The organism is Pseudomonas sp. Z5-35 (assembly GCF_051131945.1).
GTDB classification, from domain to species: Bacteria; Pseudomonadota; Gammaproteobacteria; order Pseudomonadales; family Pseudomonadaceae; genus Aquipseudomonas; species Aquipseudomonas marvdashtae.
The window spans coordinates 56,095-171,437 of record NZ_CP071640.1 but is presented as its reverse complement, the minus strand read 5'-3'; the positions used below and the strand labels follow the sequence as shown (position 1 = coordinate 171,437).

The window sequence follows — 115,343 nt, the reverse complement described above, 5'->3', positions numbered from 1 at the left end:
CAAAGCCGTAGGCAGCGTCCTTGAAGGCGATGGCGAAGGCAGGCTCCGGATAAGTGCCGGAATGGCTGGTGATGCGCTGGTTCTTCACGGTGAAATGCCGGGCGACCTTGCCGTCCTGGGTTTGCAGCTGGAACACCAGTTCCTTGTCACCCAACTGCTGCTGGAACGCCGGATTGGTCCGACTGGCCTTGCCCATCAACAACCCCAGCATCCACAGCAGAAAACGAAATTTCATCGGCACAGCCTCGTGAGAAAAATGAACGGCTGGCGCAGTTTAGCGATTCTTCGGCGGAACGCCATCATCGAATCTGTTTTGCGGAAGATCGCCAACTTTTTACGCATGATGACCGCTAAGTCACGTTTACCAGAGGCTTAATTATGCCTTCAGGTTCCTCGGACATTTCCTTCAAGACGCCGGGCTGTCCATGAACTAGGCAGCGCTTCGAAGCACGGCTAACCTCTGTTCGTCATCGCAAAAAACGGTGACACGGACGTGCAAGTCCGATCTCAGGTGCATTCGGTTATGGCTATTCGTCGAGCATTTTTCTATGCTCGCCGATCGTTATGGCGGCTGCGCGTGGGAGACCTTCGGGTCTGCCGGGTACCTGAGACCGGTCTTGCACACCTACGTACAGCCGCCACCTTTTTTCGAAGTGCAATCGAAGGGGGTCGGCTCCATCTCGAGCCAAGACCATCGCGAGCAGGCTCGCGCAGGGGGTTGGTTGAACACCTGAGGCTTGTGCCAAGCCCAATCCTTGCTCGCGATAGCCGGGTTCCAGTAGAAATTGATGCTACCGGCCCCAACGCGTTCGCGAGCCTCATCCCGCCAACGCAACAGCTCACTTGCTAACTTACTTGGGTGCCGACTTGAAAACAAAACTGACCCGCAACGTAGGGCAGATCCTGCTGGGGGAACTGGCGCGGTGAAGAATACATCCAGGAAATATGACGATACGCCCTGGCAAAGGAGCCACCGACTTTATAATTTCCCCTTCCTCACCGTAAAACAATAGCTCGGCGCCCCAATCCTGCTGCCAGTCGTCATGGGCAAAATAGATTGAAGAAAAATTGTCCTCTCGATTACTATCCGTGTGCGAATACCCCTCCGTGCCGTAAGTATGTCCATTGGCGTAAGCTCTGAGCAATTTTTGCGGCGACCCAATTGTCGCCTCGATCTCTAGCCACAGGGCACTAACCGACTGCAAACCTTGCCTGTCGGATAAAACAGCCGCACTGTCCGTCTCGCTACTGGTATCACCACCGGCAAAGTGTGAATGCCAGAAAAAATAATTATCGTTTTGAACATTAGAACGCCATCCGTATTGCCAGATCGGTTTTTTGGCCAATGAGCTCAACTGAGCGCCTAACGTTGTCGATATTATTCCATCATAAATTTTTATGTCCTCGGCACCGAAACCCATTTTTTTACCTCCTATCCAATCCACACGACATACTCAATATGAGGCGTGTCATGCACTTTAGTGCATGGACGCTCGTAACCATGACTGGAAAAACTGGAAAGTCCTGCATCAGCGGCAATAACACTCAGTTGCTGGGCCACGAACCCGGCGCTTAACCAGTTCATACGTCTATCGGTGTCCGCTGAAGGTTGAGACGTAAACAAAAATAGCAACGAATGCCTGCCGATTTCGACTTCCTCTATCAGCGACTCCTGTAATGCATGAAACACCTCGTCTTCCGACGGCACCTGGACAACGTCCATACCAGGACTACAGAAATTATCTAAGAGCGTCACGCAACGGTGTCTCACTTCATCCAAACGCCAACGACTCTCGTTACTGCCCAACCCACTACGTGAGGTTTGGCGTTGCAGCCAGACATCGCTACGAACACCGGCCATCCGCTGAGTCAACTGTACAAACCCCAGATCGTTCAATATTCGCTCATTTCGCCAGCAACTGTAGATAACTGAATACAATGGCATCTCAAACTTAACAAATCCAAGCGTCGCCTCATCCAGCTTCATCAGCGAGTACATGAACGCTCCTTATAGCGTGATTAAGACTATGGACGAACTAAATTCATCCATAACTCCGTTGAAGCCGGTTACCTTCAGCGATGTCGGAGTGATGTGCCTGACCTGCAACGCATGAAATAATGCGGCTATCGCATGACCTGCTTCAATATAAAGCGCACTGAGACTCCGCACGTCTCGGTAGCGCTCAGTCAGCCGTTCGAAGTCACACTGAACAACTAATGTATCTGGTTGTTTGCGGACCGTAGCGGCATCCCCCACAACAAAAAACTGATCACGATATGAATCGTATAGAAAGGCATCGCCGTGGGTATCTGTATAAAGACACTCCAACGAGTGAACTGCGCCATTAGAGGGATAAACACGCCGTACACCCGGTCCCAAGCCATTGATCGCCCACGGCGTGATCGCTATGTTCCTGAAGGCAAATCTAATAGCCTGGAATACATCATCCTTAACGATCTGGGTACCGGCCTTTTCCAGAGAGGACGTGCAACGGGGTCGAGGGTGGCCGAACAAAACCGAATGGCTTCGCATTCGTTGATTGATGGCGGTTTTCCCTACGCCTGTGTACTGGGTTCTGGAGCGCTCACTTTCATAAATAGCACTGACCACCCGATTGGCTTCCAGCTCCGTGCAATCAAGCCCTTCAGCAGATAACCTATCCCACAAACTTTCACTCTGTGAGAACAGCAACCGCCCAGTGTGAGTGTCATACCTGTACAGCGATTTTTTTGATTCAAACAAGGCATCTATTATCATTCATAAAAATCCTTTTTCTATACAAGTGATGCATCAGCAACACCCTCACTATGTAACTAATTCCAACAAAATGGATAATAGACTCCGAGCCAATACGCCCAAAATAAATGAGCGCACTCAAAGGCACAAAGTACAAAACCAATAACCATTTGTTGGCGTCGGATATAATACTGTTCATCATCATCAACCTGAAAACCCCATTCAGCGAGATTACAATGGCGATAACGGGATAGTAAATCACTCCTATGATCGAATTAACTATTTGATTGGGAGACATCTTATTCGCCAGAGCGACGACGACCAATGCCAGTCCGAGCGGAACAAACCAAGTGACTTTGAACGTATAAACAATAGCACTGAAAAACAACGAAACATCTTGTGCTGAGTACCGCCGAATTATCAATACAGCAGCACGTGCGCAAATCATCCAACAGGCAATTTGAAACGCAAAGGGAATACGAAACTCGGCAAAATTCTCCGGAGAAATTCTATACACCACCACGCTCAGCAGCAATCCTGACAATGAAATGCTGGCAACGGTGGACAGCTCTGGCAAGATGATTTTTTTGATTTTAAAGCTAAAACCAAACGACGGCCGCAAAGTGCTTATATGAATACTTCCAGCTGCTTTAAGTATCCATATGACGACTACAAACAATGCCAGGTCAATCGCTACCATTCCCAAGCCCAACCAAAGGTAGGAAAATTCCAAGCCGCTCAACCAGAGTGCCGAATAAAGCGCGACATTGCATAACCATACCGCCATTTGCACCCAAAATACCGTCCGACCATAACCCAATAACATTAGATATGCTTGATTGAGCGATGCAAATACCAAGACACAGACGGACACCATTCTAAGCAACAGAAACATCAACAGACTGGCATTATGGCGACTCTCCTCGATCATACTTAACGAAATAACTATATATAGAATTGAAATAGCTACCCCAACGACTATCAATGCCCCCGCACATTTACTGTAGGCGCGGTATCTTGACACCTTTGAGAGCTGCAAAAAGGCAATCACCCACGGCGATGCGAACGGAATCAAAGCGGACATCACATCAATGTTCACGCTCAACACGCTGAATTGCTGAGGAAAGGCGACGTTCATCAACATCAGCATGCTGATACCTTTGATGACATCCACGCCGCCAGTGACCACAAAAAAAATATCGCTAAGGGCGTCGTTACGCTTCAACATTTCTTGTTCCAACTTTCCCCATCGTTGCCGTGTATAGGGGAATCTCGTCGCTCGCCAAATCGATATCCAGCAGCGCTCGAAGCTCATCATCCCTTGTCGCCGGCGTTGTCACGCCTTGCACATTGAATTCGCTACAGGCGTTGATGTGCATGTGCATGATTCTCCCGGCTTCGATAAACAGGTTTCTCAACGCTTTATCGTGCCGGTAGCGCCAGGCATAGCAGCTGGGTGTCGCGGCCAACACCAACGTATAGTTTGCTGTCTTGGGAGCAACCATGCCCCAGATGATCCGAGACATTGACTCTCTGAAATCGCCTTCCTTGATCAGCCCGAAGCTCAGCTCTTCCATATTAATAAAGTAAACACCTGACCTCAGACCGACGATGTCATACACCACAACATATGAGGAAAACGCGGCACCAAAGTTCTTGGTGTATCTCAAGCGACTCCCATGCAGATGCCGGTACATGTCCAGCGTTTCCAGCAGTCGCGATACCGAATGCGACAATATCTCCTGAAATTCAGCTACCTCAAGAACGAGTCTTTTGAATTCTCGATGACTCCTGCGTTTAAGTACCTTCTCGGGAAAGCCAGGAATCCAATCGTTACTGGCTGAAGAAATTTTTCGTAATGCAAATGTGGGCTGATCGCTTTCGATAAAAACCGGAACATTCGGCACCGGACAAACAGACGCACTCTCATATTCACGATACTTTTCATCCAGTATCTTCACCCGCCCCTTATCATCATCAATGTACTTGATGGTACGGGACAACAAGTAAAACGGAATACACGCTTCCCAACCTCTTTCAACCCAATGGGTCGTACTGGCCGGATCAATTTGCGTATTGGCTTCCGCTGCACCTGCCTTTCGTATCGCAGCCATCCGCTCAGAACAATCGGGCCGAATGAAAAATGACGAGGCCACCTTAAAACTTCTGCCGCTGCCGAGCTCGCTAAACTCTAAAATATTGTCACTTTTGTTAGCGAACGATAGATAGGCGTTTTTCAGAATTTCATGCTGCATTCGATTGCCCCCCGATCATGACTGCACTCATCACACCTTCCACAAGAGGATCAAGCTCCAGCAGACGTTCGAAATTTATAACTTTGAAATTGTACTGAGCCTGATTTCTGTACCTCATTTTCAGCAGTGCCGTTTCAACTTGCATCGAGGCGTGACCGGCATCCAGATGAACGGATCTGAAGGTTCTCGGCTCTCGATACCGAAACATATTGCGTTCCCAGATACACGTAAAAACCACCGCAAAATTTACATCAAAGTCGATATACGAGTTTCGAACCCCAAATATTGTCGTATACAGATCTGGCGACTCGATACATTTGATAGCGTTAAGACTATAGGTGACAACATTAAAGTGATAGATCGTCTGGTTGGCGAAGTCGACCAGATAAGCTTCAACCGGGTGTCGCCCGCCGCCGCTGGGCACAGTCTTCTTTAACACCCGCCCCCCCGTATTGAGTTGCGCTTCCTTTTGCATACCCAGGCTCAGGCTCAATGCGCTGAGGATATTCTCCAAGTCACCCTGCGCGCCGCCAGCACTAATGAGTGCCGCACTGCATTGCGGGCTGACACCCTGTATCGCCACCGGGGCAACGACATAAACCTTGAAACGTTCAATTTCCTGCTCATCGGCCAGATATTCTTGCATCCGGCGATTGTCTTTGCTGCGACCATCCTTGTCGTATTCAAAAAACGGATAATTGTGCGTGCATTTCAGGTAATCTGAAGCACTCTTCCAGTTGTAGCGCTCGAGCTCAGCGGCTCTTTTACTTAGGGCGTCATCAGCAGCTACCTTCACAAACCCGCTGCAAATAAACTTTCCGAGTAAGGCATCTTTTCCCGTCGGGTCTATCCGAGACGTAGCCGAGCGGGCAAAAAAATCAAGAAGATATTCGACAACAGCAAATGAAATTTTAGTCTTCTTATTTGAGCCGACCAGATAAGCCAGCGCAAAATCTTCAAACGTAATAATTCTTAGATCGGGGTTAACCGACAAACTGGCGACCATGCCTGCATGCTCCTGAATAAAGGGACAGAGCAATTTACCTGCCCTGTCCCGAGACAACTTATGGCGAAAACGGGGCTAACTTAGTGAACGCCGCCGTCACCATGTTGCAGGCAGGCTTCGTTTCGTTCGATTTCCACAAAGTCGGCAATATCATATTGCTCGGCGAGTTTCCGGGCGTTATCCGCCGCCGCTTTGATCGAAGTTTCGTTAGTTGCTACGGAAGCTTTTTCAATAGACATAGTTTACTTTCCTCTGTTGATAATTTTCCGTCCGTTGAAAACGAACGACCCAACTGTAGAAAAACAAAAAAACACTGTCAACACTTAGCCCTGCGCTCTAAAAATCCCATAACAGCACTTTAATTACTAAATTTGACGAACCCGCACATGACTGCTACCCCCGAAAATTAATTACTCAACGCCCCTATACATTAGGTATGTCCCTGTAGGAAATCGACCATCAAATTTATAATCATCCGCATTGAATGAGCAAAAGCATTGACGCTTACCAAGGACTTTAATAATAAATAGAAATCAATAGTTATCTTGATATTTCTTTTTGGTATATAAATTATTAACAACCCACGGCGATTCGAAGCGCTGCCCCCCTAAATAAGCTGTTTGGGTGTTACGAGCGAGGCCCGAGAAGAGGTGAAACAGACATTTTTCAAGCAGATCTAAGAGATTGGAGCTGGAAGGCGTTAGGCACAGCGCCCGCCTTGAAAGAGGACGCTGATGTAATGGAGAGCAAGGGCCGACGCCCTTGCTTCAGATTTTTACAGGACGATATTGACCAGACGTCCCGGCACAATCACGATTTTCTTCGGTGTACCATCTATAAAGCGCGCCACTGCTTCGTCTCTGAGGGCACATGCCTCTATTTCGGCGCGGTTGGCCGTTGCAGGCACCAAAATTTCCCCGCGCAACCGGCCATTGACCTGCACGACCAGTTTCAGCTCCGAGCGAGTCAGTACCTCAGGCGATGCCACTGGCCATTGAGATTCGAGAATATCCCTGTCGAACCCCAACTCGGCCCAAAGCACATGCGCGATGTGCGGAGTGATGGGGTAGATGACTTTCAGCAGGATTTCGATGCCCTCTCGAATAACGCTACCAGGGGCGTCCTTCGCGGTTTCAAGCAGGTTGAGGATTTTCATCGCACCGGAAACGATCGTGTTGTAGCGCAGCTTTTCATAGTCCCTGTTGATACTCTCCAGCACGCTATGAATCTCGAACTGGAGTGCCGACCGTTCGCTCAGGTCGCTTTGCCGCGCTGCAGCCGCGATGACGGTGTCTTGGTGTTTGAAGGCGAAACTCCATAACCGACGCAGATAGCGATAGGCGCCCTCCACGCCGCTGTCGCTCCAGACAATGCTTTGCGTGGGTGGCCCTGCGAAAATAGTAAAAAGTCGCGCCGTGTCGGCACCGAATCTCTCGATGATTTCCCGTGGCTCGACGACGTTATTTTTAGATTTGGACATTTTTTCGATGCCGCCCATGATCACGGGCATACCATCTTCCTTGGCAACCGCCTCAATTGCCTGCCCACCATCGCCGAACCTGACGTCGACTTCCGCCGGGTAGAACCAGCGCTTGGTGCCGTCCTGGGCTTCTCTGTAGAAGCACTCGCGCAGCAACATGCCCTGAGTGAATAGATTCTTGAAGGGCTCATCGATATCGATCAGGCCTTCGTCACGCATCGCCTTGGTCCAAAACCGTGCGTACAACAAATGCAGGACAGCATGTTCGACCCCACCGATGTAATGATCCATCGGCATCCAGTACTTGGCAGAGCCAGCGATCATCGCGCCTTGATTACCCGGCTCACAGTAGCGCATGAAATACCAGCTGGAATCGACAAAGGTATCCATCGTGTCGGTTTCACGCCGTGCGGGGCCACCACAAGCCGGACAATCGACATGCAAGAAACCAGGTTGTTGAAGTAAAGGATTGCCAGAGCCGTCGGGGATGCAGTCCAGAGGCAGAATGACCGGCAGGTCCTCGAGCGGCACGGGAACATCGCCACACTTATCGCAATATATCATCGGAATCGGCGTGCCCCAGTAGCGCTGGCGGGATATCCCCCAGTCTCGGAGTCGCCAATTGATTTTTTTCTCACCGCCGTGACGGGTGAGTCTGGCAGTGATAGCTTCGCTCGCCTCTTTGAGTCCCAGGCCGTCAAACTCGCCAGAATTGATCAGGACACCTTTGTCCTTCGCGGCGTATGACGCGTCCCATGAACGGTCGTCATACTCAAGCCCTTCAACGGCAATGACCTGCCGGATCGGCAGGCCTCTTTTGCGGGCCAACGAAAAATCGCGCTCATCGTGCGCCGCCACTCCCATAACCGCACCCGTGCCATACCCCGCGACCAAGTAATTCACCACCCAAACCGGGATCGAAGCGCCGCTGATTGGGTGCACCACCGTGAAGCCAGTGAAAACACCCTCCTGGTCAATGCCAGAGAGCTGTGCTTCGCTGGTACCACAACCCTTGAATTGCTCGATCACCTGAGCCAGCTCAGGATTAAGCTCTACCGCCCGCAAAGCGATTGGATGTTCTGGGGGGATCGCGCAGAAAGTCACGCCCATCACGGTTTCGGCGCGAGTGGTAAACACTGACAACCGTCCGTCCTCGATGAGCGCCCCATTCTGGTCTTTTATCTGGTGAGGGAATCCAAAGCTCACCCCCTCACTTCTACCAATCCAGTTACGCTGCATGGTCCTGACCATTTCCGGCCACCCATGCAGGTTATCGATATCCCTCAGCAACTCTTCGGCATATTGAGTGATGGCAAAATAATAACCAGGGACTTTTTTCTTTTCGACCAGTGCACCTGATCTCCAGCCGCGGCCATTAATAACCTGTTCATTCGCCAGTACGGTTTTATCGAGAGGGTCCCAATTAACAATCTGGGTATGTTTGTAAGCAATACCCTTTTCAAGCATTTTCAGGAAGAACCACTGATTCCACTTGTAATAATCGGGATCACAGGTTGCGACTTCACGGCTCCAATCGATACTAAGCCCAAGGGGACTCAACTGCTCCTTCATGTCTTGTATATTTTGACGCGTCCAGGCAGAAGGTGACTGATTGGAAGCCAGGGCAGCGTTCTCTGCGGGCAGCCCGAAGGCGTCCCAGCCCATTGGCATCAGGACGTTGAAGCCTTTCATACGTTTTTGTCGCGCCAGTACGTCATTGATGGTGTAGTTACGGACGTGTCCCATATGCAATTTCCCCGACGGGTACGGCAACATGGAACATGCGTAGTATTTAGGTCGCGAAGTATCTTCGGATACTTCAAATGTCTTTCTGGCAGCCCAATCTGCCTGGGCCCTTGCCTCGACGTCGGCCGGATTATAATGTTCCTGCATAAACTTCTCTCTTTACTTTTTGATAAGTAGAAAGATCTCATGACCTTCCGTGAGTCAGCCACCCCGTATTTCGTTAACGCCCTACCATACAATATAAATCCAAACACGTTCCAGTCGCGTTCCTGCGCCATGCACCTTCGAGCCGCAAGACAACTCGCAGGATAAAGAGCGCCGCAAGCGCTGTGCGCACCGCTCGGCAATGCTCAATAGCACTATTGAACTGCATGGCTATCGACCAGAGCGAGCTCAATGAGCGCGGGCCGTTAGCACAGGTTTTCAGAGTTGGAGATAGGTCCGCGAGGAGGTAGCCAAAGGCCTCTGTGGGCTACAAGACGGACGTTGAACCAGCGTCATGGAGATAGGCTGCAGCGTTTATGCACTCCGCAAAATCCTTCGACTTACACGCGACCTGCAACAGCCAAATCGCCAAGCTTTGCACTACATTTGCGGACTTGCTCGCGCATCATCGTGGGGTTGCAGTCGACATTGATGCCCACTGAATCAACGCTATCGCGAGCAAGCTTTCCCACCAATCTATCGTTGATCATTCCCAAGCGGGTGCAAGGGAATGATAAGCAGCCCTCATTCAATCAAACATTCGGGCAAGGCACCGGTGCCCAATCACCCAGGTCCGGGTTTTTGCACATGCTATTGACCTGAGTGGTACCAGCACTGGCAACCTGCTTGCTTTCAGCCTGCTTGGCCTTGGCGGTCTGCAGGGTCTTCTCGGTGGCGACCGCTTCTTTCGGCACGGTTGGCAGCACCGGTGGCTTCTTCGCCGGCTTCACGATTTTTTTGGTCTTGGTGCTGGTCTGAGCCACGACCGGCGTGGTGTCAGCGGTGGCCACGGTCACCACGTCAGTACGCTGCACACCCACTTGCTGCAGGTCTTTCTCGTAGGCCTGGGTGTAATTGTTCAGGTCTTCGGCGGCTTTGCCGTTGACCGCAACAATCAGGTCGTTCGACTCTTTCAAGCCAGCGACGATTTCCGCCAGGCGCTTGCGGCCCTCAGTATCGTTGACAGTCTTGGCCTTGCGATCGGCAACCAGTTTGCTGAACGCGTTCTGGTAGCACTGTTGCGAGGTCCTGGCGTAGGCGGTGCTGCGGTCGATGTCCGAAGCGCTTTTGTTGACGTCGGCAGCGTAAGAGGCGATGCGCATGTTGTCATCGGCGATCTGCTTCTGGCGCTCGGTGTAGTAACCGGCGGCGCCACCGGCCAATGCGCCGCCCGCGGCACCGATGGCGGCGTTGCGACCACGATCTTCCTTGTCGGCAGTCAGGGCGCCCAGCAGTGCACCGCCAACAGCGCCAACGGCTGCGCCGGTGACGACCGACTTGGTCATGCTGCCTTCGGTGGAGCGCAAGTGCTGCACCGGCTCGTAGCAGTTCGGGTAGTACTCGACCTTGGTGCTCGAGGCGACCTTGGACGTCGGCGACGTGGCGCAACCGGTCAGTACGGTGCTGAAGCCGACAGCGACCATCAGCAAGTGACGCTTGGAAACCGAAGCAAAAGGTTTACGGGAGAAAAGCATAGTTGTGTTCTCGTTTAAGTTTTGACCAGCTCAGCACAGCCCCATCGCCGCCTGAGTCCCTTCCAAGCTCGCTGACAACGAACACTCAAGACCGCTGAGCACTCGATGCGAGCAATTGCTTCAATATCGCCGCCGGGTCGGCTCGTTTTTGCTGACGATAATCCCCGACATGACGAACGAATAACGTTGCACGCGCCACCAGGCTCTTGCCCAGTACCGGCTTGCGCTCCAGCTCTTGCTTGATGCGCTGGAACTGCGCCTGGATCACGGCATCGGTGTAGCGCGTGCCGGTTGCCAGGTTATCGATGTAGATCGCCACCGCACCGTCCAGCGCGCTGCGGCCATTGTCGATGGCCGTGGCGAACAGCGTGGCGCTGGCCTCGTCCTTGGCGTCCAAGGCGGCCTGCCGACTGTTCTGCAGATTGGTCAGGCGAATGTTGTAGTTGTTGATGGTCTCGGCCACCAGGGCCGAAGACTGGATCAGGTTGCCCGCCGCTTCCTCGCGCTGCTGGGCGATGAGCGAGACGTTGCGCTTGAGTTCTTCGTTGACCAGCCCGAGCTCGGCTTGCAAGCGTGGGTCGGCGCTGGCGGCAATGATGCTGTCCAGGCGCTTGGTCGGGTCATCGGCGTCATCGATGGCGTCGGTCAGCGACGCAAGCCGCCCCTCTTTCTGCCACTGGGCAAACAGTTCCTTGTAGCGCGAACGCGGTGCGGACAACGCCCCGACGGCCACGCGGAACCCGGTGGTTTCGTTGCTTTGCTCAGTGCCCTCGGCGGCGAACAACGGGTACTCGCGGCGCATGCCGGTGAACAGCGTGCCCTCGCCTTCCAGGTAATTGCCGCCCTTGACCACGAAGCCGCCATAGGCGCCCTGGCGGCGACCGGCGTGCACTAATTGAAAGGATTCCTGGACCATTTCAGCGGCGTTGCCCACCACGTCGAACAAACCGATGGGGTTCGGCAACTTGGTGCCGACGGGCATCAGTCGCGCTGCCTGGCCGGTGCCTCCGGCGACTTGGTTGAATACTGCCCAGTCGGCCAGCGGCCCGTCGCTTTCGCTGCCTTCCAGGCGCCGGGGGAACAAGCGTCCTTCCAGGTCCTGACGGCTGACGGCGTGGCCGCCACGGGCGGCGAATTCCCATTCCACTTCGGTGGGCAGGCGCACGAAACCCAGCCCGCCATCTTCGGCGGAGCTGCCGCGACCGCTCACTGGCAGCAAGTCCTTGTGGTATTTCATCAGCCACGCGCTGTACACCGCCGAGAAGCGCTCGGCCTCGAACTTCGACAGCTTGACCTTGGGCAAGCGCCCGGCCATGCCCTGGGGCAGCTCGGCCAGCAGCGCCTCGCAGGCCGGCGCCGGTTCGCCGCTGGCCAGCGACTGGGCCTGGGCCATGACTTGGGCGTATTGCCGGGCGGTGACTTCGTACTTGCCGATGAAATACAACATCGGCTTGAGCGGCGTCTTGGCGTCGGTCTTGGGCATCAACGGCGTGATGGTCTTGTTCCAGTCCTTGGGCAAGTCCTTGAGGGTGAACTGGCCGTTGATGAAGTCGCGCCGATAACCCGAAATGAACGACTGTTGATAGCCCGCCTCGCCCTCGCTGAACGGGTAGCCGAGGCTGATCTCGCGGTCGTCCAAAGTGCCTTGGGCAAGAATGTAGACGTAGCGGAACACCATCTGCCCCTCGCACGGCAGCGGTAGGCTGACGTCGTCGGGCAACGGCTTGGGGTTGTCCAGTTTGTCCGTGCCTTCATCAGCCCAGACTGAACCGGCCAGGCTCAGCGCCACGGCGGCGCACAGTAACTTATACATCGCGAATTCCTTCAGACGCCTGGATGCGCGCCACCCGCCAGCCACCGCAAGCCGCCGCGACGGCGCTGATGCCGAGCACGGCCACCAGGGCCAAAGTGTAATGACGCACCAGCAGATGACTGGCGTATTCGCCGGGCATCTGCGCAAATAAATAATTCAGGCCCGACTGCGCCAGGCCATACAGGCCGGCACTCAACAGGGCCGCAAACGTGGCGCTGTAGAGCGCCTGCAACACCACGAACAACAACAGCGCCACCGTCGACACACCCAGCAAGCGCAACACCGACAACTCCCGACGCTTGCGCTCGACCGCCGCCAGGGCGCCGGCAAAAATGGCCGCGAAGGCGCCGGCCAACGCCAACCCGGCGATGATCCAGAACAGGATCGACAGGTTGCGGCTCAACGATTGCACTTGTGCGATGGTCTGGGCCTGGGTCGATACCAACAGATCCTGCCCGGCGAAGAACTGGCGCAGCGGTTCGACATCACCGAGGCTGCGGGCGTACAAGCGAAACGCCGGGTACACCCGTTGCCCCGCCTCGCCTACTGCCTCACCCGGCCAGCCGAACGCGGGCACGGAGCGGCCGTCGCGGTAATCCTCGGCCGCCTCCAGCAAGGCCAGTGGCGCGAACAAACCATCCCGGGCGAAGGCCTCCAGCGGCAACACGTGCAGGACTTGCACCCGCGTGCGCTGCGCCTCGCTGCGACCGGCCACTTGCCGACCGAAGCTGGCCTGCAACCAATCGCCGGCCTTGGCACCGAGTTTTTCCGCGGCGGTCTGGCTGAGCACCACTTGGTCCAACCCTTGGGGCAACGGCAGCTGATCGAGCAAAGGATCGCCGGCGGCGGTGGGGATCATCTCGACCGTGACGGCCGACGCCGCACCGCTCAGATCCGCCGTGGCGGCGATCTGCCGGGTGCGCGGCAAGGCGAACGCGACATCGCTGCGCTGCCCCAACTGCTCGACGAAACCGGCACTGAAGCGACCACCACCCAAGGGGATGATTTCCCGGGTGGCCGGGTCGTTCTGCAAGCGTTCGGTCAGGCTGCTGACCAGGCCGAACTTGAGGCCGAACAACACCAGCAGCGGCGCCACCACAGCCACCAGCGCCAGCACCGAACAGGCCGACAGCCAGCCGTCGTTGCGGTAATCCTGCCAGGCCAGGGAAGCCACCAGCGCGCCGCGCATCAGCAAGCCTCCCCGAGGGTGGCGGTGACACCGCCGTCCGTGTCGCGACGGCAACTGATGCGCCGCACCTGCAAGCCGCTGGCGCGGGCCAGCGCCTCGTCGTGAGTGGCGACCACGCAGGCCACGCCGTGTTCGCGGGCCTGGGTCACCAGCAATTGCATGACGCGCTCGGCATTCAGCGGATCCAGCGCGGCGGTCGGCTCATCCGCCAGCAGCAGGCGCGGCCCGTGGGCCAAGGCACGGGCGCAACTGACCCGCTGGCGCTGGCCGACGGAAAGGTCCGCCGGTTTCTTGTCCAGTTGATCGGCAATGTCCAATTGTCCGGCCAGGCGCTTCACGCTGCCGTCATCCTTCAAACCCAGCAGTTTTCGCGACAACTCGATGTTCCCGCGTACGTCCAGGAAGCCCAACAGGCCACCGGTTTGCAGAACATAGCCCAGGTGACGACTGCGCAGCTCGGCCAAGGTGTCCTGTTGCGACGTACGCCACAGTTTGGCGATGTCCAGCGGCGCTTTGGCGGGCGTGAAGTCGAACTGAGCGGCCTGATCCGGCGCCAGCACCAGTGCCAGTAGATCGAGCAACGTGCTCTTGCCACACCCGCTGGGGCCGACCACCGCCAGTTGTTCACCGCCGCGCAATTGCAGCCGTGGAATCACCAGGCTGTAGCGCTGGCTGCCGGCGCCCCGGCTTTTGTGCACTGCGCTCAGGTTCAGCATCACGGCAGCGTCGACAACGGAACGCGGTACAAGGCATCGCCCGGCTCGGCATCGCCGAAACGCACCCAGTTGGCGAGGTCGTTGTGGAAGGTTTCGTAGAGACGGATCTTGGACTCCAGCTCGTCAATGAAATCTTCCTGCTCGGCCACGCTCAGGGACAGCCACAGGTCCTGGGTCATGTTCAGCGATTTGCTGCGGTACGGCAGCCCTTCCAGGTACTCGCCGAGGATGCCGCCGGTGGCCAGGTTGCCGCCCTTGCGCAGGGCCGATGGGTCGCGGCTCATGTAGGCACTGGCGCTGGCGATTTCCTGGAAGAAATCCTTGGGTGAGCTCTGGGTCTTGCGGGCCGCGTCGACGATCAGCTTCAGCGATTGCTGCAAATCGTTGAGTTGCAGCTTGGTCAGCATCACGCAGACCTGGAACGCCGGTAGCGCTGGGTTGGTCAGGTCGCGGTCGGCGGTCCAGGCGCTGACCAGTTGCGGCGCCTGGCTGGCGCTTTTGCGCCCGAGAAAATCCATATGCATGGCGTAGCCGACCGCCGCCGATTTGTCGGCCAGGCTCGGCGCGGCGCTCAGCAGCGGCACGCTTTGCGGCTTGTTGCTGCGCACCTGGTGCACGAGGTCGGCGAACACCGAGCCGATTTCGTCGACCCGTTCGCCAAACTTGCGCACATCGGCGCCCGGCACCGGGATGTACAAGTCGCCAATCTGCGGGTTCGCATCGGCGGTCAGCGTCCGGTACTGAGCCTGGGCGCCGCCATGGGTTTTCTTGCCGGCGTCGCTGAGCAGGTGCAGGGCGTAGATCTTGATCTGCTTGCCCAACGCCGCCTGACGTACTTCGGCCTCGTTCATTTGCGTGGCGGCAAACGGGTCGTTCTTGCGCAGCGCACCGGCGTCGGTGACCAGCAGGATCAAGCGCCCGCCGTAACCGGACCAGTCCATGCCCTCCACCGCTTCCATGACGCCGGCGAACGCATCTTCGTTGAACGAATGACTCGACACGGTGGAGGCCTTGACCTGCCGCGCCATTTCCAGGAACCGTTGCGGGTCGCGGCCCTGTTCCAGGGTGATCAAGGTCTTGGCGACGTATTCCAGGCCGGGGGTTTTCTGGGTGCTGCTGCGAAACCCCACCATGGCGAAGCTGACGCTATCGAGCTCGCCACGTTCACCGATGCGGGTTTGCAGTTGGTGCACCACATCGCGGACCTGATCGATGTAAGGCTGCATGGACACGGTGGTGTCCACCACCAGCACCACGGCGGTACGGAACGCGTCGGCGTTGGCAGTTGTGATCGGCGTGTTGGTCGCGGCTTTGGGGGCGCTGCCGGGGTCGATGGAGGCCACGTTCAGCAGCTGCACCGGCTGGCCGTTATCGTCGAAGCTCTCGCGTGAATCGAAGATCGGCAACAGGTAGAACTGGTTCTGCGGCACGGCGCTGGCGGTCGGCTCCAGGGCCAGCACTTGCTGGTTGTCCTGGGGGTTTTGCTGGGCCTTGAGCAGCGCGTTCTTGGCGGCTGCCGGATTGGCCAGCAATTTCTCGACTTCGCCAGGCTGACGCAGGAACATCACCGGCGCACGACCGGAGCGCTCGGTGAACTTGAGCACCAGGCTCTGCTTCCAGTCGCTGACCTGGGCGGCGGGCAACCAGCCATCGCTGCGTCCGTCGGTGGCCGCGCCGACCCGTACCCACGCGCCGCCATCCACGTCCTTGCGCTGATAGACGTACAGCACCGAAAACGCCGGCAATGCCTTGCCCGGCGCGACGCCCGGTTCGGCGGCGAGCTTGGCCCCCGGTTTGCTGAGCACGCGCTGGAACAGGGTTTTCTTGCCGGCCATCAACAGCGGACGCTGGCCGCCATCGGCCTCGGTCGCTACGGGCGGGTTTACCGGCGGCGCCACGGGGGGCTTGGCCGGCGGCGCTTCGGGCTTTTTCTCAGGGGTTTTGTTGACGGGCGGCGTGGACACAACCGGCGTCTTTATTTGTTTCCCATCATCGCCGGACAACCACCAGTAACCGGCGCCACCCAGCGCCAGCGCCACGGCCACCGCCACGGCGGCGAGGGCGAACACCGGCCCCTTGCGTTGCTCCGAGACCGAGGATTGAAGCGGCGGTTTTATCGGCGGCGGAACGGGTTTGGACTGCGGTTGAGGCTGCGGTTGTGAGTCCGCCGGGCCACTGGGAATGTCGATGGACATCGGCGTCAAGCCCGCCAAGTCATCCACCGGGGGCAGCGTGGTCGGCAGTTGCCACGACAACGGCCGGATCAGCGTCGCTTGCGCCGATGCCTCAGGCAGGTTATCCAACGCCCGCAACAACGCCGTCGCATCCGGGAATCGCTCCGCCGGGTCCTTCGCCAGCAACTTGCGCAATACGTCCTGATAACGACCGTGGTGCACCGGCAATTCCGGCAGCGGTTCGGTCAGGTGGGCCAGGGCCGTGGACAGCGCGTCGTTGCCGGTGTATGGCAGCTTGCCGACGAGGATTTCGTAGAGCACCACGCCCAGCGCATACAGGTCGGCGCGGCCGTCGATGTCTTGGCCGCGGGCTTGTTCCGGACTCATGTAGCTGGGCGTGCCCACGGCAAAACCGGCCTGGGTGAATTGGGTGCGGTCGTCCAGCGACTTGGCGATGCCGAAGTCCGAGAGCACCGCCGTGCCATCGGCGCGGAACAGGATGTTGGCCGGTTTGACGTCACGGTGCACCAAGCCCAAACCGTGGGCGTAGCCCAGGGCCGAAGCGATCTGGCGGATGTAGGTCAGGCCCTGCTCCGGCGTCAGGCCCGCGGCGATGCGTTCCTTGAGCGTGCCGTTGGGCAGGTACTCCATCGCCATGTAGTACAGCTCACCGACGTTGCCGATGTCATGGATGGTGACGGTGTGCGGGTGCGACAAGCGCGCCAGGGTCTTGCCCTCGCGCAAGAAGCGCTCGCAGAAGGTCGGGTCGGCCGCCAGCGCCGCGGCCATGACTTTCAACGCGACCTTGCGCTCCAGTGAACGCTGGGTCGCCAGGTAGACGCTGGCCATCGCGCCTTCGCCGATCGGCCCTTCAATGTCGTAGCCGGGGATGACAATGTTCAGGGTCAAGCTCATGACGGCACCTTCACAACGACCACGGTGATGTTGTCCGGCGCGCCGCGCATCAAGCCCAGGGACACCAGGCTGCTGGCAATTTCGCCGGGCTCGTCGTGGCTCAGCACTTCGCGGATTTCTTCGTCTTCGACGGTCTTGGTCAAGCCGTCGCTGCACAACAGGTAGCTGTCGCCGGGCACCAGCAGCAACTCGGTCATCGCCAGGTTCAGTTGCCCTTCGACGCCAATGGCGCGGGTGACAATGTTGGACCGTGGATGCACACGCGCCTCGGCTTCGCTGAGCAGGCCACTGTCCTGCAAGTCCTGGACGTAGCTGTGGTCCCTGGAAATGCCTTCGAGCACGCCGTCGCGCAGGCGATACAGGCGGCTGTCACCGGCCCACAGGCACATGCCACGCAGGTCGCGGGCGGCCAGTACCACCACGGTGCTGCCCATCATGGTCACGCCACGGTTGGCGGTTTCTTCACGCACGGCGGCGTTGACCCGCAGCAGATCGCTTTGCAGCGCCACGACGTATTCGTCCAGGGAACGACCCACGGCGATGCCCCGCAGGCTGTCGACGATCAGGCTGCTGACGTAGTCGCCCGCCGCGTGCCCGCCCATGCCGTCGGCGACCACCCACAGGCCGTTTTCCGGCAGGTCGAGGCAGGCGTCTTCGTTGACCTGGCGGACCATGCCGACGTGGCTCTTGCTTGCTGATTTGAAGGCTTTTCCAGCACTTGGACGCATCTACACAACACCTTCTTGGCCGAGCAAAAATTGCGCAAAATCGGCGGCGGCCGGCAATCCCTGGCACCGCATCAAACCGGGCGCGATGCGTTCCGAACCCTGGCCCCACCAGAGGCTGACGCCTTCGCAGGCCGACTCGGCCAAAGCACTCATCCGCTGCTGCGGGTCGGTGGCATCGAAGCGATGCAGGCTGGCGAAGCGGCTGCTCGGCGTGCGCGGCTGGCATATCGGGCTGCCGAGGGTGTCCAGCTGTTCGTTGAACGCTTCGAAACTGGCCTCCACGCTCAACGTGCTCAGCAGCAAATTCTCGACCCGCTCGAACCAGTCGTCAGCGCCACCGACCACCGAGGCCGGGTCCGCCTCCGAGTCGAGCAACACCGCGACGGTCAGCGGAAAATAGCGCCCGACCCGGTCGATGCTCGGCATCACCACACCAGCGGCGGCGTCCGGCCCGCACACGCCGGGGGCGACCATGAAGCGCCACAGCGGACTGACAAGGTAGGCATCCAGCCAGCGCTCGCCGAGGCTGGCCTGGCTGGCGAGCAAACCCGCCGCCAGCCACGAATCCCACGGGCCGACAAAGCTCTGGGGCAAGCCGCGGCTGACAAAATCCCCGCGGCTGGCCAGCTTTCCATAGAAACCCGGAGTACTCATAAACGCTCCGGCAGGCTGAAGCCACTGAGCACCCGGCTCTTGAACGGATTGAAAGCGCTGTTGGCCCGTAGCTCATAAGAGGCGCTGGCGCCATCGACCCGCAGCCGCAAGTTGAAGCGGTCCGGCGAATTGCCGGCGGTCAGGTCCGATTGCTCCAGCAGGCGGAACCAGGCCCACGGCCCATCCAAAGTAATGCCGGAACGACCGCTGGATGAAGGCGGCATGATCGAGATCCGCACCACGCCGATGCTGCCGGGGTTCGGCCACTGCATGGCGGTCGGTCGGCTCGGGCCGTGGTCGTAGCTCAACTGCTGGCCGTCGAGGTCGAGCAGGAATTGGGTGATGGTTGAGTCCATCGCCACTGGTTTCAGCTCGAAACGCACCATCGGCTGGGTGCCGCCGGAACGGAAGAACGCATCGCGAATGGTCGCCGCGCGCTGGAAGGTCTGCAGCACGCCGGGGGCGATGCCGAGCTTCTGCGCTGCGCCGGGCTGCCAGCGCCAGGTCTGGGTCGAGGTGTCGACGTAGGGTTGCAGGTACTTGCGGAAGTAGTTGTCCATCACCCCGCCAACGCCGAAGAACTGGCCGAAGTCATCCAGGGTCGCGTCCCGCGCGCTGCCTGGCGACATCGGATAGCGTCCGGCCAGGGACTGGCGATAGATGTTCACCACTTCGCTGGTCCACGCCGCATTCAGTTGATTGCGCACGCCGCCCATCATGGTGTTGGTGGTGGAGTTGACCACCGACTTGACCAAGCCCTGCACCAGCGGCGGCTGGCGTTCGGCGTTGAGGCTGACGCGGGTGGCGGCGGCGCTTGCCTGGTTCTTGGCTTCGCCGAGCAAGGCGTCGCCGCTGGCACCGACCATGGCGCTAACCTGCACGTACAGGGCGTTCATGTCCGCCAGCAAGCCATCGATGGCCGCCGGTTCGCCTTCGTTTTTGCTGACGATGCTGTTGAGCTCGGCAAAGTGTGCGGTGATCGGGTCATCGCTGGTCGCCGGTGCGTTTTGTGTCGCCTGCTCCTGGCCGAGCAAGCTGCCCAGGCGTTCCTTGAGCTTGTCCACGCCGTCACTCGCTGGCACGCCTTGGGCGGCCAACAGGCGTTCGTCCTGTTGCAGATCAGTTTCCTTCGCCACCGCCACCAGCAGCTTTTTCAATGGCGAGGTCGGGCCGGAAATCACCCGCAGCACGTCGGCAGCCTGGGCCACGCTGGTGATCGGCACGAAGTCGATGTCGGCCAGCAAGGCGTCCCATTGGCGCTGGTAATCCTGGAAGTACAGGCGACGCACATCGGCCGCAAGGCTGGCGACGTTCTGCTGATCAGCCTCTTCATGGCCCAGCACCCATTGCTCTTCGGCCAAGGTGCCGGTCTGGCTCAGGCTGGTGAGCAAGAAGCCCTGGCGGTAGCCCTTGACGGTGAAGAACCCGCTCAACGGCTCGCCCAGCGGCTTGCCACTCTTGCGGCTGAACACCAGCGCCGCGTCGCGCCCGGCGGCTTCGTTGATACGAAAGTCCGGGATGCCTTCGGGCAGCTTCTGGCGCTTGATGCGGTCGTAGACGCGTTGGGCCACCGGCAGTTGCTGCAACTGGCGGCGCAGGTCTTCGATCAGGCGTGGGTCCAGGCGCGCGGTTGGCGGGCGCCGCTCGAACAACGCCTGCAAATGCCCGGTCAAGGCCAGGCGCTGCTCGGCCGGCAGGTCGCGCGGCAGGCTGCGGTCCCAGTCCAGGGCGATCCAGGCCTTGATAAAGTCGGCGTCGTAATGCTCGTTGTCGGCAAGCATCAGGTAGGCCTTCAAGCCTTCGTAGAGGAAATCCGAATTGCCGCCGCTGTGCAGTTGCTCTTCGATGCGCGTCAGCAGCCGTGGCGCGAACACCGCGATCAGCAGCTTGCGGTAGACGCTGCCGGACTCGGCTTCGAGCATGTCGCCCTGATACAAACCCAGGCCTTCAGCCCAGTCCGGGGCGTCGTCAGCCAGATGCTTTACAGCGTTGAGCAGCGGCAACACGGCGAGCACGTCGCGCTGGGCCGGGCTGAGGTTCTGCACGGTCTGGCCCAGCGGCGCGACTTTCTGGTCGACTTGGGCGATGTAGGCCTGGTTGGCGCGATAGCTGACCCACCACAAGGTGCTGACCACCAGCACCAGCACGACGGTGGAGGCCAACACGCCTCGGGCGATCCATTTGCGCCGACGCTCGACTTTCGGGTCGACGCCCACCAGCCCGCGCTCGGCGAAGGCCACGGCGGTGAAGAGTTTTTCGATGAAGTAGCTGCGCCCGGTGCCGGTCTGGCGCGCCAGGTGCTGGCGGTCCAGGTTCATGCTCTGGGCCATGGAACCGATCAGGCGATCGATCGGGCTGCCTTCCTGGGTGCCGCTGGTGAAGTACACACCGCGCAGCAATACGCGCTCTTCAAAGGCGTTGGGCTTGAACACGCCATCGAGGAAGCTTTGCAGGCAATCTTTCAGGGCGCCGAACTGCTGTGGGAAACCGTAGATCAAGTCGCGCCGCGCCGGGTCGCGTTCCTGTTGCAAGCGTTCCACCAGGCGGTCGTTAAGGCGCTGTTCGAGCAGGACGAATTCGCTTTGCAGGTGTGCCAGCGGGTTGTCGTTGCTCTTGCCATCGTCCAGGGCGAAGGTCATGCCCCAGACCTGGGCGCGCTCTTCCTTGCTCAGGTTGTCGAAGTACTCCATGAAACCCGGCACCAGGTCGAGCTTGGTGAGCATCAGGTAGACCGGGAAGCGCACGCCCAACTGGGTGTACAACTCCTGGATGCGCAGGCGGATCGCGGCGGCGTGGGCGGCGCGTTCGGCGTCGCTGCCCAGTAGCAGATCCGACAGGCTGATGGCGATGAACGCCCCATCGATCGGGCGCCGTGCCCGTTGTTTTTTCAGCAGGCCGAGGAAGCCCAGCCACGCGGCTTTGTCGACCGTCGCGTCGCTGTCCTGGGTGGTGTAGCGGCCGGCAGTGTCGAGCAGCACGGCCTGGTCGGTAAACCACCAATCGCAATTGCGTGTGCCGCCAACACCACGCACCGAACCGGCGCCCAGTTGCGCGGCCAGCGGGAAATGCAGCCCGGAATTGACCAGCGCGGTGGTCTTGCCCGAACCCGGCGGACCGATGATCACGTACCACGGCAACTCATAAAGGTTGCGACGCTCGTCGCCGCCCAGCTTGGCTTTCTTGAGCAACGCCAAGGCTTCGTCCATGCGCTGGCGCAGGGTTTCGAGTTCTTCGGCGGTGGCGACGCTGGTCGGGTCCGGAGGGGTTTGCTCGGCCAGGCTGCGCATGACTTCGGCGGCCTGGCGACGAGCCTGGATAATACGGAACACGCGGAAGGCGATCCATACCGCGAACACCAGGATGATCAGCGCCCAGCGGCGGCCTTCGGGCACCAGCCAATCGAGCAGCGGACCGACGAACCAGATGATCAGGCTCAGGGCGACCAGGCCCAGCAACGGAATGACCCAACGGGTCATGAAACTGAAAAACGCCTTCACTCGACCCCCTCCGCCAACACTGTGATTTCAACCCGTCGATTGCGCGCGCGTCCCTCGGTCGTGGCGTTGGACGCCAGCGGCTCGGTGTCGCTGCGGCCTTCGGCGTTGAAGCGCTCGGGTTGGCCGGTCTTGGCCGAAAGAATGTCCAGCACTGACCTGGCCCGCGCTTCGGACAACGCCCAGTTGGACGGGAACCGGAGCGTGGCGATCGGCCGATTGTCGCTGTGGCCGGTGACCAACACCTGGCCCTTGACCTTGCGCACCGCGTCGGCGATGCGCAGCATCAGCGGCTGGAAATCGTCCTTGATGCTGGCGCTGCCCGAGGCGAACAGTTCGTCGCCACGGATGGTCACTACCGAGCGGTCGACGGCGTCTTCCACGGCAATCCGACCGGCCCTGATCTCATCGGCGAGGAAACCAGCCAGGCGGGGCCGTTCGATCACTTTCGGTTGCACCACGGGACGGTCGATGGTCTGCACCGGGATTTCACCGAGGAAATGAATGTTCTTGAACACCGGTTCGGCGTCGGAGGCCAGTTTCATGCGCAGGCCGAACAGCAACGCCAGCAACAGGGCGACGCCAATGGCCACGGCGATCCACGGCGGCATGAACTGCGCCAGGCGGTCGCGGGCCACGGTGACACCGCGCCAATGCGGCGACAGCTCGCGCTCGTGGTCGCCACGGGCGCTGCGAATGACGCCAGCGGTGCGCTCACGCAATGCTTCGAGTTGGCTGCGGCCGTCGTTCATCACCCGATAACGCCCCTCGAAACCCAGGCACATGCACAGGTACAACAGCTCCAGCAGGTACAAACGTTCCCGTGGGCTTTGCAGGCAATGCTCCAACAACTGGAAGACTTTTTCGCCGCCCCAGGCTTCGTTGTGCACGGTGATCAACAGGCTCTGCTTGCCCCAGTCACTGGCGCCGCCCCAAGGCGTGCTCAACACCGCTTCGTCCAGCGCGGTGCACAAGGCGTAGCGGGCCAGCAACACCTCGTTGCGCACCACGCCGGCGGCCTCGGCGCGCTCTTCGAATTGGCGCAGGTACGCCAGCAACTGTGCGCGCAGGCTGGCCGGCGCCGGGTGGGCGATGGTGCTGCGCAAGCGCGTCAGCAGGGCCAGCAACGGACCGGCGGCGCTTTCCAGCGGGTTGAGGCCCTGGGCCTTGCCGGTCAGGACAGGCGCGGCCGGCATCGACAGCGGCGCCGGCGAGGGTGCCGGTTGCCCCCGTCCCGGGTCCGGGCGGAAAGGGTCCGCGCCACGGCCACCGGGCGTCGGCATGAACTGGGTACGATCGTCGTTGCTCATCGCGGTTTATCCTCGGATCGCCCAGAAAGCCAGGTTCAGCCCCGGGAACTGGCCGGCGATGTGGAATGCAAAGCCGCCGGAGTTGCTCAGCTGTTGCCAGTGATCGCTGCCCCGGTCGAGTTCGTAGTAGGTGGAACCGGCGTGGTACGGAAGCTGACGCGGCGCCACCGGCAACGGCAGCAGGCCGATGCCCGGCAGTTGCAGGTTGACCAGGTCGCGGATGTGTTCCACCGAGCCGACCTTGCTCTGCTGGCCAAAGCGGCCGCGCAAGGTTTCGGCCGGCACATCGGCGCGCACCACCAGGATGAAACTGGCGCTGTCGAGCAGGGTCTTGTCGGCCAGCATCGCCACGTGAATACCGTAGGCTTTCTCGACGATCGGGATCGGCGTGGCCCGGCTGTCGATCAGCATCGACAAGGCCTCGCGCAGGGCCTGCATCACCGGTGCGTAGCTGAGCGCCAGGTCGTCGTGCTGGTATTGCGGGTATTGCTGCGGTCGTCGCCCGGCCGCGGTAAAGGTCGAGAACTCTCCGGCCAGGCTCACCAGTTCACTGTAGAAACGCTCAGGGTGCAGCGGCGTCACTTGGCTCAGGTGTTGAATCAACGGCTGGGCACGGTTGACCAGTTGCAGCAGCATGAAATCGGCGATCTCCGAGGCACCGCCGGCGCCGGAAGCCACCACGCGCCCGGCCAAGGCTTCGCCGCGTTGGTGCAGCAGGCCGAGCAATTCGCTGCGGAACGCCGCCAGCAGCTTGGAAGCCGTCACATCCAGCAGCGGTGGGATGTAAGTGTCATCGAGCACCAGGGCACGGTCGGCGCGTTTTTCCTTGATGCGCACCACGCCCACCGCCGCGTAGTCGCCGAGGCCGTCCTGCTCGGTCAACAAGCGCAACGCCCGGGAACCCACGGCCACCGGCGCACGGTTTTCAAACGGTGCGTTGTCGTCGCGCACTTCGCAGACCTGGCTCACGTAGCGGGCGGCGCCGAGCTCTTCGCCTTCATCGACGGTGTCGCGGGCACCGGCGCGCTTGAGCGGAAGGGCCAGGTACACCACGCCGTCGCGCAGGTTATCGTCGACATTCAGTGGCGTCGGCGCGAGGTCATCCTGGGGAATGTTGAACGGGGTGCCGTCCGGTAACAGGCCGCGTGCCGAAATGATCGCCAGCTTGCCCTGGGCCAACAGGCCCTGGTCGATCAGCAATTCGGAAAAACCCCAGGCGCCTGCCGTCAACGGGCGGCTGCGAGCGTCGATGAGGTTTTCCAGGTAACGGTCATGCTGCTGGAAGTGCTGCGTTCCAATGAACATGCCTTCCGACCAGACCACGCGATTGTTCCAGGACATGGGGGCTCCGATTGCTTATTGGGCAGGGCTGGATGGGGGGACGACGACGGCGCTGCGTACGGCGCGCACGTCGAGGCTGATCTGGTATTCGGTGTATTGGCGCGCCGGGACATTCATCACTGTGCGCCACAGCGACTGGTCCAGCTCGCGATAGCCCACCAGTATTCCGATGTGACGGGTGGCCGGGTCAAGGTCGCGTTGCAGGCTCAACTGTTGGTTGGGCTGGATCAGTACTTCGTCCTGGTCGATCAGGTCGGTGCCCAGCGTTGCCTGGGCCCGTTCGGCCAAGGCGAAATAATCGGCACGGCCGAAGGTCGCGGCATTCTTGAGCTCGAAGATACGCACCCGGACCGGTGCCGGCTGGCCAGTGGCGCCGGGGTTGAGCCCGGAGATGGCGTGAAAGTGCAGCTCGACCGCCGCGGTATCGGCCTGGGCCTCTTCGGGCTCGGGTGCGGCCGCATCCTTGGCGCACGCCGTCAGCAGCAGCGCTGTGGCGACGGCGAGTAAAAACCTGGGAATCATCCTGCGTCCTCAATGACGTTTGAGCTATCCGTTGTGTGCGTTATGAAAAGTGTTTTGGCCCGGCGACGCTCAAGGGCGTCGCTGTCGTGTGCTGTGTTCTTCGTAGGCACGGCTGAATTCACGACCGAACAGGTCCTGGAAATCTTCCTGGGCCTCGCGGGAGATGTTGCTATAGAGCTCAGTGAATTGCTGCCAGTACTGGGCCTGTCGCGAACCGCTGAAAATGCCCGACAGTCCGCCGGGCTTGCCCATGCGCGCCTCTAACTGCGCCGGCTCGAAACGCGCCAGCAGATGCTTGATTGCCGCTTCCACGCCGGCCATCACCGCCAGTTGGTGGGCACGCAAATCATCGAAACTGTCGCGCACCGCCACGTCCGGCGCCATGAAGGCCTGGTTGCCGTGGCGCAACAGCAACAGCAGCGCCTCGTCGACATTGGGGGCGAACTTCAACGGGTTGTTTTCCACCGGCTGGATCATCGTCTGCTGGATGCGGAACTCGCCTTTGAGGCTGCTGCGGGCGCGCAGTACATCGATCAGTCCCTCGACCATCAGCCGATAGCTGCGCCCGATGCTCTCCATCTGCGCTTCGGCCTGGGCCTTGTCCAGTCGCAACTGATCCAGCCCGGCGCCACGCAGGAAGGCTTGCAGCAGGTCGGGCTGGGAAGTATCAACCGGGGTAGACAAGGGTTCGGCACGGCTGACCGGCGCTTCGCGCTCGGGCGCAGGCTCGATTGGCGCGCTGGCTTCGGCCAGCGGAACTGGCGGCACGGCAACGGACTCAAGCACAGGCTGCGGCGCGACGGCGACGGGCGCCACTGGCGTCGGTGCGGGCTTGTCGCTGAACGGGTCCCAGTCATCCGGGATCACCGGCGCAGAGGTCATGGCCACGGGCTCAATCACTGGCGGCGGGCTCGGGCGTGGAACCGGCGTAGGCGGACGGAAATCATGCTGCTCGGCCGGCACATGGTCAGGCTGAGCGGCGGGGGGGACGCTGGTCGGGGCAAGGAAGTCGAACAGGTCAGGCAGCGTGTCCATGGCCGACACGCCTTGAAATTGCGCAGGAACGGACACGGGCATCGGCGACGGCGAGTTCACCGGAGCACTCTGGCGGCCCATCAAGGCTTCGAAACTGCTGGGCGCTTCGGCAAACGGATTGCTGTCGGTCACCGGCAGGTTGAAGTCCACCCGCGCCTGGATTTCATAGTCACCGATGCGGATGACTTCGCCATCCTGCAGCGGCTCGCTGTTGCCTTTGCGCAGGCGAATACCGGCCTTGACCAATTCCACACCGTTAGTACTGTTATCGGTCAGGTAATAACGTCCGTCCTTGTATTGGATAACGCAATGTTTACCCGAGACCAAACGCTCCGGATCCGGCAGTACCCAGTCATTATCGGAATTACGGCCAATTGCCATCATTCCCTGGTCCAGCGTCTTTTCAGAACACTGGCCGGGGGTAATCTTGTGATAACTAGTAATAGTCAAACACAGCGGCATTTCGCCTCCTTGCTGAATACTTCTTGTCGGCGGCGATACATCGCGCCTAAGCCCACGAAAGCGCCTACAAACCTTGTCAAACACCGCGAAACGGCTTTTTGCCAGCATGATTGCTGATCTTAACCGGCTTGCGTGACAAAAAACCTGCGTCAGTACCTACTCAGACCTGCGAGTCGCGCGGGTTGTTAAGCACCTCACAACTGTCACATCGGCGAAATAGCTTACCTTGACAACGGATAAGTACTACACCAAAAATGCACAACTTCTTGAATATACATGATGGCACTATAAGATCATTGCGCTTTTATAGCGCCATTACCGTCAAGGAACATGTGGAGTTTCATCCGAAACTTTCGTGTGCACTGCCCGATTTCTTCAACGGGTGATAGGGAGATCGATCCAAGTGGATGTGCCTTTGTTGCTCGCCGCCGTTTCCGCGAATTCGCCTTGCGGTGAAGACTTGGAATATGACGCGGATTTCTTGCGCCTGGAACGCGATTCCCGAGGCCAGCCCGAGCGCAGCATGGGCGACTCGATCCTGCCCGCCGAACCGCCTGAATGGCGCAGCATCCAGCAGCAAAGCCTGGACCTGCTTGCGCGCAGCAAAGACCTGCGCATCACCCATTTCCTGTTGCAAAGCTCCCTGGCCCTGGAAGGCATTCCCGGTCTTGCCCGCGTATTGACGTTGATCAGCGAATTGCTCAAGCAATACTGGGCCGACCTGCATCCACGCCTGGATGCTGATGACGACAACGACCCCACCGTTCGCATCAATGCCCTCGCCGGCCTGACGTCGGACGTTACCATTGGCCTGCTGCGCGAAAGCATTCTGGCCCGCTCCCGGACCTTTGGTGCCGTCAGCCTGCGCGCCGCCGCCAACGCCAGCGGCCTGCAAAGTTTTGCCGATGAAAGCCTGGGTGCCGAGCAGCTCGCCGGCGCCCTGCTTGACAGCAATCCCGAGCAGCTGGAAATCATCCGCGCCGCCCTGCTGCAAGCCCGCAGCGCCGCCGAAGCCATCGAACAGCAAGTCAGCGACCAGGTCGGTTCCGCCCAAGGCGTGGACCTCGGCCCGTTGAAACAACCGCTGAAAATGGCCTTGCAGATTCTCGGACAGTTCGCCCCGCAGAGTGGCGACAGTGCCCTTGCCGATCCTGTCGAAGCCGACAACGCCGCACCGATTGAATACGCCAGCGCCCCCAGCGCACCGCGCAATACCGTCCCGGGAGAAATCAACAACCGCGACGACGTCTTGCGCAGCCTGGATCGGATCCTCGCGTACTACACCCGTCATGAGCCCTCTAGCCCGCTGCCGGTGCTGTTGAATCGGGCGAAGAACCTGGTGCACGCCGACTTCGCGGCCATCGTGCGCAACCTGATTCCCGACGGCATGAGTCAATTTGAAAACCTGCGCGGCCCAGATAGCGAATAAAAGCCAGCGGATCACGCAGTCACGTCATAGGTACCCCCGATGACGCCAACATCGTCGCTCAAGCGACCAGGAGCAGCAACGTGGCGAAGCAAAGTTCTCAGAAATTCATCGCGCGCAACCGCGCGCCTCGAGTGCAGATCGAGTACGACGTCGAGCTCTACGGCGCCGAAAAGAAGGTCCAGTTGCCCTTCGTCATGGGGGTGATGGCCGACCTCGCCGGCAAGCCTGCCGAGCCTCTGGCACCCGTGGCCGACCGCAAGTTCCTCGAGATCGACGTCGACAATTTCGACTCGCGCCTCAAGGCCATGCAACCTCGCGTGGCGTTCCATGTGCCGAACGAACTGACTGGCGAAGGCAACCTGAGCCTGGACCTGACCTTCGAAAGCATGGACGACTTCAGCCCCGCGGCCGTGGCTCGCAAGATCGATTCGCTGAACAAGCTGCTCGAAGCGCGCACCCAACTGGCCAACCTGCTGACCTACATGGACGGCAAGACCGGCGCCGAAGAAATCATCATGAAGGCGATCAAGGACCCAGCGCTGTTACAAGCCCTGGCGAGCGCGCCGAAGCCCGCCGACGCTGAGCCCAAGGCTTAAGGACTAACGATCATGAACGATTTGGTACGCGACAATCAGCCCCAGAACCTGGGCGCCACCGAAGAAACCAGCGAGTTCGCCTCGCTGTTGATGCAAGAATTCAAACCCAAGACCGAGCGCGCCCGCGAAGCCGTCGAGACCGCCGTGCGGACCTTGGCCGAACAGGCCCTGGCGCAGACCGACCTGGTGTCCAACGATGCCATCAAGTCGATCGAGTCGATCATTGCCGCCATCGACGCAAAGCTCACCGCCCAGGTCAACCAGGTCATCCACCACCCCGATTTCCAGCAACTGGAAAGCGCCTGGCGTGGCCTGCACTACCTGGTCAACAACACCGAGAGCGATGAGCAGCTCAAGATCCGCGTGCTCAACATCTCCAAGACCGACCTGCACAAGACCCTGAAGAAATTCAAGGGCACCGCGTGGGACCAGAGCCCGATTTTCAAGAAGATGTACGAAGAAGAATACGGCCAGTTCGGCGGCGAACCTTACGGCTGCCTGGTCGGCGACTACTACTTCGACCAGTCCCCACCCGACGTGGAATTGCTGGGCGAGCTGTCGAAAGTCTGCGCCGCCATGCACGCACCGTTCATTGCCGCCGCCTCGCCGACCGTGATGGGCATGGGCTCGTGGCAGGAACTGTCGAACCCACGCGACCTGACCAAGATCTTCACCACCCCGGAATACGCCGGCTGGCGTTCGCTGCGTGAATCGGAAGACTCGCGCTACATCGGCCTGACCATGCCGCGTTTCCTGGCGCGCCTGCCGTACGGCGCCAAGACCGACCCGGTGGAAGCCTTCGCTTTCGAAGAAAGCACCGACGGCGCCGACAGCTCCAAGTACACCTGGGCCAACGCCGCCTACGCGATGGCAGTGAACATCAACCGCTCGTTCAAACACTTCGGCTGGTGCTCGCGCATCCGCGGCGTGGAGTCGGGCGGTGAAGTGGAAAACCTGCCGGCCCACACCTTCCCTACCGATGACGGTGGCGTGGACATGAAGTGCCCAACCGAGATCGCCATTTCGGACCGCCGTGAAGCGGAACTGGCGAAGAACGGTTTCATGCCGCTGCTGCACAAGAAAAATACCGACTTCGCCGCGTTCATCGGCGCGCAGTCGTTGCAGAAACCGGCCGAATACGACGACCCGGACGCCACCGCGAACGCCAACCTGGCCGCCCGCCTGCCATACCTGTTCGCCACCTGCCGCTTCGCTCATTACCTGAAGTGCATCGTGCGCGACAAGATCGGTTCCTTCAAAGAGAAGGACGAGATGCAGCGCTGGTTGCAGGACTGGATCCTCAACTACGTCGACGGCGACCCGGCGCACTCCACCGAGACCACCAAGGCCCAGCATCCACTGGCTGCCGCCGAAGTGATCGTCGAAGAAGTCGAAGGCAACCCGGGGTATTACAACTCCAAGTTCTACCTGCGCCCGCACTATCAGCTCGAAGGGCTGACCGTGTCGTTGCGCCTGGTATCGAAACTGCCGTCGGCCAAGGGCGCATAAACACCGACCTTGATGTGATCGTTCCCATGCTCCGCGTGGGAACGCTGCGCGTCCGAGTGATGCGCAGCGACATCAGATGCGTGACCACGCAAAGCGTGGGAGCGATCAACAAAACGCAATGTGGTAGACACCACACAGGGAGAAAACATGGCTGTTGATATTTTCATCAAGATCGGCGACATCAAGGGCGAGTCCATGGACAAGGCCCACAAGGACGAGATCGACGTCCTGAACTGGAGCTGGGGCATGTCCCAGACCGGCAACATGCATGTAGGCAGTGGCGGTGGTGCGGGCAAGGTGAGCATCCAGGACCTGTCGCTGACCAAGTACGTCGACAAGGCTTCGCCGAACCTGATGATGCACTGCGCCAGCGGCAAGCACGTCGACAAGGTCAAGCTGACCGTGCGCAAGGCCGGTGGCGAAAGCCAGGTCGAGTACATGATCATCAACCTGGAAGAAGTGCTGATCACCTCCCTGAGCACTGGCGGTTCGGGCGGCGATGATCGCCTGACCGAAAACGTCACCCTGAACTTTGCCAAGGTGATGGTGGACTACCAGCCGCAGAAAGCCGACGGCACCAAGGAAGGCGGTCCGGTCAAGTTCGGCTGGAACATCCGTCAGAACGTCAAGGTGTAATCGAACACGCCTCCGGCGCCACGCGCCGGGGGTGTTTGGTGCTTGCTCGCAACCAATCTTTTCCCCTCCGGTATCTGAGTCATGGCCAAGCCTGCGTTTATCAATTTGTGGAAAGCCTATTCCGATTTGCTGGTCACCCATCCCGACGCGAAACCTTGCGACGGCCCTTGGGCGAACCAATGCGCGATTCGCATGAGCATCACGCTCAATACCGAACTGACCATCAAGGTCAACAAGTCCACCTACACCGAACCCAAATGTGCCCATGGGCATGCGCGTGGCGCCGAGTCATTGGCAAACTGGCTGTGGAAACATCATCTGGGCCGCCCGTTGATCCTTGGCGGAACGGCCGCGGACCGGCGCAAGCTGCAAGACAAGACTGGCCTGATTTTCTTCAAGGATTGTTTCCAGCAAGTGGGAGAAGCCTCGGAAGGTCGCACCGGCGATCATATCGACCTCTGGAACCGTGGCCTGACCCTAGGCTATGACGATCCGGCCTATCGATCCCGAGCGATCTGGTTCTGGGAGCTCGTATGATCAAGGCCCATTGCGCGATATGGGTCGGCTGCCTGTTGACCAGCCTGACCGCTTGTGCCCAGCAGCAATCGCCATCGGCAACCTCCTCCGTCCCGGTGGAGCATGTCGTCTCGATGGGCGGGCAAACGCTGACACTGGAGAACGACCAGGCGCGCTGCGCGCTGCGCAAACCCGACCAGACCCTGATGCCACTCGACTTGGCCTGGCCCTGCCAGTTCAGGGTCGATCGACAAGGCAAACCCCACGTCGAGACCTTCGGCGAGGTGCCTATTGTCATCGTTGTCCATGTATCTGCTGGCCCCCATAACAATCAGGAGTGTCGCTCCGAGTATCGCGCCATACGCCAGATCAATGGACAACTCGAACCCTCGATAATCGCTCGTACTGCCAGCTGCATGACTGGCGCAGGTGACCAGAAGAATTACACGGGCCTTTTCACTTGGTAACCGAAATCGCCACCCGCGATCGCCTGCAACCGTCCCTGCTGGACCGGCTGACCGACGACGATCCGAGCAACCCCAAGGAAAGCGCCGACAAGCGCGTGCTGTCCCTGACCCAATTGAAAGCCTCGGTGCTGCGGGACCTGGCGTGGCTGCTCAACACCACGTCTTTGCTTGACGCCGACGCCACGCTGCATACTCCGGCGGGCACCTCGGTGGTGAATTTCGGGCTGCCGGCACTGGCGGGCAACAGCGCTTCGAACATCGATGTTCCCGCGCTGGAAAGCCTGATTCACCAAGCCATCGCCACGTTCGAGCCGCGCATCCTGCGCCACACCCTGCGCGTGCGCGCCCGGGCAACCGCCGAGATGAACCATAACGCCTTGAGTTTCGAGATCGAAGGCGACCTCTGGGCCCAACCGGTGCCGCTGCGCCTGATGCTGCAAACCGACCTGGACCTGGAAACCGGTCACGTGCGGGTGGTCAACGCCGACCAGCGGAGACGCCCATGAATCCGCGCCTGCTCGAGCTGTACAACCAGGAACTGCACCACGTGCGCGAAAGCGCGGCGGAATTCGCCAAGGAATACCCGAAGATCGCCAGTCGGCTGACCCTGGCCGGCATGGACTGCGCCGACCCCTACGTCGAGCGCCTGCTGGAAGGCTTCGCCTATTTGACGGCGCGGGTCCAGCTCAAGCTCGACGCCGAATACCCGACCTTTACCCACAACCTGTTGGAAATCGCCTATCCGCATTACCTGGCGCCGACGCCGTCGATGACCGTGGTGCAGATGCAGGCCGACCCGGACGAAGGCTCGCTGAGCAGTGGTTTCCCGCTGCCCCGCGACACCGTCCTGCGCGCCGCCCTCGGTCGTGAATCCCAGACCTGCTGCGAGTACCGCACTGCTCACGCGGTGACGTTGTGGCCGTTGCAAGTCAGCCAGGCCGAGTATTTCGGCAACCCGTCCGCCGTGCTCGGGCGCCTGGCCGCCAGCGAACCGAAAGCCAAGGCCGGCCTGCGCCTGACCCTGCGCACCGGCGCCGAGCTGCCGTTCAACAGCCTGGCCCTGGACAACCTGCCGCTGTACTTGAGCGGCGCTGACGAACAACCGTTCCGCCTGTACGAACAGCTGCTGAGTAACGCCTGCGCAGTGTTCGCTCGCCAGCCGGGCGGCGATTGGGTCGAACGGCTGCCGCAGGATGCGTTGCGCTCCCAGGGCTTCGATGACGCCGAGGCCGCGCTGCCAGTGGTGCCGCGGGCGTTCCAGGGTTATCGCCTGCTACAGGAATATTTCGCCCTGCCGCACCGCTTCCTGTTTGTCGATTTCACCCAGCTCGGCCGTGCGGTCAAGCGCTGCAACGGCCAGGAGCTGGAGTTGATCGTACTGTTCGACCGCCACGATCCGAGCCTGGAAGGCAGCGTCGGCGCCTCGCAATTCCTACCGTTCTGCACGCCGGCGATCAACCTGTTTCCCAAGCGCCTGGATCGCATCCACTTGTCCGACCGGGTCAACGAACATCATGTGATTGCCGACCGCACCCGGCCGATGGATTTCGAGGTGCATTCGCTGACCGGGCTGACCGGCCACGGCACCGGTCCGGAGCAGCCGTTCCTGCCGTTCTATGCGGTACGCGATCCGTCCCGCTATGGCCGCGACCAGGCTTACTACACCGTACGGCGCGAACCGCGCGTGCTGTCCAGCGATCAGCGGCGCAATGGTCCGCGCTCGACTTACGTCGGCAGCGAGACCTTCGTCAGCCTGGTGGACAGTCAGCAGGCGCCCTATCGCCACGACTTGCGCCAACTGGGCGTGACCGCGTTGTGCACCAACCGCGACCTGCCGCTGTTCATGAGCGTGGGCAACGGCAAGACCGACTTCACCCTGGCCGACAGTGCACCGGTGGGCGCGGTGCGGTGTGTGGCAGGTCCCAGTCGGCCACGGGCCAGCCATGCCCACGACGCCAAGGCCTGGCGGTTGATCAGTCAGTTGTCGCTGAACTACTTGTCGTTGAGCGAACAAGGCCAAGGCGCCGCCGCCTTGCGTGAACTGCTGCGCTTGTACGGCGACAGCAACGACGCGGCGCTGCAATTGCAAATCGAAGGCCTGCGCGAAGTCACCAGCAAGGCCTGCACCCGACGCTTGCCGATGCCTGGCCCGATCGTGTTCGGTCGTGGCCTGGAGATCACCCTGGAATTCGATGAAAACGCGTTTCGCGGCACCGGGGTGTTCCTGCTCGGTGCGGTGTTCGAACGCTTCCTGGCACGCTATGTGTCGATCAACAGTTTTACCGAGACGGTGATCCGTACCACCGAACGCGGCGAGATCATGCGATGGAAAGCCAAGCCCGGACGTCGTCCGACCCTGTGAGTACCCTGGAGGCGATGCACCAGGAACCCTGGGAATACGATTTCTTCCAGGCGTTGCGGCGCATCGAGTGCGAATCCCCCGAACTGCCGCGCCTGGGCCATTCCCTGCGCCTGGCCGATGACCCGCTGCGCCTCGGGCAGCAGGCCGAGTGCACCTTCGCCCCGGCGACTTTGGCCTCGGTACAACCGGGCGTTGACGGCACGCCGGCGCGCCTGGAGCAATTCTTCTTCGGCCTCGGCGGCCCCAACGGCCCGATGCCGCTGCACATCACCGAATACGTACGCGAACGCCAGCGCAACAATGGCGACAGCACCAGCAAACGCTTTCTCGATGTGTTCCATCACCGCCTGCTCAGCCTGTTCTACCGGGCCTGGGCCGAAGCACGGCCAACGGTCAGCCATGATCGTCCGGACGACGATTATTGGTCGGCGCGCCTGGCGGCACTCAGCGGCCGGGGCATGCCGAGCCTGCTCAACCAGGGGTTGATCCCCGACACGGCGAAGCTGCATTACAGCGGTCACCTGTCGGCGCAAACCCGCTACCCGGATGGTTTGAAGGCGATTCTCGGCGAGTACTTCGGCCTGCCGGTGGAGATCGAAGAATACGTCGGCCAATGGCTGGAACTGCCGGAACGCAGCCGCGTCGGTGTCAGCGCCCATCAATTGGGCGTGGACTTCTGCCTGGGCCGTTTCGTCTGGGATCGCCAGCACAAATTCCGCATCCGCCTGGGCCCGCTCAAGCTCGTCGATTACATGGGCATGCTGCCAGGCAGCCAACCGTTCAACGAGCTGGTGGCCTGGGTCGCCGAATACCTGGGCCATGAACTGGACTGGGATTTGAACCTGGTCCTGGAGCAGCCTGAGGTCCCGGCGCTACAACTCAATGGGCGTTTCCGCCTGGGTTTCAACACCTGGCTGGGACGCCCCGAAACAGATGCCAACGATCTAATACTGGCCCGGCACTACGCCGATCAGGCCAACACCTCACAGACCTCAAGGAGCCATGAGCATGGGTGAAATCAGTCGCGCCGCGTTGTTCGGCAAACTCAACAGCGTGGCCTACAAGGCCATCGAAGCCGCCACCGTGTTCTGCAAGTTGCGCGGTAACCCTTATGTGGAACTCGCCCACTGGTTTCATCAGTTGCTGCAATTGCAGGACTCGGACCTGCATCGCATCATCCGCCAGTTCAACATCGAGCCGGCACGCCTGGCCCGTGACCTGACCGAAGCGCTGGATCGCTTGCCACGGGGTTCGACGTCGATCACCGACCTGTCCTCCCATGTGGAAGAAGCCGTGGAACGCGGCTGGGTCTACGGCAGCCTGATGTTCGGCGAAAGCCAGGTGCGCACCGGTTACCTGGTGCTGGGCATCCTCAAGACCCCAAGCCTGCGCCACGCGCTGCTGGGCCTATCCTCGGAGTTCGACAAGGTCAAGGTCGAAGCCCTCAGCGAGCGTTTTGACGAATACGTCGGCGACTCGCCGGAAAACGCCCTGACCGCCAGCGACGGCTTCAACGCAGGCAGCGTGCCCGGCGAAGCCAGTGGCGCCATGGCCCCGGCTGCCATGGGCAAGCAAGAAGCCCTCAAGCGCTTTACCGTGGATCTCACCGAACAGGCGCGCAGCGGTAAGCTCGACCCCATCGTCGGCCGTGACGAAGAGATCCGCCAACTGGTGGACATTCTCATGCGCCGCCGGCAGAACAACCCGATCCTCACCGGCGAAGCCGGCGTGGGCAAGACTGCCGTGGTCGAAGGCTTTGCCCTGCGCATCGTCGCTGGCGACGTGCCGCCGGCCCTCAAGGACGTTGAATTGCGCAGCCTCGACGTTGGCTTGTTGCAGGCCGGCGCAAGCATGAAAGGCGAATTCGAACAGCGCCTGCGCCAGGTCATCGAAGACGTCCAGGCCTCGCCGAAACCGATCATCCTGTTCATCGACGAAGCCCACACCCTGGTGGGTGCCGGTGGTGCCGCCGGCACGGGCGACGCGGCCAACCTGCTCAAGCCGGCATTGGCCCGCGGCACCTTGCGCACCGTCGCCGCCACCACGTGGGCCGAGTACAAGAAGCACATCGAAAAAGACCCGGCCCTGACCCGCCGATTCCAAGTGGTGCAAGTGGCCGAGCCGTCGGAAGACAAGGCGCTGCTGATGATGCGCGGCGTGGCCTCGACCATGGAAAAACACCACCAGGTGCAGATCCTCGACGAAGCCCTCGAAGCTTCGGTCAAGCTGTCCCACCGCTACATTCCCGCGCGCCAGCTGCCGGACAAGTCCGTGAGCCTGCTGGACACCGCCTGCGCCCGCGTCGCCATCAGCCTGCACGCCGTGCCGGCCGAAGTGGACGACAGCCGTCGGCGCATCGAAGCCCTGGAAACCGAACTGCAGATCATCGCCCGTGAGCACGCGATTGGCGTGGTCATCGGCACTCGCCAGACCCACAGCGAAAGCCTGTTGAACGCCGAGCGCGAGCGCTTGGCCGAGCTGGAAAGCCGTTGGGCCGAAGAGAAAACCCTGGTGGACGAACTGCTCGCCACCCGCGCCACCCTGCGCGAGCGTGTCGGCGTGGTGGACAGCGAGGACAACAGCGAAGCTTGCGACAACGAAAGTCACCAACTGCGCGAAAAACTGGTGGACCTGCAACAGCGCCTGACCGCCCTGCAAGGCGAAACCCCGCTGATCCTGCCGACCGTGGATTACCAGGCCGTGGCCTCGGTGGTCGCCGACTGGACCGGTATCCCGGTGGGCCGCATGGCCCGCAACGAACTGGAAACCGTGCTCAACCTCGACCAGCACCTGAAAAAACGCATCATCGGCCAGGATCACGCCTTACAGATGATCGCCAAGCGCATCCAGACCTCCCGCGCCGGCCTCGACAACCCGAGCAAGCCGATTGGCGTGTTCATGCTCGCCGGCACCTCCGGCGTGGGCAAGACCGAAACCGCCCTGGCCCTGGCCGAAGCCATGTACGGCGGCGAGCAGAACGTCATCACCATCAACATGAGCGAGTTCCAGGAAGCCCACACCGTATCCACCCTCAAGGGCGCGCCACCGGGTTACATCGGCTACGGCGAAGGCGGCGTGCTGACCGAAGCCGTGCGGCGCAAACCCTACAGCGTGGTGCTGCTGGACGAGGTGGAAAAAGCTCACCCGGACGTGCATGAGATTTTCTTCCAGGTGTTCGATAAAGGCGTGATGGAGGACGGCGAAGGCCGGGTGATCGACTTCAAGAACACCTTGATCCTGCTCACCACCAACGCTGGCACCGAGCTGATTGCCCAGGTCTGCAAGGACCCGCAAAACGTGCCCGAGCCGGAAGAAATCGCCAAGGCCCTGCGCCAGCCGCTGCTGGAGATTTTCCCGCCGGCCTTGCTCGGACGCTTGGTGACGATTCCGTACTATCCGCTCAGCGACGAGATGCTCAAGGCGATCACCCGTCTGCAACTCAACCGCATCAAGAAGCGCGTGGAGAGCACTCACAAGGTCTCGTTCGACTACGACGACGCAGTGATTGACCTGATCGTCTCGCGCTGCACCGAAACCGAAAGCGGCGGCCGCATGATCGACACCATCCTGACCAACAGCCTGTTGCCGGACATGAGCCGCGAGTTCCTGACCCGCATGCTTGAAGGCAAGGCGTTGGCCGGCGTACGGATCAGCGCTCGGGATAACGAATTGCAATACGACTTCAGCGACGCGGCCTGACCTGCAGGAACGCGATAACCGTGTGGGCGCGCTTGCGCCCACATGGAACTCGGCGCCGCCAGCTCATACAACTTGCACGGGACACTCGATGTTATTCAACCAAGCCTCACGCCTGGCAAAAATCACCAGCCCCCTGGGACCCGAGGTGCTGTTGCTCAAGGACATGGGCGGCGGCGAAGAGCTGGGGCGGCTGTTCAACTACGAGTTGCAGTTGCACTCGCTGGACAACGCCATCGATCTCAACCAGGTGCTCGGCAAGCCCATGTGCGTGAGCGTTCAACTGGATGGCGGCGGTGAGCGGCATTTCCACGGCATCGTTGCGCGCTTCAGCCAAAACATCGACCAAGGTCAGTTCGCCAGCTACCAGGCCACGCTGCGACCCTGGCTGTGGCTGCTGACGCGCACCTCCGATTGCCGGATTTTCCAGAACCTGACCATTCCGCAGATCATCAAGCAGGTGTTCCGCGACCTCGGCTTCTCCGACTTCGAAGACGCCCTCAGTCGCCCGTATCGCGAGTGGGAATACTGCGTCCAGTACCGCGAGACCAGCTTCGATTTCGTCAGTCGCCTGATGGAACAGGAAGGCATCTATTACTTCTTCCGCCACGAGCAGGGCCGCCATGTGCTGGTGCTGGCCGACGCCTATGGTGCCCACACCACGGCGCCCGGCTACGGGTCGGTGCCCTACTACCCGAAGAATGAGCAGCAGCGCGAACGCGATCATATCCATGACTGGCACCTGGCTCAGGAAGTCCAGCCCGGCTCGCTGGAGCTTAACGACTACGACTTCCAGCGCCCCAGCGCCCGCATCGATGTGCGCTCGGCCATGCCGCGCCCCCATGCCGCCGGTGACTATCCGCTGTACGACTACCCCGGCACCTACGTGCAAAGCGCAGATGGCGAACATTATGCTCGCACCCGCATCGAAGCCTTGCAGACCCTGCATGAGCAGGTCGAGCTGGCGGGCAACGCCCGCGGCCTGGGTTCGGGGCACCTGTTCAGCCTCACCGGCTTTACTCGCCAGGACCAGAACCGCGAATACCTGATCGTCGGCGCGCGTTACTACGTCTCCCAGGAGAGCGGTGAATCCGGTGTCGGCGCGCCCTCGGCGCAATTTGAAAGCAGCCTGACCTGCATCGACGCCCAGCAAAGCTTTCGCCCGATGGCGATTACCCACCGCCCCATCGTCAAGGGGCCGCAAACCGCCTTGGTGGTCGGCCCTAAGGGCGAGGAAATCTGGACCGATCAGTTCGGCCGGGTGAAGGTGCATTTCTATTGGGACCGTCACGACCAGTCCAACGAAAACAGCTCATGCTGGATCCGCGTGTCGCAATCCTGGGCGGGTAAAAACTGGGGTTCGATGCAGATTCCGCGCATCGGCCAGGAAGTCATCGTCAGCTTCCTCGAAGGCGACCCGGACCGGCCGATCATCACCGGCCGCGTCTACAACGCCGAACAGACCGTGCCCTACGACCTGCCGGAAAACGCCACCCAGAGCGGTATGAAAAGTCGTTCCAGCAAGGGCGGTACGCCGGCGAACTTCAACGAAATCCGCATGGAAGACAAAAAAGGCGCAGAGCAGTTGTACATCCATGCCGAGCGCAACCAGGACATCGTGGTCGAGGTGGATGAAAGCCATTCGGTGGGCCACGACCGCAACAAAAGCATCGGCCACAACGAGACGGTGACCATCGGCAACAACCGGCTGCGCATCGTCAAGCAGGAGGACATCCTCTCGGTGGGCCAGCGCAAGACCGACAGCATCAGCCAGAGCTACGTCATCGAAGTGGGCGAGAACCTGCGCCTGGTCTGCGGCGAAAGCATCCTGGAGCTCAACGCCAGCGGCCAGATCAACCTGACCGGCGTGCAAATCAGCTTCTATGCCAGCGGCGATGCCGAGTTCAACACCGGCGGCGTGCTGCACCTGAACAACGGCGGCGGTCCCGGCGCCACCCCGGACGGCCAGGGCGTCAAGGCCAGCATCGACGCCAACGTCGCCGCCGCGTTCCCGCCGCCCAAGGGCTAACCAGGAGATAGATGCCCCATGACTTACCGTCTCAACGAATTCCAGCTCCAGCTACCGCCCAGCGAACTGCTGGACGCCTCGATCAACATCCTCAAGTTCCCCGAATTGGGTACGTCCTTGATCGTCAGCCGTAGCCTGTTGGCCGAGGGCGAAACCTTGCAAAGCAACCTGGACGAGCAGCTCAAGCGCCTGGAAAAACAGGTCCAGGACCTGCGCTGCCAACCAGGCGCCACGTTGCGTGTGGGAGCGAACCAGGAAGTCGAAGCCATCGAACTGCGCAGCCAGTTCAACAAGGGCAACGAAAAGGTCTTCCAGTTCCAGTTGGCGCTGGTACTGCCAGGTACTCGCAAGATGCTTGCCTTGAGTTACGTGAAGGCCGAGAAGCTGGGGGATGCTGAGGCGGCACATTGGGCGACGATCAAGGGTTCGCTGATATTCGACGCTCCGGCCGGATGAGCAACGTGCATGTCTGACGCACTCTGGGCCGCCCGCCTGGGTGATGCACTCAACCACACCTCGATGATGGCCGACATCCTCGGCGGCGTGCTGGAAGTGGCGGCGAACATTGCAATCACGGCCGTGGCGACGGCTGCCGTAGTGGCGGCCACGGGCATTACCGTGGTCACCGGCGGCCTGGGCTGCTTTGTGCTCGGTTTGGTGGTGGGCACGGTGGTCGGCCTGGCGATGAGCAAGACCGGGGCCGACAAGGGCCTGAGCAATATATGCGAAGGCATCGGCAACGCCCTGTTTCCGCCCACGGTGCAGGCCAACATTCTCACCGGCTCCACCGACACCCTCACCAACAACATCCCCGCCGCCCGCGCCGCCGGGGCGATTGAATCCCACGTTGCCCCCGCCGGTACGGAGCTCGAGGCGCCCGAGCCTGAAGAAGAGCCCAGCTACCTGGACATGGCCGGAAACTTCTTCTCGCAGATGTGGCGCCCCACCGTCGCCTCGCCCGCCCCAGGCGCCGTGCCCAAGCCGGAAGACTTGGTCATCTGCACCAAGCACCCGCCCATGCCGCCGCAGTTCATGGCCGAAGGCTCGGACAAAGTCACCATCAATGGCCAGCCCGCCGTGCGCAGCGGCGACCGCAGCACCTGCGATGCGACGGTGGTGTCGGCCGGGCTGATTTCCCCTGACGTGACCATTGGCGGCGGCTCAGTGGTGGTGCGCGAGATTCGCAGCGGCAAGACGCCGGGCGTGGGCCTGGCGGTCACCGCGTTGCTGATGCTCAAGGGCGGCAAGGGCAAGTTCTTCAGCAAACTGCCGTGCATGCTGGTGGGCGGCGCGGTGTCCATGGCCGCCAGCAGCGCGGCGAACGCGGCCGCCAATGCGGCCATGGGTTCGTCGAACCCGGTGCACGCCGCTACCGGGGCCAAGGTGCTAGGCGGTGACGAGGACCTGGATTTCGTCTTGCCCGGCATCCTGCCGATTGACTGGCAACGCTTCTACAACAGCCGCGACGAGCGCCGTGACAGCCTGTTCGGCGCCGGCTGGAGCGTCGCCTACGAAGTCCAGGTAGAAATCCTGCCCCACCTCGACGGCGGCGAAACCCTGGTCTACACCGACGAACAGGGCCGCCCCATCGACATGGGCTCAATCCCCTTGGGCGGCGCGGTGTTCAGCGCCGGCGAAGGCCTGGCCGTGCGCCGCCATGTGGATGGGCGATTGCTGATCGAAAGCGAAGACGGCCTGTACCGTCTGTTCGAACCTTCGCCCGCCAACCCTTCGCACCTGCGCCTGAGCCAACTGGGTGACCGCAACGACAACCGCATCCACCTCGACTACGACGAGGCCGGACACCTGGTGCGGCTGCGCGACACCTTCGACCTGGTGCAAGTCGAGCTGATCCGCGCAGGCGAACGCGTCACCCACATCGAGCGCCTCTACCCCGACCAATCCCGCGAAGTGCTGGTCAGCTACGCCTACGACGCGGCGAACACCCTCGCCGAAGTGCGCGACGCCACCGGCCAGGTGCAACGGCGCTTCCGCTACGACGCCGGGCAACGGATGGTCGAGCACCAGTTGCCCACCGGCCTGCACTGCTTCTACGAATGGGCCCTGATCGACGACCGGGAATGGCGCGTGGTCCGACACTGGACCGACGAAGGCGACGCCTACCAGTTCGACTATGACCTTGCCGCCGGCATCACCCGCATCAGCGACAGCCTGCAACGGGTCAGCATTCGGCACTGGAACAGCCAGCACCAGATCACCCGGTTCAGCGACAACCTCGGCCAGACCTGGTTGTTCGAGTGGAACGATGAGCGCCAGATGCTCGGTGCTACCGATCCGCAGGGCGGGCGCTACACCTATAGCTATGACGAGGCCGGCAACCTCAGCCAATCCAGCGATCCGCTCGGACGCATTGAGTCCGTCTTATGGCTCGATCATTGGTCGCTACCGTTAGTAGAAACCGACGCCGCCGGCAACAACTGGCGATACGAATACAATCGCCGCGGCAATTGCATTCGCGAAACAGACCCTCTGGGCCTCGTCACCCGATATCGCTACAACGCTCACGGACAGATCACAGAAATTGTCGACCCCACCGGCAAAAGCAACACCTTGCGTTGGAACGCTATGGGGCGGCTGGCTGAACATATTGATTGCTCCGGCTATTCGACAAAATTCAGCTATGACCATCGCGGTTATCTGCAGGTCATCACGGATGCGCTCGGCGAGCGCACTGTCTATGAACATGACACACGCGGCCGCCTGCTGCGTTATCAGCTGCCCGATGGCCGCGTCGAACAATACTTGCGCGACGCAAGCGGTCAACTCACCCGTTACATCGATGCGGCCGGTCACACCACCGTCTATCAGCACGATGGTCGCGGACACGTTCGCCAACGCATCGATGCCCATGGAAGGTCGGTTCAATTCAGCTACGACGCTTATGGACGCCTCCAGGCGCTAACCAACGAAAACGGGGAAAGCTATCGATTTGCCTGGGACGCCGGCGACAGGATGATCGAGCAACAGGACCTGGATGGCAGCGCCCGACTTTATGCCTACGATAAGCTGAATAACGCCATTCGCGAAACACACTGCCCTGCCCCTTTTGGCCAGGGTATGGCGCTGGTATCCAACAGTCCCATAGAGCCCATCGTTCATCACCTTGAGCGAGATGCGGCCGGGCGGCTGATTGGCAAAGTGACGGCAGACGGCCGAACCGCGTACACCTACGATGCAGTGGACCAACTCATTGCCGTCACCTTTACAGACAATCAGGGCAACCAAAAAGACCTGAACTTTGCCTACGACGCCATCGGCCAACTGCTGGAAGAGCAAAGCTCGGCTGGCTGCCTGCGGCATCATTACGATGAGTTGGGCAGCCTGATACAAACGCAGCTGCCTGACGGTCGTCGACTCAATCGGTTGTATTACGGCAGCGGCCATCTACATCAACTCAACATCGACGGGCAACTGATCAGTGATTTCGAGCGCGATCGATTGCACCGTGAAGTCCTTCGCACTCAGGGACGACTCATCACCCGTAGCGAATATGACCGGGGCGGACGTGTGCGCTCGCGCCTGCAACGTCATGCGGACCAGTCGACACTACTGCCACCTGTGGCGCAGAAACAATTCAACTACGACCCCAATGACAACCTGATCAGTCGCTTCGACCAGACGACCAGCGGTGATCGCCAACGGCTGCTGCACTACGATGCGACGGGGCGCATTCTCGCCAGCCAAGACAACATCCAGGGCCCGAGCGAAACCTTCGCCTACGATGCTGCCGCCAACTTGCTGGATGGCCCACAACCCGGCGCCGGGCTGGTGGTGCATAACAAATTACTGACCTATCAGGACAAGCGTTATCGTTACGATGCCTTTGGCCGGATGATCGAAAAACGCAGCGGTGGCCATCGGGTACAACGCTTTTTCTACGATGCCGAACACCGTTTGATCGAGGTGCATAACCGCAGCGATTCCCAAGATACGGTCGTCCGAATGACCTATGACCCACTGGGTCGTAGGACGGCGAAAACCGAACATGACAGTCGTGGTTATCCACTGGGTGAAACACGCTTCATCTGGGACGGTTTGCGGCTGCTTCAAGAACACAAACACAGCCAGTGCAGCGTTTACCTCTACGACACGGAAAGCCACGAACCCATCGCCCGAGTGGATGGTATCGATGCTCAACAGAACATCCACTACTACCACAATGATCAGAACGGGCTACCCGAGCAGCTCTCGGACGCCAAGGGCGACATCGTCTGGCAAGCGCGCTACCGCGTGTGGGGCAACACCGTTGAGGAAGTGCGTGAGCCTCACTACATCGAAGAACAGAACCTGCGCTTCCAAGGCCAGTACCTGGACCGAGAGACGGGCCTGCACTACAACACGTTTCGCTTTTACGACCCGGATATAGGGCGGTTTACGACACCCGACCCCATCGAACTGCTGGGCGGAATCAATCTCTATCAATACGCCCCCAACCCGCTCGGCTGGATAGACCCCTGGGGCTGGTCATGCCACGGCAACTCAAAAACCAGTCGCAAACCGCAACATGGTTACGAGATCGTGGACACGCGCACGGGTAAAGTCGCCAAAACCGGCGTGAGTGGCGGCAAGATAAAAACAAACGGAAAATCCGTACGCGCCGAGACCCAGGTGAGGAAATGGAACAACGAACCGGGTAACACGGGACGTTACGAATCCAGAGTCATCAAAAAGGTGCCGGCCGGCCCAGGTGCTCGTTGGAAAATCGAGCACTGGGAGCGAAGAAACGCAAATCGACGCAGGCAGGAACTAGACCCAGCGAGGCATTCAAGACCATGATCTTAAAAGAAATCTACCTGTACCCCGACCTGGGCGAATTCAGCGACGACATTATTCGTCCGTTTCGCGACCAAAGCCGATCGATCTGCAATTTTCTTGAGCGCCACCTGAGTGCAGAAAAATTCGAAACGCCCAACTTCAAGAAAATCTGCTTTGTCGGCACCCGCCAAACCGTCAACGAGCCCTATGTAAACTCCAGCGGTGCGCTCATCGTCAATGTCAGCCTGGATACCGAACAGTATAAAAAATGCACATCGGTCAACGAGCTCAATGAGTTCTTTATACAACGGTTGTTGGAAGGCCTGGAAACATGCCGCCCGCACATAGCGTTGCCGCTTGATCTGCTGAAAAACGCAATGGATGAGTTCCGCCGCAACCACTATAAAAACGAGTGGACCTTCAAGCAGAAAAAAATAAAAGGGTCGGACTATGTCTGCGCCCTGGAGTGCCAGTTAACCATCGACTGCTTCCTCATGAACTTCAAGGTCTTGAGGAAAGACACACCGGTGCTCGACAAAGAAATCATGCGAACCGCGCCCGACGAAATAGCGTTCGGTCCGTACCTCAAAGACCTGAAGGAAGAAGGCGGCAGAATAAAAGTCATCGACAAGTCCGGCGTGGCCTTCTATACCACCACGGTTTCTAGCTTGGACAAGCTTTGACAGCTGTCCAAAGGGCGAAATGCCGATCGAGCCAACACCACAAAACACAGATCACGTGGCGAGGGAGCTTGCTCCCGCTGGGTGGCGAAGCCGCCCCAAAACAGACTGACGCATTCTCCAGATAAACCGCATCAACCGGTTCACGACGACTGCCGCCGAGCGGGAGCAAGCCCCCTCGCCACACCGTCACCCCCGCAAAAACGCCCGGTGCAGCTCATCCAGCGTCCGGAAATGATGCACCGGGTTTTCAGCGCTCAGCTCGTCGAAACTGCCAAACCCATACCCCACCGCCGCCGCGTCCAGGCCGTTGCTGCGGGCGCCGATCAGGTCGTGCTTGCGGTCGCCGATCATCAGGGTGTTGGTCGGGTCGAGGTTTTCTTCGGCCATCAGGTGGGCGATCAGCTCGATTTTGTTGGTACGGGTGCCGTCGAGTTCGCTGCCGTAGATCACCTTGAAGTGCTTGGCGAAGTCGAAGTGGCGGGCGATTTCCCGGGCGAATACCCAGGGTTTGGACGTGGCGATGTACAGCTGCCGACCCTGGCCGCCGAGAGTTTCCAGCAGGGGCAAGACACCGTCGAAGACGCGGTTCTCGTAAAGGCCGGTGACCTTGAAGCGTTCGCGATAGAAGTTCACCGCTTCCCAGGCCTTCGCTTCGTCGAAGTCATAAAACTGCATGAACGCTTGCAACAGCGGCGGGCCGATGAAGTGTTCGAGGCGGGTCAGGTCGGGCTCATCGATGCCCAGTTTGCCCAAGGCGAACTGGATCGAACGAGTGATGCCTTCCCTTGGATCGGTGAGGGTGCCGTCGAGGTCGAACAGTACGGTCTGGTAATGCATGAAAAATCCTGGTCAGTGGCGGGACGGTTCAGGGCTGGTCGTAACCTTCGGCCAGATGCAGATCCTTGAGTTTTGCGTAGTTAGCCGCGCTGTAGGTGAAAAATGCCCGCTCCTTGTCGGTCAGCGGCCGGACCTGCTTCACCGGGCTGCCGACGTAGAGAAAGCCGCTTTCCAGGCGCTTGCCCGGCGGCACGAGGCTGCCAGCACCGATGATGACGTCATCCTCGACCACGGCGCCGTCCATGACGATGCTGCCCATGCCGATCAGGATCCGGCTGCCGACGGAGCAGCCATGGAGCATGACCTTGTGGGCGATGGTCACGTCGTCGCCGATCAGCAACGGGAATCCATCCGGGTTGAACGGACCGGCGTGGGTGATGTGCAGCACGCAGCCGTCCTGGACGCTGGTGCGCGCGCCGATGCGGATGCGGTGCATGTCGCCGCGAATGACCGTCAGCGGCCAGACGGAGCTGTCTTCGCCGATTTCGACGTCGCCGATCACCACCGCGGTGCTGTCGACAAAAGCCCCACGGGCAAGCCGCGGGCTGTGGTTCTGGTACGTGCGAAGGGTCACGATAGGCTCTCTCTTATCCGGTGATAGGCGCTGCTAGCTGCGGTGAACGTCGATTGTAATTAAGATGGGCGCATGTTTCTTCCAGCCAAGGTGTCAACCGTGAGCGTGAACAACCCTCTTTTGCAGCCCTACGACCTGCCGCCCTTCTCGGCGATCCGTGCCGAGCACGTGCAACCGGCCATCGAGCAGATCCTGGCTGACAACCGTGCGGCCATTGCCGAAATCCTCAAGACCCAAGTCCAACAGCCTACCTGGGCCGGCCTGGTGTTGGCGATGGACGAGCTCAACGATCGCCTGGGCGCGGCCTGGAGCCCGGTCAGTCACCTGAACGCCGTGCGCAACAGCCCGCAACTGCGTGAAGCCTACGAGGCTTGCCTGCCGGCGCTGAGTGCCTACTCCACCGAGCTGGGCCAGAACCGCGAACTGTTCCAGGCCTTCGAAGCCCTGGCGAACAGCCCCGAGGCGGCCGGTTTCGATGTGGCGCAGAAAACCATCCTCGAACATTCCCTGCGTGACTTCCGCCTCTCGGGTATCGACCTGCCGACCGAGCAGCAGAAGCGCTACGCCGAAGTGCAGAGCAAACTGTCCGAGCTGGGCAGCCGCTTCTCCAACCAACTGCTGGACGCCACCCAGGCCTGGACCAAACACGTCACAGACGAAGCCGCCCTCGCCGGCCTGACCGACTCGGCCAAGGCACAAATGGCCGCCGCGGCCCAGGCCAAAGGGCTGGACGGCTGGCTGATCAACCTGGAATTCCCCAGCTACTACGCGGTGATGACCTACGCCGAAGACCGCGCCCTGCGCGAAGAAGTCTACGCGGCCTACTGCACCCGCGCCTCGGACCAAGGCCCGAATGCCGGCCAGAACGACAACGGCCCGGTGATGGAGCAGATCCTCGACCTGCGCCAGGAACTGGCTCAATTGCTCGGTTTTGCCAACTTCGCGGAACTGAGCCTGGCCACCAAAATGGCCGAATCCAGCGATCAGGTACTCAGCTTCCTGCGCGACCTGGCCAAGCGCAGCAAACCGTTCGCCGCCCAGGACCTGGAACAACTGAAAGCCTACGCCGCCGAACAGGGCTGCCCCGACCTGCAAAGCTGGGACAGCGGTTTCTACGGTGAAAAACTGCGCCAGCAACGTTACAGCGTCGCCCAGGAAGCCCTGCGCGCCTACTTCCCGATCGACAAGGTGCTGAGCGGCCTGTTCGCCATCGTCCAGCGTCTCTATGGCATCGAGATCGCCGAGTTGAAAGGCTTCGACGCCTGGCACCCGGACGTTCGCCTGTTTGAAATCAAGGAAAACGGCCAGCACGTCGGTCGTTTCTTCTTCGACCTTTATGCCCGCGCCAACAAGCGTGGCGGCGCCTGGATGGACGGTGCCCGCGACCGTCGTCGCACCTTCGAGGGCGTCCTGCAAAGCCCGGTCGCCAACCTGGTGTGCAACTTCACCCCGGCTGACAGTGGCAAGCCGGCGCTGCTGACCCATGACGAAGTCACCACCCTGTTCCACGAGTTCGGCCATGGCCTGCACCATCTGCTGACCCGCGTTGAACATGCCGGCGTGTCCGGCATCAATGGCGTGGCCTGGGACGCCGTCGAGCTGCCGAGCCAGTTCATGGAAAACTGGTGCTGGGAGCCCGAAGGCCTGGCGCTGATTTCCGGCCATTATGAAACCGGTGAACCGCTGCCCCAGGACCTGCTGGAGAAAATGCTCGCGGCGAAAAACTTCCAATCCGGCCTGATGATGGTCCGCCAGTTGGAGTTCTCGCTGTTCGACTTCGAATTGCACGCCACCCACGGCGACGGCCGCAGCGTGCTGCAAGTGCTCGAAGGCGTGCGCGACGAGGTGTCGGTGATGCGCCCACCGGCCTACAACCGCTTCCCCAACAGCTTTGCGCATATCTTCGCCGGCGGCTACGCGGCGGGTTATTACAGTTACAAGTGGGCAGAAGTGCTGTCGGCCGATGCCTTTTCCAAATTCGAAGAAGACGGCGTGCTCAACGCCGACACCGGCCGCGCCTTCCGCGAGGCAATCCTGGCCCGCGGTGGCTCCCAGGAGCCGATGGTGCTGTTCGTCGACTTCCGTGGCCGCGAGCCATCGATTGACGCACTCTTGCGCCATAGCGGCCTGAGTGAGGACGCGGCAGCATGAGCGAGGGGCCTGTGATTACCAAACGACGCTTTATCGCCGGGGCGGTCTGCCCGGCGTGCAGTGAGCCGGACAAGTTGATGATGTGGAACGAAGACGGCGTGCCGCACCGTGAATGTGTGGCGTGCGGTTATTGCGACACGCTCAACGAGCAAGGCCTGTCGGTGCCCAAGGAATTGGGCACCCGGGTAAACACCTCGGCGCTGAAGACGCCTGACGCCAAGGTTCAGGCGGTGCAGTTTTTCCCCAACCCCAAGTTGAAGAAAAAAACCGACTGAAATCTTAGGCATCAACTTCCGGGCCGCCCGGTCCGGAAGCGATACTTATATACCGCCGCGTCAAACCCCTTCCTCTCCAGACTGGTCCGACACGCTCAGACTGACAGGAAGTCTCCATGCACCCCGCCGAAAACCCGCTGTTGCAACGTTATGACTTGCCGCCTTTTTCCAAGATTCAAGCCGAACACTTTTCCCCGGCCCTCGATCAGATCATCAACGAGAGCCGCGCCAAAGTCGCCGAGATCATCAAGACTCAAGCACCCTTTCCCACCTGGGACGACTTGGTCCTGGCCATGGATGAAATTCATGCGCGACTCAAGGGGTTCGGTTATGTGCTGGAGCGCCTGGCTTCCACCAGGACCGAAACAGCCTGGGAACAGGCTTCGCTCGACTGCACCCCACGCTTGCAACAGTTCAAGCGGTCGTTGAAGCAGAACCCCGAGCTGTTTCAGTTATTTCAACGCTTGGCGGACAGCGAGATAGCCAAGCATTTCTCCCCAGTGAGAACGAGGACCCTGGAAAAGATCCTCAGGCAATTTCGCCGTAACGGATTGGGGTCCGATTCGCAGCCGGTTCTGAAGGACTTGCAGCTGCGCATCCAAGGCGCCCGAAGCCTGTTCCTGGAACATTTGCATGAGGCCAACAAGGCCTGGAGCCGAACATTTGATGATCAAGCCCGATTGAGTGGCCTGCCGCTTTCCTTCAGGCAGCGAATGGCCGCGCAGGCTCGTGAACAGGGGCGCACGGGATGGTTGCTGACCCTCAATGAGGAATCGTTTCGCATCGTCATGCGTTACGCGGACGATGCCGTCCTACGCAAGCAGGTGTATGTCGCCTACAGCACGCGTGCGTCCGATCAGGGGCCGCATGCCGGCGTGTTCGACAATGGCGACGTGCTGTGGCAGTTGCTCAGGGATCGCCATGAGCTGGCAACCTTGCTGGGCTATTCGAATTACGCTCAGTTGGCGATCCTGCCGGAACAAGCCCAGTCGCCCGAAGAGGTCCTGGCATTCCTGCAAGGCATGCTGCAACAGCAGCAAAGCGTGTTTATCCAGGACGCCGCGCAGTTGCAGGCATTTGCTCAAGCCCAAGGTTTCAGCAGCCTGCAGCCGTGGAATTATCAATATCTGGCGCAAAAGCTCCGCCATCGAACGACGGGCGTCTCGGAACAGACCGTCAGCGCCTGGTTTGAGTTGGAATCGACATTTTCACAGCTGTTGCGGATGGCAAAAGACCTGTTTGGCGTGGACATCATCGAACGTCGGGACGTGGCTACGTGGCATCCGCAGGTGCGTCTTTTTGAGGTTCGCGAACGGGGCGAGCTCCTCGGCTACCTTTATTTCGATCCGTTCGAGGACGCTGATCAGGATAGTTTCCCGAACACCAGCACCCTGCGAAACCGCCGCATCACCGCCGAGGGACGACCTCGCTATCCGATTGCCACGCTGCACGGCTGGTTGCCGCGTGGTTCAAGTGACAGCCCCGTGCTGCTGGACCATCGTCAACTGCGAACGCTTTTTCACGAACTGGGCCATTCCTTGCACCATGTGTTGAGCCTGGTCGAGTATCGCGCGGTGTCGGGCATTTCCGAACTGTCCCGGGATGCCGCCGAATTTGCTGGCGTATTGTTCGAACAATGGTGTTTTTCCAAAGAATGCCTGGTTCGGTTGTCCCGGCATTACCAAACTGGCGCGCCCCTGCCAGAGCCGATTGCCGAACAGTTGCTGGCGTATCTCAAAATCCAGGCCAGTTGGGACACGGCTGCGTTCTTGCGCGATGCCCTATTCGACATGGAGCTGCACCGCAGCCATGGCGACGGGCGAACGGCCCAGCAGGTATTTGACCAAGTCAACGCCCAAGTGGGGCATCTGCCCGTGTTTGCAAACGAACGCTGGCCCAACGGCCTGGATTACATCGTCACGGGGTATGCCGCCGGCATCTACGCCTATGCCTGGTCGAAACGTCTGGCCGACACCGTGTTCAAGCGATTCCAGCGCAACGGGCTATACGATAGGCAAACGGCCAAAGCCTTGCGCGAGACGATTCTCGAACGGGGCGATTCACGGCCGCTGTCCGAATCCATCGCCGCGTTCCTGAAAGCGACCGATCATCGTGCCGGCGCGAGCACCTGAGGGTCGAGGTGCTGTGCGGTGGTCGTTGAGTTCACCCAGCTTTTCAACGAACAGAGCGCGAAGACGCTGGTGCTGCAATCGCCGTTCTTCAAGGCGAGACGAAGCTTTTCCACATCGGCCTGCATCATGTAGCGAACGCCATCCTTGAAGTGGTGGCTGTCGCCGAATCCGCCTTCGGTCATTTCGTCCAGGGCGTCTTCCTTGCTCCAGCCCTGGACGACCACCCTGTACATGGCGGCCACCAACCCGGTGCGGTCCGAGCCGTGCTTGCAATGCATCAGCACCGGGCCGTTGGCCTCGGCGTCCTGGACGGCGCGCAAAGCCTTGAGGATGTCGCTGTCGTCGACGTGATTGGTGCGATAAGGCAACTGCACTTGCCGGATGCCGGAGGTCGACAACCAGTTGGCATCCGACTCGGGCAGGAATGTGATGACGGTGCCGATATCGAGTTTGGCCAGCAAGGGCAACGCAGCGCCGTCCGGCAAGGCGCTGCGATAAAGCGTGGGCGACATCTGGAACAGGTGGTAGCGCTCGGCCACTGGCTGGGCCCATTCATCGGGCCTCTGCGCAACATCGGCGGCTTGCGCCGCAGAGTCGGCCACCGCGAGCAAGGCCAGGCAGAGCATCAACACAGAGAAGCGCTTGTACATGACGTTAACCAGCAAGTTGGAAAGGCTGCAGTCTCGGCTCGCTCCGGTTAAAGACCTGTGAGAAAGATGTCAACGCGCTGTGAATCAGCCAGGGACCAAGCGCGCGGGCGCGGTCTGCCGAATGGCACTGGTCTAAATCGGATTCGCAGAATACTGTATGCACATACAGCTTTCGGAGTAATCCTATGTCCGTCCCCCTTCCGCCCCGCGGTCGCGGCACCGCCACCAACCCGCATAACCGCTTCGCCCCGAGTCGTTCGGTGGTTGAGGATGACGGTTGGTACCAGGAAGTCCCGCCCACCCAAGGCACCGAAGTGCGCATCGAAACGGCGAAGACCATCATCACCCGCAATACGTCGCCGGACATTTCGTTCGACCGCTCGATCAATCCTTACCGTGGCTGCGAACATGGCTGTATTTATTGCTACGCGCGGCCCAGCCATGCCTATTGGGACATGTCGCCCGGACTGGATTTCGAAACGAAGCTGATCGCCAAGACCAACGCCGCCGATGTGCTGGAGGAACAATTATCCAAGCGCGGCTATCAATGCGCACCGATCGCCCTGGGCTCCAACACCGACCCCTACCAGCCGATCGAGCGCGAGCAACGGATTACCCGCCGAATCCTGGAAGTGCTGCTGCGCTATCGGCATCCGGTGACCATCGTCACCAAAGGTTCGCTGGTCCTGCGGGACTTGGATCTGCTGACCGAGCTGGCGCAACAGCGCCTGGTCAAGGTGATGATCAGCCTCACCACCCTGGACGATGAACTCAAGCGTATCCTCGAACCGCGCGCGGCAGCGCCCAAGGCGCGGTTGCGGGCGATCAAGGTGATGCGCGAGGCAGGCATCGCAGTCGGTGTCCTATGCGCGCCGATCATCCCGATGATCAATGACAGCGAAATCGAAAGCCTGCTGACCGAAGCCCGCGCCGCCGGCGCGCAGACCGCCTCCTACGTCATGCTGCGCCTGCCGCTGGAAGTGGCGCCGCTGTTTGAAGAATGGCTGCAGGCGCACTTTCCGCAACGCGCCGCTCACGTGCTGAGCCTGGTGCGCCAGAGCCGCGGCGGCGAGCTGTACGACAGCCGGTTCGGCGCGCGAATGCGCGGCGAGGGGCCTTTTGCCGACCTGTTGGCCCAGCGCTTCAGCAAAATGCTGAAGCGTTTGAGCTTTGATCGACGCGATGTTTACAATCTCGACTGCGAGGCGTTCTGTCCGCCGGGCCGACAGATGTCATTGATTTAACTACAATTGGTCTTGAATCGAATCTTGGGCCATGACCGCGCAAACGCGCCGCAGCGGCCTGTTTATCCCTTGTAAGATACGGTTTAGAGCCTTCCATTCAGTTTGAGTTAAGTTTCGGCGGCTACCTTGTTCAGCGAGTGACTGACGGGTCGGGCATCTCGACCTGGATGTTTTTTAACCAGCCACTGGCGTCGTAACCGTCAAAGAGGATGAATCATGAGTGACAAGGATAAACAGCCGTTGGCTGCGTCGGCTTCAGCCCAACCCGAGGCGGAGACCGCCGATGCAGCGCTGCAGCATATTGTTGACGGCTTTTTGCATTTCCATCACGAGATCTTTCCGCAACAGGAAGAGCTCTTCAAGAAACTCGCCACCGCCCAGACACCACGGGCGATGTTCATCACCTGCGCCGATTCGCGCATCGTGCCCGAGCTGATCACCCACAGCTCCCCCGGCGACCTGTTCGTGACCCGTAACGTCGGCAACGTCGTTCCCCCCTATGGGCAAATGAACGGCGGCGTTTCCACCGCCATTGAATACGCCGTACTGGCCCTCGGTGTGCAACACATCATTGTCTGCGGCCATTCCGATTGCGGCGCCATGCGTGCGGTGCTCAACCCCGACACCCTGGAAAAAATGCCCACGGTAAAAGCCTGGCTGCGCCACGCCGAAGTGGCCAAGACCATGGTTCACGACAACTGCCCGTGCGGTGATGAGAAGCAGACCATGCCCATCCTCACCGAAGAGAACGTGATCGCGCAGTTGCAGCATTTGCGAACGCACCCCTCGGTGGCTTCTCGCATGGCCAGCGGCCAGTTGTTCATCCATGGCTGGGTGTACAACATCGAGACCAGCGAAATCAAAGCCTTTGACGCGGACCGGGGCTGTTTCCTGCCGCTCGATGGCAGCCATCCGATACCGGTGGCGACGCCCAAAGCGCGCTTCTAAGCGCTCCTAAAAATCCTTGCATGGTTCAAAGCCTTGCCCGCTTTTTCGCGGGCAGGCCTCGCCATGCCTGAAGAAATCTTCGGGAGAGTCGCCATGCGTGCTGCTCAATTAAAAGCTGTTCTGCCACGGGAGCTCTTGGCTTCCGTGGTTGTGTTCCTGGTGGCGCTGCCCTTGTGCATGGGTATTGCCATCGCGTCCGGGCTGCCACCCGCCAAAGGTTTGATCACTGGCATCATCGGTGGACTGGTGGTCGGTTTCCTGGCGGGCTCCAAGCTGCAAGTCAGCGGTCCAGCCGCCGGCCTGGCGGTGTTGGTCTTCGAGCTGGTGCGCCAGCATGGCGTGGCAATGCTCGGGCCGATCCTGCTGCTGGCCGGTCTCCTGCAGTTATTGGCCGGACGCTTTCGCCTCGGTTGCTGGTTCCGGGTCACCGCGCCTGCGGTGGTGTACGGCATGCTGGCCGGTATCGGCGTGCTGATCATTTTGTCCCAGGTCCATGTGATGCTCGACGCAGCGCCCAAGCCCTCGGGACTGGATAACCTGGCGGCGTTCCCCGCGGCAGTGGCCCAGGCTTTACCGTCGTTCGGTTGGCAGGCGGGTCTGCTCGGTCTTTCGACAATTGCCGTGATGTGGCTGTGGGAAAAATTTCGTCCTCACAGCCTGCGCTTCGTTCCCGGCGCCCTGCTCGGCGTTGGCCTGGCAACGGCTGCGAGCCTGTTGTTGGCCTTGCAGGTCAAGCGCGTGGAAGTCCCGGAAAATATGGCCGAAGCCATCGACTGGCTGCGCCCGGCCGATCTGCTGAACCTGGCCGACCCGTCGGTGCTGATCGCGGCGTTCGCCGTCGCTTTCATCGCCAGTGCCGAAACCTTGCTCTCGGCGGCCGCCGTGGACCGAATGCACAGCGGCGAGCGCGCCGATTTCGACCGCGAGCTGTCCGCCCAAGGTATCGGCAACATGCTGTGTGGCTTGCTCGGCGCCCTGCCGATGACGGGTGTGATTGTGCGCAGTTCCGCCAACGTGCAGGCCGGCGCAACCACACGGATGTCGACGATCTTCCACGGCCTGTGGCTGCTGCTCTTCGTGCTCTTGTTGTCCAGCGTGCTGCAAAGCATTCCGGTGGCGAGCCTGGCGGGCGTGTTGGTGTACACCGGTTTCAAACTGGTGGACCTCAAGGCGTTTCGCAGTCTGGGCCGTTATGGACGGATGCCGATGTTCACCTACGCCGCGACGGCGCTGGCAATCATCTTCACCGACCTGTTGACCGGCGTGCTGATCGGTTTCGGCCTGACCTTGGCGAAACTGGCGTGGAAAGCCTCGCGCCTGAAGATCAGCCTGATCGATCTGCCCCAGGACGGTGAGATGGAATTGCGCCTGGTGGGCGCGGCAACCTTCCTGAAGGTGCCAGCGCTGACCCAAGTGCTCAATACCGTACCGGAAGGCGCGACCGTGCATGTGCCGCTCAACAACCTGAGCTACATCGACCACTCGTGCCTGGAATTGCTGGAGGAATGGGGCCGGGCGAATGCCAGCAAGGGTTCGAAGCTGTTGATTGAGTCGCGCGGACTCAAGCGCCGGCTGGAAGGACGATTGCGTACAACCGTTGGGGTTGGCGCAACGGCTTCCTGACATCCCCATCAAGCACATGGAAGCGAGCTGGCTCGCTTCCATGGTTCGGCTGTCGCTAAGGATCAAGCCGCCGGCTGATCCAACTCAAGACCCACGCCCAAGCGCCGTGACATGCACGGCCAGCGCTTCCAGGCCGCGCCGGTCTGCGGGCTGCTGAGTTTCTCGCGGTAGGTTTCTACCGACTCCAGTGCAAACGTCTCGTCGTTGAGCATCTCATCGAACGTGTGATGCACCACCTCATCGAGTTGGTTGGCAAATTCCTCGCCGATCAACTGGTGAGCAATCAGATTGGCGACCGTCATGTCCAAGGGGATCAGTGGCTGGCCGAAATGCTTGATGTACAGGTCGTTGACCTCTTCGACAAACCGGTGCGCCAGATAGGCTTCGTCGAGCAGGCTGTTGAGCCCGACATGCCCGGCCATGATCGTCGGAGGCTGGAGAAAGTACTGCTCGGCAATTTTCAGTACTGGCTTGATCTGCGACTCGATACCCGCCTCCCGGGCGACGTCATTGGCTGCATCCAGCAGCTCAGGCACTTCATCGATGTAGGCAGCGACAAACCGCGCCAGGACCTCATTGGCGTTCGCATCCGGCAGCTGGATCGCAGGGTGCAGCGTCGGTAACCGGGCCGTCAACTGACGGCTCAACAGGCCGGTCTCAGCCTCGTGTTGTTGGGCTTTTTGGATCTGCTCGCGCAATGCGGCGGTGTTCATGACAACTCCAGGAAACAACGGCAATGAAATAGGAATGACATAACTTAGCTGGCGCAAATTGACTCCTAAGACCTATTTTTCATAACTGCTCCTTCCTTGATGCGTCGCTGTTATATCGGTTTGCCATCACTCAGGTTCGCATCCTTCTCCATTCGTGGGCTCTAGCGCAAGCCCCGGCTGTTTCAAACGATTTACGCCGTCGCGTTGCGAGGTTGCAGGTGCTGTCTATACTCGGGTTGGAATGGAGTTAGCTGATGACACCCGATTGCATGTGCAGCAAGGCGCGGCGAATCAAGTGAGTAGTCTGAAGTAGCCGATCCCTTGCCGCAGGCGTTACGCCTACGGGATAACAAGAACGATAAGGGGAACCCGCAATGACGCGACATCCACACGTATGGATGGGCCTCCTGTTGTGGTCGATTTTCAGTCAGGCGCAAGCGGCCTGGACTGTGAATATGGCGCCTGGAGCGACACAGATCAGCAACGCAGTATTCGACCTGCACATGACCATCTTCTGGATTTGTGTGGTCATTGGCGTCATTGTCTTCGGCGCCATGTTCTGGTCGATGATGATGCACCGCCGCTCAACCGGCCAGAACGCCGCGCACTTCCATGAAAACACCCGCGTCGAAATCCTCTGGACCATCGTGCCCCTGCTGATCCTGGTGGCCATGGCGGTTCCGGCCACCGCCACCCTGATCAAGATGTACGACTCCAGCGAATCGGAGATCGATATCCAGGTCACCGGCTACCAATGGAAGTGGCACTACAAATACCTGGGCCAGGACGTCGAGTTCTTCAGCAACCTGGCCACGCCTGCCGAACAGATCAACAACCAGAGCGCCAAGGGTGAACACTACCTGCTGGAAGTCGACAAGCCGCTGGTGCTGCCAGTCGATGCCAAGGTGCGCTTTCTGGTGACCTCCGCCGACGTGATCCACTCCTGGTGGGTGCCGGCGTTCGCGGTCAAGCGCGACGCCATTCCCGGGTTCGTCAACGAAGCCTGGACCCGTGTCGACAAGCCCGGCCTGTATCGCGGCCAATGCGCCGAGCTGTGCGGCAAGGACCACGGGTTCATGCCGATCGTGGTGGAGGTCAAGAGCAAGCCCGACTACGAGAAATGGCTGGGCGAACGCAAGGCCGAAGCCGCGCAGCTTAAAGAGTTGACCAGCAAGGAATGGACGCGCGAAGAACTCGTCGAGCGTGGCGACAAGGTCTACCACACCACGTGCGTGGCCTGTCACCAAGCCGAAGGCCAGGGCCTGCCGCCGATGTTCCCGGCGCTCAAGGGCTCGAAAATCGCCACCGGGCCGATCAAGGATCACCTGGACATCGTCTTCCACGGCAAACCCGGCACCTCGATGGCAGCGTTCGGCAAGCAGCTGTCGGAAGTCGATATCGCCGCGGTCGTGACCTATGAGCGTAACGCCTGGGGCAACAACAAGGGCGACATGGTGATGCCCAAAGAAGTGCTGGAACTCAAACAGGCGGACAGCCAATGAGCCGGCCTGACGTTCGTTCCCGCAACTGGCCGGGGCTCGTTGCCCCGCGCCGACCAGCCCATTCGTTCGAAGGAGACAGGACATGAGTGCTGTGATCGATGACCACGGTCATGCCGGCGCCGACCACGCCCACGGCCCCGCCAAAGGCCTGATGCGCTGGGTACTGACCACCAACCACAAGGACATCGGCACCCTGTACCTGTGGTTCGCCTTCTCCATGTTCCTGTTGGGCGGCTCGTTCGCCATGGTGATCCGCGCCGAGCTGTTCCAGCCGGGCCTGCAGATCGTCCAGCCGGAATTCTTCAACCAGATGACCACCATGCACGGCTTGGTGATGGTCTTCGGCGCGGTGATGCCGGCGTTCGTCGGCCTGGCCAACTGGATGATCCCGCTGATGATCGGCGCGCCGGACATGGCCCTGCCGCGCATGAACAACTTCAGCTTCTGGTTGCTGCCGGCGGCGTTCCTGATGCTGGTGTCGACCTTGTTCACCCCCGGCGGCGGGCCTAACTTCGGCTGGACTTTCTACGCCCCGCTGTCCACCACCTACGCGCCGGAAAGCGTGACGTTCTTCATTTTCGCGATCCACCTGATGGGCATCAGCTCGATCATGGGCGCGATCAACGTGGTCGCCACCATCCTCAACCTGCGTGCCCCGGGCATGACCTTGATGAAGATGCCACTGTTCGTCTGGACCTGGCTGATCACCGCATTCCTGCTGATCGCAGTGATGCCGGTGCTGGCCGGCTGCGTGACGATGATGCTGATGGACATCCACTTCGGCACCAGTTTCTTCAGTGCCGCCGGCGGCGGAGACCCGGTCTTGTTCCAGCACGTGTTCTGGTTCTTCGGTCACCCCGAGGTGTACATCATGATCCTGCCGGCCTTCGGCGCCGTCAGCTCGATCATCCCGGCTTTTTCGCGCAAGCCGCTGTTCGGCTACACCTCGATGGTCTACGCGACGGCAGCCATTGCCTTCCTGTCGTTCATTGTCTGGGCGCACCATATGTTCGTGGTCGGCATCCCGCTGGTGGGCGAGCTGTTCTTCATGTACGCCACCCTGCTGATCGCCGTGCCCACCGGGGTGAAGGTGTTCAACTGGGCCAGCACCATGTGGCAAGGCTCGCTGACGTTCGAGACGCCGATGCTGTTTGCCGTCGCGTTCGTGATCCTGTTTTCCATCGGGGGGTTCTCCGGGCTGATGCTGGCCATCGCGCCGGCGGACTTCCAGTACCAGGACACCTACTTCGTGGTCGCGCACTTCCACTACGTGCTGGTGCCTGGCGCGATCTTCGGGATCTTCGCCTCGGCCTACTACTGGCTGCCGAAATGGACCGGCCACATGTACGACGAAACCCTCGGCAAGCTGCATTTCTGGCTGTCGTTCGTCGGCATGAACCTGGCGTTTTTCCCGATGCACTTCGTCGGCCTGGCGGGCATGCCTCGACGGATTCCCGACTACAACCTGCAGTTCGCCGACTTCAACATGGTTTCGTCCATCGGCGCGTTCATGTTCGGCACCACGCAGATCTTCTTCCTGTTCATCGTGATCAAGACCATCCGTGGCGGTGAGCCGGCACCGGCGAAGCCGTGGGATGGCGCCGAAGGGCTGGAGTGGAGCGTGCCGTCGCCGGCGCCGTATCACACCTTCACCACGCCGCCGGAAGTGAAATGACCACCACAGGGTTAGGTGCCCGGAGCAGCGTCCATGGCTGATTCGATTTCGCTGAAAAAACTGGTCACCCGCCTGTTGCTGGTGGTGGTGGCCATGTTCATCTTCGGATTTGCCCTGGTGCCGATCTACGACGTGATGTGCAAGGCGTTCGGCATCAACGGCAAGACCGGCGGGCAGTACGAAGGCGAGCAGACCGTCGACGAATCGCGGCAGGTTCGGGTGCAGTTCCTGTCGACCAATTCGGTGGACATGGTCTGGGACTTCTATCCCAAGGGCGATCAATTGGTGGTCCAGCCGGGGGCGGTCAACGAGATGGTGTTCGTCGCCCACAACCCCACCAACCGGCCGATGAGTGCCCAGGCGGTACCGAGCATCGCACCGAGCAACGCCGCGGCGTATTTCCACAAGACCGAATGTTTTTGTTTTACCCAGCAAGTGCTGCAACCCGGCGAACGCATCGAAATGCCCATGCGCTTCATCGTCGACCGGGACATGCCCAAGGAAGTGAAGCACCTGACGCTGTCCTACACGCTGTTCGACATCACTGCCCGTCATCCACCGGTGGCCGTAAACACTGAGCGATAGCGTGCCCGATAAGGAGAACAATAAATGGCAACTCATGAACACTATTACGTTCCGGCCCAAAGCAAATGGCCGATCATCGCCACGGTCGGGATGTTCGTCACGGTGTATGGCCTGGCGACCTGGTTCAACGACCTGAAGGCCGACCGTCCGGATTCCAATGGCCCGCTGATCTTTTTCGTCGGCGGCCTGCTGGTGGCCTACATGCTGTTCGGCTGGTTCGGCGCGGTCATCAAGGAAAGCCGCGCCGGGCTGTACAGCGCACAGCTCGATCGCTCGTTCCGCTGGGGCATGAGCTGGTTCATCTTCTCCGAAGTGATGTTTTTCGTCGCGTTCTTCGGCGCGTTGTTTTACGTGCGGATGGTCTCGGCGCCAGGCTTGGCCGGCGAAGGCAGCAAGGGATTGTCGGAGATGCTCTGGCCGAACTTCGAGTACGTCTGGCCGCTACTGAACAACCCCGACCCGAAACTCTTCCCACCGCCCAAGGACGTGATCAGCCCTTGGGGCCTGCCGCTGCTCAACACCATCCTGCTGGTCACTTCCAGCGTCACCGTCACCATCGCCCACCACGCCCTGAAAAAAGGCCATCGCGGTGCGCTGAAAATCTGGCTGGCGATCACCGTGCTGCTGGGTTGCGCCTTCCTGGGCTTCCAGGCCGAGGAATACATCCACGCCTATAAAGAGCTGGGCCTGACGTTGGGCTCGGGGATCTACGGCGCGACGTTCTTCATGCTCACCGGGTTCCACGGCGCTCACGTCACCATCGGCACGATCATTTTGTTCGTGATGCTGATGCGCGTCATGCGCGGGCATTTCGACAACGAGCATCAGTTCGGCTTCGAGGCGGCGAGCTGGTACTGGCACTTCGTCGATGTGGTGTGGATCGGCTTGTTCTTCTTCGTCTACATACTCTGAGGCCACCGCTACCAGGGCGCTTGGGAGACCAACTGGCCGCTGAAAAAGCCCCAGGCGATCAAGCCGACGGTGACAGCAGCCAAGGTGACCCGAATCGCCAAGGCAATGACCAGGCGATTGGAATTGCTTTGGTCCTTGACCAGAAAAAACAGGCCGCTGAACAGGCTGGCAACTGTGGCGATCAGCATCAGGGCGATGGCTGCTTTGAGCATTGGGAACACTCCGGGGGGACGCGATGCACGTGAGTATAGCTATCTCGTTCAACAGCTTTCGGACGGCGCCATGAAAGGCTTCCGGCCAGGCATCGTGCCGTCATTGGTGGTCGCCGTGCTGGTGCCGGTGATGGTGTGCCTGGGGTTCTGGCAATTGAGCCGGGGCGAGCAGAAGCGCGTGCTCATGGACACCTACGCCGAGCGTCGCGTGGCGGCGCCGATGGACAGTGCCGAACTGCAACGCACGGCGGACCCGGCCTTTCGCCCCGTCAGCCTGCACGGCCAGTTCGACGCCGAGCACAGCCTGCTGCTGGATAACCGCCAGCACGACGGCAAGGTGGGCGTCGAGTTGCTGCAACCGTTCCTCGACCATGCCACCGGCCTGTGGCTGCTGGTCAATCGTGGCTGGCTGCCGTGGCCTGATCGCCGCACCCCGCCGGTCTTCAGCACTCCCGAACAAACGGTCGACTTGCAGGCGTGGGTCTATGTCGCGCCTGGCGCCACGTTCCAATTGCATGCCGACCCGGCCAGCGCACCGTGGCCGCGACTGGTCACCACCGTCGAGCCAAACAAGCTCTGGGCCGAACTGGGCCGCGGCGGCTTCGCCTACGAACTGAGACAACAAAGCGGCCCCGGCGCCTACCGGACCGATTGGCCGGTCGTGGCCATGGGCCCGGAAAAACACCTCGGCTATGCCGTGCAGTGGTTCGCCATGGCGGCGGCGCTGTTCGGCCTTTTCCTCTATCTCGGATGGCACAACGCAGGGAGACACCATGGGGAACACCATGAATCCAACCAACATGTCTGAGGCACCCACGGCGCGCAGCCGGCGCAAGGGGCGCGTGCAATTGCTGTTGATCGTGCTGGGCGTGATCGGCCCGATGATCCTGGCCACCGGCATGTACAAATTCCAGTTCTGGGTGCCCGACAGCCGCAGCTACCACGGTGAGCTGATCGGTAACGGCCAGACCCGCGCCGAAATCGGCGTGCAGGCCGACGAGCAGCGCTGGCAGATCCTCGTCACCGCGCCGCAAGAGTGCTCGGTGGACTGCCGGCAATTGGTTTACCTGGCCCGGCAGGTGCAAATCGGCCTGGGCCGCGAGGCCGGACGCGCCAGCCATGCCCTGGCGATTGCGCAACCGCTGGACGCCGAATACGACGCCCAACTGCAGCGCGAATACCCGCAATTGCAGCGCTACCCGCTGGACCTGCCGGCGTATCAGAAAGGTGCCCAGGGTTCCGGCGGCGCCCAGCTATGGATTATCGATCCCCACAGCAACCTGGTGCTGCGCTACGACGCCCGGGTCAAGGGCAAGGATTTGCTCAACGACCTGCGGCATCTGCTGAAACTGTCGAACATCGGATAAGGGCATATACATGGCCAAGCCAGGATTTCGCCTCGCGCTGTTTGCCACGCTGCTGGCATTGATTGTCGTACTGTTGGGCGCCTACACCCGCCTGACTCACGCCGGCCTCGGTTGCCCCGATTGGCCCGGTTGCTACGGTTTCATCAGCGTGCCCAAGGGCGAAGCCCAACTGGCCCATGCCGAACTGCATTTTCCCGATGCTCCGGTGGAAGCTCATAAAGGCTGGAACGAGATGGTCCATCGCTATTTCGCTGGAGCCTTGGGGCTGATGATTACCGCGCTGGCCGCCCGGGCCTGGATGAACCGTCGCCGCCCCGGCCAGCCTGTGAAGTTGCCGCTGTTCCTGCTGGCCGTGGTGTTCGCCCAAGCAGCGTTCGGCATGTGGACCGTGACGCTCAAGCTCTGGCCGCAGGTGGTCACCGGGCATTTGCTGGGCGGGTTCGCGACGTTGAGCCTGTTGTTCCTGCTGACGCTGAGGTTGTCTGGCGTACTACCGGCGCTGACCGTGCCCAAGCGCCTGCAACATTGGGCGACGGCCGGGCTGCTGCTGGTGATTGGCCAGATTGCCTTGGGCGGCTGGGTCAGTTCCAATTATGCCGCCGTGGCGTGCATCGACTTTCCCACCTGCCATGGCCAATGGATGCCGCCGGCCGATTTCGCCAATGGCTTTCACCTGACCCAGCACATCGGACCGAACTACCTGGGCGGACAACTGGACAGCGACGCCCGCACCGCCATCCACGTGACTCATCGCATCGGCGCAGTGCTGGTGACGCTCGTGCTGCTGGGGTTGGCCTGGCAACTGAAAACGGTAGGCATGACCCGGCTGGCGGGGCTGGTGCTCACCGCGCTCGCCGCGCAAATCACCTTGGGTATCAGCAACGTCGTGTTTCACTTGCCGCTGCCGGTGGCCGTGGCCCACAACGCCGGGGGCGCAGCGCTATTGCTGACCTTGGTGCTGGTCAACTATCACGCCCGTACCAGCCTGGTCCGGGTCAAGCATCAGGTCCCGCTGCGCTGGCGCTTCAACCCGCATAAACACAGCGTCGGCCCCATCACGATTAAAGGAGCGATGCCATGGCAACCTTGACCGGTGAACGCCACAGCCAGGCGATCTGGCGCGATTACCTGGAGCTGACCAAGCCGAAAGTGGTGGTGCTGATGCTGATCACCTCGCTGGTTGGCATGTTCCTCGCCACCCGTGCCGGCGTGCCGTGGACGGTCTTGGTGTTCGGCAACCTGGGGATTGCGCTGTGCGCCGGTGGCGCGGCGGCGGTCAATCACGTGGTGGACCGGCGCATCGACGCGGTGATGGCTCGCACGCATAAGCGGCCATTGGCCGAGGGCCGGGTTTCGCCGGCCGCCGCGTTGACGTTCGCCATGGCGCTGGCGGTGGCTGGCCAGGCGCTGCTACTGGTTTTCACCAATCCGCTGACCGCCTGGCTGACCCTGGCCTCGCTGCTCGGCTACGCGGTGATCTACACCGGCTTTCTCAAGCGCGCGACGCCGCAGAACATCGTCATCGGCGGCCTCGCCGGCGCGGCGCCACCGCTGCTGGGCTGGGTCGCCGCTACCGGTCATGTCAGCGCCGAACCGTTGCTGCTGGTGTTGATCATCTTCGCCTGGACCCCGCCACACTTCTGGGCGCTGGCGATTCATCGCAAGGAGGAATACGCCAAGGCGGACATCCCGATGCTGCCGGTGACCCACGGCGAGCATTACACCAAAGTGCACATCCTGCTCTACACCCTGGTGCTGCTGGCGGTGAGCCTGATGCCGTTCGTGATCCAGATGAGCGGGTTGATTTACCTCGTGTGCGCCCTGGTATTGGGCGCCAGGTTCCTGCAATGGGCCGTGGTGTTGTACCGTGGCAGTCGGCCGCACGCGGCGATCAACACCTTCAAGTACTCTATCTGGTATTTGTTCCTGCTGTTCATCGCCCTGCTTGTAGATCACTACTTACTGTTGAGCCTATGACTCGAACCCAGAAAACCGTCTTCATCCTTGCGGCCGTGATCGCAGTGATCCTCGGCCTGACCATCAACAAAGTGCTGTCCAGCAAAGGCCAGGGCGACCCGACCGCACTGATCGACGCCGGCATTATCCTGCTGCCGCAAAGCCGCAACCTGCCGGACGTGAAAATGACCGACCAGGACGGCCAGCCGGTGGCGATGGACGGGTTGAAAGACAAATGGAGCCTGCTGTTCTTCGGCTACACCTTCTGCCCCGACATTTGCCCGACCACCCTCGCCCAACTGCGCCAGATCAAGAGCGAGCTACCGCCCGAGGCTGTGGATAAGTTGCAGGTCGTGCTGGTGAGCGTCGACCCGAACCGCGACACCCCCCAGCAACTCAAGCAGTACCTGGGTTACTTCGACCCGCAGTTCAAAGGCCTGACCGCCGCCTCGGTGGAAGACCTGCAGAAACTGGCGAATGCGGTGAGCATCCCGTTCATTCCGGCGGACACCAGCAAACCCAACTACACCGTCGACCACAGCGGCAACCTCGCCGTGATTGGCCCGGACGGCACCCAACGTGGATTTATTCGCGCGCCGTTGAATAATCAGAAGTTGGTGGCGCAGTTGCCGGAGATGCTCAAGCGTAAATAAACGCTGCAACCCCTGTGGCGAGGGCGCTTGCTCCCGCTCGGCTGCGCAGCAGTCGCAAAACCGAACGATGCGGTTTGCCTGAAAAAACGCAGGGGCCTGCTGCGCAGGCCAGCGGGAGCAAGCCCCCTCGCCACAAAAGCTTCTCTGCGCCAGGTCGCTCTACAGACCCTGACTCTGTTCTTAATAGTGGCTTTTACCCACGAAAAACCCCGACGTTTTGCGTCGGGTTTTCGTTGTTTTATTCGGAAGCAGACGAAAGCTCGTAAAACATTCTTAAATTCTGCATGGAACATCCGAAAAACGTTACCGGTAATGTCGTCGCTTCCTTTTACCATCTGTCGCAACTGTCATTTCTTACAGTAGCGAAGAAATTTCGATGGGCATTGAATGGTCTCCCCGAACAAGTAAAAGGAATTATCCAATGGCTCATTCATATCGGATCAAACTACCCGAACACAAACTTTCCAAGGGTGTCTCCGTCAAGGAGATAGTCCTGGACGACTCCATAAATCGAGGCGACCTGCTCAGATTCGAAAACTTTCCCGATTCCACGTACATCGTCACCCAGAAAACCTATGAGGTAAAACCGGACGATACTTATCGAGTAGAGCTTGAGACTGATCTCTACAAGCCCTGACAAGCTGGAACAAGGGGATTTATTTCCAGCAGATAATCCCCTTTTCACTTGTCCCCTTTTCACTTTTTAGATGATTGGCACCTTTGAGATCGACGCAATGTGTTGCGAGAATCATAAAGGCTGTTCACAGACGGTTGGAAAAGAGGATGCGTAGATCCTCGCCAGCCAGCACGTCAGTCGGCTTGACTCCCAGTAGCTTGCGGCAACTGTTGCTGAAGTGGGCTGAGTCGCTGAACCCCGCCATCTGCGCGGCTTCGGTGAGCGATAGCCCCTGGCTGACAAAACCGACCAGCGCGCGCAGACGCAGCCACACCCGGTAGCGCCTCAGCGGCAGCCCCATGGCCTGGTTGAACAGTGCAGAAAGGCGGCTTGGCGACAAACAAACGAGGGCCGACAGTTCCTGGGTGGTGAAATTGCGCTGGGGCTGCGCCTGCATCGCATCCAGCACCTTGAGTACCCGTGGGTCTGCGTGGTTCGACTCGCCCGTATCGGGCAGCAAGCGCATGGCGATTTGCCCGAGAAGGGCTTCGCCTTCCTGCACATCGCGGCCCGTCAACCCGTTGAGTTCCGTCAGCCAGTTGCCAGCGCTCGGCCCGGGATCGCTCAAGTGCTCGGTAGATAGGTTGTAACGCAGCAGCAACTGCTGGTAAAGGCGGCTCTGTTTCTCAAAAAACAACACCGCCACAGGTTGCCCGGCAAACGCCAAAGCATGCTCGACACCTGCTGGCACGAATAACTGATCGTAACGCTGCCATGGGCTTGCGTCGGTACCTCGTGCCTGAATAGGCGCCTGTAACCCCACGCATAGAGCGCTGGCGCTATGTCGATGGAGGCTGATGTCGGGTAGCGGCCCGACATACAGGGTCAGCTGATTGCCCAAGATCAAAAAATTCTGCACGGCGTCCTCAAGTCAGTTGGTTCTTACAAGTCGCTCGCCCTGGCTGCCACTACATTGGCCGAAACTCCACAGCACTTGAGGCAGCACAATGAATGCATACGCCAGCGGCTTTCTTGCCGCACCGCATCAGTTCATCAGTATCGAAGGGCTGCGTTTTGGTTATCGCGACTATGGAACAGGTCCGGTACTGCTGATGCTGCACGGCTGGCCACTTAATGGCGATACCTTTGCGCCGTTGGTCGATGCGCTTGCCTCAGGCTTTCGTTGCATTGTGCCGGATCTCCCTGGCGCAGGCATGACAGCCTGGTCAACAGAACATGATCTGAGCCCCGCCGGCCAGGCGCGTCTGCTCCAGGGTTTACTTGCGGCCCTGGGCATTGCGCAGGGCTATAGCCTGTTGGGTAATGACAGCGGCGGTATCGCCGCCCGCTACCTTGCACTTTGGGACGCCAGCCGCGTGGCCAAGTTGATTCTGCTCAATAGTGAAATACCTGGGCATCGCGCACCCAACCAGCGTCTTTACAAACAACTGGCGCGTTGTTTACCGGGATATGGCGCGCTTGCTCGCATCCAGCTAAGAAGTGCTGCCTATCTGTGTTCGAAGCGGGGGTTTGGCGGAACGCTCTACGATCACCAGCACTTGCTCGGCAGCTTTCATCGGCGCTTTATCGCGCCGCTGATCCAGTCCGCGCAGAGCATGGAGCAAGCCCGGTGCGCCTTTATCGCAGTGCTCGATTGGCCGCAGCTCGATGCCTTGAGCCGTCTTCATGGCCAGATCGAGGCACAGACCTTACTGATCTGGGGGCGGCAGGACGATACCTTTCCTGAGCCGTATGCCATTGAGATGAGCCGAAGCTTTGGCAACCTTGCCGGCTTTATCAGCATCGACAAGGCCAAGTTGTATGTTCATGAAGACCAACCAGAGCAGGTGATTCAACACCTCAAGGCCTTTCTGCTGGCAAAGCAGGAGTAGGGTGGAGTGATATGAATTCGCAGGAGCGAAGAATGCAAGCTCCCTCGCCATGGAGGGTCGGGTGTCCCCGCTTCAGTCTCGATATTTCCAAGCCTTCCTCAAATGAATACTTAAAAATCGATAGTCCCCGAAAATTTCACCAACCGCGGATCACCCTGCGAAAGGTAGCCGCCGTTTGCCGAAGCCCAATAGTTCTTGTCGGTAATATTTTCCACGTTGACGCGCAACGTCAGGTCTTTCTCGACGAACTTCATTTTATAACGTGCACCCGCGTCGAAACGGTTCCAGGTAGGCAAGCTCAGGTTGTTGGCCTGATCAGCGTACTGCCCGCCAGTGCGCAACATCCTTGCGCTCAGAGCGGCCCCTTCGATACCCGGGATATCCCAATCCACGCTGGCATTGAGCTGGAACGTTGGCACGCCAACGGCGTGGTTGCCATCGTTGAGGCCGCCAGCGGTATTTTTGAGTTCCGACGTCATGCGGGTACCGCCGGCCATTAGCCGGAGGCCTTCGATTGGCTCGCCGAAAACGCTGATCTCCAGCCCTTTGTTGACCTGCTCACCATCACGCACATAGAGGTTCTGCGCGTTGTCGACGTAACCATCGACAGGTTTCTCGATGCGGAAAACACCCAAGTTGGCACCGAAGGTTTGCATGTCCAGCTTGATGCCCGCTTCCAACTGTTTTGTGCGGCCAGGGGGAAAGGCTTCGCCCAGGTTCGTGATGCCGCTACCGGACGCCACCGGTCCATTTGCAAGGCCCTCGATCCTGTTGGCGTAGAGCGACACGCTCTCCACAGGCTTGTAGACGATGCCGTAGACGGGCGTGGTAATGGCTTTATCGTTGATAGTGCTACGACTGCCATCGTTTGCTGGATTGGCTACACCGTTTGAAGTGGTGCCGTCGTACTTATAGTTTTCGACACGCAACTGCTGACGACGGACACCATAAGTGACCAGCAACTTGTCATCGAACAAGCCCAACGTGTCGGAGATCGCCAGGCTACGGTTGCGGATTTTGCCGGTCACCCCGGGATCGCCCATTTCACCGCCAGTACGGGACACCGCAGTCGGCTTGGGAACCTGTGGGGTGTTGTAGAGATTGCTGTTCCCAGTGACGGAACGATAGAAGGTGTAGGCGTTTTCCTGCTGGGTCCAGATCGTTGAGCCGCCGATCGCAACCTGATGGGAAACAGGGCCCGTGTTGAAGCGCCCGTTCAACCCGCCACTGAACGATGTGTTGTCTTCATTGTGGGGAATTTCCGAGCCACCGATCGTCGCGACACCGTTATTGCCGACCAGTGTTGGTGTGGCGTAGACCCCGGTTTCTCGGGTGTGCTTTACACCCCCAGCCAGGTAGGCGGTCCAGTTTTCGTTCAGGTCCCAATCGCCACGAACCATGCCGAAGGTGTCTTCGGTTTCGGAGTAAGTCCAGTTCTGGCCAAAATTGTGGCTCGCGTGCGGAGCCGTGGGAAGGCGGGTGGCGCTGCCGATATTCACAGAGTTACGCAGGCCGTTGATACGCTGTTTCTGATAGCCGAAATCGGTGGAAATGCGGAAGTCATCGCCTCGATAGTCCAAGCCCGCCACGAACAACTTGGTGCGCTGATCCTGGTTATCGATCGCTGTTTCGCCTTCGCGCTGGCTCAGATTCAACCGGGCGCCAAAGCGGTTATCCTCGCCGAATCGCTGTCCGATATCCAAATGCTCGCCAATGCGGCCGTCGGTGCTGATGTCCTGGGTATAGCGACGAGTCGGGACATCCTCTGCGCGTTTGGGCTGCAAGTTGACGCCGCCCCCAAGCCCCGAGCCCGTCGGACTGACACCGTTGATAAACGCGTTGGGGCCCTTGAACACCTCGACACGCTCGATCGCATCCGTCGACAGGATTTGGCGGGGTAAAACCCCATACAACCCGTTGTATGAAATGTCGTCGCTGGCAAGCGGCAGGCCTCGAATCACGAACACCTGGGATTGGTTACCAAACCCATAGGATTGACGCACCGACGGATCATTGAGCAGCACATCACCCACGTCTTCCGCTTGCTGATCTTCAATCAGCTGCGAGGTGTAACTGGTCATCACGAACGGGACATCCATGTTGTCCTGATTGCCCAACACCCCCATCTGACCTCCCCTCGCCACCTGACCTCCAGCATAGGGCGTGGGTAGCGTGTTGGAATTGGGTTTGGCCGCACTGGCAGTAACGTCGGTTACGCCCAATTCAATAGGCTCTGCCGCCTGGGCAAGAAAACTGACCGAGCAGCACGCAGCAAGCAACGTAAGACGAGATGGAAATAGCATGGAGTGAGTACCTGCGGGGAAACGGGGAGCCAATGCAGGCAATGCTAATGATTCGCAGATAGATTATCTATACCAATGGGCGCGCTGCCATAAAGATTTGGAAAGCGGTCCAGTCAGCCCAGACAGTACCCGTGGCGAGGGAGCTTGCTCCCGCTCGGCTGCGCAGCAGTCGCAAAACAGGGCGATGCGGTTTGCCTGGAGATTATCTCAACGAAAAAACCCGACGTTTTGCGCCGGGTTTTTGGTTCTTCTCGAAGGCCCGCTTTAACTGATCACCCCTTGGAACTGGCCTGGGCCGCTTCAATGATCAGCTCCGCCACTTTCCCCGGGTTCGACGTCATCACCACATGGGAGGCGCCCTGGACGGTGACGGTCTTTTTCGAACCTGCGCGTTCGGCCATGAACTTCAGGGCCGCCTCGGGGATGTTTTTGTCCGCCGAGCCGTAGATGAACCAGGACGGCAGTTTTTTCCAGGCCGGGTCGCCCGACGCTTCTTTTAATGCTGCCTCGCTGATTGGGCGTTGCGTGGCGGCCATCAGCGCAGCGTCTGCCGCTGGAACGTCGGCGGCAAACTGTTGGCCGAATTTGTCCTGCTGGATGTAGAGATCCTTATTGCCGTCGTCCAACTGTACCGGAGCGGCCAAGGTTGGCCCAAGGGTGCCGCCGGGGTAGCGACCGGACAGTTCGATAGCGGTTTCGCCTTTGTCCGGCGCGAAGGCCGCGACGTAGACAAGCGCCTTGACCCTGGGGTTGTTGTGCACCGCGTTAGTGATCACGGCTCCGCCGTAGGAGTGACCCACCAGGATCACCGGGCCGGCGGTGTGCTCGACGATATCGGCGACATAATCGGCGTCCTGCTTGACTCCGCGCAGCGGGTTGGCGGCTGCCACGACCGGATAACCTTGGTTCAACAACTGGGCGGCAACGCCATTCCAACTCGACGATTCGGCGAATGCGCCATGGACCAGCACGATGGTCGGTTTGGCGGCGTCGGGTTGCGCGGCGGTTGCGCTATTCAGGGTTGTCAGCGCCAACGCAGCGGTAATGGTGACGGCCAACAGCGATTTGATATTGAGCATGATCATTCCTTTTTACATTGATTAGAGGGGTGACGCTGCAGCGATGGATTCACTTGGCCAGGAAATCCAACAGATCCTGATTGAGGCGGTCCTTGTGGGTGTCAGTCAGGCCGTGCGGCGCGCCCGGATAGACGATCAACTCGGCGTTCTGCACCAGCCTGGCGGCGGCATGGGCGGAGGCGTCGATCGGGACGATCTGGTCATCGTCGCCATGCACGATCAGTGTCGGCACATCGAACGCAGCCAAGTCGGCGCGAAAGTCCGTCGCCGAGAACGCCGCGATGCAGTCATAGGTGTTTTTGTGGCCCGCTTGCATACCCTGCACCCAGAACGAATCGATCAACCCTTGGGAGACGTTCGCCCCGTCGCGGTTGAAGCCGAAGAACGGGCCAGACGCGATGTCGCGATACAGCTGCGAGCGGTTGTCCAGCGAGGCCCTGCGCAGGCCGTCGAACACTTCGATCGGCAAGCCGCCTGGGTAGTCTTCAGTCTTGAGCATCATCGGTGGAACGGCGCTGATCAGTGCGGCCTTCTTCACCCGATCGGTCCCGTGGCGGCCGATGTAGCGGGTGATTTCGCCACCCCCGGTCGAGAAACCCACCAGGGTGACATCGTTAAGATCCAGGGTGTTGATCACAGCGGCCAGGTCGTCGGCATAGTGATCCATGTCGTTACCCTCCCACGGCTGGCTGGAACGACCATGGCCGCGGCGGTCGTGGGCGATCACCCGATAGCCTTGGTCCGCCAGGAACAACATCTGTGATTCCCAGCTATCGGAATTCAGCGGCCAGCCATGGCTGAAAGTGACGACTGGCCCATCTTTCGGACCCCAGTCCTTGTAATAGAGCTGTACGCCGTCCTGGGTGGTGATATAGCTGCCGGCCTGGGCTTGGTTGGCGGCTTGAGCGCGGTTGGACTGGGTATTCATGGCAAGATCTCCTTAGGTCAGGGCTCGCCATTCGGGGGATCCGATGGCGAGTTGATAGGGAGAATTCTTGCAGCGGCATGTATACCGGAAATGTTCGACACCCGGCCGTTATGCGTTCTTTTGAGTCTGTAGATGCGCTGGATACAGTGGCTTACAAATGCATCCGAATGAATCGAAAAACAAAGGCTGCACTTGACGTGCAGCCAGCGTGGCCTACCGATCGATGCCGAAGTCGAGGGTCACGCAAAGACCGCCGCCGTCGCGGTTGCGCAGGCTCAGTGAACCACCAATGGCGACGGCCAACTGCTGAGCGATGGCCAGGCCCAGGCCGGTGCCGCCCGTGTTGCGGTTGCGTGAGCTTTCCACCCGATAGAACGGCTTGACCACCTCGGCCAGGACCTCCTCCGGGATGCCCGGGCCTCGGTCAAGCACACTGATCGAAACGCCAGCGTTCGTATCGCCGCTGATTTCCACCTCGGCGGTGCCGGCGTACTTCAGCGCGTTATCCACCAGATTCACCAGAACACGCCGCAGGGCATGGGGCCTTGTCTCGATCACCGCGCCGTTCTGGCCGCGCAGGCTGACCTCGTGACCAGTGTCCTGATAGTCGCACACCAGGCTGTCGAGAAAGGAGTCCAGGCTGATGCGGCAACTGGTCTCGGTCGCACCATGGACGCTGCGCGCATAAGCGACGCCCTCACGCACCAGATGCTCGATTTCGCTCAGGTCGTTGCCCAGTTTGTCTTTCTCGACCGAGTCGTCCATGAACTCGGCGCGCAGCTTCATGCGCGTGATGGGCGTCTGCAAGTCATGGGAAATGGCCGCCAGCAATTGCATGCGCTCTTTCAGGTAAGCGGCAATGCGCGCCTGCATGCTGTTGAACGCCCGGGCGGCGTAGGCCACTTCCCGTGGACCGGTTTCATCCAACTGCACCGGATGGGCGTTCGGGTCGAGGTTCTCGACCGCCTCGGCCAGGCGACTGAGCGGGCGTATCGCGATCCGCACGGCAAGCCAGGTGCAGCCGATCATCAACAGCAACTGACCGGCCAAGGCAAAGGGCAACCAGGGCGACAACGGCCTGACCGAGGGGCGCACATCGATGGTCACCGGGCTGCCGTCAGCCAGTCGCACCTGGGCTTGGAAATGCTGGCGTGGTCCCGGGATTTCGACAACCGTCAGGTCATAGTTGCGACCCAGCGAGACTTGAAGGGATTGCGCCGCCGTCGCCGCGAGATCGTTCGAGGTGAGTGGAATGCCAGGATCATGTTCGCGCAGCAAATAGTCATAGTTGCGACGCTGCAAACGTTTGGTCCAGGCCGGGCGCTCGTCGGCAGGCAGACGATCGAGGATGGCGATGGAGGTCGCCGTGTCGTGTTCGAAATTGCCCAACATGGCCGTCTTGGTGCTTTCGTAGCGTTCGTAGTACTGGGCTGCGAAGGTCAGGGCCTGGGCGAGTATCAGGCCGACCAGGAACACCAGCCACAGCCGCGAGGCCAGCGTGCGGGGCCACTGCAACGCGAGTTTCATGCCTGCTCCTCAAGCATTTCGACTGCAAAGGTAAAGACGTAGCCTTCATTGCGCACCGTCTTCAAGTAGAGGGGTTCGCGGGCGTCATCCAGCAAGCGCTGACGCACGCGGCTCACGAGCAGGTCGATGGAGCGGTCGAAGATGTCCGCGTCACGGCCCTGCGTCAGGTTGAGCAACTGGTCGCGGCTCAGTACCCGCTGGGGATGATCGAGAAATACCCGCAGCAGCCGGTACTCGGCGCCGCTCAGCGAGACCAGCGTGTCGTCTTCATCGAGCAGATGGCGGGCGGTGGTGTCGAGGCGCCAGCGGCCGAACTTGAGCAGGCGGCCGCTTTCGGAAACAACAAAATTGGGCGGCAGCATGCGGGTACGCCGCAGCACCGCGTTGATGCGCGCGAGCAGCTCCCGGGCCGCGAAGGGTTTGGCCAGATAGTCGTCGGCGCCCATTTCCAGGCCAATGATGCGGTCGGTCTCGTCGCTGCGAGCCGTCAGCATCAGCACGGGAGTTGCCTTATGCTTTCCGGCGCGCAGTTCGCGGCACAGCAGCAGCCCGTCATCCCCCGGCATCATGATGTCGAGCACGATCAGATCCACCTGATTGGCTTCGAGAAACGCCCGCATCTGACGGCCATCGGCGACCACGGTGGTGCGCAGACCATTCTTTATCAGATAGTTGCCGACCAGCTCCCTGATCTCCCGATCATCATCCACGATCAATACGTGATCGACATGTTCCATGCCCTGCTCTCCGAAATGCGCGCATCGATTGCGCAGTGTGACGATGCCGTGTTGCCGGTTGGCGACGCACCGTGCGTTCAGCTTATCCAGCCCTGAATCAAGCCAGAGCCAAGCAAAACAGTGGCGATTGTATCGATCTGTATCGCAATTCACCTCAGATACGTACGCATCCAACCACGGTGTTTTTCGACACAGCCGAGATACCGTACGGGCTTTAAATGAGCGCCATCGAACTCATTGAAGGGAAACGACCATGAACTTGAAAACCATCGCCACTGCTTGCCTGTTCACCGCTCTGAGCGCCGGCGCATTACCCGCCATGGCCCAAGACAAAGCGGCCAGCGAAACCTACGCCTACGGCACTCACCTGGACATCGACAAAGTGATCTCGCTGACGGAAGACAGTGGCCAGACCTGCGGGTTGGTGAATGCGCGGATCATCTACCTTGATTCGATGGGTGAGCGGAAAGCGCTGACGTATCTCAAGCACGCGGCCAACTGCAACAATGAAGGGGGCTGAGGGGGGGTCGGGGGAGGGCGACCAGAAGCTGCTCGTTGCCAGAAGCCAAAACCGGCCCAAAAGCGATTATCTGATGCCTACCAAGTCGGGTTAATCGATTCGCTCATACCGAAATGATGAAAAGGCCTTCGCTGTTCGTTGGGGCGCGAGCAGGTTTGTTCGGCTGCAAAGCCAGGATACTTGTGTCGTCCTCTACTTTTTGCAGAGCAACACCCAGTTGTTGATGTTCGTACCAGTAACCATCGCTGCAAAGGACCAGACTGGCATCCGCGGGAAAGGGAATATTCTGGCATTCCGGAACGTAGAAGCGCTTTGCATTCAAAGAGCGGGTCAGCATATGGCGGTACTGCGAAGCCTCCGCGTATGAGGCCGGCCAAATGGGCTGCTGGCTCAGATCATGCGGACGGGTCAGCCAATCGATATGACCGCTGCTCTGGCGGATGCCGGCCCGGCAATCTCCCACGTGCAGGAGATACAGGTGCTGCAGCCGCAGGTCGATAAGCGCGCAGCAGTAGCTGGCGACGGCATGCAGGTGCTGATGGCGCAGCTTATGCTGTTCGACGCGCATCACATCGAGCAGGCTGGCCGTACTCGGCGGCTCGTTGGCGACAAGTGCGTTTCTGACAATGATTTTGGCCCAGTGTCGCGCCAGGGCCTGACCCTCACCTCTCTCGGCTGCATCCACCAGCATTGCCAGCAGGAAGTGACCTTTTTGACCGACAGCGGCGGCATCATTGTTGCTTTGTGTCCGCCATCCTTGGCGGCTGCTCCAGTCAATTTGCGTCAAGGACGGACTCCGGCCAGTGACTCCAGACGTTCGAACAACAAATTTTCGCGATCTGAATCGCCTCTAGATTGGGCGCTTACCGCATACTCGAAATTGTTATCGTCCAGCAGCTTGGCGACTTCGTGGCTTATGTAAGTGCTGACCTCAACCTTGGCGCTCTGAATTTCGTCCAACAACTCGGATCGCCCGTCGACCAAGTGGAGAATGTCCTCAATGTCTCGGCTGGTTAGCGCATCGCCACGGCCACGGCCTTTCCAAGCCTCCAGTTTGGTGGCTACAAAGTAGACGGGGCTGACCAGATTGATGGTGGTTTCCGCATCCAGCTCGTATGGCGTTGCAGTGGCCATGGCGTCTTTGTACCAACGATTGCTGAATCCGAGGGTGTCGTCGTCTGGCATGAAATCGACGCGCAACTCGCCCAGCTTCATAGCGCAGATCGGTAGGTCATCCCCCTCGTCGTTCGGGCTGAGCCGAAAGCCTCGCAGGGAAAGCTGTTCTTGTAGGCGGACGAAGCCTATCGCCCCCATAACATGCACGATCAGATCGACATCTTCCGTACTTCGGACCTGCTCGCGGGTGAAGTCATCGGTCAACAGCAGACCGGTGGTACAACCACCAACAAAGGTCATCTGCTGGCACATATCGGGCCCAAGGGCCTTGGCAACCTCTTTAAGCATGTCTCGCAGGACATTGAATACGGTCATCGAAACTCCAAGCGCTCTTGCAGGTTTTTTGCTGCCAGATTGCTTTCGCGTGGCTGGCCGAGGCGTACTGCGTCGACCAAGGCGAGTAGCGCGTACATTTCCGGGTCCCTTCTCGCCGCGTCGGGCGCTGTCTTGAACAGCGGTTCAACCTTCATGCCCATGGTGTTGCCGCGTGCGTATGACCAAACCAGCGGGTGCTCTCCAGCGCTGAGAAGCTGATTGGCCAGCACAGGGGCGGCAAAGCTGGTCGAAATGCCACGAGTCAGTTCGCTGGGGCGAACAGGAAAAACGTATTTCACACCGTAAACGATGAACTCCAGCAGCGCTTTAGTATTGACCCTAGGAACATTTAGCTTGCGGTCGTTCCTGGTCAGACCGATGTCCATACAGTGTTGGAGCGAGCGGTTTATCTGAGTCTTGCTGATGCCAGTCTGCATCTCCAGAGAGCGGGCCGTATAGCGTGAAAGGCTGATGATTCCGACATCCGGATCCAGCTCTTCTTCCGTTGCTCCCAAAGGATCCTCTTCAAGGCTCCTCCAGTCTTTCCAGTCATGCGGCCAGGCAGCCATAGCCTTCCCGCGCAATTCGTGTCGTTGCAGACAAATTAATTTGAGGAGTACGCCAATGTCTTGACCTTTCATGTTTACCTCGAACCATCTGTCCCAGATCCCGGGACTCGGGACAATTAGTTCATGTATTCATTTGGGAAGCAAGACGGTTTCTGAAAAAAGCACTTCATTGCCTATCCAAGTCAGAAGCTCTCCTGCAAGGGCTGCGCGCGCAGTTGCGGTGAGGATGAGATTGGCTGGCCCGTCTGACGCTAGCGGTGGGTGCGTTTGCAAACCAAGCGACGTTCGATTTTTTGCAAAGCGGGGCGCATGTGGCAGCAGTCGAGCTGTTGCTTCATAGCGCCTTGGACCGCCCGGAAAGCGGCCCAAGGCAAGGAATGATCTTTACACCAGCGAGCCAGCCACGCCGATCAATTGATAGAGCTCTTCTTCCGAAGGCTCGGTGAAGATGATGTTCAAGTTACGGTAACCGGAGTGGTCCCCTACCAGGCTCAACTCGAATCGAGCCCCGGAGGCGTCGGCTTCGTAGCTCTTCAAGTAAGTCAGGTTCTTGGCTTCATTGAAAATCACGTCCAACGTGCCGTTGTAACCGTTCCCCAGTCGGGAAAAGCCCAAGGCGGACAAATCGATCGTGTCTTCACCCACCGTATAGTCCATCAGGCGATCAGTATGGTTTTCGGTGGCGGTACGGTAGCTGTCGCTCAGGGCATCGAAGCGGAACACATCGTTATTGCCGCCACCCGCCAATAGGTCCCGGCCCGCTCCGCCAACCAATACATCATTACCGAGCGCTCCATAAAGGCGATCGTCGCCCGCGAGCCCTTCGATGATTTCGCCTCGAGCGTTGCCTTGTAAACGATCGGTCTCTTCGGTGCCCATCAACCTGGCTTGCTGGAACAGGAGGTTGGTTTCATTCAGCGCTTGGCCCAAGTTACCGTCGAAGACCACTTCGAAGCGTTCCCCATCGGCATTGGCCTCAAAACTTTTGAGGTAGGTCCGCGTCCCGCTTTCATTGACGCGTATCGCCAGTGTTCCGTCATAGCCATTGCCCAGCCCGAGGAAGCCCAGGGAGGAAAGGTCCAGCGTATCGCTGCTGGGGTCGAAGTCGGTGATTCGGTTGCTATGGGCCGCGGTTGCGGTTCGGTAACTGTCTGCGACTGATTGGTAATGGAACGTATCGGCCCCGGCCCCGCCCGTCAGCAGGTCACGACCTTGCTGGCCATCGAGCAGATCGTTGCCGGCCCCGCCAGAGATCGCATCGTCGAACGAGTCGGTACCGAGCAAGAAGTCATCATCGCGGCCACCATCAAGGTGGTAATAGCCGTCGTCGGGATTGCCGAAGCTATGGTCCAGGCGACCGTCGGGGTTCAACTGAACCAAGGCGGCCAGATAGCCGTCCGCGCTCGTACCTTGGGTTCCGCCTATCAATAGCTTGCCGTTGGCCAGCACGATCATGTCGGTGACTGCGAAAGGAGCGCTTTGCGAGCCCCAACGTACCTGGCCCTGATCACCGAAACTTGTGTCGAGCGAGCCGTCGGTGTTGAGTCGGATGACGCTCGCCACGCCGCCCAAGGCGCCCGCCAGCAGGATTTTTCCGTCATCCTGGATGACGAGCGCGTCGGCGTGAACATTCAGGGCCAGGCTGCCGCCGTTCGCAAAGCTGCTGTCCAGAGTGCCGTCGGGGTTGAGGCGAGTCAGGGTAGCTTGCCCCGTGACCAAAACCTTCCCGTCTGCCTGCAGCGAAACGTCGATCGTGCGGCTGGGGTGAATGCCGACGGACGCTGGCAGGTGCAGGACCCCAGCCTCTCCAAAAGACGAAACCAAGGTCCCCGTCGCGTCGAAGCGGGCGATATAGATCTCCCCAGAGGGATACGCGGCGCTGGCGAAAAAGCTGCCGTCGCGTTGCACGGAGAACGACGCTTGCTGGCCTAGATCTTCATTCCAGTAGAAAGGCACTGTCGCAGCGCCGCCGTTGCCGAAAGCCGTATCGAGGCTGCCGTCAGCCAAGTTACGACTGATGCCCGACACCCAGGCGTCGCCCACTTTCACGTAGCGCGCCACCAGGTAACCCCCTCCCGGCTGCACGGCGCCATTACCGCCGTCCTCGATATCGAGCGCCACCGGGAGCAGGGATTTACCGTCTCCACTGTAGCTGCGGTCCAGGCTACCGTCGGCACTGAACCGGACCAGGCTGGCGGTGAAACCCGAATCCTCTTCGCCCCCCAGCCCCAGGCGACTATAAGCGCCAAGCCAGATAGCACCGTCCGGATCGACCGTGATACCCGCGATCTTGTCCGAGCCCCATAAGGTCGTGGCGACCATGCCCGTGTTCCGCGCAGCTGAAGCGGCGGGCGAAATGCTCTGGCTCATGTCCATGCCTCCGATAGGTATCTGGGGGAAAAACTATAGACATGGCTTGGTCAGGCTGCCACTTAACGGAACGAAGGGAGGTTCTTGAAGCGTCTTTATCAGTTATGCCCGTGATTGACTGTTTGGGAGTTGGACCGCTATCGCGAGCAAGCCCCGGATCCAGGCAGAACAAGCCGCCAGCAGCGCCAAAAAGACTCCCTCCTACAACCCCCGCCTACAACCTCCATCAAGCTACGCATCCTTGCGCCTTTGCCTACAACTACGCCAGAATCCGCCCGCTTGTGCGCCTTGTTTCTGGGTTCTATTGTCGTCCTGCCACTGCTCATCAGTGGTCGGGTTTAGTAGCCCGGTTAAGGATACGGTCGCATGAGTCTCATCAGTCGGGCATTGCCTGCACTCGATGGTGGCTGTGCGCATGGCGCCTTCGGGCGCGCCGGGTTTTCCGTTTTCCTACCGGTCTACTAACTTGCGCACAGCTGCCTCCCCTTTCGTTTAGTAGCGAGACGGTAGCGGCCTACTAACAAAGGAAACGTGAAAATGTTCAAAGCAACTCCAAATCCTCCAGATGCAGGCCCCACCCCACAATCCGCAAAATCCAAAGCCAAGCAGCAAGACGAAACCACCAAACGCGTGCTCGATCACTACTTGCGGCCGAAACCGGATAAATCCAAAGACGACCCTAAACCGGGGCAGCTGTACGCCGTCGTGAAAGGCCTCGATAACGAATGCCTACTCGCCAACCTCAGTGAGACGCTGGCTTCGGCTGATGCGATGGTGAGTGACCTGGCGTTTGATCTGGAAGGATCGAGGCGTCATGTGGCGCAGGGGATTCAGCAGTTGATTGAGTTGAGTTCGCTGCTGGCGAATCGGGTGTTGGATAATGTGGAGCCGCGGCAGTAGGTATATTTTTCCAATAAAAAACCCGGCGTTCTGCGCCGGGTTTCTTTTTGCCTCCGCCCTCCGAGAGCGACCGAAAACGGCCATTAGATGCCCTTCCCTAGCACTTAGATTGGTTCCCCTCTCAATCTGTCCGTCCGTTTTCCCGATTTTCTGCAGAACTAATTAGCCTTCATCGACCCTTGTCCGCCAGCCCTCCTAAGAACCCCTGCATCACATCGATTTCACCGTATTTGGCGCTCTAGAAATTGCTGTCCTCAACAATAATTTTTAGAGACGGGAACCCACTCAGCGAGAACATCCATGAAAGCGAATCACCTAGTGCCCTCACAGCATTCAGCCCGCCATCTGAATGTAGCTCGGCCGTAATGGTCAGGTTGACTAGCTTCTTTGGTAACTCGCGACCAGGCCCAGCAAGAGGCGCCATCGACAGCAGGTATGCAGCTTTGGCCACCTCCTCCAAAAAGGAGTAGACCAGCCCCGTACCACGACTGCTATTGGCGAGATACACCGCATCTAGCGTGACAGTGAGACAGATTTCGTCAGAGAACTCCATGCCGGAGAAACCCAGCACAGCAATGCCGGCCAGCGAACCTTTGGTCCACAGCTCATAGCAAGGACGACCGAGAAAATTCGAAGGCTGCAGCAAATCCCCTACTGGCCTTTTCCTACGAAAAAGCCCTTTGATCTGCTGGTCAGTGGCGAGGCGGTAAGTGACCTGATAAAGCTGATCGCGCCCTGAGTCCAGGAGGTGCGCACTGGCGGCCAAGCTGCGGGGCTCAGGCTCCGGGAAGACGAGATCACTGCCCTCATCCTCCAACTCTTCAGCTATGTCCGGAGAGGGAACGTCCATTTCTCATCCTTGGCTATCGACAAAAAAATCAGGCTGGTAAGGGGCATCGACACCCTGTATAGGCTGGAGACCCGCATGCTGTTATTTATAGGGATGGGGAGTCAACCCAGTGTGCCCTTCTGGCCGATAGCTGCCAGAGTCAGAGGCTTCTTAGCTGCACGATGTGAGTCGCATGAGCGTCTTGAGTTCGTGTGAAGCCGCAGCGCAGGTAAAAAGTGCTTCCCTCAAAAGTGTCGGTGTAAAGACGCACACTTTCAAAGTGCAAAGCGGCGTGGGCAAGCAAGGCGCTAACCAGTCGCCTGCCAATCTGTTGCCCCCGTGACGCAGGAGTCACATAAACACGCCGCAGCCTTCCTGTGCGGGTATGCGTGAACGGATCAACAGACAGAGCTCCAACGCCCACCAGTTGCCGGTCTAGATACGCTGCCATTAGGCATTCGCCTGGCGCATCGAAGCAATTGGTGCCTGAATACCATTCCGAAGTCAGCCGGGTGATAAACATGAAACCTTCTGCCACAGCCTCTTTCTCAAGGGCAGAAATTTGTGACGGCATGTGCGTAACCCGTTGAATCTCCATTGGCGGTCAGTCCTCCCTGATTGGGTACGAAGCTTCTGAGTTGCTAGGGATCTTGATGTGCGGACCGTGCGCACGCAAGCGGCAGCTATCGACCCAAAGCGGACATTACTAAGGCGCGCGTCGAGATTCGTGCCTCAGCCGTTCCGGTTTCGAGCTATTGCGTTGCTTGCGACAAAGCATGAATGACATCCGCGACCATCTTTTCGGCACTGTTCATCCCGTCAATCCGTAAGACCGGAGCGTTCTGCGTTGATAGCCAGGCCTCGTGCCACGCCAGGTTGCGTCCTGAAAAGTTCGGATCGTCATACTGCGAAGCCCATTCCCGAAAGGCCACATGTATCTCATGCATGTCACCACCCAGTGCTATCCGATCTCCAAAGCGTTCCTTTTCACGTACGGCCAGCCGGTCAAGGCGAACGGGCGTTGGTGTTACAACGAACACAATCATATCGACATGGGTAATCAGCGCTTCTCCCCACCCCATACAAGAACCGGTTAGCACCCAATCGTCGTCACCGAACTTTTGCTGGATCAATGACACGCGGTCACTGGGAGGTCGCTTGGTCGTAAAAGGAGGGTTAGTGGGCATCCAGAAATAATCATCGACATCGACCTGTCGTACACCGAGCAGAGTTGCGACGTGTTGACCCAACGTGGTCACGCCCGCGCACGAAGCACCTGTAATGTAAATCCGCAATTTTTCCTCCATGAATACAAGTCGGTTTCGAGGCAGGCAAGATATCTCATGCACGGTCAGGCCTCACTTTTTTCTGAGCTGTGAATGACCGCTTCTGGCCGTTTTCCGCCGGTCGCGAGAGGCAGAAAACGACCCAAAGCAGTCATTTGGCGAAACTTTAGACCGACGTGTATGGACCGGAGAGCAGTCAGCTCCCCTCACGCAGAACTTGCATGAGCTGCTCAACGACGACGGCTTCGACGGAGCCTTCACTGGACCCCGCCTCAAAAACAGCACAACAAGCCGATGCGTCGCCGTCGCAGAGATGGTAGACGGCAATGACGCTGCTCGGCCCGCAGCCAGTGTGCCCGCATAGTGAATACCCTCCATCAATCGCCCCCTGCGTCACGCCTAGGCCATAGCCCGGCGTGAGCCAAGGGCGACCGGAAATCGAGCCGCCCAATGCTCGCGCTCTCTGCATTTCCTGAAGCAAGCCCGTGGAGAGCAGGTCCGCACAGAAGAGTCGATCCAGAAATAACGCTGCTTGCGAAATGTGGCCGATCAACAAACCGTGGTAAACCCAGGCGGGATCATAATTTGAGGAACTTCCAAGGTGGGTCGTTTGTAAGTCTGCTCGCGTTTTTGCAAAGCGAACGCTCGATAAGCCCAGAGGAGAAAGTGTGCGTTGAATTACCGCTTCATCAAGCTTCATCTCAGTCAGCCGTTCAATTAGCCTGCCGACAAGCAGGTAGCCGACATTCGAGTAACGCCAACCGTTTCCGGGAGTGTATCGGAGTCGAGCACCGTCAAGGCGTTGCATCATTTCATCGGCTGGCCAGGCTGGCTCACTGTTTTTAACGGCGGTGTGATACTCCGCAAGTTCTCCGTAATCAGCCAGACCGGCCTCATGCCGCAGTAACTGGCGTAGCGTAAAAGGCTGATCAAGAACGGGGTCATCCAATCCGACCAGCCCGTCACGCACCAACGATAGGGCCGTAGCAGCCAAGACTGTTTTCGTGAAACTCCACCACGGGACCATCAGTTCTGAGAGATCAGTCGCTTGTAGCTGACCATTTGAAACGAGTGAACTGAGCATTGGCTTCCTTGGAGTCTTAAGCAGATCGGCAGCTTGACAAGATACCTCAATCATTCTTCTTCGCCAGAGGCAAAAGTCAGCTGCTGCACTGCCCTGAACGACTGGAGATCGTTGCAATCGAGTATCAAAACTTTAAGGCATCACCGTACTCAGCTAGGGTTGTGCAACGTTCCTTTCGCGCCCTCATTCCCGGATCTCTCCAATGCCCCTTAGCACCATCGTTCTGTTTAAATGCCCTAGTTGTACACGCGCGAGTCGAACCTCGGTACCTGCTCCCGACACAAGCTGGCTTGAAGAGCCTTCCACTCGTAATACCGTGATTGACTGTGACACCTGCGGAATGCGTTACGACGCCACCGTGAAAAAAACTTCCTACAGGTACGAAGTCACGTTAGTGGATTATCAAAATGTGGAGGTATTTTCCAGTGAGCTCACAGATCTTTCCGATTCGCATGGCACAAGCTCTGATCAAAATAACGTTCGGACTACTGATGATCCGCTATTCGAGTTTTTGTCGAGCTACAGTCACATGACTGAGGTACTGCACACGTATGGCATTGGCGGCTCAGGACTACTCAAGAGCTCTGCGCCGGAAATTAATAAGCTGGTTCTATCTGGACTCATCAGCGCAATGGAGGCTTACCTCGCCAACACACTCATGACACTAGTGGCGGAAGAGGTAGGCGCGACTGAGAATCTTCTCTTGAAAGAGGAAAAATTATCTTCTCAGAAGCTCACCCTCTTTGAGGCATGGAATGAGAGCCTGACGGTAGAAAGACGTGTCCAAGATTATTTGCGAGATCAGATCTATCATCGGCTGGGAAAAGTTGAGCAGCTTTATGAGATTGCCTTCAATATCCAAGTTTTCCCGAACCTTGAACTTAAGGCACGACTTCACCGTGCGGTGACTCTTCGGCACGATATCGTGCATCGTAACGGGAGAAACCCTCAAGGCAAAGAACAGGAATTCTCGAGCATAGCGATCCTAGCAATGATGAGAGATATCCATGACTTTGTTATGCATGTAAATAACCAACTTTTCAAAGCGCTCATCGATCCCCAAGAGGAGGGTTCTGGGTCGCTCGCTGATCGGGGAAACGGGGGCAGACCATAATTATGAGAGAGTCCGATTACGGGTGAACCCAAATCTTGGTTTGTCCCCGGTTCGCCGGCAGGCGGCTATCGGCCCAAAAACAGTCGCTCGACGGCCTGCTAAATGCTACCTTCGAGCGAAACGCTAGGCTGCCCCCCCTGTTTCGGACTCCGTCGAACGGCGCTACGGTCCAATCATTCGAGTACGCAAAAATGAAGTACAACATCAGAAAGTACTCCACAAAACTGAAGAAAAAAATTCGCATCGGAAAAGACCCTAGAGTTTTAGTAGCCGCAATTTCGGAATTTGAGTTGGAAACTGACTCGATTACAAAAAATATCCTTTCAACGACAAAAACTAGCGTTGAGTGCAAAAGAGGATGCCACCATTGTTGCAACCTGAGAGTTGAAATTCTACCTCCAGAGGCTTTTCTCATCGCAGATCACGTCAAATCACTACCCGTCGAACGAAGAGAGCTATTGGTAAGTAAGCTACGCACGCCATATACGCTAAAGATAAAACTTTTCATGCGTACAACAAGGCATGTGCTTTTCTGGCAGAAAATGGGGAGTGTCAAATTTATTCTGTACGCCCACATAAATGCCGCTCAAACATATCGACTAGCGTAAAGGCGTGCATTTCAACGCGCAACGCCGTGGAAGTCCAAGAAATAAAGCACCTCCACAACGTAATTACTACTGAGACAGTTAATAAATACAAGTCGAAAGGGTGCGTCATGCACCCGACCGAATTAACGCAAGGCATTTTGGCCGCCTTAGACAATGAGGAGCTCCCTGAAAAATGGGCAAATGGCGTGCAGGTTTACGAGTTGCTACCGGAAAGAATAATGCTCTAAAAACCGTTTAAAATTGCAAATTACGCTTTTTCGCCAGCTAAAGCCTCAGGGTTAAAGGAGACGATTAAAGGGGACGAAGGGGACAGATTTATTTACTGCGCTGACTGTCTGCTCTGGTCGATTGTGTAGAAAAAGTCGACCACCGTTTCCACGGCAGAAAAGTACGCGCCTGGATTGAAATCTTTATTTTCAGCAGAGGGTTCCGGCTCAGATTCACATAACTGTGCGCAAGAAAGGCGTTTTCAGCAGTCAGTACGCGGGCCGCCTGGAACAACCGACTTTTTCAACACAATCGGCCGAAAGCAGACATCTGTTAAGAAGAACCCCTGCTAGTTTCCAATATATCAGCCAAACTGGATGGCTGTTTGGGCCTGCTGCGCAGCCCAGCGGGGAAAAATCCCCTCACCAAAGGGGGGTCGTGTATTGGTTGTTTGGCGGGCGGGTATTGAGAACGCGGTGGACTTTTTTTGTGAGTGCTGCGCACTCAAGCGGGAGCAAGCTCCCTCGCCACAGGTGCGTGGTGTTCAGGGGTTGCGATCCAGCTTTTTCAGGAACACCGTCATCTCTTTTTCGGCCTGCTTATCGCCATGCGCCCGGGCCGCTTCCAAACCTCGTTCCCAGGCTTGGCGAGCCGCCGCAGCATCGCCCTGGCCCTGATGAGCCTTGCCCAACAGCTTCCATGCCGCCGAATACTTGGAGTCGAATTCGACGCAGCGTTGGAGGTGTTCGGCGGCGCGGGGGAATTCGCCTAGATCGAGATAACCCTTGCCCAGGCCGAAGCGCAGTAGGGAGTTATCCACACCCTTGGCGAGCATTTTTTCCAGGGAATCGAGCATTTGAAGACTCCTATGAATCCGTGGCGAGGGAGCTTGCTCCCGCTTGGGCGCGCAGCGGTCGCAGAAATGGGCCTGCTGCGCAGTCCAGCGGGAGCAAGCTCCCTCGCCACGGGGATTGTTTTGTTAGGAAGAGCTCATCCACCCAGAAGGTTTAGTTAGAAAAAACTCAACCCCACATGGAACAGCTTCTCGACGTCACGAATATGCTTCTTGTCCACCAGGAACAGGATCACATGGTCGCCGGTCTGGATCGTGGTGTCGTCGTGGGCGATCAGCACTTGTTCGTCGCGGATGATCGCGCCTATGGTGGTGCCGGGCGGTAGGCCGAGGTCGCGGATGGCTTTGCCGATCACTTTGCTCGATTTGGCGTCGCCGTGGGCAATGGCCTCGATGGCTTCGGCCGCGCCGCGGCGCAGGGAGTGGACGCTGACGATGTCGCCGCGGCGTACGTGGGCCAGCAAGGTGCCGATCGTTGCCAGTTGCGGGCTGATGGCGATGTCGATGTCGCCGCCCTGGATGAGGTCGACGTAGGCCGGGTTGTTGATGATGGTCATGACCTTCTTGGCGCCCAGGCGCTTGGCCAGCAGCGAGGACATGATGTTGGCTTCGTCGTCGTTGGTCAGCGCCAGGAAGATGTCGGCGTCGGCGATGTTTTCTTCCAGCAGCAGGTCGCGGTCGGAGGCGCTGCCTTGCAGCACCACGGTGCTGTCGAGGGTGTCGGAGAGGTAGCGGCAGCGTGCCGGGTTCATTTCGATGATCTTGACTTGGTAGCGGCTTTCGATGGCTTCGGCCAGGCGTTCGCCGATCTGGCCGCCGCCGGCGATGACGATGCGCTTGTAGTTTTCGTCGAGGCGGCGCATTTCGCTCATGACTGCGCGAATATTCGCCTTGGCGGCGATGAAGAATACTTCGTCGTCGGCTTCGATCACTGTGTCGCCTTGAGGCAGGATCGGCCGGTCACGGCGGAAAATCGCTGCAACGCGGGTTTCTACATTGGGCATGTGCTCGCGCAGTTGGCGCAGTTGCTGGCCCACCAGCGGGCCGCCGTAGTAGGCCTTGACCGCCACCAGTTGCGCCTTGCCTTCGGCGAAGTCGATCACTTGCAAGGCGCCGGGGTGTTCGATCAGGCGCTTGATGTAGTTGGTCACCACCTGTTCGGGGCTGATCAGCACGTCCACCGGGATCGCTTCGTTGTCGAAGAGGTCGGCACGGGTCAGGTACGCCGCTTCGCGCACCCGGGCGATTTTGGTCGGGGTGTGGAACAACGTGTGGGCGACCTGGCAGGCAACCATGTTGGTTTCGTCGCTGTTGGTCACGGCCACGAGCATGTCGGCATCGTCGGCGCCGGCCTGGCGCAGTACCGTAGGCAAGGAACCGCGCCCCTGCACCGTGCGGATGTCGAGACGGTCGCCGAGGTCGCGCAGGCGTTCGCCGTCGGTGTCGACCACGGTGATGTCGTTGGCCTCGCTGGCCAGATGTTCCGCCAGCGAACCGCCGACCTGCCCTGCACCCAGGATGATGATTTTCATCCAGTCACTCCTATCGAATCGGTTTAACCGCGTGCGGCGGCGATCTTGATCAACTTGGCGTAGTAGAACCCGTCATGCCCGCCTTCCTGGGCCAGCAATTGCCGGCCGTGTGGCTGCTTGAGCCCGGCCTGGGTGGCGATGTCCAGCTCCCGGGCGCCGGGGGTTCGGGCGAGAAACGCTTCAATGACTTCGGTGTTCTCGGTCGGCAAGGTCGAGCAGGTGGCGTACAGCAACATGCCGCCCACGTCGAGGGTCAGCCATAAAGCGTCGAGCAATTCACCTTGCAGTTGCGCCAGCGCGGCGATGTCGTCCGGTTGGCGGGTGAGCTTGATGTCGGGATGGCGACGGATGACGCCGGTGGCCGAGCAGGGCGCGTCCAGCAGGATGCGCTGGAACGGCTTGCCGTCCCACCAGGCTGCCGTATCGCGACCGTCGGCGGCGAACAGCTCGGCGTCCAGGCCCAGCCGTGCGAGGTTTTCCCTCACCCGAACCAGGCGCTTGGCTTCCAGGTCCACGGCCACCACGCCGGCCAGTTTCGGCTCGGCTTCGAGGATGTGACAGGTCTTGCCCCCTGGCGCGCAGCAGGCGTCCAGCACCCGTTGGCCCGGCGCCAGCTCCAGCAGGTCGGCGGCCAGTTGCGCGGCTTCGTCCTGGACGCTGATCCAACCCTCGGCAAAACCCGGCAGCGCGCGCACATCGCCCGGAGTTTCCAGGACGATGCCGTCGCGGCTGTACTGGCATGGGATGGCCGGGATGCCCGCCTCGCCCAGTAACGCCAGGTAGGCATCGCGGCTGTGATGACGGCGGTTGACCCGCAGAATCATCGGCGGATGGGCGTTGTTGGCCGCGCAGATGGCTTCCCATTGCTCGGGCCAGAAGGCCTTGAGGGATTTCTGCAACCAGCGCGGGTGGGCGGTGCGCACCACCGGGTCGTGTTCCAGTTCGGCCAGCAGGGTTTCGCTTTCGCGCTGGGCGCGGCGCAACACGGCATTGATCAGGGCCTTGGCCCAGGGCTTTTTCAGCTTGTCGGCACAGCCCACGGTTTCGCCGATGGCGGCGTGGGCCGGGACGCGGGTGTAGAGCAGTTGATAGAGGCCCACCAGCAGCAGCGCTTCGACGTCGGCGTCGGCGGCCTTGAACGGCTTCTGCAACAGCTTGGCTGCCAGGGCCGAGAGGCGCGGTTGCCAACGGGCGGTGCCGAACGCCAGGTCCTGGGTGAAACCGCGATCGCGATCTTCAACCTTGTCCAGTTGGGTCGGCAAGGAACTGTTGAGCGAGGCTTTGCCGCTGAGCACGGCGGCGAGTGCCTTGGCGGCGGCCAGACGCGGGTTCATGAAGCGTCCGCCGCTTGGCCGAGGACGGTGCCGACGGCAAATTTCTCACGGCGGCTGTTGAACAGGTCGCTGAAGTTCAGCGCCTTGCCACCAGGCAATTGCAGACGCGTCAGACACAACGCCTGTTCGCCGCAGGCAACGACGAGGCCGTCCTTGCTGGCGCTGAGGATTTCTCCCGGTGCGCCCTTCCCTTCGGCACAGCTGGCGGCCAAGACTTTCAAGGCTTCGCCGTTCAAGGTGCTGTGGCAGATCGGCCACGGGTTGAACGCGCGCACCAGGCGCTCCAGTTCGAGCGCTGGGCGGCTCCAGTCGATGCGGGCTTCGTCTTTGTTCAATTTGTGCGCGTAGGTGGCGAGGCTGTCGTCCTGCACTTCGCCTTCCAACGTGCCGGCGGCCAGGCCGGCAATGGCTTCGACCACGGCGGGCGGGCCGATCAGCGCGAGGCGGTCGTGCAGGCTGCCGCCGGTGTCGTCGGCGCTGATGGGGGTGCTGGCCTTGAGCAGCATCGGCCCGGTGTCCAGGCCGGCTTCCATGCGCATCACGGTCACGCCGCTTTCGGCATCGCCCGCCTGCACGGCGCGTTGGATCGGCGCCGCACCGCGCCAGCGCGGCAGCAACGAGGCGTGGCTGTTGATGCAACCCAGGCGCGGAATATCCAAAACCACTTGCGGCAGGATCAGGCCGTAGGCGACTACCACCATCAAGTCCGGCTTCAGCGCGGCCAGTTCGGCCTGGGCTTGCGCGTCGCGCAGGGTCGGCGGCTGCAACACTTGCAGGCCATTCTCCAGAGCCAGTTGCTTGACCGGGCTGGGCATCAGTTTCTGTCCACGACCGGCAGGGCGATCCGGCTGGGTATAGACCGCGACGATTTCATGAGGACTGGCCAGCAGGGCCTTGAGGTGTTCAGCGGCAAATTCGGGGGTGCCGGCAAAGACGATGCGCAGTGGCTCAGTCATGGGAAGCTCTCAATTACAAAGCAATCGCAAAAAGAAAAAGGCTTGCCGCGGCAAGCCTTTGAAGAAGGGCATCAAGCGTTCTGGCGATGAATCTTTTCCAGTTTTTTCTTGATCCGGTCACGCTTGAGATTAGACAGGTAATCGACGAACAGCTTGCCGTTGAGGTGGTCGCATTCGTGCTGGATGCACACCGCCAGCAGGCCTTCGGCGATCAGTTCGTAAGGCTGGCCGTCACGGTCCAGGGCCTTGATCTTGACCTTCTGCGGGCGGTCGACGTTTTCGTAGAAACCCGGTACCGACAGGCAGCCTTCCTGGTACTGCTCCATCTCGTCGGTGAGGGTTTCGAACTCGGGGTTGATGAACACCCGAGGCTCGCTGCGGTCTTCGGAAAGGTCCATGACGACGATACGCTTGTGCACGTTGACCTGGGTCGCGGCGAGGCCGATGCCTGGCGCCTCATACATTGTTTCAAACATGTCATCGACCAGCTGACGCACTTCGTCGTCCACTACGGCCACCGGTTTGGCGATAGTGCGCAGGCGCGGGTCCGGAAATTCGAGAATGTTCAAAATGGCCATAAGCTTGATAAATACACGTGTGAGGTAAAGTCGGGTGGCTGGCCTGGCGTGTGTCGGGATGCAGGCTACCGTTGTAAAACGTTGCCCTTATGGAGAACAGCTCCGCAAGGTAGCGAGCCACGGGGGCTCTGGCGTTTTACGCGAACGCACATAATAAAGGGATTCACCGCATGAGGAAATCACTACTCGCCCTGCTGCTCCTGGCCTCGGCCGGTATCGCGCATGGGCAAGTGCAACTTCGGGAAGGTTTTCCGCAGCAATACACGGTGGTCCAGGGGGATACGCTGTGGGACATTTCCGGCAAATACCTGCGCGAGCCCTGGAAATGGCCCGAACTCTGGCAGGCCAACCCGCAGATCGAAAACCCCAACCTGATCTACCCCGGCGACACCCTGTCGCTGGTCTACGTCAACGGCCAGCCGCGCCTGACCCTCAATCGCGGCGCCTCGCGCGGCACCATCAAGTTGTCGCCGCGCATCCGCAGCTCGCCGGTGGCCGACGCCATCCCCAGTATTCCCCTGCAAGCCATCAACAGCTTTTTGCTGAGCAACCGCATCGTCGACACAGCGGAAGATTTCAACAAAGCGCCCTATGTCGTCGCAGGCGATGCCGAGCGCGTGCTCAGCGGCACCGGCGACCGGATCTTCGCTCGCGGCACCTTCGACGCGAGCCAGTCGGCCTACGGGATATTCCGCCAGGGCAAGCTCTACACCGACCCTGAGACCAAGGAATTTTTGGGCATCAACGCCGATGACATCGGCAGCGGTGAAATCGTCGCCACCGAAGGCGACGTCACGACCCTGGCCCTGCAACGCACCACGCAAGAGGTGCGCCTGGGTGATCGCCTGTTCAGTGGCGAAGAACGCTTGATCAATTCGACCTTCATGCCCAGTGCGCCGAAATCCGATATCAATGGCTTGATTCTCGATGTGCCACGGGGTGTAACCCAGATCGGCGCGCTGGACGTGGTCACCCTGAACAAGGGGCGGCGCGATGGGTTGGCCGAAGGCAACGTGCTGGCCGTGATGAAGACCGGCGAAACGGTGCGCGACCGGATCACGGGCGCGCCGGTGAAGATCCCGGACGAACGCGCCGGCCTGCTGATGGTGTTCCGCACCTACGACAAGCTCAGTTATGGCCTGGTCCTGTATGCCTCGCGGTCGCTGGCGGTGCTCGACAAGGTGCGCAATCCATAACGGGTCTCACAAGTTACCAACAGAGTTATCCACAGCTTGTCCTCGTTTGAACGGGGTTACTAACGATCAAGGATTGATCTATGCCATTGCCTGAATCCGCTTCGGTTCCGCCTGCGGAACTGGAGGCCCGTCTGCGCTTGCATCGCTTGCCGGACCTGGGACCTAGACGCTTCATGACCCTGATGGAGGCCTTCGGCTCAGCCTCCAAAGCCATCAGCGCCCCGGCCAGCGCATGGCGAGCACTGGGATTGCCTGCCCAGTGCGCCGAGGCCCGGCGCCTTGCGGAAATCCGTGACGGCGCAGCCCATGCGATGGCCTGGCTAGAGGGCCAGGCCCAGCATTTGTTGATGTGGGACCAACCTGACTACCCGGCACTGCTGGCACAGATCAGCGACGCGCCACCGCTGCTGTTTGTGGCTGGCGACCCGACGATCCTGGAAAAACCGCAGCTGGCGATGGTCGGCAGCCGCCGGGCATCGCGTCCGGGCATGGACACGGCGGCGGCATTTTCCCGGAGCCTGGCCGGAGCCGGATTTGTCATCACCAGTGGCTTGGCCTTGGGCATCGACGCGGCCGCTCATCAAGCAGCGTTGGATGTCGGCGGGCAAACCATCGGCGTGCTCGGCACGGGCCTTGAAAATTTTTATCCACAGCGCAATCGCCGGCTGGCGCAAGCGATGATTGCCCAGGGTAGCGCGGTGCTTTCGGAGTTCCCGCTGGACGCGCCGCCTCACGCCAGCAACTTCCCGCGCCGCAATCGAATCATCAGCGGCTTGTCCCTTGGCGTGCTCGTGGTCGAGGCCAGTGTCGCCAGTGGTTCGCTGATCACGGCGCGCCTGGCGGCGGAACAGGGCCGCGAGGTGTATGCGATTCCGGGGTCGATCCATCACCCCGGCGCCCGGGGTTGTCATCAATTGATCCGTGACGGCGCGGCGCTGGTGGAAACGGTCGAGCATATCCTCGAAGCGTTGCGCGGTTGGCAGCGTTTGCCCTTTACCGCAGAGCCTGTCCCGGTAACGCATCCGCTGTTGCGCCTGCTCCACGCCGCGCCGCAAACCAGTGAAGCATTGGCCGATGCCAGTGGTTGGGGTTTGTCCAAAGTCCTGGCGGCATTGACCGACTTGGAAATGGACGGGCGGGCGACGTGCGAGCACGGGCGTTGGTTTGCTCGCTAGGTTTTATGGGGAAGATCGGTAAACTGCGCACAGCCTTATTTGTGTTGCGGAGAATCTTTCATGGTCAACAGTTGGCGTGTGCAACAAGCCGCGCGAGAAATTCGCGCAGGGGCGGTGATTGCCTATCCAACCGAAGCGGTCTGGGGCCTGGGTTGCGACCCGTGGAACGAGGATGCGGTGGAGCGTCTGCTGGCGATCAAGTCCCGCCGTCCGGACAAGGGGTTGATACTGGTGGCGGACAATATCCGCCAGTTCGATTTTCTGTTCGAAGACTTCCCCGAGACCTGGATGGACCGCATGGCCAGCACGTGGCCGGGGCCCAATACCTGGCTGGTGCCGCACCAGGATCTGCTGCCGGAGTGGATCACTGGCGTGCACGACACCGTCGCGCTGCGGGTCAGCGATCACCCGATTGTCCGGGATCTGTGCTCATTGATCGGCCCGCTTGTCTCCACCTCGGCCAATCCCCAAGGGCGTCCGGCGGCGCGGACGCGGATCCGCGTCGAGCAGTATTTCCGTGGGCAGATCGACCTGGTGCTGGGCGGCAACCTGGGCGGACGCAAGAACCCGAGCGTGATCCGCGACCTCGCTACCGGCAAGATTGTACGACCTGACTAGATGCCCTGTGGCGAGGGAGCTTGCCCCCTCGCCATAAGAGCCCTTCTGGCTCAAGGTAAAAGTATGGTCGACCCCGTCGTGCGCCGTGCCGACAGTTCGGTATGGGCCTTGGCTGCTTCGGCCAGTGGATAACGCTGGTTGATATCCACCGCTAGCTTGCCGCTGCTGATCATTTCGAACAGTTCATCAGCCATGCGCTGCAGGTTTTCAGCGTTGTTGGCGTAGGTCGCCAGTGTGGGGCGGGTGACGTACAGCGAGCCCTTGGCCGAGAGAATCCCCAGGTTCACGCCGTCCACCGCACCGGATGCATTGCCGAAGCTCACCACCAGGCCGCGGGGAGCGGTGCAGTCCAGAGAGGTCAGCCAGGTGTCCTTACCGACGCCGTCGTACACCACAGGGACCTTCTTGCCGTCAGTCAATTCCAGCACACGCTGTACGACGTTTTCCTTGCCGTAGTCGATCACTTCCCAAGCGCCGTGGGATTTTGCGATAGCGGCTTTTTCCGCCGAGCTGACGGTGCCGATCAGCTTCACGCCTAGGGCCTTGGCCCATTGGCAGGCCAGCGAGCCCACGCCACCAGCGGCGGCATGGAACAGGATGGTTTCGCCGCTCTTGAGCTCGTACGTCTGGCGCAACAAGTACTGCACGGTCAGGCCCTTGAGCATCACCCCGGCGGCCTGTTCGAAACTGATGGCTTCGGGCAAATGAACCAGATTGGCCTCGGGCAACACATGCACATCGCTGTAGGCGCCCAGCGGCCCGCTGCCATAAGCCACGCGGTCGCCGACCTTGAAGCGAGTCACCTCCGACCCGACGGCCTCGACCACACCCGCCCCTTCGGCGCCAAGCCCCGACGGCAGCGCCGGTGGCGGGTAAAGCCCGCTGCGATAATAGGTGTCGATGAAGTTCAGGCCGATCGCCTTGTTGCTGACGCGAACCTGCTGCGGACCTGGCTCGGCCGGCTGGTATTCGACGTACTCAAGCACGTCCGGGCCGCCATGGGCGCTGAACTGGATACGTTTGGCCATCTTCGCTCTCTCCTTATCGTGGGACTTTTTACCAAGCCTGCTATCGGACTCCTAAGCTTGATCTTCGTCAACTGTGGTGTGAGTGGATGCGGTGTTATCCTGTGCGCCCATTTGCCGGCGGCCCTTGTACGCCGCGCAGCGTAGCCCTGATCAAGGTGATGTCATGACTACTCGCACCGAGGCCGTGAAAGCCTATCTGCTCGACCTGCAAGACCGCATCTGCGCCGCCCTGGAAACCGAGGACGGCGGCACTCGCTTCGTCGAGGATGCCTGGACCCGCCCTGCCGGCGGTGGCGGGCGCACCCGAGTGATTGAAAACGGCACGGTCATCGAGAAGGGCGGCGTCAACTTTTCCCACGTCTTCGGCAGCGGTCTCCCACCCTCGGCCAGCGCCCACCGGCCGGAACTGGCCGGGCGCGGCTTCGAGGCCCTGGGCGTGTCGTTGGTGATCCATCCGCACAATCCGCACATTCCAACGTCCCACGCCAACGTGCGCTTTTTCATCGCCGAAAAGGAAGGCGAAGAACCGGTCTGGTGGTTTGGCGGCGGTTTCGACCTGACCCCTTACTACGGCGTGGAAGAAGATTGCGTGCACTGGCACCGCATCGCCCAGCAAGCCTGCGAGCCGTTCGGCCCGGACGTGTATTCGCGCTACAAAGCCTGGTGCGACAGCTATTTCCACATCAAGCATCGAAACGAGCCCCGGGGCATCGGCGGGCTGTTTTTCGATGACCTGAACGAGTGGGACTTCGACACCAGCTTCGCTTTCATGCGCGCCATCGGCGATGCCTATATCGATGCCTACCTGCCTATCGTGCGTCGCCGCAAGAACGACGAGTTCACGCCCAAGCAACGGGAATTCCAGGAGTTCCGCCGTGGGCGCTATGTGGAATTCAACCTGGTGTATGACCGCGGCACCCTGTTCGGCCTGCAATCTGGCGGGCGCACCGAGTCGATCCTGATGTCGTTGCCGCCGCAGGTCCGCTGGAGCTACGACTGGAAAGCCGAACCGGGCAGCGAAGAGGCGCGGTTGACCGAGTACTTCCTGCAGGATCGCGATTGGCTGGCGACAGCCTGAACAGGGGACACCATGGATCGCTACGTTGTAATGGGTAACCCGATCGGCCACAGCAAGTCGCCGCTGATCCATCGCCTGTTTGCCGAGCAGACCGCGCAGGCCTTGGACTACGCCACGTTGCTGGCGCCGCTGGAGGATTTCGTCGGTTGCGCGCGGGCATTTTTCCTTGAGGGTCGTGGGGCGAACGTCACCGTGCCGTTCAAGGAGGACGCCTTCCGTTTGGCCGACAGCCTGACGGAACGGGCCCAGCGGGCCGGGGCGGTCAATACCTTGAGCAAGCTGGCCGACGGCAGCCTGTTGGGGGACAACACCGACGGCGCCGGGCTGGTGCGGGACCTGACCGTCAATGCCGGTTTCAGCCTCAAGGGCAAGCGCATCCTGTTGCTGGGTGCCGGCGGCGCGGTACGGGGCGCCTTGGAACCGCTGCTGGCAGAAGCGCCGGCCTCGGTGATCATTGCCAATCGAACGGTGGAAAAAGCCGAACGGCTGGCCGAGCTGTTCGCCGACCTGGGGCCGGTCTCGGCGAGCGATTTCGCCTGGTTGAGAGAACCGGTGGACCTGATCATCAACGCCACGTCCGCCAGCCTGTCAGGCGATGTACCGCCGATTGCCGGAAGTCTGATCGAACCCGGCAAGACCTTTTGCTACGACATGATGTATGGCAAGGAACCCACTTCGTTCTGTCGCTGGGCCCGGGAGCAAGGCGCGGCGGTGGCTATGGATGGCTTGGGCATGCTCGCCGAACAGGCGGGCGAAGCGTTCTTCCTGTGGCGTGGCGTGCGTCCGGATACCGCGCCGGTGCTGGCGGAGCTGCGTCGTCAGCTCGCGGCGGTCAGTCCCTGAAAAGGATCGGGCATCGCTCCGGTCCTTCCAGCTTCAATAATTCCTCTACCACCTGTGGCCTTGCCCCGCGCAAGGTCAGGCTGCGCCCCTGGCCACGCAAGCGCCGGGCTTCCTGATGGAGCATTTCCACGCCGGAGTAATCGATGAAGTTGATCTGCTGGGCATCGATCACCACCTGTTGCGCGGGCATGCGTTGCAAGCGCACTTGCAGATAATGGCTGGCGCCGAAAAAGATCGAGCCGCCCACCCGCAGGACATCCGCCTCGCCTTCGCGAAATTGCTGCACCCGCGGTTGTGAGGTGCGCTTGAGATAAAAGAACAGCGAGGCCAGTACGCCGGCATAAATGGCGGTTTGCAGTTCGAGCAGCAGCGTGGCCAGGCAGGTCAGGCCCATGACCAGGAATTCCGAGCGACTCACGCGATACAACGCACGGATACCCCGGTGGTCCACCAGGCCCCAGGCGATCAGCAAGATACTGCCGGCCATGGCGGGAATGGGAATGTGCGCGATCAGTTTCGCCCCGGCCAGCGCAAACAACGCCACCCACAAAGCCGAGAACACGCCGGCCAAGGGCGAGCGAGCGCCCGCCTCATAACTGAGACCGGAACGGGTGAAGGAACCGGCTGACAGCGATCCCGCGAAAAATCCTCCAACGATATTGGAAAGGCCCTGCGCCCTGACCTCCTGGTTCGCGTCGAGCAACTGCCCGGAGCGCACCGATAACGAGCGGGCAATGGACAGGCTGGTCACCAGCCCGAGCATGCCCACCGCCACGGCACCGGGCAGCAGGCGCAGGATCAACTCAAGGTCCAGCGGTAGCGGGGTGAACGGTGGCAGGCGCCCGGCGAAGGCGCTGACCAGCGCCACATGCCCGAACATCGCCGGCCACAGCCAGACCACCAGGCTGCTGATGACCAAGGTTATCAACAGGGTCGGCCAGCGCGGCAGCAGGCGCTTGAGCACCATGCCCAGCACCAGCGTCCCCAAACCCAGCAGCAATGAGGGGTTATCCACAGCCCCAATGTGACTGAACAACATGAGCAGGCTCTTCAATGCCGTGGCTTCGTTCGGCAAGTCCAAGCCCAGCAGGTTCGGCAATTGCCCCAAGGCAATGACCACCGCCGCGCCCAAGGTGAAACCCAGCACCACCGAGTGCGAAACGAAATTGACCAACGCCCCGAAACGCAACAGCCCAAGCAGCCATTGGAAAATGCCCGCCAACACCGTCAGTAACAGGATCAACATGATGTAGTCCTGGCTAGCGGGCACGGCCAAAGGACTGACAGTGGCGTACAGGACAATGGAAATCGCCGCCGTGGGACCGCAGATCAAGTGCCACGACGATCCCCACAGGCAGGCGATCAGCACCGGCACGATCGCCGCATATAAGCCGTATTCCGGCGGCAGGCCGGCAATCAAGGCGTAGGCAATGGACTGCGGCAACGCGAGAATCGCGCCGCTGAGGCCGACGATCAGGTCCCGGCTGACACTGGCCCGAGTCTGCCGGGGCAACCAGCTCAGGAATGGGAAAAGTGAATGGCGGGTGGGGATTGCCATGGGGCCTCAAAAAACGGGGTTTGGCGCAAGAGTATCAGGTGAACCAACGTGGCGAGGGAGCTTGCTCCCGCTGGAGAGCGCAGCTCTCCCAAAACCAATCACGCAGATCCAGCTGATACTGCGCTTTCAGGTTCTGGGGCTGCTTCGCAACCCAGCGGGAGCAAGCTCCCTCGCCACAATAGCTTTATAGCTTGGCCTTCACCGCCGCCAGTGCATCCTTGCCATCAACGGTCTTCACGCCGTCCAGCCATTTATCCAGCACCGCCGGATTAGCCTTGATCCAGGCCTTGGCCGCTTCGGCATTGCTGACCTTCTTGTTTACCACTTCAGCCATGATGCTGTTTTCCATTTCCTGAGTGAAACTCAGGTTGGTCAGCAGCTTGCCTACGTTCGGGCAGGCCTGTGCATAACCTTTGCGCGTCAGCGTGTAGACGCTGCCGGTGTCGCCGAAGTATTTCTCGCCGCCCTTGAGGTAGTGCATCTTCAGTTGCACGTTCATCGGGTGCGGGGTCCAGCCGAGGAAGGTCACGAATTTCTGTTTCTTCACGGCCCGGGAGACTTCGGCCAGCATCGCCTGTTCGCTGGATTCCACCAGTTTCCAGTCACCCATCTCGAAATCGTTGGACTTGATGATTTCCTTGAGCGAAAGGTTGGCCGGGGCGCCGGAACCGATGCCGTAGATCTTCTTATCGAATTTGTCGGCGAACTTGTTCAGGTCGGCAAAGTTATGCACACCCGCGTCCCAGACGTAGTCCGGCACCGCCAAGGTGAATTCGGTGCCATCCAGGTTCTTCGCCAGTTGCGTGACGTCACCGTTGGCGACGAATTTGTCATAGAACCCCTGCTGCGCAGGCATCCAGTTACCCAGGAATACATCAACCTGGCCGTCCTTGAGCCCGCCAAAGGTGATCGGCACCGCCAGGGTGTCGACCTTGGCCTTGTAACCCATGCCTTCGAGCAGGAAACCGGTAATGGCATTGGTCGCGGCGATGTCGCTCCAGCCCGGATCGGCCATTTTCACCGTCTCGCAACTCTGCTCGGCCCACGCCGACGCACTGCTCAACGCCAACAGCCCGGCGGTCAGTACTGTGGATAACTTTTGCATGTGCTTCCCCTTACGTTATTGGTTTATTGGGCAGGGTTGTGGGTAACGGGCCTTGCGCTCCAGGTCGTCGAGATCGATGTGGTTGCGCATGTATTGCTGACTGGCATCGACCAGCGGCTGGTGGTCCCAGCTCTTGAGTTTGCCCAGGGTCAACGCCTGGGCGACAAAACGTCGGCGCCGCTGGCTGGCGAGCACCTGTTGATGAATCGCTGGAATATCCCATTTGGCCCGCGCTTCGGCGAGAAAATCAGCCAACAGGGACTGATGCCCAGGCGAATGGCTGAGGTCTTCCAGTTCCTTCGGATCATTGCGCACATCAAACAGCAGGCATGGGTCATCCTCGCTGTAGATAAATTTCCACGGGCCGCGACGGATCATCATCAACGGGCTGATGGTACCTTCGGCCATGTATTCACCAAACACTTCGTCATGCCCACCCTGCCCTTGCAGATGTGGCAACAACGAGCGGCCATCCAACGGCAAACCGGGGTCCAGCGTGCCACCAGCCAACTCGACCAGGGTCGGCAACAAGTCGGCGGTGGACACTGCGGCACCGACGCGGCCACTGGCGAACTGGCCCGGCGCGCTGATCAATAGCGGTACGCGCGCGGCCATTTCGAACCAGTGCATTTTGTACCAGAGGCCCTTTTCCCCAAGCATGTCCCCATGATCGCCGGAGAAGACGATGATGGTGTCATCCAGCAGACCGGTCTCTTCCAGGGTTTGCAGTAACTTGCCCACATTGCTGTCGATGTAGCTGCAAGCACCAAAATAGGCGCGGCGGGCGTCGCGAATCTTATCCACAGGCAACGGCTTGCCCCACAGGTCGTAGACTTTCATCAGACGCTGGGAGTGCGGATCAAGCTCAGCCTGGTCGGGGGTTTGCGGCAGTGGGATGTCTTTGTCGTCATACAAATCCCAGAACGCCTTGGGAATCGTGTACGGATCGTGTGGGTGCGTCATCGATACGGTCAGGCAAAACGGTTGGTCGCCGTCTTCGCGAATGTGATCGAAGAGGTATTGCTGGGCCTTGAATACCACTTCTTCGTCGAAATCCAGCTGATTGGTGCGCACGCATGGCCCGGCCTGCAACACCGAGGACATGTTGTGATACCAGCTTGGCCGGACGTCCGGCTCATCCCAATTCACCGCCCAACCGTAATCGGCCGGGTAAATGTCGCTGGTCAGGCGCTCTTCATACCCGTGTAGCTGATCGGGCCCGCAAAAATGCATCTTGCCGGACAGCGCCGTGCGGTAGCCGAGGCGCCGCAGGTAGTGGGCATAAGTCGGAACGTCCGCAGGGAAGTCCGCCGCGTTGTCGTAGGCGCCGATCTTGCTCGGCAATTGGCCGCTCACCAGTGTAAAACGCGACGGCGCGCAGAGCGGACTGTTGCAATACGCAGCGTCGAACACCACGCCCTGGTCGGCCAGGCGTGACAGATTCGGCAGCTTGATCGGCGACGGACCGTAGATTGGCAACATTGGCGCGGCCATTTGATCGGCCATGATGAAAAGAATGTTCTTGCGCTTCATGTATTCGCGGCGTTCCATAGTGAGCGGTTATGCGATATTGCTGCGATTGAGCATGTAGCCCATGCTCTTTGGGGTAAAGCCCATGCAAGATAATGACTAGGATAAGCACAGCTTATGTATGACGCCTTGGGTGACCTGTCCCTGGACCTGTTCCGCGCCTTCGAAGCAGCGGCTCGCCAGCAAAGCTTCACGGCCGCCGCGATTGAGCTGGGCACCACACAGCCAGCCATCAGCCAGCAGATCAAGCGATTGGAGGAACAACTCGGCGCACGGTTGTTCGATCGTATCTACCGAGGCATCGAATTGACCGAGGTCGGTTCCATTCTGTTCGAACAGGTCCAGGCCGGCTTGCAAAGCATCGACGCCGGGCTGAACGCGATCAGTGCCCAGCACCAACACGAGGTGCTGCAAGTCGCGACGGACTTTGCGTTCGCCGCTTACTGGTTAATGCCGCGCCTGCACCGGTTTCATGCGGCCAACCCACAAGTGGACGTTAGCTTGGTAACTAGCGAGCGCAACCACAACATGCTGCGCACGGACATTGACGTTGCGGTCCTGTTTGGCGACGGTCGTTTCAAACAGGGCGAAAGTCGCTGGCTTTTCAGCGAAGAAGTTTTTCCCGTATGCAGCCCGCTGCTGCTTAAGGAACGCCCCCTGCCCTTGCCGGCCCAGGCCTTGTCGGAATTCCCCTTGCTGCATTTGCGCGGCGGCAACAGCAGCAGCTGGTTCGAGTGGAGTGGCGTGTTCCGTGAGCTGGGCATCACCTCGCCGCCCGCTCCCGGGCAATTGCGCTTCGACAACTACACGCTACTCATCCAGGCGGCAATCGGCGGCCAAGGTGTCGCCATCGGCTGGCGACACCTTGTGGATAACTTGCTGGCGCAGGGGCTGCTGTGCCGACCGATCGCCGAGACGGTGCTTTCCCGTCTGGGGTACTACGTGGTCCTGCCCCAGCGTAAGCGCCGGGGTGTGCTGATCAAGTTGTTCGTCGATTGGCTGATGGAAGAACAGGCCAACAGTGCAGAGTCGTTGACGGGATTGCCGCTGCCTTCCATTGCGGTGTGAGCACCTCAAGTAGCTGGGACAAAGCTGACATGCTCACCGACGTGTAGATTGAGGCGCAGTTCGTCGGCAATGCCGACCGCTACACGGCTCAGGCGCTCTAGCGATTCGGCCATGCCAGGCTCCAGGCTGGTGCTGACGTGGCTGAAATGTTCGGTGCTCAACCCCTGCACGGCATAAGGCGCATTGACGAGCGTCCATTGCAGGGCACTGTTTTTCAGGGCATCAAGGATTTCTTCGGCGGCGTGGTGCTGCAAGTCATCGTCTGTCTGCTCTTCTTCCAGCACGGCAAAGTTGCCCACCAGGAACAGCCGGGGAATCTTCACCGCTTGCATGCCGGCAATTAGCGCATCCACAGCCAGGACCTGCTCCACAGGACCGGGGATGAGCGTGCGCTCCACTTGCTCGCTGTTCATTGGCAGCCCCGGCGCGTTCAACAGGCACACCACAGCGCTGGCGCCGGCGACGCTCTGCTTGACTCGTTCGGGGTCGAAGAGATCCCCGGTCTTGGCGCGCAGGCCCGGGCGCGGCGCCAAGGCGGTAAGATCATCCAAAATGGCGATGATTTCATGCTGGCGTCGCAACAGTTCAGCCATCAACGCACTGCCGAGGCTGCTCATGGCACCATAAAGCACCACTTTAATGACCGGGGTTTCGGCGTTTTTCATGGCTGATATTCCTTTTTCCCGCGTGTAAAGGCTCTGACCCGTGGTTTAGCGCGAGGGTTCGGCTGGTCTTTCGAGGAGTGACAAATGCAACGGATCAAGGGCTATCACGCCCACGTTTATTTCGACGCCAGCACCCTCGACCAGGCGCGGGCACTGTGTGAGGAAGCGGCGCAACTGTTTGCGCTGAAGATGGGGCGGATGCACCAACGCCCGGTCGGTCCACACCCGGACTGGAGCTGCCAGCTGGCATTCGATCCGCAGTACATCGGCGTGGTCTTGCCGTGGCTGGCTCTCAATCGCAAGGGACTGGTAATTTTTCTTCACCCCGACACCGGCGATGACCTGGCGGACCACACCGATCATGCGATCTGGATGGGGGCGGTGCGGCCGTTGAATCTCTCAGCCTTCAAAGCAAAAACCTGACTGCTTTTGTTGTGGAGGCCAATCATCAGCCATTGCAGCGACGAAAGGCTGCTGAAAGCTTGCGCGATTAGGATCGCCTCACCTACCGGCAATAGACCGGTGGCCTAAAACGAGTCTTCGTTAGCTCGTGCGGCCCTTTTAACAACAACAATGGTGATTCTGATGTCCGCTGCTTCCCGTCCCGCTGCACCCACTCCATCCGTTCCCCTCGTGCTTTGCATTTCGCGCTGACCTGTCCGGTTCGCATTTCATAGCCGCGCCACGCCTGGAGTATTTCCCATGCTGACTTTCCTTGGCTTCGCCATGGTCATCACGTTCATGTTCCTGATCATGACCAAGCGCCTGTCCGCGCTGATCGCCCTGATCATCATCCCGATCCTGTTTGCCTTGTTCGGTGGCTTCGCACCGAAAATCGGCCCGATGATGCTCGAAGGCATCACCAAGCTCGCCCCGACCGGGGTGATGCTGATGTTCGCAATTCTGTATTTTGCCCTGATGATCGACTCCGGCCTGTTCGACCCGGCCGTGCGCAAGATCCTCAAGCTGGTCAAGGGCGACCCGTTGAAAGTTTCGGTCGGTACCGCCGTTCTGGCGCTCGTCGTTTCCCTCGATGGTGACGGCGCGACCACTTACATGATCTGCGTAGCCGCCATGCTCCCGCTCTACAGCCGCATCGGCATGAGCCCGCGGATCATGGCCGGCCTGATCATCCTCGCCGGCGGCGTGATGAACATGACCCCGTGGGGCGGCCCGACCGCCCGCGCAGCCAGCGCGCTGCATGTGGACCCGTCCGACATCTTCGTGCCGATGATCCCGGCGATGCTGGCCGGCGTCGTGGCGATCCTGGCGATTGCCTATATGTACGGCAAACGCGAGCGTGCCCGCCTGGGTGAATTGCACCTGGCCGGTGATGAAATGGACCACAGCGAAATCAGCGTTTCCCAGTTTCCGGATGCCCGTCGTCCGAAGTTGATCTGGTTCAACGGCGCGCTGACCCTGGCCCTGATGTGCACCCTGATTGCCGGACTGCTGCCATTGCCGGTGCTGTTCATGGTGGCGTTCAGTATCGCGATGATCGTTAACTACCCGTGCCTGCAACAGCAGAAAGACCGCGTCGCGGCGCACGCTGGCAGCGTGTTGGCGGTGGTCGGGCTGATTTTCGCGGCGGGGATCTTCACCGGTATCCTGACCGGCACCGGCATGGTCGATGCCATGTCCAAGAGCTTGCTGGCGGTTATTCCGGAGTTCCTCGGTCCGTACCTGGCGGTCATTACCGCGCTGGTGAGCATGCCGTTCACGTTCTTCATGTCGAACGATGCATTTTATTACGGGGTGTTACCGGTTTTGGCCGAGGCCGCCAGCCATTACGGCATCACCGCCGTCGAAATGGCCCGTGCTTCCATCGTCGGCCAGCCCGTTCACCTGCTGAGCCCGCTGGTTCCGTCGACTTACCTGCTGGTGGCGCTCGCCGGGATCGAGTTCGGCGATCACCAACGCTTCACCTTGAAGTGGGCAGTACTGGTTTGCCTGTGCATAATGTTCGCCGCCTTGCTGATGGGGATTTTTCCGCTGTTCAGCACTCTATAAAAGCAACGCCCGCTGCGTCGCCCCTTTCGGGTCACCGAAGGCGCGGCGCGGCCTAACACTCGCTCAAAGGAACTCACATGGAATGGCTGACCAACCCGGAAATATGGGTTGCCTTCTTTACCTTGACCGCCCTGGAAATCGTCCTGGGCATCGACAACATCATCATGATCTCGATCCTGGTCAGCCGCATGCCCAAGCACATGCAGGCGCGCACCCGGATCTTCGGCCTGGCCTTGGCCATGATCACCCGGATCCTGTTGCTGCTGTCCATTACCTGGGTCATGCGCCTGACGGCCGATTTGTTCGAAGTCTTCGGCCAGGGCATTTCCGGTCGCGACCTGATCCTGTTCTTCGGTGGCCTGTTCCTGCTATGGAAAAGCTCCCAAGAGATGTACCACGCGCTGGAAGGCGAGGATGAAAGCACCGACGAGCCATCGGGCACGGGCGGCAGCTTCATCTACACCATCGTCCAGATCGCGATCATCGACATCGTGTTCTCGCTGGATTCGGTGATCACCGCAGTCGGCATGGTTTCCCATGTCCCGGTGATGGTGGCGGCAATCATCGTAGCTGTGCTGGTGATGATGCTGGCGGCGGGTACTATCAGCAGCTTCATCGACAAGCATCCGTCGCTGAAGATGCTGGCGCTGTCGTTCCTGCTGGTCGTCGGTACCGTGCTGATCGCCGAGTCGTTCGAGGTGCATGTGCCAAAAGGCTACGTCTACTTCGCGATGGCGTTTTCGCTGGCGGTGGAAGCGATCAACATCAAGATGCGCATCGCCATGGCGCGCAAGCGCAAGCAACAGGATCCGGTGAAACTGCGCAAGGATTTTCCCGGTCAGTAATATCGTAGGGCGATGAACGAAGGGGCTCTCGGAGCCCCTTTTTCATGCCTGCGGATAAGTGACCTGTTGCGCAACATTCAAGATCCGCAACGTTCTTGCAGAGAACCTATTCATGACAGTTTTGTTTCAAACGATTCTTTAGCTGTGCAATGCTGGCGCCTGAACCGTTCGCCAACTACAGCTTAAGTACAAGTAGAACGATGTGGCACCGTCAATTTGTCCCTTTGGGACGCTAACAGGGGGCTCCTCATGCTGACCCTGCTGAATCTACTCTCCGCCGTGGCCTTGCTGATCTGGGGCACGCATATCGTCCGTACCGGCATTTTGCGGGTCTACGGCTCGAACCTGCGCCATGTCATTGGCCAGAACATGTCCAAGCGCTGGCTGGCGTTTATTGCAGGAATCATGGTCACGGCCATGGTCCAGAGCAGCAACGCCACGGCGATGCTTGTCACGTCCTTCGTCGGCCAAGGGCTGATGACGCTGACCCCTGCCCTGGCGACCATGCTCGGCGCGGATGTCGGCACCGCCTTGATGGCCCGCGTACTGACCCTGGACCTGTCGTGGTTGTCACCGCTACTGATTTTCCTCGGGGTGATTTTCTTTCTGTCGCGCAAGCAGACCCGTGTCGGGCAGATGGGCCGGGTCGGCATCGGCCTCGGCCTGATCATCCTGGCCTTGCAATTGATCGTCGAAGCCGCTGCGCCGATCACCCAGGCCCAGGGCGTGAAAGTGATTTTTGCCTCGCTGACCGGCGATATCCTGCTCGATGCCTTGGTCGGCGCGCTGTTCGCCATGATTTCCTATTCCAGCCTGGCGGCCGTGTTGCTGACTGCGACACTGGCGGGCGCCGCCGTGATCAGTTTGCCAGTGGCCATCGGCCTGGTGATCGGTGCCAACATCGGCAGCGGCATCCTGGCCTTCCTCAGCACCAGCATGCAGAACGCCGCCGGACGCCAAGTAGCGCTGGGCAGCCTGCTGTACAAGCTGATCGGCCTGGTGCTGATCATTCCGGTGCTCGATCCACTGGTGGGCTGGCTGGACGGTCTGGATTTCAGCCCCCAGGAAACCGTCATTGGCTTCCACTTGCTCTACAACTCCGTGCGTTGCCTGGTCCTGCTGCCAAGCGTCGGACCCATGGGCAGGTTGTGCGCATGGCTGCTGCCGGAACGTGCGGAAATCAAGGGTACGGCCGCGCCCCGGCACCTGGACCCCGCCGCCCTCGCCACCCCGAGCCTGGCGCTGGCGAACGCGGCCCGGGAAACCTTGCGCATCGGCGATCTGATCGAAAACATGCTCGAAGCCATGCTCGGCGTGTTGCGTGGCGAGCAAACGGCAATCACCCAGCAAGTGCGCGGCATGAGCGACGATGTCGAGGCGCTGTGCAGCGCCATCAAGCTTTATATGGCGCAAATGCCGCGTGAGGACCTCAGCGAGCAGGACAGTCGTCGCTGGGCGGAAATCATCGAGCTTGCAATCAATCTCAAGCTGGCTAGCGACCTCATCGAGCGCATGTTGCGTAAGGTCCAGCAACAGAAAACCTCGCAACGTCGATCTTTTTCCGAGGTGGGCCTGGAAGAGCTGGCGGGATTGCACAGCCACCTGATCGCCAACCTGCGCCTGGGGTTGTCGGTGTTCCTTAGCGCCGACCGGGAAAGCGCCCGCCAATTGCTGCGGGAGAAACGGCGTTTTCGCGCACAGGAACGGCGCATGGCCCACGCCCATGTCAGCCGTCTGCACCGCAAGGTCGTGCAGAGTATCGAGACCAGCTCCCTGCACTTGGAGCTGATTGCCGACATGAGGCGCTTGAATTCGCTGTTCTGCGGCAGCGCCTACGTGGTGCTGGAAACCTCGGAGATCGGTGCGCTGGCCGTTGATGAAATTTCCGACATCACGCATTCACCTTGAACGACTGGCGCCTGGGCCAGTCATTAAAAAGGGCCGGACCTCAAGCCAATCGAGCCAGACAACTCCCACGGTCATGAACACAGCGCAAATCCAAAGTGGGAGCGCACCTGCTCGCGATAGGGCTGGCCCGGAACCATGGATCGTCATTCAGCCGCCAGGAAGCCTGCCATGCGTTGTCTGTTACTCGCCCTGCTTTTGTTCGGTTCCCTACCCGTGGTTGCCCTGGACCGGTTCCAAGTCGAAGGCTACACATTGCCCAACGGTATGCAGCTGTTGCTCAAGCCCGGCAATGACCGTGGACACGTAGCGATTCGGCTGGTGGTCGGCGTGGGCCTTGATGATTTCAAGTGCGCCGACAAGGAGCTGCCGCATCTGCTTGAGCACTTGCTGTTCAGCGGTGTCGACGATAGCGGCGAAGGCGGCCTGGAAGAACGCATGCAGGCGTTGGGCGGCGAATGGAACGCCTTTACCAGCAATGCCGATACCACGTTCGTCATCGAGGCGCCCGCGAGCAATCAACGCAAGGTCCTGGATTTGTTGCTGGCGCTGCTGACCCGCACCCGCATTGACGACAAGGCCCTGCAAGCGGCCAAACGAGTGGTTGAACGCGAAGACGGCGGGCATTACACCCATCTGCAACGTTGGCTGGACCGCCAGGACATCGGCCACAAGGCCAGCAATCAGCTGGCCGTGGAGCTGGGCTTGCGCTGCGCGGAACGGGCCGAAGTCGAGCACCTCACCCTTGCGAAGGTCGAGCAGGTGCGCAAGGCCTGGTATGCCCCCAACAACATGACGCTGATTGTCGTCGGAGACCTCGACCGTCTGCTCCCGGCCTACCTGGAGCGCACGTATGGCGAACTCGAACCGGTCGAGCCCAGCGTCCACGCGCCGCTGCCGCAAATCCGCTACAGCGCGGTCACCAAACGCAACCTGACCCGCGGCCTGGTCGGCGATGGCGCCAAGCTTCACTGGTTGTTTCCAGAGCCGGTGCTGGAGCAGCAACACGACGAAACCTTCGACTTGCTCAAGGATTACCTGGACTGGGCGCTCTATCGCCAGCTGCGCCTGGCCAACAACCTGTCTTATGGCCCCTGGGCCGAGCGGGAAGTGTTGGGTGGCGTCGGTTTCATGGGCCTGAACGCCGACCTGGGCCGCGAGGACCTGCCCCAGGCCGAGCAGGCGCTGGAAGCGCTGCGTACCACCCTGCTCAAGGACGGCCTGGATCCCGAGAGCTTCGTGCGGATAAAACGCGCGGCCATTGCCCATCAATCCTGGGCCGTTCAAGGTAACAGCGCACTGGCCGATTACTATTGGAGCGCCTTGGGCGATTACGAGGATGGCCGCTTCGCCAACCCCGCCGCCCGCTTGCAGGCTGTGAGCCTGGAACAGGCCAACCAGGCCGTGCGCGAACTATTGAAGGATCCTGGTTATTTACGCATCGAAAAACCGTTGGTCAGCGATGACGAGCTTGTCTGGGGCCTGAGCGGGTTGGTGGCGTTGTTGCTACTGCTGTCGGCGTGGCGCTTGCGCCGAAGGGCGCTTCGCAAAACGGCATAAACCCTCGCCAAGGCGACGCTCGTCACATCGAGGTCCTGGCGATACTCTGTCAGGGATATTTCCTACGACTTACTGTGAAACCGCCGAATGCCGAACCTGACTCAGTTTATCCAGCGCATCCTCGAACTGATGAAGCGCTACCCAGGGGTCATCGCCCTCGGCGGTTTCATCTCCGGGGTCGGCAGTTTCATGCTGGTGGACCGTCAGCAAGGCCTGGCGACCTGGATCGCCATCATGATGCTGGTGAGCTGGCTCTGGCTGATGCTGGAAAACAGCCTGACCCGGCTGTTCACCAAGGTTTTCAAACGGGAAATCCCTCAGCCGCTGTTGCGTTACGCCACGCAGATGATTCACCAGGAAAGCCTGTTTTTCGTCCTGCCGTTTTTCTTCATCACCACCACTTGGAACAGTAGCCAACTGCTGTTTACCGGGCTGCTCGCCGCGTCGGCGCTGATCTCGATCATCGATCCCCTTTACTACAAATGGCTCGCGCCTCGGCGCTGGGCCTTCCTGGCGCTGCATACGCTGACGCTGTTCGCCGCCCTGCTCACGGCGTTGCCGGTGATCCTGCACCTGACCACTGACCAGAGCTTCAAGCTGGCGCTGGGCATCGCCATGCTGTTGTCGTTCCCGAGCCTGGCCTCGATCTTTCCGATCCGCACCGTGCGCAACGCCCTGGCGATTCTGTGCATCACCTTGGGGATTGGCGCCGCCGGCTGGGTGCTGCGCTCCTGGGTGCCACCCGCCACGCTGTGGATGACCGAAGTCGCGATCAGCACCCAGCTGGAAGACCGCACGCCGGGCGCCAGCCTGAAGGAAGTCAGCGCCACCCAGATCCGCAGCAATGGCCTGTACGCCTATACCGCCATCAACGCGCCGCGAGGGCTCGATGAGCGGATCTACCACGTCTGGCAATTCAACGGCAAAGAGGTCGACCGTATCGCCCTGGATATTCATGGCGGGCGCAAGGAAGGCTATCGCGCCTGGACCCACAAGCAGAACTTTCCGGGCGACCCGACGGGCAAGTGGCAAGTGCGGGTGCTGACCGAGAACGGCCAGTTGATCGGCGTGTTGCGGTTCAAGGTGAACCCTTGAACCCTGACCCTCAACCAAAGAACCAGTAGCAAACCCCGATCGCCGCCACCACACCGGCGAGTTCGGCCAGCAGCGCGCAACCCACCGCGTGGCGCGCCCGTTGGATACCTACCGCGCCGAAATAGACCGCCAGGACATAGAACGTGGTTTCGGTACTGCCCTGGATGGTCGCCGCCACCAGGGCCGGGAAGCTATCCACCCCGGACGTCTTCATGGTTTCGATCAGCATCGCCCGGGCGGCACTGCCGGAAAATGGCTTGACCATGGCGGTCGGCAGCGCATCGACGAAGCGCGTGTCCCAGCCGGCCCACTCCACCAAGTGCCGGATGCCGTCCAAGCCGAAGTCCAGCGCGCCCGAGGCACGCAGCACACCGACGGCACAGAGCATCGCCACCAAGTACGGCAAGAGGTTCTTCGCAACGTCGAACCCCTCCTTCGCGCCTTCGACAAACGCCTCATACACCTTGACCTTGCGCAGCGCGCCAACCACCAGGAACAGGATGATCAGGCCGAACAGCGTCAGGTTGCCAAGAATCGACGACAGCCCCGCCAATGCCGTGGCCGAGAGCGTCGCCAGCAACGCCATGAAGCCGCCCAGCACCAGCGCACCCGGGATCAGATAAGCCAGCACCACCGGATCCCACAGGCGCAGGCGCTGCATGAAGGCCACCGAAAGCAGCCCCATCAGCGTCGACGCGCTGGTGGCGAGCAGGATCGGCAGGAACACCAGCGTCGGGTCCGGCGCGCCTTGCTGGGCGCGGTACATGAAGATCGTCACTGGCAGCAGCGTCAGCGACGACGCGTTGAGCACCAGGAACAAGATCTGCGCGTTGCTGGCGATGGTCGGGCTGGGGTTGAGGTCTTGCAAGGCGCGCATGGCCTTGAGGCCGATGGGGGTGGCGGCGTTGTCCAGTCCCAGGCCATTGGCAGCGAAGTTAAGGGTGATCAGGCCGATCGCCGGATGCCCGGCGGGCACTTCCGGCATCAAGCGCAAGAACAGCGGGCCGAGGGCCTTGGCCAGCCAATCGACGATGCCGGCTTTTTCCGCGATACGCAGGAAGCCCAGCCACAGCGTCAATGTGCCGAACAGCAAGACCATGACCTCGACCGAGAGCTTGGCCATGGCGAAGATGCTTTCCACCATGGCGGCGAAAATCCCGGCGTTGCCGCCGATCAGCCACTGCGCCATTGCCGACACGGCCGCCACGATAAAGAAGCCAAGCCACAGGCCATTGAGCATCGGTAAGTCCCCCGGAAGATGCGGCGAATGATAGCGGGGCTGGCCAAAACGACAAACCCCGGATTTCTCCGGGGTCTGCCTGGCACGCTGACAACGCTCGCGATGATCCAGGCAAGGAATCAACGGTTGGACGTTTCACCCGCCGGCAGCGACTCTTTGCTGCGCCAGTGCGGCAGGGAGTTCCAGTAGCGCTGGCCCTTGGCATCGTCATACATGCCTTCCCAACGGGAAATGACTAGCACGGCCAAGGCGTTGCCGATAACGTTCAGCGCCGTGCGGGCCATGTCCATGACGCGATCTACACCCGCGATGAACGCCAGGCCTTCCAATGGAATGCCAACGCTGCCCAAGGTCGCCAGCAGCACCACGAACGATACGCCCGGCACGCCAGCGATGCCCTTGGAGGTCACCATCAGAGTCAATACCAGCAGCAATTGCTGGCTGAGGGACAAGTCAATGCCATAGAGCTGGGCAATGAAGATCGCCGCGATACTTTGATACAGCGTCGAACCGTCAAGGTTGAAGGAATAACCGGTAGGCACCACGAAACTGCAAATGGCTTTTGGCGCACCATACGCTTCCATCTTCTCGATGATGCGCGGCAGCACCGTTTCGGAACTGGCGGTGGAGTAGGCCAGCACCAGCTCATCCTTGAAGATGCGCATGAGCCTGATCACCGAGAAGCCGAACAGCCGAGCAATCAGACCCAGCACCACGAAGGCGAAGAACGCGATAGCGACATAAACCAGGATCACCAGCTTCGCCAGCGGCAGCAGGGAAGCGAAACCGAAGTTGGCGACGGTCACCGCGATCAGGGCGAACACGCCGATAGGGGCGTATTTCATGATCATGTGCGTGACCTTGAACATGCTTTCCGATACGCCCTGGAACATTTTCACCAGCGGGTCGCGCAGATCCGATTGCAAGCTGGACAACCCGAGGCCGAACAGGACCGAGAAAAAAATGATTGGCAGCATTTCGCCACGCGCGACGGCCGCGAAAATGTTGGAAGGAATCAGGTTGAGAATGGTCTCGACGAACGCGTGTTCATGTTGGACTTCGGCGGCGGTGGCCTGGTACTTGGAAATATCCACAGTTCCCAGGGTGCTCATATCAATGCCATTGCCCGGCTGGAAGAAATTCGCCAGGAGCAAGCCGACGACGATAGCGATTGTGGTGACGACTTCGAAATAAACGATGGTCTTGAAGCCGATCCGCCCCAGCTTCTTCGCATCTCCCACCCCGGCAATGCCGACAATCAGCGAGGAGATGACAATTGGGATTACGATCATCTTGATGAGACGGATAAAGATATCGCCTGCCGGTTGCAGCACGTTGCTGATCCACCAGGCCTTCTCGGCACTGAAGTGGTTGAGCAGCGCGCCGATTGCAATCCCGAGGACCAGACCGATGAGGATCTGCCAGGCGAGGCTTAATTTTGCCTGCTTCATATCATTACCCTTACTTCAGTTGGAATCGGGCAGGGCGCGGACTGACCGCCAATGACGTCAGTAGCCATGCTTCTGCCCCCGTATAAGGTCACCCGGAGCGCGTACGGAGCGCTTACTGGCAGGCGAAAAAAGGCGCAACTATTGCCACGCAAGAGGGGATCGTCTAATGCCGTAAACGCCTACCCTATGCCGAATCGGCATGAGATTTACAAATCGAAACGTTCGTCCCAAGCGGTTCGGATACGACATTCGATCAGGCATAAACGCCGTCAACCGCCCATTTCAGCGTAGTAGGGCTTGGTTTTTCAGGTAGGAGGATTCGATGAAAAGCGGCGCGGGGAAATGCACTTTGACCGGCCAAACAGGTTGAGCGCTCTCCGATATACGGTCACGCGCCGATGGACGGGTGAAAGAGCGAGACAATAGGCCACGGCGTTTTGCAGGTTAGGCCAGAAAATAGCCAACCGCTCTAGCGAGAGGTTTAGCGAACACAAGCTCTACGCAAGTTCGCCAAGTCTGCGCGACTTTGCGAACTTGCGTTGCAGCTTTTTACCTGACCCGGCCCTTTCGCAGGCACCCCTTGTGCCCGTAGGTCACTCCGACCCTGATGGTCAGAACGTCCCAGCCCCCTGGTCATGCTTAGGCCCTCCTCGGGCTTCGCAGAGAGAAAAGCAGGGCTGCTTTTCTCGTTTCAAGAAATCAGTACCAGTTTGGATCTTTCTTGAGCTGTTCCATTAACAGTTCTTGCATACCTTCATCGGGATTGCCGAGGAAGCGATAGTCCGCATGACGGGTGGGCGACTTGTCGGCTGGGAGGCCCGCAGGTACCTCGACCAACATGGCGTAGGCATCGTCCTTGTCGAAACTGACGGCTACGATCAGCCGCTTGCTCTTGCAGGTATCCTGGGTTTCGCACAATGGCCCGACCAGATACCGGTCGCCATCCTCCTCGACCGCATTCATTTGCTCCGAGGCACCGGTCAGGTTCATGACCCACTCCGGCAGACGTTCCTCCTTCTTGACCACCCCCTGCCAGGTCTCACGGTACTGCGGGTCTGCCTGAAGCAGTTGATTGACCCGCATCTGTCCGTCGTTGGCAGCCAGAGCCATGGCACTGCCGCCCAGTAGCAGGGCGGCCGCCAGTCCTTTGAATGACACGCTCATATTCAGCCTCGGCCGCGACGACCAAAAAAGAAGGAGGCGATGAACATGACCAGGAACACGACAAAGAGAATCTTGGCGATGCCCGTGGCGGTGCCTGCGATACCACCGAAGCCCAGTACGGCGGCGATGATGGCAATGATCAGGAAAGTAATTGCCCAGCTCAACATGGTGATTCTCCTTACGCTTTTCTATTTAGTTTTGGTCTGGCGACGATGGTTCCGGCGTAACGGACGACCGGTTTATCAAATTAGAAAACCCACCGCTCTTCACGAGGCATCTCGACAAATGGCTGCGGCTCGTCGACTTCCATCATTCGCATCGAAGCGGAGGCTTCGGCGAGATTGCTGACGGAGCTGAAATGGGTTTGCGGGGCACGATGAATCGATACCAGTGGCGCTTCCGGCTGCTGGCTTTCCTGCCAGAGCAGCAACTGCTGACCTGCCACAAGCGTAATCAGCAATGCGAGGACGGCCCACAGACTCTGCTGGATAGGCAGGGAGGTCATGCGAAACTGGGCGGCACGTTGACGATTCATCCTGAAATTCCTCCGCACCCTAGCGGTGATCTGGTTGAGGCGCTTTGAAACGCCACGTTGATCAGATCATTGCAGTCGGCATGCCAGAAATTTGATCTCGATAAATCACTTAAAAATCAATAGGTTATTGATTACGTCAAAAGAGCCAGGGGCGCATCCTGCACGATGGGCCGGGCGTAGGTCGTGCGTTCTGCACGACCCTTCAGATACTCGGTGTAAGATTCTTTTTGAATTGCCAATCGGAAATGGATGTCGGAATGAGCGAGCCGAACCGTAGGAAGCGAAGAAGAACTAAAAACTGGATGCAAATCAGGCTTTTAGGTGCAGGACGTCCACAATGAAGCCTTCGATGGGTATTATTCGGTCAGAATCGACCATGCAACTTGCCCGATTTTTC

Annotated in this window: 101 protein-coding genes (1 of these 101 running past the window's edge); 46 read left to right on the top strand and 55 right to left on the bottom strand. The window is 59.9% G+C overall.

The genetic code is table 11. The annotated features are described in order from the left end of the window. From J3P95_RS00770 to tagH, 21 genes are all read right to left on the bottom strand, one after another. Positions 1–235 carry the 5' portion of a helicase gene (locus tag J3P95_RS00770; protein WP_434579105.1) on the bottom strand. It extends 143 nt beyond the left edge of the window, so only the first 235 of its 378 coding nucleotides appear in the window; it begins with the start codon at positions 233–235; its stop codon lies off the left edge, out of view. A gap of 616 nt (positions 236–851) precedes the next feature. Continuing rightward, positions 852–1,421 (bottom strand): 2OG-Fe(II) oxygenase, encoded by a 570-nt coding sequence (locus J3P95_RS00765; RefSeq protein ID WP_434579106.1) that lies wholly within the window; start codon positions 1,419–1,421, stop codon positions 852–854. 11 nt (positions 1,422–1,432) lie between these two features. Then, a complete protein-coding gene (locus tag J3P95_RS00760) occupies positions 1,433–1,999 on the bottom strand; it encodes a hypothetical protein (RefSeq protein WP_434579108.1) in 567 nt (188 codons plus the stop codon). A gap of 9 nt (positions 2,000–2,008) precedes the next feature. Continuing rightward, positions 2,009–2,758: a hypothetical protein gene (locus tag J3P95_RS00755; RefSeq protein WP_434579109.1), complete on the bottom strand. Its 750-nt coding sequence runs from the start codon at positions 2,756–2,758 to the stop codon at positions 2,009–2,011. Next, complete coding sequence (locus J3P95_RS00750) at positions 2,736–3,965, bottom strand: hypothetical protein (RefSeq protein ID WP_434579110.1); 1,230 nt, start codon at positions 3,963–3,965, stop codon at positions 2,736–2,738. Before J3P95_RS00750 ends, J3P95_RS00755 begins: the two co-directional genes overlap by 23 nt. Next, the gene (locus tag J3P95_RS00745; RefSeq protein WP_434579111.1) at positions 3,952–4,992 is read right to left on the bottom strand and encodes a hypothetical protein; all 1,041 of its coding nucleotides are present in this window, start codon (positions 4,990–4,992) and stop codon (positions 3,952–3,954) included. Before J3P95_RS00745 ends, J3P95_RS00750 begins: the two co-directional genes overlap by 14 nt. After that, the gene (locus J3P95_RS00740; protein WP_434579113.1) at positions 4,982–5,998 is read right to left on the bottom strand and encodes a SagB/ThcOx family dehydrogenase; all 1,017 of its coding nucleotides are present in this window, start codon (positions 5,996–5,998) and stop codon (positions 4,982–4,984) included. Before J3P95_RS00740 ends, J3P95_RS00745 begins: the two co-directional genes overlap by 11 nt. Before the next feature lie 80 nt (positions 5,999–6,078). Beyond that, positions 6,079–6,237: a hypothetical protein gene (locus tag J3P95_RS00735; protein ID WP_434579115.1), complete on the bottom strand. Its 159-nt coding sequence runs from the start codon at positions 6,235–6,237 to the stop codon at positions 6,079–6,081. A 536-nt stretch (positions 6,238–6,773) separates the two neighbouring features. Then, entirely contained in the window at positions 6,774–9,371 is a 2,598-nt protein-coding gene (gene leuS / locus J3P95_RS00730; protein WP_434579116.1) for a leucine--tRNA ligase, read from the bottom strand. Positions 9,372–9,961: 590 nt separating this feature from the next. After that, positions 9,962–10,903 carry a type VI secretion system-associated lipoprotein TagQ gene (gene tagQ, locus J3P95_RS00725; RefSeq protein WP_434559929.1) on the bottom strand — a complete coding sequence of 314 codons (942 nt, stop codon included), beginning with the start codon at positions 10,901–10,903 and terminating at the stop codon, positions 9,962–9,964. Between the two features lie 85 nt (positions 10,904–10,988). After that, the gene (locus tag J3P95_RS00720; RefSeq protein ID WP_434579118.1) at positions 10,989–12,716 is read right to left on the bottom strand and encodes a formylglycine-generating enzyme family protein; all 1,728 of its coding nucleotides are present in this window, start codon (positions 12,714–12,716) and stop codon (positions 10,989–10,991) included. Beyond that, the gene (locus J3P95_RS00715) at positions 12,709–13,905 is read right to left on the bottom strand and encodes an ABC transporter permease (protein ID WP_434579119.1); all 1,197 of its coding nucleotides are present in this window, start codon (positions 13,903–13,905) and stop codon (positions 12,709–12,711) included. Before J3P95_RS00715 ends, J3P95_RS00720 begins: the two co-directional genes overlap by 8 nt. Further along, complete coding sequence (locus tag J3P95_RS00710; protein ID WP_434563973.1) at positions 13,905–14,621, bottom strand: ABC transporter ATP-binding protein; 717 nt, start codon at positions 14,619–14,621, stop codon at positions 13,905–13,907. Before J3P95_RS00710 ends, J3P95_RS00715 begins: the two co-directional genes overlap by 1 nt. Next, the gene (locus J3P95_RS00705) at positions 14,621–17,710 is read right to left on the bottom strand and encodes a serine/threonine-protein kinase (RefSeq protein ID WP_434579121.1); all 3,090 of its coding nucleotides are present in this window, start codon (positions 17,708–17,710) and stop codon (positions 14,621–14,623) included. The genes J3P95_RS00710 and J3P95_RS00705 overlap by 1 nt, the downstream gene beginning before the upstream one ends. Further along, positions 17,707–18,438 (bottom strand): PP2C family protein-serine/threonine phosphatase, encoded by a 732-nt coding sequence (locus J3P95_RS00700; RefSeq protein ID WP_434559921.1) that lies wholly within the window; start codon positions 18,436–18,438, stop codon positions 17,707–17,709. The genes J3P95_RS00705 and J3P95_RS00700 overlap by 4 nt, the downstream gene beginning before the upstream one ends. Beyond that, positions 18,439–19,092, bottom strand: a complete 654-nt coding sequence (gene tagF, locus J3P95_RS00695) for a type VI secretion system-associated protein TagF (protein WP_434559919.1) — start codon at positions 19,090–19,092, stop codon at positions 18,439–18,441. Then, complete coding sequence (gene tssM, locus J3P95_RS00690) at positions 19,089–22,589, bottom strand: type VI secretion system membrane subunit TssM (protein ID WP_434579123.1); 3,501 nt, start codon at positions 22,587–22,589, stop codon at positions 19,089–19,091. Before tssM ends, tagF begins: the two co-directional genes overlap by 4 nt. Continuing rightward, positions 22,586–23,896, bottom strand: coding sequence for a DotU family type VI secretion system protein (locus J3P95_RS00685; RefSeq protein ID WP_434559915.1), 1,311 nt, complete (start codon positions 23,894–23,896; stop codon positions 22,586–22,588). Before J3P95_RS00685 ends, tssM begins: the two co-directional genes overlap by 4 nt. Positions 23,897–23,902: 6 nt before the next feature. Continuing rightward, positions 23,903–25,237 (bottom strand): type VI secretion system baseplate subunit TssK, encoded by a 1,335-nt coding sequence (gene tssK, locus J3P95_RS00680; RefSeq protein ID WP_434559913.1) that lies wholly within the window; start codon positions 25,235–25,237, stop codon positions 23,903–23,905. Between the two features lie 15 nt (positions 25,238–25,252). Then, complete coding sequence (tssJ, locus tag J3P95_RS00675; RefSeq protein ID WP_186615156.1) at positions 25,253–25,759, bottom strand: type VI secretion system lipoprotein TssJ; 507 nt, start codon at positions 25,757–25,759, stop codon at positions 25,253–25,255. A 69-nt stretch (positions 25,760–25,828) separates the two neighbouring features. Continuing rightward, positions 25,829–27,256: a type VI secretion system-associated FHA domain protein TagH gene (gene tagH / locus J3P95_RS00670; protein WP_434579125.1), complete on the bottom strand. Its 1,428-nt coding sequence runs from the start codon at positions 27,254–27,256 to the stop codon at positions 25,829–25,831. Between the two features lie 403 nt (positions 27,257–27,659). Here tagH and tssA point away from each other — a divergent pair, with 403 nt between their 5' ends. From tssA to J3P95_RS00600, 14 genes are all read left to right on the top strand, one after another. Further along, entirely contained in the window at positions 27,660–28,685 is a 1,026-nt protein-coding gene (gene tssA, locus J3P95_RS00665; RefSeq protein ID WP_434559909.1) for a type VI secretion system protein TssA, read from the top strand. Positions 28,686–28,765: 80 nt separating this feature from the next. Beyond that, positions 28,766–29,281, top strand: coding sequence for a type VI secretion system contractile sheath small subunit (tssB, locus tag J3P95_RS00660; protein WP_186633609.1), 516 nt, complete (start codon positions 28,766–28,768; stop codon positions 29,279–29,281). Positions 29,282–29,293: 12 nt separating this feature from the next. Further along, a complete protein-coding gene (gene tssC, locus J3P95_RS00655; protein WP_434559907.1) occupies positions 29,294–30,790 on the top strand; it encodes a type VI secretion system contractile sheath large subunit in 1,497 nt (498 codons plus the stop codon). 147 nt (positions 30,791–30,937) lie between these two features. Then, positions 30,938–31,426: an Hcp family type VI secretion system effector gene (locus J3P95_RS00650; protein WP_186633606.1), complete on the top strand. Its 489-nt coding sequence runs from the start codon at positions 30,938–30,940 to the stop codon at positions 31,424–31,426. Between the two features lie 81 nt (positions 31,427–31,507). Further along, the gene (locus J3P95_RS00645) at positions 31,508–31,963 is read left to right on the top strand and encodes a type VI secretion system amidase effector protein Tae4 (RefSeq protein WP_186633603.1); all 456 of its coding nucleotides are present in this window, start codon (positions 31,508–31,510) and stop codon (positions 31,961–31,963) included. Continuing rightward, on the top strand, positions 31,960–32,409 hold the full coding sequence (locus J3P95_RS00640) for a hypothetical protein (protein WP_434579128.1): 450 nt from the start codon (positions 31,960–31,962) through the stop codon (positions 32,407–32,409). The genes J3P95_RS00645 and J3P95_RS00640 overlap by 4 nt, the downstream gene beginning before the upstream one ends. Continuing rightward, the gene (gene tssE, locus J3P95_RS00635) at positions 32,403–32,915 is read left to right on the top strand and encodes a type VI secretion system baseplate subunit TssE (RefSeq protein ID WP_186615140.1); all 513 of its coding nucleotides are present in this window, start codon (positions 32,403–32,405) and stop codon (positions 32,913–32,915) included. The genes J3P95_RS00640 and tssE overlap by 7 nt, the downstream gene beginning before the upstream one ends. Further along, complete coding sequence (gene tssF / locus J3P95_RS00630; protein ID WP_434579130.1) at positions 32,912–34,771, top strand: type VI secretion system baseplate subunit TssF; 1,860 nt, start codon at positions 32,912–32,914, stop codon at positions 34,769–34,771. The genes tssE and tssF overlap by 4 nt, the downstream gene beginning before the upstream one ends. After that, positions 34,735–35,787: a type VI secretion system baseplate subunit TssG gene (tssG, locus tag J3P95_RS00625; RefSeq protein ID WP_434579131.1), complete on the top strand. Its 1,053-nt coding sequence runs from the start codon at positions 34,735–34,737 to the stop codon at positions 35,785–35,787. The genes tssF and tssG overlap by 37 nt, the downstream gene beginning before the upstream one ends. Next, complete coding sequence (gene tssH, locus J3P95_RS00620; protein WP_434579132.1) at positions 35,780–38,470, top strand: type VI secretion system ATPase TssH; 2,691 nt, start codon at positions 35,780–35,782, stop codon at positions 38,468–38,470. Before tssG ends, tssH begins: the two co-directional genes overlap by 8 nt. Positions 38,471–38,558: 88 nt before the next feature. Further along, on the top strand, positions 38,559–40,496 hold the full coding sequence (gene tssI, locus J3P95_RS00615) for a type VI secretion system tip protein TssI/VgrG (protein ID WP_434559895.1): 1,938 nt from the start codon (positions 38,559–38,561) through the stop codon (positions 40,494–40,496). 18 nt (positions 40,497–40,514) lie between these two features. Further along, positions 40,515–40,952 carry a DcrB-related protein gene (locus tag J3P95_RS00610; RefSeq protein WP_434559893.1) on the top strand — a complete coding sequence of 146 codons (438 nt, stop codon included), beginning with the start codon at positions 40,515–40,517 and terminating at the stop codon, positions 40,950–40,952. A 9-nt stretch (positions 40,953–40,961) separates the two neighbouring features. Then, positions 40,962–45,293, top strand: coding sequence for an RHS repeat-associated core domain-containing protein (locus J3P95_RS00605; RefSeq protein ID WP_434579134.1), 4,332 nt, complete (start codon positions 40,962–40,964; stop codon positions 45,291–45,293). Beyond that, positions 45,290–45,955, top strand: coding sequence for a hypothetical protein (locus tag J3P95_RS00600; RefSeq protein ID WP_434559889.1), 666 nt, complete (start codon positions 45,290–45,292; stop codon positions 45,953–45,955). Before J3P95_RS00605 ends, J3P95_RS00600 begins: the two co-directional genes overlap by 4 nt. A gap of 186 nt (positions 45,956–46,141) precedes the next feature. Here J3P95_RS00600 and J3P95_RS00595 read toward each other — a convergent pair whose 3' ends face one another. Together J3P95_RS00595 and J3P95_RS00590 are read right to left on the bottom strand one after the other, a co-directional pair. Then, positions 46,142–46,792 (bottom strand): HAD family hydrolase, encoded by a 651-nt coding sequence (locus tag J3P95_RS00595; protein WP_434559887.1) that lies wholly within the window; start codon positions 46,790–46,792, stop codon positions 46,142–46,144. 28 nt (positions 46,793–46,820) lie between these two features. Further along, positions 46,821–47,366 carry a gamma carbonic anhydrase family protein gene (locus J3P95_RS00590; RefSeq protein WP_434559885.1) on the bottom strand — a complete coding sequence of 182 codons (546 nt, stop codon included), beginning with the start codon at positions 47,364–47,366 and terminating at the stop codon, positions 46,821–46,823. 99 nt (positions 47,367–47,465) lie between these two features. Here J3P95_RS00590 and prlC point away from each other — a divergent pair, with 99 nt between their 5' ends. The 3 genes from prlC to J3P95_RS00575 all read left to right on the top strand — a co-directional run bounded on the left by prlC (position 47,466) and on the right by J3P95_RS00575 (position 51,924). Then, the gene (gene prlC / locus J3P95_RS00585; protein WP_434626257.1) at positions 47,466–49,517 is read left to right on the top strand and encodes an oligopeptidase A; all 2,052 of its coding nucleotides are present in this window, start codon (positions 47,466–47,468) and stop codon (positions 49,515–49,517) included. After that, positions 49,514–49,792 carry a YheV family putative zinc ribbon protein gene (locus J3P95_RS00580; protein WP_434559881.1) on the top strand — a complete coding sequence of 93 codons (279 nt, stop codon included), beginning with the start codon at positions 49,514–49,516 and terminating at the stop codon, positions 49,790–49,792. Before prlC ends, J3P95_RS00580 begins: the two co-directional genes overlap by 4 nt. Before the next feature lie 116 nt (positions 49,793–49,908). Further along, positions 49,909–51,924, top strand: a complete 2,016-nt coding sequence (locus tag J3P95_RS00575) for a M3 family metallopeptidase (protein ID WP_434579138.1) — start codon at positions 49,909–49,911, stop codon at positions 51,922–51,924. Here the strand turns inward: J3P95_RS00575 and J3P95_RS00570 are convergent. After that, positions 51,900–52,574 carry a phosphatase domain-containing protein gene (locus tag J3P95_RS00570; RefSeq protein ID WP_434559877.1) on the bottom strand — a complete coding sequence of 225 codons (675 nt, stop codon included), beginning with the start codon at positions 52,572–52,574 and terminating at the stop codon, positions 51,900–51,902. The genes J3P95_RS00575 and J3P95_RS00570 overlap by 25 nt on opposite strands. A gap of 185 nt (positions 52,575–52,759) precedes the next feature. Between J3P95_RS00570 and J3P95_RS00565 the strand changes: the two genes are divergently transcribed. From J3P95_RS00565 to J3P95_RS00555, 3 genes are all read left to right on the top strand, one after another. Further along, positions 52,760–53,818 (top strand): PA0069 family radical SAM protein, encoded by a 1,059-nt coding sequence (locus J3P95_RS00565; protein ID WP_434579140.1) that lies wholly within the window; start codon positions 52,760–52,762, stop codon positions 53,816–53,818. A 216-nt stretch (positions 53,819–54,034) separates the two neighbouring features. Continuing rightward, entirely contained in the window at positions 54,035–54,766 is a 732-nt protein-coding gene (locus J3P95_RS00560) for a carbonic anhydrase (protein WP_186615599.1), read from the top strand. A 93-nt stretch (positions 54,767–54,859) separates the two neighbouring features. Further along, complete coding sequence (locus J3P95_RS00555; protein WP_434559873.1) at positions 54,860–56,389, top strand: SulP family inorganic anion transporter; 1,530 nt, start codon at positions 54,860–54,862, stop codon at positions 56,387–56,389. A 62-nt stretch (positions 56,390–56,451) separates the two neighbouring features. On the opposite strand, the gene J3P95_RS00550 is transcribed toward J3P95_RS00555, so the two are convergent. Further along, entirely contained in the window at positions 56,452–57,102 is a 651-nt protein-coding gene (locus J3P95_RS00550; protein WP_434579142.1) for a hypothetical protein, read from the bottom strand. 374 nt (positions 57,103–57,476) lie between these two features. On the opposite strand from J3P95_RS00550, the gene coxB reads away from it, so the two are divergent. From coxB to J3P95_RS00530, 4 genes are all read left to right on the top strand, one after another. After that, positions 57,477–58,604, top strand: coding sequence for a cytochrome c oxidase subunit II (coxB, locus tag J3P95_RS00545; protein ID WP_434579143.1), 1,128 nt, complete (start codon positions 57,477–57,479; stop codon positions 58,602–58,604). Between the two features lie 82 nt (positions 58,605–58,686). After that, entirely contained in the window at positions 58,687–60,279 is a 1,593-nt protein-coding gene (gene ctaD / locus J3P95_RS00540) for a cytochrome c oxidase subunit I (RefSeq protein WP_135843045.1), read from the top strand. Positions 60,280–60,312: 33 nt separating this feature from the next. Then, a complete protein-coding gene (locus J3P95_RS00535) occupies positions 60,313–60,864 on the top strand; it encodes a cytochrome c oxidase assembly protein (RefSeq protein WP_186643361.1) in 552 nt (183 codons plus the stop codon). Between the two features lie 24 nt (positions 60,865–60,888). Further along, on the top strand, positions 60,889–61,776 hold the full coding sequence (locus tag J3P95_RS00530) for a cytochrome c oxidase subunit 3 (RefSeq protein WP_434579146.1): 888 nt from the start codon (positions 60,889–60,891) through the stop codon (positions 61,774–61,776). Positions 61,777–61,784: 8 nt separating this feature from the next. Here the strand turns inward: J3P95_RS00530 and J3P95_RS00525 are convergent, their stop codons facing one another. Then, positions 61,785–61,988: a twin transmembrane helix small protein gene (locus tag J3P95_RS00525; protein ID WP_434559865.1), complete on the bottom strand. Its 204-nt coding sequence runs from the start codon at positions 61,986–61,988 to the stop codon at positions 61,785–61,787. 70 nt (positions 61,989–62,058) lie between these two features. On the opposite strand from J3P95_RS00525, the gene J3P95_RS00520 reads away from it, so the two are divergent. Genes J3P95_RS00520 through J3P95_RS00500 form a run of 5 tightly spaced genes read left to right on the top strand, consistent with a single transcriptional unit; the run spans position 62,059 to position 65,964 of the window. Then, positions 62,059–62,796 (top strand): SURF1 family protein, encoded by a 738-nt coding sequence (locus tag J3P95_RS00520; protein ID WP_434579148.1) that lies wholly within the window; start codon positions 62,059–62,061, stop codon positions 62,794–62,796. Further along, entirely contained in the window at positions 62,762–63,355 is a 594-nt protein-coding gene (locus J3P95_RS00515; RefSeq protein ID WP_434579150.1) for a hypothetical protein, read from the top strand. Before J3P95_RS00520 ends, J3P95_RS00515 begins: the two co-directional genes overlap by 35 nt. Before the next feature lie 10 nt (positions 63,356–63,365). Continuing rightward, positions 63,366–64,445: a COX15/CtaA family protein gene (locus tag J3P95_RS00510; protein WP_434579152.1), complete on the top strand. Its 1,080-nt coding sequence runs from the start codon at positions 63,366–63,368 to the stop codon at positions 64,443–64,445. Beyond that, positions 64,433–65,332: a heme o synthase gene (gene cyoE / locus J3P95_RS00505; protein ID WP_434559857.1), complete on the top strand. Its 900-nt coding sequence runs from the start codon at positions 64,433–64,435 to the stop codon at positions 65,330–65,332. The genes J3P95_RS00510 and cyoE overlap by 13 nt, the downstream gene beginning before the upstream one ends. After that, on the top strand, positions 65,329–65,964 hold the full coding sequence (locus J3P95_RS00500; protein WP_434579154.1) for an SCO family protein: 636 nt from the start codon (positions 65,329–65,331) through the stop codon (positions 65,962–65,964). The genes cyoE and J3P95_RS00500 overlap by 4 nt, the downstream gene beginning before the upstream one ends. A gap of 761 nt (positions 65,965–66,725) precedes the next feature. Here the strand turns inward: J3P95_RS00500 and J3P95_RS00495 are convergent. Beyond that, a complete protein-coding gene (locus tag J3P95_RS00495) occupies positions 66,726–67,499 on the bottom strand; it encodes a helix-turn-helix domain-containing protein (RefSeq protein ID WP_434579156.1) in 774 nt (257 codons plus the stop codon). Positions 67,500–67,587: 88 nt separating this feature from the next. Between J3P95_RS00495 and J3P95_RS00490 the strand changes: the two genes are divergently transcribed. Then, positions 67,588–68,472, top strand: coding sequence for an alpha/beta fold hydrolase (locus J3P95_RS00490; RefSeq protein WP_434579158.1), 885 nt, complete (start codon positions 67,588–67,590; stop codon positions 68,470–68,472). Positions 68,473–68,582: 110 nt separating this feature from the next. Here J3P95_RS00490 and J3P95_RS00485 read toward each other — a convergent pair whose 3' ends face one another. The 5 genes from J3P95_RS00485 to J3P95_RS00465 all read right to left on the bottom strand — a co-directional run bounded on the left by J3P95_RS00485 (position 68,583) and on the right by J3P95_RS00465 (position 75,046). After that, positions 68,583–70,775 (bottom strand): TonB-dependent receptor, encoded by a 2,193-nt coding sequence (locus J3P95_RS00485; protein WP_434581318.1) that lies wholly within the window; start codon positions 70,773–70,775, stop codon positions 68,583–68,585. 272 nt (positions 70,776–71,047) lie between these two features. Continuing rightward, complete coding sequence (locus tag J3P95_RS00480; RefSeq protein ID WP_434559853.1) at positions 71,048–71,860, bottom strand: alpha/beta fold hydrolase; 813 nt, start codon at positions 71,858–71,860, stop codon at positions 71,048–71,050. 43 nt (positions 71,861–71,903) lie between these two features. Then, positions 71,904–72,782 (bottom strand): alpha/beta fold hydrolase, encoded by an 879-nt coding sequence (locus J3P95_RS00475; protein ID WP_434579160.1) that lies wholly within the window; start codon positions 72,780–72,782, stop codon positions 71,904–71,906. Between the two features lie 213 nt (positions 72,783–72,995). Continuing rightward, a complete protein-coding gene (locus tag J3P95_RS00470) occupies positions 72,996–74,309 on the bottom strand; it encodes an ATP-binding protein (RefSeq protein WP_434579161.1) in 1,314 nt (437 codons plus the stop codon). Beyond that, positions 74,306–75,046 carry a response regulator gene (locus J3P95_RS00465; RefSeq protein ID WP_434579162.1) on the bottom strand — a complete coding sequence of 247 codons (741 nt, stop codon included), beginning with the start codon at positions 75,044–75,046 and terminating at the stop codon, positions 74,306–74,308. Before J3P95_RS00465 ends, J3P95_RS00470 begins: the two co-directional genes overlap by 4 nt. A 253-nt stretch (positions 75,047–75,299) precedes the next feature. Here J3P95_RS00465 and J3P95_RS00460 point away from each other — a divergent pair, with 253 nt between their 5' ends. Continuing rightward, positions 75,300–75,566 carry a DUF2790 domain-containing protein gene (locus tag J3P95_RS00460; protein ID WP_434579164.1) on the top strand — a complete coding sequence of 89 codons (267 nt, stop codon included), beginning with the start codon at positions 75,300–75,302 and terminating at the stop codon, positions 75,564–75,566. Positions 75,567–75,669: 103 nt separating this feature from the next. Here J3P95_RS00460 and J3P95_RS00455 read toward each other — a convergent pair whose 3' ends face one another. The 4 genes from J3P95_RS00455 to J3P95_RS00440 form a co-directional block, all read right to left on the bottom strand. Next, complete coding sequence (locus tag J3P95_RS00455; protein WP_434579166.1) at positions 75,670–76,353, bottom strand: hypothetical protein; 684 nt, start codon at positions 76,351–76,353, stop codon at positions 75,670–75,672. Beyond that, positions 76,350–77,057 carry a hypothetical protein gene (locus tag J3P95_RS00450; RefSeq protein ID WP_434579168.1) on the bottom strand — a complete coding sequence of 236 codons (708 nt, stop codon included), beginning with the start codon at positions 77,055–77,057 and terminating at the stop codon, positions 76,350–76,352. The genes J3P95_RS00455 and J3P95_RS00450 overlap by 4 nt, the downstream gene beginning before the upstream one ends. Next, on the bottom strand, positions 77,054–77,698 hold the full coding sequence (locus tag J3P95_RS00445) for a hypothetical protein (protein WP_434579170.1): 645 nt from the start codon (positions 77,696–77,698) through the stop codon (positions 77,054–77,056). Before J3P95_RS00445 ends, J3P95_RS00450 begins: the two co-directional genes overlap by 4 nt. A 312-nt stretch (positions 77,699–78,010) precedes the next feature. Continuing rightward, the gene (locus J3P95_RS00440) at positions 78,011–79,996 is read right to left on the bottom strand and encodes a M10 family metallopeptidase C-terminal domain-containing protein (protein ID WP_434579172.1); all 1,986 of its coding nucleotides are present in this window, start codon (positions 79,994–79,996) and stop codon (positions 78,011–78,013) included. 537 nt (positions 79,997–80,533) lie between these two features. On the opposite strand from J3P95_RS00440, the gene J3P95_RS00435 reads away from it, so the two are divergent. After that, positions 80,534–80,896 (top strand): DUF6124 family protein, encoded by a 363-nt coding sequence (locus J3P95_RS00435; protein ID WP_434559836.1) that lies wholly within the window; start codon positions 80,534–80,536, stop codon positions 80,894–80,896. A gap of 238 nt (positions 80,897–81,134) precedes the next feature. Here the strand turns inward: J3P95_RS00435 and J3P95_RS00430 are convergent, their stop codons facing one another. The 4 genes from J3P95_RS00430 to J3P95_RS00415 all read right to left on the bottom strand — a co-directional run bounded on the left by J3P95_RS00430 (position 81,135) and on the right by J3P95_RS00415 (position 84,095). Continuing rightward, complete coding sequence (locus J3P95_RS00430) at positions 81,135–81,746, bottom strand: hypothetical protein (protein WP_434559834.1); 612 nt, start codon at positions 81,744–81,746, stop codon at positions 81,135–81,137. Between the two features lie 139 nt (positions 81,747–81,885). Then, positions 81,886–82,299, bottom strand: coding sequence for a GNAT family N-acetyltransferase (locus tag J3P95_RS00425; protein ID WP_434559832.1), 414 nt, complete (start codon positions 82,297–82,299; stop codon positions 81,886–81,888). A 178-nt stretch (positions 82,300–82,477) separates the two neighbouring features. Further along, positions 82,478–83,020 carry an ATP-binding protein gene (locus J3P95_RS00420; protein ID WP_434563969.1) on the bottom strand — a complete coding sequence of 181 codons (543 nt, stop codon included), beginning with the start codon at positions 83,018–83,020 and terminating at the stop codon, positions 82,478–82,480. Positions 83,021–83,207: 187 nt separating this feature from the next. After that, positions 83,208–84,095 (bottom strand): serine hydrolase domain-containing protein, encoded by an 888-nt coding sequence (locus tag J3P95_RS00415; protein ID WP_434579177.1) that lies wholly within the window; start codon positions 84,093–84,095, stop codon positions 83,208–83,210. A 340-nt stretch (positions 84,096–84,435) separates the two neighbouring features. Here J3P95_RS00415 and J3P95_RS00410 point away from each other — a divergent pair, with 340 nt between their 5' ends. Together J3P95_RS00410 and J3P95_RS00405 are read left to right on the top strand one after the other, a co-directional pair. Beyond that, complete coding sequence (locus J3P95_RS00410; RefSeq protein WP_434559828.1) at positions 84,436–85,209, top strand: hypothetical protein; 774 nt, start codon at positions 84,436–84,438, stop codon at positions 85,207–85,209. A 481-nt stretch (positions 85,210–85,690) separates the two neighbouring features. Further along, positions 85,691–86,044 carry a YkgJ family cysteine cluster protein gene (locus tag J3P95_RS00405; protein WP_434626721.1) on the top strand — a complete coding sequence of 118 codons (354 nt, stop codon included), beginning with the start codon at positions 85,691–85,693 and terminating at the stop codon, positions 86,042–86,044. A 524-nt stretch (positions 86,045–86,568) separates the two neighbouring features. On the opposite strand, the gene J3P95_RS00400 is transcribed toward J3P95_RS00405, so the two are convergent. From J3P95_RS00400 to def, 5 genes are all read right to left on the bottom strand, one after another. Further along, positions 86,569–86,880, bottom strand: a complete 312-nt coding sequence (locus tag J3P95_RS00400) for a hypothetical protein (protein WP_434579179.1) — start codon at positions 86,878–86,880, stop codon at positions 86,569–86,571. Positions 86,881–87,035: 155 nt separating this feature from the next. Further along, positions 87,036–88,409 carry a Trk system potassium transporter TrkA gene (trkA, locus tag J3P95_RS00395; protein WP_434579181.1) on the bottom strand — a complete coding sequence of 458 codons (1,374 nt, stop codon included), beginning with the start codon at positions 88,407–88,409 and terminating at the stop codon, positions 87,036–87,038. Between the two features lie 23 nt (positions 88,410–88,432). Then, entirely contained in the window at positions 88,433–89,743 is a 1,311-nt protein-coding gene (gene rsmB / locus J3P95_RS00390) for a 16S rRNA (cytosine(967)-C(5))-methyltransferase RsmB (RefSeq protein WP_434579183.1), read from the bottom strand. Beyond that, positions 89,740–90,699 (bottom strand): methionyl-tRNA formyltransferase, encoded by a 960-nt coding sequence (fmt, locus tag J3P95_RS00385; RefSeq protein WP_434579185.1) that lies wholly within the window; start codon positions 90,697–90,699, stop codon positions 89,740–89,742. The genes rsmB and fmt overlap by 4 nt, the downstream gene beginning before the upstream one ends. A gap of 71 nt (positions 90,700–90,770) precedes the next feature. Then, a complete protein-coding gene (gene def / locus J3P95_RS00380; protein WP_053126951.1) occupies positions 90,771–91,277 on the bottom strand; it encodes a peptide deformylase in 507 nt (168 codons plus the stop codon). Between the two features lie 170 nt (positions 91,278–91,447). On the opposite strand from def, the gene J3P95_RS00375 reads away from it, so the two are divergent. The 3 genes from J3P95_RS00375 to J3P95_RS00365 all read left to right on the top strand — a co-directional run bounded on the left by J3P95_RS00375 (position 91,448) and on the right by J3P95_RS00365 (position 94,266). Further along, on the top strand, positions 91,448–92,473 hold the full coding sequence (locus J3P95_RS00375; RefSeq protein WP_434579187.1) for a LysM peptidoglycan-binding domain-containing protein: 1,026 nt from the start codon (positions 91,448–91,450) through the stop codon (positions 92,471–92,473). 80 nt (positions 92,474–92,553) lie between these two features. Then, positions 92,554–93,648, top strand: a complete 1,095-nt coding sequence (gene dprA, locus J3P95_RS00370; protein WP_434579189.1) for a DNA-processing protein DprA — start codon at positions 92,554–92,556, stop codon at positions 93,646–93,648. A gap of 60 nt (positions 93,649–93,708) precedes the next feature. Beyond that, positions 93,709–94,266, top strand: a complete 558-nt coding sequence (locus J3P95_RS00365) for an L-threonylcarbamoyladenylate synthase (protein ID WP_434579191.1) — start codon at positions 93,709–93,711, stop codon at positions 94,264–94,266. 50 nt (positions 94,267–94,316) lie between these two features. Here J3P95_RS00365 and J3P95_RS00360 read toward each other — a convergent pair whose 3' ends face one another. Then, positions 94,317–95,294 carry an NADPH:quinone reductase gene (locus tag J3P95_RS00360; protein WP_434579193.1) on the bottom strand — a complete coding sequence of 326 codons (978 nt, stop codon included), beginning with the start codon at positions 95,292–95,294 and terminating at the stop codon, positions 94,317–94,319. A gap of 163 nt (positions 95,295–95,457) precedes the next feature. Between J3P95_RS00360 and hemF the strand changes: the two genes are divergently transcribed. Next, positions 95,458–96,372: an oxygen-dependent coproporphyrinogen oxidase gene (gene hemF, locus J3P95_RS00355; protein WP_434559808.1), complete on the top strand. Its 915-nt coding sequence runs from the start codon at positions 95,458–95,460 to the stop codon at positions 96,370–96,372. A gap of 12 nt (positions 96,373–96,384) precedes the next feature. Next, the gene (aroE, locus tag J3P95_RS00350) at positions 96,385–97,215 is read left to right on the top strand and encodes a shikimate dehydrogenase (RefSeq protein ID WP_434579196.1); all 831 of its coding nucleotides are present in this window, start codon (positions 96,385–96,387) and stop codon (positions 97,213–97,215) included. On the opposite strand, the gene J3P95_RS00345 is transcribed toward aroE, so the two are convergent. From J3P95_RS00345 to betC, 3 genes are all read right to left on the bottom strand, one after another. Beyond that, positions 97,205–98,773: a SulP family inorganic anion transporter gene (locus J3P95_RS00345; protein ID WP_434579197.1), complete on the bottom strand. Its 1,569-nt coding sequence runs from the start codon at positions 98,771–98,773 to the stop codon at positions 97,205–97,207. The two genes, aroE and J3P95_RS00345, sit on opposite strands and share 11 nt — an antisense overlap. Positions 98,774–98,957: 184 nt before the next feature. Further along, entirely contained in the window at positions 98,958–99,878 is a 921-nt protein-coding gene (choX, locus tag J3P95_RS00340) for a choline ABC transporter substrate-binding protein (RefSeq protein ID WP_434559802.1), read from the bottom strand. 15 nt (positions 99,879–99,893) lie between these two features. Continuing rightward, entirely contained in the window at positions 99,894–101,411 is a 1,518-nt protein-coding gene (gene betC, locus J3P95_RS00335) for a choline-sulfatase (RefSeq protein WP_434579199.1), read from the bottom strand. Between the two features lie 114 nt (positions 101,412–101,525). Here betC and J3P95_RS00330 point away from each other — a divergent pair, with 114 nt between their 5' ends. After that, positions 101,526–102,476 carry a choline sulfate utilization transcriptional regulator gene (locus J3P95_RS00330; RefSeq protein ID WP_434579201.1) on the top strand — a complete coding sequence of 317 codons (951 nt, stop codon included), beginning with the start codon at positions 101,526–101,528 and terminating at the stop codon, positions 102,474–102,476. 5 nt (positions 102,477–102,481) lie between these two features. Here J3P95_RS00330 and J3P95_RS00325 read toward each other — a convergent pair whose 3' ends face one another. After that, positions 102,482–103,141 carry an NAD(P)-dependent oxidoreductase gene (locus J3P95_RS00325; protein ID WP_434579203.1) on the bottom strand — a complete coding sequence of 220 codons (660 nt, stop codon included), beginning with the start codon at positions 103,139–103,141 and terminating at the stop codon, positions 102,482–102,484. A gap of 84 nt (positions 103,142–103,225) precedes the next feature. Here J3P95_RS00325 and J3P95_RS00320 point away from each other — a divergent pair, with 84 nt between their 5' ends. The 6 genes from J3P95_RS00320 to J3P95_RS00295 all read left to right on the top strand — a co-directional run bounded on the left by J3P95_RS00320 (position 103,226) and on the right by J3P95_RS00295 (position 110,556). Then, on the top strand, positions 103,226–103,564 hold the full coding sequence (locus tag J3P95_RS00320; protein ID WP_434559794.1) for a DOPA 4,5-dioxygenase family protein: 339 nt from the start codon (positions 103,226–103,228) through the stop codon (positions 103,562–103,564). 279 nt (positions 103,565–103,843) lie between these two features. Next, positions 103,844–105,151, top strand: a complete 1,308-nt coding sequence (locus tag J3P95_RS00315; protein ID WP_186633441.1) for a CitMHS family transporter — start codon at positions 103,844–103,846, stop codon at positions 105,149–105,151. A 77-nt stretch (positions 105,152–105,228) separates the two neighbouring features. Continuing rightward, the gene (locus J3P95_RS00310; RefSeq protein WP_434559792.1) at positions 105,229–105,996 is read left to right on the top strand and encodes a TerC family protein; all 768 of its coding nucleotides are present in this window, start codon (positions 105,229–105,231) and stop codon (positions 105,994–105,996) included. Between the two features lie 249 nt (positions 105,997–106,245). Continuing rightward, positions 106,246–107,904, top strand: coding sequence for a Na/Pi cotransporter family protein (locus tag J3P95_RS00305; RefSeq protein ID WP_434559790.1), 1,659 nt, complete (start codon positions 106,246–106,248; stop codon positions 107,902–107,904). 168 nt (positions 107,905–108,072) lie between these two features. After that, positions 108,073–109,461: a M16 family metallopeptidase gene (locus J3P95_RS00300; protein ID WP_434579207.1), complete on the top strand. Its 1,389-nt coding sequence runs from the start codon at positions 108,073–108,075 to the stop codon at positions 109,459–109,461. 87 nt (positions 109,462–109,548) lie between these two features. After that, the gene (locus J3P95_RS00295; protein ID WP_434579209.1) at positions 109,549–110,556 is read left to right on the top strand and encodes a DUF5924 family protein; all 1,008 of its coding nucleotides are present in this window, start codon (positions 109,549–109,551) and stop codon (positions 110,554–110,556) included. A gap of 10 nt (positions 110,557–110,566) precedes the next feature. Here J3P95_RS00295 and J3P95_RS00290 read toward each other — a convergent pair whose 3' ends face one another. From J3P95_RS00290 to J3P95_RS00270, 5 genes are all read right to left on the bottom strand, one after another. Beyond that, entirely contained in the window at positions 110,567–111,796 is a 1,230-nt protein-coding gene (locus tag J3P95_RS00290) for a nucleoside recognition domain-containing protein (protein WP_434579211.1), read from the bottom strand. A 119-nt stretch (positions 111,797–111,915) separates the two neighbouring features. After that, the gene (gltP, locus tag J3P95_RS00285) at positions 111,916–113,247 is read right to left on the bottom strand and encodes a glutamate/aspartate:proton symporter GltP (protein ID WP_434559782.1); all 1,332 of its coding nucleotides are present in this window, start codon (positions 113,245–113,247) and stop codon (positions 111,916–111,918) included. 699 nt (positions 113,248–113,946) lie between these two features. Beyond that, the gene (locus tag J3P95_RS00280; RefSeq protein ID WP_434559780.1) at positions 113,947–114,411 is read right to left on the bottom strand and encodes an inhibitor of vertebrate lysozyme family protein; all 465 of its coding nucleotides are present in this window, start codon (positions 114,409–114,411) and stop codon (positions 113,947–113,949) included. Between the two features lie 2 nt (positions 114,412–114,413). Beyond that, entirely contained in the window at positions 114,414–114,578 is a 165-nt protein-coding gene (locus J3P95_RS00275; RefSeq protein ID WP_003177151.1) for a DUF1328 domain-containing protein, read from the bottom strand. 80 nt (positions 114,579–114,658) lie between these two features. Further along, positions 114,659–114,946, bottom strand: coding sequence for a hypothetical protein (locus tag J3P95_RS00270; RefSeq protein ID WP_434559778.1), 288 nt, complete (start codon positions 114,944–114,946; stop codon positions 114,659–114,661). Between the last annotated feature and the right edge of the window lie 397 nt (positions 114,947–115,343).

Excerpts from the sequence above, each read along its gene's own strand:
- J3P95_RS00490 (WP_434579158.1), top strand. The coding sequence starts at position 67,588 with ATGAATGCATACGCCAGCGGCTTTCTTGCCGCACCGCATCAGTTCATC.
- J3P95_RS00430 (WP_434559834.1), bottom strand. The coding sequence starts at position 81,746 with ATGGACGTTCCCTCTCCGGACATAGCTGAAGAGTTGGAGGATGAGGGC.
- rsmB (WP_434579183.1), bottom strand. The coding sequence starts at position 89,743 with ATGAACCCGCGTCTGGCCGCCGCCAAGGCACTCGCCGCCGTGCTCAGC.
- J3P95_RS00320 (WP_434559794.1), top strand. The coding sequence starts at position 103,226 with ATGCAACGGATCAAGGGCTATCACGCCCACGTTTATTTCGACGCCAGC.
- ctaD (WP_135843045.1), top strand. The coding sequence starts at position 58,687 with ATGAGTGCTGTGATCGATGACCACGGTCATGCCGGCGCCGACCACGCC.
- J3P95_RS00605 (WP_434579134.1), top strand. The coding sequence starts at position 40,962 with ATGTCTGACGCACTCTGGGCCGCCCGCCTGGGTGATGCACTCAACCAC.
- aroE (WP_434579196.1), top strand. The coding sequence starts at position 96,385 with ATGGATCGCTACGTTGTAATGGGTAACCCGATCGGCCACAGCAAGTCG.
- J3P95_RS00510 (WP_434579152.1), top strand. The coding sequence starts at position 63,366 with ATGGCCAAGCCAGGATTTCGCCTCGCGCTGTTTGCCACGCTGCTGGCA.
- J3P95_RS00280 (WP_434559780.1), bottom strand. The coding sequence starts at position 114,411 with ATGAGCGTGTCATTCAAAGGACTGGCGGCCGCCCTGCTACTGGGCGGC.
- J3P95_RS00305 (WP_434559790.1), top strand. The coding sequence starts at position 106,246 with ATGCTGACCCTGCTGAATCTACTCTCCGCCGTGGCCTTGCTGATCTGG.
- coxB (WP_434579143.1), top strand. The coding sequence starts at position 57,477 with ATGACGCGACATCCACACGTATGGATGGGCCTCCTGTTGTGGTCGATT.
- gltP (WP_434559782.1), bottom strand. The coding sequence starts at position 113,247 with ATGAAGCAGGCAAAATTAAGCCTCGCCTGGCAGATCCTCATCGGTCTG.
- J3P95_RS00445 (WP_434579170.1), bottom strand. The coding sequence starts at position 77,698 with ATGAAAGGTCAAGACATTGGCGTACTCCTCAAATTAATTTGTCTGCAA.
- J3P95_RS00600 (WP_434559889.1), top strand. The coding sequence starts at position 45,290 with ATGATCTTAAAAGAAATCTACCTGTACCCCGACCTGGGCGAATTCAGC.
- tagH (WP_434579125.1), bottom strand. The coding sequence starts at position 27,256 with ATGCCGCTGTGTTTGACTATTACTAGTTATCACAAGATTACCCCCGGC.
- J3P95_RS00295 (WP_434579209.1), top strand. The coding sequence starts at position 109,549 with ATGCCGAACCTGACTCAGTTTATCCAGCGCATCCTCGAACTGATGAAG.
- J3P95_RS00470 (WP_434579161.1), bottom strand. The coding sequence starts at position 74,309 with ATGAAACTCGCGTTGCAGTGGCCCCGCACGCTGGCCTCGCGGCTGTGG.
- J3P95_RS00415 (WP_434579177.1), bottom strand. The coding sequence starts at position 84,095 with ATGCTCAGTTCACTCGTTTCAAATGGTCAGCTACAAGCGACTGATCTC.
- J3P95_RS00360 (WP_434579193.1), bottom strand. The coding sequence starts at position 95,294 with ATGGCCAAACGTATCCAGTTCAGCGCCCATGGCGGCCCGGACGTGCTT.
- J3P95_RS00410 (WP_434559828.1), top strand. The coding sequence starts at position 84,436 with ATGCGTTACGACGCCACCGTGAAAAAAACTTCCTACAGGTACGAAGTC.
- tssK (WP_434559913.1), bottom strand. The coding sequence starts at position 25,237 with ATGTCCTGGAACAATCGCGTGGTCTGGTCGGAAGGCATGTTCATTGGA.
- J3P95_RS00425 (WP_434559832.1), bottom strand. The coding sequence starts at position 82,299 with ATGCCGTCACAAATTTCTGCCCTTGAGAAAGAGGCTGTGGCAGAAGGT.
- choX (WP_434559802.1), bottom strand. The coding sequence starts at position 99,878 with ATGCAAAAGTTATCCACAGTACTGACCGCCGGGCTGTTGGCGTTGAGC.
- J3P95_RS00580 (WP_434559881.1), top strand. The coding sequence starts at position 49,514 with ATGAGCGAGGGGCCTGTGATTACCAAACGACGCTTTATCGCCGGGGCG.
- J3P95_RS00480 (WP_434559853.1), bottom strand. The coding sequence starts at position 71,860 with ATGATCATGCTCAATATCAAATCGCTGTTGGCCGTCACCATTACCGCT.
- J3P95_RS00650 (WP_186633606.1), top strand. The coding sequence starts at position 30,938 with ATGGCTGTTGATATTTTCATCAAGATCGGCGACATCAAGGGCGAGTCC.
- J3P95_RS00550 (WP_434579142.1), bottom strand. The coding sequence starts at position 57,102 with ATGAACACCGCCGCATTGCGCGAGCAGATCCAAAAAGCCCAACAACAC.
- J3P95_RS00575 (WP_434579138.1), top strand. The coding sequence starts at position 49,909 with ATGCACCCCGCCGAAAACCCGCTGTTGCAACGTTATGACTTGCCGCCT.
- J3P95_RS00475 (WP_434579160.1), bottom strand. The coding sequence starts at position 72,782 with ATGAATACCCAGTCCAACCGCGCTCAAGCCGCCAACCAAGCCCAGGCC.
- J3P95_RS00565 (WP_434579140.1), top strand. The coding sequence starts at position 52,760 with ATGTCCGTCCCCCTTCCGCCCCGCGGTCGCGGCACCGCCACCAACCCG.
- J3P95_RS00740 (WP_434579113.1), bottom strand. The coding sequence starts at position 5,998 with ATGGTCGCCAGTTTGTCGGTTAACCCCGATCTAAGAATTATTACGTTT.
- J3P95_RS00290 (WP_434579211.1), bottom strand. The coding sequence starts at position 111,796 with ATGCTCAATGGCCTGTGGCTTGGCTTCTTTATCGTGGCGGCCGTGTCG.
- J3P95_RS00465 (WP_434579162.1), bottom strand. The coding sequence starts at position 75,046 with ATGGAACATGTCGATCACGTATTGATCGTGGATGATGATCGGGAGATC.
- J3P95_RS00315 (WP_186633441.1), top strand. The coding sequence starts at position 103,844 with ATGCTGACTTTCCTTGGCTTCGCCATGGTCATCACGTTCATGTTCCTG.
- leuS (WP_434579116.1), bottom strand. The coding sequence starts at position 9,371 with ATGCAGGAACATTATAATCCGGCCGACGTCGAGGCAAGGGCCCAGGCA.
- J3P95_RS00375 (WP_434579187.1), top strand. The coding sequence starts at position 91,448 with ATGAGGAAATCACTACTCGCCCTGCTGCTCCTGGCCTCGGCCGGTATC.
- J3P95_RS00610 (WP_434559893.1), top strand. The coding sequence starts at position 40,515 with ATGACTTACCGTCTCAACGAATTCCAGCTCCAGCTACCGCCCAGCGAA.
- cyoE (WP_434559857.1), top strand. The coding sequence starts at position 64,433 with ATGGCAACCTTGACCGGTGAACGCCACAGCCAGGCGATCTGGCGCGAT.
- tssG (WP_434579131.1), top strand. The coding sequence starts at position 34,735 with ATGGAAAGCCAAGCCCGGACGTCGTCCGACCCTGTGAGTACCCTGGAG.
- J3P95_RS00750 (WP_434579110.1), bottom strand. The coding sequence starts at position 3,965 with ATGTTGAAGCGTAACGACGCCCTTAGCGATATTTTTTTTGTGGTCACT.
- J3P95_RS00460 (WP_434579164.1), top strand. The coding sequence starts at position 75,300 with ATGAACTTGAAAACCATCGCCACTGCTTGCCTGTTCACCGCTCTGAGC.
- J3P95_RS00330 (WP_434579201.1), top strand. The coding sequence starts at position 101,526 with ATGTATGACGCCTTGGGTGACCTGTCCCTGGACCTGTTCCGCGCCTTC.
- J3P95_RS00515 (WP_434579150.1), top strand. The coding sequence starts at position 62,762 with ATGGGGAACACCATGAATCCAACCAACATGTCTGAGGCACCCACGGCG.
- J3P95_RS00310 (WP_434559792.1), top strand. The coding sequence starts at position 105,229 with ATGGAATGGCTGACCAACCCGGAAATATGGGTTGCCTTCTTTACCTTG.
- trkA (WP_434579181.1), bottom strand. The coding sequence starts at position 88,409 with ATGAAAATCATCATCCTGGGTGCAGGGCAGGTCGGCGGTTCGCTGGCG.
- tagQ (WP_434559929.1), bottom strand. The coding sequence starts at position 10,903 with ATGCTTTTCTCCCGTAAACCTTTTGCTTCGGTTTCCAAGCGTCACTTG.
- J3P95_RS00400 (WP_434579179.1), bottom strand. The coding sequence starts at position 86,880 with ATGCTCGATTCCCTGGAAAAAATGCTCGCCAAGGGTGTGGATAACTCC.
- tssF (WP_434579130.1), top strand. The coding sequence starts at position 32,912 with ATGAATCCGCGCCTGCTCGAGCTGTACAACCAGGAACTGCACCACGTG.
- J3P95_RS00435 (WP_434559836.1), top strand. The coding sequence starts at position 80,534 with ATGTTCAAAGCAACTCCAAATCCTCCAGATGCAGGCCCCACCCCACAA.
- J3P95_RS00555 (WP_434559873.1), top strand. The coding sequence starts at position 54,860 with ATGCGTGCTGCTCAATTAAAAGCTGTTCTGCCACGGGAGCTCTTGGCT.
- J3P95_RS00525 (WP_434559865.1), bottom strand. The coding sequence starts at position 61,988 with ATGCTCAAAGCAGCCATCGCCCTGATGCTGATCGCCACAGTTGCCAGC.
- tssJ (WP_186615156.1), bottom strand. The coding sequence starts at position 25,759 with ATGATTCCCAGGTTTTTACTCGCCGTCGCCACAGCGCTGCTGCTGACG.
- dprA (WP_434579189.1), top strand. The coding sequence starts at position 92,554 with ATGCCATTGCCTGAATCCGCTTCGGTTCCGCCTGCGGAACTGGAGGCC.
- J3P95_RS00325 (WP_434579203.1), bottom strand. The coding sequence starts at position 103,141 with ATGAAAAACGCCGAAACCCCGGTCATTAAAGTGGTGCTTTATGGTGCC.
- J3P95_RS00640 (WP_434579128.1), top strand. The coding sequence starts at position 31,960 with ATGATCAAGGCCCATTGCGCGATATGGGTCGGCTGCCTGTTGACCAGC.
- tssC (WP_434559907.1), top strand. The coding sequence starts at position 29,294 with ATGAACGATTTGGTACGCGACAATCAGCCCCAGAACCTGGGCGCCACC.
- J3P95_RS00700 (WP_434559921.1), bottom strand. The coding sequence starts at position 18,438 with ATGCGTCCAAGTGCTGGAAAAGCCTTCAAATCAGCAAGCAAGAGCCAC.
- fmt (WP_434579185.1), bottom strand. The coding sequence starts at position 90,699 with ATGACTGAGCCACTGCGCATCGTCTTTGCCGGCACCCCCGAATTTGCC.
- J3P95_RS00530 (WP_434579146.1), top strand. The coding sequence starts at position 60,889 with ATGGCAACTCATGAACACTATTACGTTCCGGCCCAAAGCAAATGGCCG.
- J3P95_RS00520 (WP_434579148.1), top strand. The coding sequence starts at position 62,059 with ATGAAAGGCTTCCGGCCAGGCATCGTGCCGTCATTGGTGGTCGCCGTG.
- J3P95_RS00440 (WP_434579172.1), bottom strand. The coding sequence starts at position 79,996 with ATGAGCCAGAGCATTTCGCCCGCCGCTTCAGCTGCGCGGAACACGGGC.
- tssI (WP_434559895.1), top strand. The coding sequence starts at position 38,559 with ATGTTATTCAACCAAGCCTCACGCCTGGCAAAAATCACCAGCCCCCTG.
- J3P95_RS00560 (WP_186615599.1), top strand. The coding sequence starts at position 54,035 with ATGAGTGACAAGGATAAACAGCCGTTGGCTGCGTCGGCTTCAGCCCAA.
- def (WP_053126951.1), bottom strand. The coding sequence starts at position 91,277 with ATGGCCATTTTGAACATTCTCGAATTTCCGGACCCGCGCCTGCGCACT.
- J3P95_RS00570 (WP_434559877.1), bottom strand. The coding sequence starts at position 52,574 with ATGTACAAGCGCTTCTCTGTGTTGATGCTCTGCCTGGCCTTGCTCGCG.
- hemF (WP_434559808.1), top strand. The coding sequence starts at position 95,458 with ATGACTACTCGCACCGAGGCCGTGAAAGCCTATCTGCTCGACCTGCAA.
- J3P95_RS00710 (WP_434563973.1), bottom strand. The coding sequence starts at position 14,621 with ATGCTGAACCTGAGCGCAGTGCACAAAAGCCGGGGCGCCGGCAGCCAG.
- J3P95_RS00485 (WP_434581318.1), bottom strand. The coding sequence starts at position 70,775 with ATGCTATTTCCATCTCGTCTTACGTTGCTTGCTGCGTGCTGCTCGGTC.
- J3P95_RS00345 (WP_434579197.1), bottom strand. The coding sequence starts at position 98,773 with ATGGCAATCCCCACCCGCCATTCACTTTTCCCATTCCTGAGCTGGTTG.
- J3P95_RS00765 (WP_434579106.1), bottom strand. The coding sequence starts at position 1,421 with ATGGGTTTCGGTGCCGAGGACATAAAAATTTATGATGGAATAATATCG.
- J3P95_RS00760 (WP_434579108.1), bottom strand. The coding sequence starts at position 1,999 with ATGTACTCGCTGATGAAGCTGGATGAGGCGACGCTTGGATTTGTTAAG.
- J3P95_RS00450 (WP_434579168.1), bottom strand. The coding sequence starts at position 77,057 with ATGACCGTATTCAATGTCCTGCGAGACATGCTTAAAGAGGTTGCCAAG.
- tagF (WP_434559919.1), bottom strand. The coding sequence starts at position 19,092 with ATGAGTACTCCGGGTTTCTATGGAAAGCTGGCCAGCCGCGGGGATTTT.
- J3P95_RS00645 (WP_186633603.1), top strand. The coding sequence starts at position 31,508 with ATGGCCAAGCCTGCGTTTATCAATTTGTGGAAAGCCTATTCCGATTTG.
- tssH (WP_434579132.1), top strand. The coding sequence starts at position 35,780 with ATGGGTGAAATCAGTCGCGCCGCGTTGTTCGGCAAACTCAACAGCGTG.
- J3P95_RS00735 (WP_434579115.1), bottom strand. The coding sequence starts at position 6,237 with ATGTCTATTGAAAAAGCTTCCGTAGCAACTAACGAAACTTCGATCAAA.
- J3P95_RS00595 (WP_434559887.1), bottom strand. The coding sequence starts at position 46,792 with ATGCATTACCAGACCGTACTGTTCGACCTCGACGGCACCCTCACCGAT.
- J3P95_RS00500 (WP_434579154.1), top strand. The coding sequence starts at position 65,329 with ATGACTCGAACCCAGAAAACCGTCTTCATCCTTGCGGCCGTGATCGCA.
- J3P95_RS00535 (WP_186643361.1), top strand. The coding sequence starts at position 60,313 with ATGGCTGATTCGATTTCGCTGAAAAAACTGGTCACCCGCCTGTTGCTG.
- J3P95_RS00755 (WP_434579109.1), bottom strand. The coding sequence starts at position 2,758 with ATGATAATAGATGCCTTGTTTGAATCAAAAAAATCGCTGTACAGGTAT.
- J3P95_RS00275 (WP_003177151.1), bottom strand. The coding sequence starts at position 114,578 with ATGTTGAGCTGGGCAATTACTTTCCTGATCATTGCCATCATCGCCGCC.
- J3P95_RS00705 (WP_434579121.1), bottom strand. The coding sequence starts at position 17,710 with ATGAGCTTGACCCTGAACATTGTCATCCCCGGCTACGACATTGAAGGG.
- betC (WP_434579199.1), bottom strand. The coding sequence starts at position 101,411 with ATGAAGCGCAAGAACATTCTTTTCATCATGGCCGATCAAATGGCCGCG.
- J3P95_RS00300 (WP_434579207.1), top strand. The coding sequence starts at position 108,073 with ATGCGTTGTCTGTTACTCGCCCTGCTTTTGTTCGGTTCCCTACCCGTG.
- J3P95_RS00365 (WP_434579191.1), top strand. The coding sequence starts at position 93,709 with ATGGTCAACAGTTGGCGTGTGCAACAAGCCGCGCGAGAAATTCGCGCA.
- J3P95_RS00685 (WP_434559915.1), bottom strand. The coding sequence starts at position 23,896 with ATGAGCAACGACGATCGTACCCAGTTCATGCCGACGCCCGGTGGCCGT.
- J3P95_RS00270 (WP_434559778.1), bottom strand. The coding sequence starts at position 114,946 with ATGAATCGTCAACGTGCCGCCCAGTTTCGCATGACCTCCCTGCCTATC.
- J3P95_RS00745 (WP_434579111.1), bottom strand. The coding sequence starts at position 4,992 with ATGCAGCATGAAATTCTGAAAAACGCCTATCTATCGTTCGCTAACAAA.
- J3P95_RS00715 (WP_434579119.1), bottom strand. The coding sequence starts at position 13,905 with ATGCGCGGCGCGCTGGTGGCTTCCCTGGCCTGGCAGGATTACCGCAAC.
- J3P95_RS00720 (WP_434579118.1), bottom strand. The coding sequence starts at position 12,716 with ATGTATAAGTTACTGTGCGCCGCCGTGGCGCTGAGCCTGGCCGGTTCA.